Here is a 112,301-nt window from a genome sequence, read left to right on the forward strand (position 1 = left end):
CGATCCGCATCTGGAGAGCGTGCGCGGCGAGGCGGTCAGGAGCCTGCTCTATCTGTTCGAGCGCGATGTCGCGATCAGGCTTTTGCGGGCGGGGTAGGATTGCCCGGCATCAGCTTCTGCGCCGCGACGCCGGGCTGGATCAGCCCCGCCGACATGATCAGCTTGGCGCCGTCCTCGACCGAGATCGACAGGTCCACCACCTCGCGGCGCGGCAGGTAGAAGAAGAACCCTGTCGTCGGGTTTGGTGTGCAGGGCAGGAAGACGCCGATCTGTTCGGAGCCATCGGGCAGCGCGCCCGCAATCTCCGGGGCGGCCTCCTGCGCGATGAAGACGATCGACCACATCCCCGGCTGCGGGAACTGCACCATGCCGACCTTGCGGAAGGAGGTGCCCCCTTGCGAGAAGATCGTCTCGACGACCTGCTTCACACCCTTGTAGAGACCGCGCACCACCGGCATTCGGTTGAGGATCGCCTCGCCGGCATTGATGAGGGAGCGGCCGACGAGATTGGCCGTCATGAAGCCGAGCAGCGTCAGTCCGATCAGGCCGATGATCAGGCCGAAGCCGGGCACCGGATAGGGCAGATAGGCGTCCGGCCAATAGGCTGTCGGAATCAGAGGCTTCACCAGCCCGTCGACGAAGTTGACGAACCACCAGGTCACCGAGGCGGTGATCGCCAGTGGCGCCGCAATCACCAGGCCGGTCAGGAAATAGCGCCTGAGTCTGGCGCCGAAGCTCGGGCTCAGCAGATCGGGCTGGATGACGAGTCGTGGATCAGGCGGGCTCGGCGTCATTCAAGGGGTCCGATATGGCTGGCTGCGAGCAGACGATCTTGACGAGCAGGATGCGACAGACGTGCCAGTCGCTCCGGCGGATTTCAAGGATGACGCGCTGACCGCCAGCTTGCGGGCGTTGGGGACATGGTGCTTTCGTTCACGCAGGCGCGAAAGCCGGGGCGAGTCGGCAGGATAATCGGACCATGATGCGCGGCGTTCGAAAGCTCCGCCGTCCGCTGCTTTTCGCGGCCGGCTGGATCCTGACGGCGCTGGGCGTGGTCGGGCTGATCCTGCCGCTGATGCCGGGCACGATCTTCCTGATCCTGGCGGCGTGGTGCTTCTCGCAATCCTCGCCGCGCTTCGAGGCCTGGCTGATCGGCCATCCCCGCCTTGGCCCGCAGGTGCGGCGCTGGCGCGAGACCGGATCGATCGCCCGCAGGGTCAAATATATAGCCTGCGGGTCGATGCTGCTGAGCTTCGGCATCCTGACCCGGACCGCCGCGCCGCCGATCGCGCTATGGGTCAGCGGCGCCTGTCTTCTGGCTGCCGGGGTCTATGTCGCGAGCCGGCCGGAGCGTTGAGCCGGGCCGACATCGCGCAATGGCCGGCGGATCGCCTCACTCGACCGTGACGGATTTCGCCAGGTTGCGGGGCTGGTCGACGTCCTTGCCCATGAAAACGGCGGTCTGGTAGGCGATCATCTGGATCGGCAACGCATAGGCGATGGCGGCGAAGGTCGGGTCCATGTCCGGCATGATGATCGTCGTTTCCGGGACGATGCCGCATTCGGCGGCGCCCTTCGCGTCGGTGATCAGGATGATGCGGCCGCCGCGCGCCGCGACCTCCTGCATGTTCGAGGCGGTCTTCTCGAACAGCGCGTCATGCGGCGCGACCACGATCACCGGCATCGCCTCGTCGATCAAGGCGATCGGGCCATGCTTGAGTTCGCCCGCCGGATAGCCTTCGGCGTGGATATAGCTGATTTCCTTGAGCTTCAGTGCGCCTTCCAGCGCCAGCGGGAAACTGGTTCCGCGACCGAGATAGAGCACGTCGCGGGCCTTGGAGAGTTCGCGGGCGAGCTTCTCGATCTCGGGCTCGAGTTGAAGCGCCCTGGCGATCAGTCCCGGCAGGGCGATCAGGTTCTGGACATGGCGCGCCTCGTCTTCGGCCGAGAGCGTGCCGCGTCCACGCGCGGCCGCCAGCGCAAGGCAGGCGAGCGCGGTCAACTGGCAGGTGAAGGCCTTGGTCGAGGCGACGCCGATCTCGGGACCGGCGAGCGTCGGGGCAACGGCGTCGCTCTCGCGCGCGATCGTCGAGGTCGGCACGTTGACGACGGAGAGCACCTTCTGCTGCTCCTGCTTGGCATAGCGCAGGCAGGCCAGCGTATCGGCCGTCTCGCCCGATTGCGTGATGAAGAGCGCGAGACCGTTCTCGGGCAGCGGCGCCTCGCGGTAGCGGAATTCCGAAGCCACATCGATCTCGACTGGCAGGCGCGCCAGCTTTTCGAACCAGTACTTCGCGACCAGTCCGGCATAATAGGCCGTGCCGCAGGCCGAAATCGACAGCCGCGACAGCGACTTCCAGTCGATCGCGCCCTTGAAGGGCAGGCGCACGCTGCCGGCGGCCATGTCGAGATATTGCGTCAGCGTGTGACCGACGACCTCGGGCTGCTCGTAGATCTCCTTGGCCATGAAATGGCGGTGATTGCCCTTCTCGACGAGGAAGGCACCGGCTGCGACGCGCTGGGCCCGGCGCTGGACCGGCCGGTTGGCCTTGTCGTAGAAGGTCGCGCCCTTGCGGTGGAGCACGACCCAGTCGCCCTCCTCCAGATAGGCGATGAGATTGGTGAAGGGCGCCAGCGCCAGGGCATCGGAGCCGAGATACATCTCGCCGTCGCCGATGCCGACAGCCAGGGGCGAGCCCTTGCGCGCGCCGATCAGCAGATCCTCCTCGCCCTCGAACAGGAAGGCGAGCGCGAAGGCGCCGCGCAGGCGCGGCAGGCTCGCAGCGACGGCCTCCACAGGCGTCTTGCCGTGGTCGAGTTCGCGGGTGACGAGATGGGCGACGATCTCGGTGTCGGTCTCGGTCTCGAAGACATAGCCGTCAGCCTGCAATTCGGCGCGCAGATCGCGGAAATTCTCGATGATGCCGTTATGCACAACGGCGAGCTTGGCGGTCGCATGCGGATGAGCATTGGTCTCGTTGGGCTTGCCATGCGTCGCCCAGCGGGTGTGGCCGATACCGATCAGTCCTTCGAGCGGCTCGTTCGAGAGGCGGACTTCGAGATTCCGGAGCTTGCCCTCGGCGCGGCGGCGCGTGAGCAGGCCATGTTCCAGCGTCGCGACGCCGGCTGAGTCATAGCCGCGATATTCGAGCCGCCGCAGCGCCTCGACCACCTGCGTCGCGACCGCTTCCTTGCCCAGAATGCCGACGATGCCGCACATGCGAGAACCTCTTGAGACGTTGCCGTTGCCAATCCGCATAGCGGTCCGGCCCAACCAAGCAAAATCACTCTAAATGTCGAACTATGAACGCCGGCTTGCGGCGATCCCGGCGTTTCAGGGCTTTCTGGCCGCGGCCTTGCGCGCCAGCGAGGTCTCGCGAAAGCCCTTCGCCCAGCCCTCCTTGGCGATCTGGCGACCCCGGCCGACCGCCAGTGAATCCGGCGCTACGTCTTCCGTCACCACCGAACCGGAGCCGATGAAGGCGCCGGCGCCGATCGTCAGCGGAGCGACCAGCGAGGAGTTCGAGCCGACGAAGGCGCCGGCGCCGATATTGGTGCGATACTTGAAGAATCCGTCGTAATTGCAGGTGATCGTTCCGGCTCCGATGTTTGCGTCGGCCCCCACCGTCGCGTCGCCGATATAGGTCAGGTGGCTGACCTTCGCGCCGGCGCCGATATCGGCGGCCTTGATCTCCACGAAATTGCCGACCTTGGCCCTGGCGGCGAGTCTGGCGCCCGGTCGCAGGCGGCCATAGGGGCCGACTGTTGCGCCCGGCCCGACCTCGGCGCCCTCGAGATGGGAGAAGGCATGGATGACGGCGCCGTCGGCGACGGTCACGCCGGGGCCGAATACGACATGGGGTTCGATCAGCACATCGCGGCCGATGCGCGTGTCGTGACTGAAGAAGACCGTCTCGGGCGCAGTCAGTGTCGCGCCCTCGGCCATGACCGCAAGGCGCTTGCGGCGCTGGAACTCGGCTTCCGCCGCGGCGAGCTGGATGCGGTCGTTGATGCCCTGGACCTCGCTCTCGGGCGCCTCCAGCGCGCCCGTCGCCAGGCCGAGCGCACGCGCCACCGCGACCGCGTCGGTGAGGTAGAATTCCGACTGGGCATTGGCATTGCCGATGGCCTCGAGCACGGGCAGGGCCTGCCGGCCGTCGAGCGCCATCATGCCGGCGTTGCACAACCTGATCGCGCGCTGCGCCAGTGTCGCGTCCTTGTGCTCGACGATGGCTTCCAGTGCGCCATCGCGGATGACGAGCCGGCCATAGCCGGTCGGGTCGCGGGCCTCGAAGCCGAGCGCGACGACCGCCGCGCCCTCTGCCAGCGCGACGCGCAGCGCACCGAAGGTCTCGGGCCGGAGCAGCGGCGTGTCGGCGAAGGCGACGATGACGTCATCATAGCCGGCGGCCAGCGCGGCGCGCGCCGCCAGCGCGGCATGGGCCGTGCCGCGCCGCTCGGTCTGCACGGCGATCTGCACTGAAGGCAGGAGGGCTTGCGCCTCGCGCGCGACCTCCGGCCGGTCCGGACCGACCACGACGACCACGGTGTCCGCGCCTGCTTCCGCGAGAGCGGCCAGCGCATGGGCGAGCAGCGAACGGCCGCCGACCTCGTGCAGCACCTTCGGCTGCCCCGATTTCATCCGCGTTCCCTCGCCGGCAGCGAGGAGAATCGCCAGGCAGGACCGGCCGGACTGCATTTCGGTCATGATTGTCGTTTCCTTTGCGGCGAAGGGCCGGCCGCGTGGTGCCGATCGCGGAAGCTTGCGGCTGGCCCGGCGCATGGTGGTGTTGCAGGTGCCGTGGATAGCCGATCCGGCCGGCATTTGCCAAAGTCTGCACGGTCGTCCGCTCCGTCCGGTCGCGATCACGACGCAGGGAGATAAACGATCGCCTACAAATTACCGGCACTGCCGCTTTTCAGATCGCGGGGAAATGCTCTAGAAGCGCGAATGGGCGAGGGCGTCGCCCGCGCATGTTGGATATAATGTCGAAACCCTTGAATCGTCGGCAGTTTCTAGAAGGCTCCGGCGGGGCCGCAGCCGCATCACTCCTGGCAGCGGGCGCAGCCCGTTCGCAGACGCCATCGGCCCTCGCAGCCATCAACCAGTCGTTCCTTTTCGAAGGCAAGCAATTCGATCCCTCACTGGTCGTCGAGACCGCGCGCATTCTGGCGCAGCGGCCGGTCGTGCCGCTCGTCGCGACCGATCTTCCCGATGGCTACGCCACCCTGCCCTTCGATCAGTTTTCCGGAATCAGGGCCCAGCCCGCGGGACTGATCTGGGCCGGAGAGAATCGCGGCTTCACGGTCGAGCCGCTGCATCGCGGCTATGTCTTCTCGAACCCGGTCAACCTCTTCACCATCGAGGACGAGACCGTGCGCCGCGTCGGGTTCGACCGCGCCAAGTTCGACTATGGACGGGTGACGCCGCCGCCGCCGAATGTCGACCTGCAGTTCTCCGGCATGCGAATCGCGACGGGGCTGGAGCGGCCCTTCGAGGTCGCGATCTTCCAGGGCGCGACCTTTTTCCGCTCGCTGGCGCGGGGGCAGAATTTCGGTGCCCTCGCCCGTGCCCTGATCCTGCGGCCGGGCGAGACGCGCGGCGAGGAGATTCCGTTCTTCCGCGCCTTCTGGATCGAACGGCCGAGCCCTGCGTCGGGCCTGCTCGTGATCCACGCCCTGCTCGATTCCGAGAGCCTGACGGGTGCCGTGCGGATGACGCTGCGGCCCGGCGACGTCACGCTGATCGATGTCGAGATGACGTTGTTCGCGCGCCAGGCGCTCGACCATGTCGGCTTCGGCTGCACGATGGGCACCTTCCTCTCGGGCCCGCAGAGCCGGCGCACCTTCGACGATGTCCGCCCGGCGGTACACGAGATTTCCGGCGTGCAGATGCGCTCTGGAACCGGCGAATGGATCTACCGCCCGGTCAGCAACCCGGCGACTTTGCAGGTCTCCTCCTTCATGGACAGCAATCCGAAGGGTTTCGGGCTGGTCCAGCGCGAGCGCGACCCGGCCGCCTTCATGGATGACGACCAGCGCTTCGAGCTGCGGCCGAGCGTCTGGATGGAGCCGCTCGGCGAGTGGGGTGCCGGCTCGGTGCAGTTGATCGAGATTCCGAGCGAGTCCGACATCAACGACAACATCATCATGTATTGGCGCCCGCGCCAGCCGCTCGCCGCCGGCAGCGAGACGGTGATCGCCTATCGGCAGGCCTGGAGCTGGCAGCCGCCGGAGCGGCCGGGCCTCGCGCTCGCCACCCGGGTCCGCCAGGGGCGCGGCACGCAGGGGCGCCGGCGGCGCTTCATCGTGGATTTCACCGGAGACAGGCTGGCCGATGCCGGCATGGTGGCCTCGACCCGTGCCAACATCACCACGCAGCCCGGCCAGATTCACAATGTCCGGCTCTGGCCGTTTCCGGAACGCAAGCTGATGCGGGTCGGCTTCGAGGTCGATCCCGGCACGGAGACCCTCTGCGAGCTCCGGCTCGTGCTGCAATCCGGCGGCCAGCCGGTTTCGGAAACCTGGTTGAACCGATGGACGTGGTGACCGCGACCCGCCCCATCGAGGCCGTGGCGCCGAATCTGTCTTATGTGGCGAGCCTGGACCCCGCGACGCCGCCCGAAAGCCGTCTCGTCATGCCGGTCCAGTCCTTCCGGAGCTGGAAGGCGTCCGACCGCCGGCAGCCGGCCGCGCCGCGAGCCTGGACGACACCCTGGCTGAAGCGGCTCTTCGTCTTCGGCGGAGGCCTGATGCTGACCGGCTATGGCGCCTGGGAAATGTACAATGTCGTGTCGGTGAGCCGCACGACATCGCTGCAGTACGTTTTGCTCGTGCTGTTCACGGTCAATTTCTCCTGGATCGCGCTCGCCTTCACCAGCGCGGTGCTCGGTTTCTTCGGGCTCCTGTTCAACAAGAGCCGCTCCGGGCCCGTCGAAACGCTGAAGCACCGCACCGTCGTGGTGATGCCGATCTACAACGAGTCGTCGGCACGCACCTTCGCGGCGCTGGCGGCGATCCGGGAATCGGTCGATGCCACGGGCCTCGGCGCGCATTTCGATTATTTCATCGTCTCCGACACGACGAATCCGGATGTCTGGATCGCCGAGGAGCGGGCCTTCCTGGCGCTGCGCCAGCGGCTCGGCCCGGATGCCCGCGTCTATTACCGGCACCGGCCCAAGAACCACCACCGCAAGGCCGGCAACATCGCCGATTTCGTGACGCGCTGGGGCGGACATTACGAGCACATGGTCGTGCTCGACGCCGACAGCCTGATGACCGGCACCTGCATCGTGCGCCTGGCGGCTGCGATGGAAGAAGACCCCGATGCCGGCATCATCCAGTCGCTGCCGCTGATCATCAACCGCAACACCTTCTTCGCCCGGCTCCAGCAATTCGCGGCCCGCGTCTATGGGCCGGTGATCGCGACGGGGCTCGCGATGTGGTCCGGCCGCGACGGCAATTACTGGGGCCACAACGCGATCATCCGGACCAAGGCCTTCGCCGATCATTGCGGCCTGCCCGATCTCAAGGGCAAGCCACCCTTCGGCGGGCACGTGCTCAGCCATGATTTCGTCGAGGCGGCGCTGATTCGGCGCGCTGGCTGGTCGGTCTACATGCTGCCGGACCTGACGGGGTCCTATGAGGAGAGCCCGCCCTCGCTGATCGACGTCTCGGTGCGCGATCGCCGCTGGTGCCAAGGCAACCTGCAGCATTCGCGCATCTTCGGTGCCAAGGGCTTCGTCCTGCCGACGCGCCAGCATTTCGCCACCGGCATCATGGGCTATCTGGCCTCGCCCTTCTGGCTGATGCAGCTCGTGGTCGGCATCCTGATCGTGCTCCAGGTCAGCTATGCCAGGCCTGAGTACTTCACGCAGGAGTTCACGCTGTTTCCGGTCTGGCCGCGCTTCGACCCCGAGCGCGCCTTGAACCTGTTTGCGCTGACGATGGCGATCCTGCTCGCGCCGAAGCTCTTCGGCCTCTTGCTGACGCTGTTCAACGGCAAGCTGCGCCGGGCCGGCGGTGGTGCGATCCGGCTGGTGATCTCGGCGCTGATCGAGGTTCTGTTCTCGGCCTTCTTCGCGCCGATCATGATGCTGATCCAGTCCGGCTCGGTGTTCCAGATCCTGCTCGGGCGCGATACGGGCTGGAACCCGCAGCGCCGCGACGACGGTTCGATTCCGCTCAAGGACATCGTCCGCCGGCACCGCACGCATACGGTGCTGGGCATCGTCGCCGGCATCTCCGCCTTCATGATCGCGACGTCGCTGTTCGCCTGGATGTCGCCCACCATCGTCGGCCTCGTACTGGCGATCCCGCTCTCCTGGGCGTCGGGTCAGCTCGCGCTCGGGCTCTGGCTAAAGCGGCACAAGCTGCTGGTGACGCCGGAGGAAGGCGATCCGCCGGCGGTGGCGCTGCGCGCCAATGCGCTGCAGGCTGAATTCGACGAGGCCGGTTTCGACGATGCCGATGGGCTTCGGGCGCTTCACGCGGATCCGGCGCTGCGCGAGGCGCATGAGTTGATGCTGCCGGAGAATCCGCCGCGACGTCGCGGCGAGATCGAGCCTGACCGTGCCGTGGCGCAGGCCAAGCTGGTCGATGCCGAGACGATCGACGATGCGGCGATCTGGCTGAAGCCGAAGGAGCGGATGGTCGTGCTGCACGACCGGGCGCTGGTCGCGCTTCTGGCGTCGCTGCCGGCGGCGCGACCTGCCGAGTGAAGGCCGTCCGTGGCGGGTCTCGTCAGAAGCTCATCGCGGCGGCGTTGATGACGCCGGCCGCGAGCGATGCGGCGCCGAGGAAAAGTGCGGCCGCAAGTTCGCCAGCCGCGATGCGTGCCGACAGGTTGGGCAGGACGATCCTGACAAGCAAATAGACGATCAACTGCACGACGATGGCGACGATGCCCCAGACCACCAGATCGGGGATGGTGTTCGAATGCACCACGGCGCTGGAGAGCGGCAGCGCGAAGCCGGTCAGGCTCAAGCCGAGTGACAATGCCGCCGCGATGTTGTTTTGCCGGATCAGGCCGAATTCGTTATGCGACGTCGCCAGCGTGTAAACCAGCAGGTAGATACCGACCAGCCCGAGCGACACCGAGAAGAACAGGGCGAAATCGGGAAGTTTCAACAGCGCCTGCGCGATCATCGTCATCCGAATCCCCTGTGTCGATCGCGCCGATCCTGACCCTCAACTCCGCTCGAAGGCAATGACGCAGCCGAGCGCTGCCTCGGGCGGAACGACGATCCGCTCGTCGCCCTGCGCGAAAGCGATGCCGGCGGCCTCGAGCCGGGCTGCCACCGCCTCGAGCTCGGGCACCGCCACGCAGAAGCCGAGGAAGCGGGCCGGGGTGGTGTCGGGCTCGATATGGTAGATCGCCTGCGCGGCCTCGGGATCGAGCACGTCGATGCGCCCGCGCGGCAGGGTCAAGACGAGATCGGCATTGCCCTCCAGCACCTCGGGGAAGCCGGCGAAGGCGCTCAGGAAGTCGCGATGGGCGGCCGGGTCGTCGGTGATGATGATCGCGGAAGCCAGTCCCGTGGCGCCGTTGGCGTGCTGCTGGAAGGCCGGGTTCCAGAAATTCTGCGGCTCATGCTGCTGGCAGACGAAGAAGCCGCATTCGGGCGCCAATGGGTCGGCTGCGAAGGCGAGCGAGAAGGCGACACGCACCTCGCTGCCATCGGGGCGCCGGGCCTGGCGCTCGAAGAAGAACGGCTCGTAGTCGCCGATGCCCGTCCTTCGGAAGGCGGCGGCATCGGCCTTCGCATCGGTGCTTTCGAGCACCAGCATGGAGAGGCCCTCCCCCTGCTCCAGCGCGTCGCGGACGAAGCTGCCGAAGGAGAACAGGCGCGGCGCGGGCGCGACGAGCGCGCCTTCGTCGCTGATCGTGATCAGTTCGAGGAAGGAGCCGGGAAACTGGACAATCCGGTTCTCGGTGCCCCAGGGATGGCGGTTGCGGGCGCCGACCTTGAAGCCCAGCGTCTCGTAGAAGGCGCCGGCGGCATCGAGATCGCGGACCCCGATGACGAGGTGGTCGAGGCCGCGCGGGGCAGAAGGGAGTGTCGTGTCAGGCATCGGGGTGTCAGGCATGGGCTTGGCTCGCTTGCGGCAGGCTCGGGCCTCCACCTCTAGCAGGTCGCCAGGCCGGGGTCATGCGCTGAGCCGATTGTCCTGGCCCGGACCCGCACCATCACCCCTCAATGTAATGCGGCACGAAGCGCGAGGTGTTCTTGGTGATCGGCGAGGCGTCCTCGCGCACGCAGAGCCCGCAGGCCTGCGAGGCCACGAGCCAGGAACCGAGCACGGCGTAGTTGCCGCCGGTTTCGAACAGGTTCTGCGCGGCATCCTGCAGGATGAAGCCTTCCGCGCCATAGGGGCCGTCGTCGCTGTCGAGCACGGTGCCGCGTTCGGTCAGCGTGACGTTGGCGCCTTCGCGCGAATAGAGCGGCTTGCGCACGCGCCGCGGCGACAGCCCGGCGCAACGGGGATCGGCCTCGAAGAAGGCCGGCAGCAGGTTCGGATGGCCGGCCTCCATCTCCCAGAGGCAGGCGAGCAGGCCCTTGTTCGAGAGGATGGCCTTCCAGGGCGGCTCGATGAACTGGCAGCGCGACGTGGCGAGGTTCCCGGCATAGCGCTCCCGGAACAACCATTCCCAGGGATAGAGCTTGAACAGGGCCTCGATCGGCTGGTTGGCGCCGTCGCAGAAGCGCCCGTCCGAGAGCAGGCCGATCTCCTCGATGAAGGTGAAGCGCGCGTCGAGCCCGGCCTGCACGGCACAATCCATCAGATAATCGACCGTGCCCTTGTCCTCGTTGCTGTTCTGGACGCAGGTCAGGTGCAGGCGGTAGGGCGAAGGCTCGCGCAGATGGGCGAAGGCCTCGATCAGGCGCTCATGCAGCGAATTGAACTGGTCGCATTCCGGTGGCAGCGCGCCGCGTGCCATCGCCTGTTCGAGCCAGTCCCACTGCACGACGCTCGATTCGAACAATCCGGTCGGCGTGTCGGCGTTGTATTCGAGCAGCTTGGCCGGGCCCTTGCCATCATAGGCGAGATCGAGCCGGCCATAGAGGTTGCGGTCGCCGCGCTGCCAGCTTTCGCGGATGAAGTCCCACTGCGCCGAAGGAATCGCGAGCCGGGACAGGATTTCGTCGTCGCCGATCGCCTTCTCGACGAAGGCGAAGCAGAGCTGCTCGATTGCGTCGGTCGGCGCCTCGATGTCGCGCTCGACCTGCTCCAGCGTGAAGGCGTAGGCCGCGCGCTCGTCCCAATAGGTTTCGCCGTCGATGGTGTGGAAGGCGAAGCCGAGGCGTTCGACCTGGTCGCGCCAGTCGGGTCGCGGGGCGAAGGCGATGCGGCGCATGTCAGGAGGACGAAGAGGACGAGTAGGAGTGCGAGGTCGACCCGAAGCCGCCGCGCGAGACGGTGCTCGTGCTGCTGACGCCGCTGACGGCGCCGCTGCGCGCCACCAGCGCCGCGCCGGAGGTTGTCGAATAGGCGCGCGACGAGGAGGACGAACTGCTGCGACTGCCATAGCCGCCGCTGTTGCTCGACGAGGAGCGGGCCTGCTGGCATTCCTGCGCTGCGCTGCCGGGCGGGCAGGCCTGCTGGGTCGGCGGCAGCAGGGGCTGCGCCGCGCCTCCCCCTTGAGAGAAGCTGCGGGCGAGCATGATGCCGGCCAGCGCCGGCACGATGACCTGGGCGCCGTTCCAGACCGCACTCTGGCAGGAGCCCGCGCCGTATTCGGTCTCGCAGGAACTGGTGCTGGTGAATTTCTTCGCGTCGCGCAGATGGTTGGCCGAGGCCTCGTTGAAGCGCTGCTCGCACTGGCTCGACGAGAGCTGCCCTCCGGCCCGGCATTCGGCGAGGTTGTTGTAGACGAGGCTCTCCTCTTCGTCGCTGCCCGAGTTCGCCCATATCGTCGCGACCAGGACGACACCTGCCGCGGCCAAACCGATCTGGGTCGAGCGCTTCATTGCCGCCTCCCCTCTCAGGCCGTCATGCTGGCAGCCGCCAGCGTCCCGGAAATCACGGCGATCACGGCCAGCATCGCCGCGGATGGCAGGCGATCCTCCTCGATCTTGCGCGAGAGATCGGGGATCAGGATGCGCGCCAGCGCATAGGCGCCGAACTGGATGACCATCGCTGCGATGGCCCAGAGCACCAGATCGGGGATGCTGCTGGCCTGCGCGATCGCCTTTTCGAGCGGGATCGAGAAGCCGGTGACGTTGCCGCCGAGCGCCACGGCCGCCGACAGGTTGCCGCCGCGGATCAGGGCGATTTCGTCATGGGCGGTGAGGCGAAGGTAGATGGCGGTGAAACAGGCGATCAGCGCCACGCCGAGGGCAAAGTATAGCAGGAATGCGGGCAGCCCCGCCATCGAGATCGCCATGCCGCCGCGCGCTCCCTGCATCTGAATTGCAGGGTTCACTATACGTCAGTTGCGGCGCAATGCCAGCGCTGCGGCAGCGTCGTCAGACGAGGCGGCTCTGCACCACCGCGGCCTCGACGAAGCTGGCGAAGAGCGGATGGGGCTCGAAGGGCCGCGATTTCAGCTCGGGGTGGTACTGTACGCCGATGAACCAGGGATGGTCCGGATACTCGATCGTCTCCGGGAGGAGCCCGTCGGGCGACAGGCCGCAGAAGCTCATGCCCTGCGCCTCGAGCCGGTCGCGATAGCCCATATTGACCTCGTAGCGGTGGCGATGGCGCTCGGAGATCTCGGTCGTGCCGTAGATCTTCGCGATCTTGGAGCCGGGGGCCAGCGTCGAGGCATAGGCGCCGAGCCGCATCGTGCCGCCGAGATTGCCGTCGGCGGCGCGCTGCTCGAGTTCGTTGCCGCGCATCCATTCGGTCATCAGGCCGACGACGGGCTCGGCCGTCGGGCCGAATTCGGTGGAGTTGGCGTTCGCGATGCCGGCGAGCGAGCGAGCGCCCTCGATCACCGCCATCTGCATGCCGAAGCAGATGCCGAAATACGGCACCTTGCGCTGCCTTGCGAAGGTCGCCGCCTTGATCTTGCCCTCGGCGCCGCGATGGCCGAAGCCGCCGGGCACGAGAATGCCGTGGACATGCTCCAGGAACGGCGCCGGGTCCTCCTTCTCGAAGACCTCCGATTCGATCCAGTCGAGATTGACCTTGACCCGGTTGGCGATGCCGCCATGCATCAGCGCCTCTATGAGGGACTTATAGGCGTCCTTCATGCCGGTGTATTTGCCGACAATGGCGATGGTGACCTCGCCTTCGGGGTTCTTGACGCGCTCCGAGATCCGGCGCCAGCCGGAGATGTCCGGTTCGTGGCTGGAATCCATGCCGAAGGCCGCGAGCACCTCGTTGTCGAGGCCTTCGGCATGATAGGACAGTGGCACGTCATAGATCGAGGCGACGTCGCGGGCCTCGATCACCGCGGTCTCCCGGACATTGCAGAAGAGGGCCAGCTTGCGGCGCTCCTCGCGCGGAATCTCGCGGTCGGTGCGGCAGAGCAAGATGTCGGGCTGGATGCCGATCGAGCGCAGTTCGGCGACCGAATGCTGCGTCGGCTTGGTCTTCAGCTCGCCGGCCGTCGGGATATAGGGCAGCAGCGTCAGGTGGACGAAGATGCACTGGCCGCGCGGCAATTGCTGGTTGGTCTGGCGGATAGCCTCGAGGAAGGGCAGGCTCTCGATGTCGCCGACCGTGCCGCCGATCTCGACCAGCGTGAAATCATAGTCCTCATTGCCGTCGAGGATGAATTCCTTGATGGCGTTGGTGACGTGCGGGACGACCTGGATCGTCGCGCCGAGATAGTCGCCGCGACGCTCCTTGGTCAGGATGTCCATGTAGATGCGGCCGGTCGTGATGTTGTCGCCCTTGTTGCAGGGCCGGCCGGTGAAGCGCTCGTAATGGCCAAGATCGAGATCGGTCTCGGCGCCGTCATCGGTGACGAAGACCTCGCCATGCTGATACGGGCTCATCGTGCCCGGATCGACATTGAGATAGGGGTCGAGCTTGCGCAGGCGGACCGTGTGGCCGCGCGCCTGCAGGAGGGCGGCCAGTGCCGCCGCCGCCAGGCCTTTGCCCAGCGAAGACACCACGCCGCCGGTGATGAAAACATACCGCGTCATGGGGAGCCACCTTTAACGCCAGGGTTTCGATTCGCTAAGCGCATCTGTGCAGGCCGTCCCCGCGCAGCACGCTTGTCCACAACGGAGAGGGGCGCTGCCTCGACAACGACCTGACCTCTCCAAAAGAGAAGGGCCGGTTGCCCGGCCCCTGCCCTCGTTCCTATTGCTGCGGCGCCGGAGGCGCCGGTGTCGGCGGCTGGGGCGCACCGCTCGGCGCCTGCATCTGCCGGAGCTGGTCGAGCACGCCGCCCGCATTGGGGGCGCTCGGTCCGGTCGGCGTGGCGGGTGCGCTCTGAGTCGGCGCGCCATCGATGATCGAGCGCTGAACCCGACCGCGATTGGCCATCACGGCCAGCACGATCGAGGTCAGAAAGAAGGCGCCGGCAAGGATTGCCGTGGTCCGGGTCAGCGCATTGGCCTGGCCGCGGCCGGTCATGAAGCCGCCGGCTCCGCCACCGCCTGAGCCCATCCCGAGCCCGCCGCCCTCGGAGCGCTGCAGCAGGACCACGCCGACGAGCGCGACCACGATAATCAGGTGGATGACGATGATGACGTTCTGCATGTTCTCGACAGACTGAGACTGAGCTCACGAAATGGGTATGGCGCGGGCTGCCGCCAAGGGCCGCCCGCTCCTCATGCCCGCCCTTTGCCGGAAACGGGCGGGCGAACTCGGCGCGGCACATAGCACGCGTTCGCAAGCCGCACCACCCCGGTAACGGCTCCTCGAAGGGCTCCGTGCACCGGCTGCGTCTCGGCTTCAGGCGCAGGCGCGGGCAATCGCCAGGAAATCCTCGGCCTTGAGGCTGGCCCCGCCGACGAGCGCGCCGTCGACATCGGCGACATTCATCAGTTCGGCAGCATTCGACGGCTTGACCGAACCGCCATAGAGCAGCCGGACACCCGCTGCCGCGGTCTTGCCCAGCAACCGGCCCAGTTCGGCGCGGATCGCCGCATGCATCTCGGCGACGTCGGCTGCCGTCGGGGTCAGCCCGGTGCCGATGGCCCAGACAGGCTCATAGGCGACGACGAGCGTCGCGGCGGTCGCGCCGTCCGGTACGGAGCCGCGAAGCTGCTTCTTGACGACGGCCAGGGCCTTGCCGGCCTCGCGCTCGTCCTTCGTCTCGCCGACGCAGACGATCGGCACGAGCAGTGCCTTTTGAGCGGCCAGCGCCTTCTCCTTCACGGTCGCGCTGGTTTCGCCATGCAGGGTGCGGCGCTCGGAATGGCCGACGATGGCGAAGCTCGCCCCGGCATCGGCCAGCATCGCCGCCGAGACCTCGCCGGTGAAGGCACCGCTGGCTTGCGTGCTGCAATCCTGTCCGCCGGTGGCGATGCGCGAACCGACCAGTGCGACGGTCGCGGGATAGAGCAGGCTCGCGGGCGGGCAGATCGCAAGATCGACGGCGGCCTTCAAAGCGGCGTCATAGCCCTTGGCGACCTCGGCCGCGATGGCGAGATCGGCCTTCAGCCCGTTCATCTTCCAGTTGCCTGCCACCAGGGGCCTGATGCTGCGTGTCACGTCGATCCTCCGCAAATTGCTGTCCCGGCTCTAGCAATGCCCGCAGCCCGTCGCAATCGGGCGAAGGGCGATTTGCCCGCGCAGATTTGCTCGCGCGAAAGCGCAACACGAATCTGCGCTGACGATTGCGGCTTGGCGCGCCGGTTCCTATAAGCAGCGCCGAAGAAAACCGGCGACGGCGACGTCATTGCCACGCCAGGCCCAGGGAAAGACACACCACAATGATGATGCAGGGCATCCGCAAGGCGGGCCAGAGCGTGATTGGCAAGCTCATCATCTTCGTCATGTTCGGCTTCCTGATCCTGTCCTTCGCGATCTGGGGCATCGGCGATATCTTCCAGGGCTATGGTCGCAACTCCGTGGCGCGCGTCGGCAAGGTCGAGATCGGGCTGGAGCAGATGCGCACGGCCTTCCAGAACGACGTCCAGGCGCTGACGCGGCAGCAGCGCCGCCAGATCACGCCCGATATGGCCCGCGCGCTCGGGCTCGACCGGCAGGCGCTGTCGCGCCTCGTGACGGAATCGGTGCTCGACCAGACGGCACAGGGCATGCGGCTTGCGGTTTCCGACGAGACGATCCGCAACCTGATCTTCGACGATCCGGTCTTCCGCGATGCCTCGGGCCAGTTCTCGGCAGCGCGCTTCAACGAATTGCTGCGCTCGAACGGCTTTTCCGAGGCTGTCTATGTTCGTGAGCAGCGCGCCACGATCCTGCGCCAGCAGCTCGCCGAGATGGTCGTCGGCGCGGTGCTCGCGCCCGGTGCCCTGCAGGAGCTCGGTCATCGCCTGCGCAACGAGCGTCGCAGCGTGACCTTCGCGCGGCTGGCCCCCGGCGTCGCCGGTGATATTCCCGCTCCGACCGAGGCTCAGCTCAAGACCTTCTTCGACGAGCGCAAGGGCAGCTTCCGCGCGCCCGAGCGGCGCAGCGCCGACATCCTCGCGATCTCGGCCGAGACGCTGGCCGATGCCGCCGCCGTCAGCACTGCGGATGCGATGGCGCGCTACGAGGAGATCAAGGCACAGCGCTTCACCACCGCCGAGACGCGCACGATCCAGCAGATCAGCTTCCCGACGGCCGAAGAGGCCCAGGCCGCCCGGGCCCGCATCGACGCCGGCGAGACCTTCGATGCCATTGCCGCCGCGCGCAGCGTCGCGGCCGCCGACCTGACGCTCGGCACCTTCACACGGACCCAGGTCTTCGATCCGGTGGTGCGCGAGGCCGCTTTCGCGCTGGCCGAGGGCACGGTCAGCGCCCCGGCCACCAGCGCTTTCGGGCCAGTCCTGCTGCGCGTCACGGTGATCCGGCCGGAGGCCGTGCGGGCGTTCGAGGAGGTCGCGGCCGAGGTCCGTGCCGAGGTCGCCACCAGCCGCGCCGCAAGCCGCGTCACCGAAATCCACGACAAGATCGAGGACCAGCGCGCCGCCGCCAAGCCGCTGGCCGACATCGCCAGGGAATTCAACCTGCCCGTGCGCAGCGTCGGACCGATCGACAGCGGCCTGCGCCGCTCCGACGGGACGGTGGAGCAGCCGCTGCCCGGCGGCGATGCGACGGTGCAGGCGATCTTCCGCTCCGATGTCGGCGTCGACAACGAGGCGATCCGCCTGGCCCGCGACAGCGGCTATGTCTGGTACGACGTCAAGAAGATCGATCCCGCCCGCGAGCAGGGCTTCGACGAGGTCAAGGCGCAGGTCGAGACGCAGTGGCGGGCGGACGAGGTCGCGACGCGGCTCTCCGTCAAGGCGCGCGAACTGGTCGAGCGGCTCGACAAGGGCGAGGCCTTCGATGCGGTCGCCGCGTCGGCCGGCCTCACCGTCGAGCAGGCGAGCGAGATCGGCCGCCAGGACCAGCGCCCCGAATTGCCGGCGAACGTGATCAGCCTGATCTTCGGCACGGCCGCCGGCAAGAGCAACTCGGCCTCGCTGGTCGATGGCGGGCGCATCCTGTTCAGGGTCGATGCCGCAACGGTGCCGAGCTATGCCCGCACGACGCAGGAGGCCGAGAACTTCGCCCGGCAGCTCGGCGCGAGCGTCAGCGAGGACATCCTGGCGCAATATGTCGGCCAACGGCAGGCGGAACTCGGCGTCGCGGTCAACGAGACCGCCTTCCGGAACGCCACCGGCGGCGCGCAGAACTGACCATGCAGAATTGACGATGACTTGCACGCAGGATCACGAACGCTTCACGGCGGCCTACGAGGCAGGCACGCCGCAATTGCTGCGGCAGGTGCTGGTCGGCGATTGTGAGACGCCGGTCGCCGCCTTCCTCAAGCTGCGCCACGCCACGACGGGGCCGGCCTTCCTGCTCGAATCGGTCGAAGGCGGCGCCGTGCGTGGGCGGTATTCGATGATCGGGCTCGAGCCGGATCTGATCTGGCGCTGCCATCACGGCGAGGCCTCGGTCTGCCGTCCGGCGCTGGGCGACGGCTTCCTGGCCGATCCGCGCCCGGCCTTCGAGAGCCTGCGCGCCTTGCTCGACGAGAGCGCCATTCCCGAGGGCGAGGCGCTGGTTGGCGGCGACGAACTGCCTCCCATGGCGGCCGGCGTCTTCGGCTATCTCGGCTATGACATGGTCCGGCTGATGGAGCGCCTGCCGGAGCCGAAGGAGACCGGAACCGGCGTGCCGGACGCGATCCTGACCCGGCCGACGCTGATGGTCGTGTTCGATTCGGTGCGCGACGAGATTCATGTGGTGACGCCGGTGCGCCATCAGCCGGGCGTGCCGGCGCGGGCCGCCCATGAGCGGGCGCTGGACAGGCTCGACGCCGTGGTGCGGGCCTTGGAAGGCCCCCTGCCCTCCGAGGCCGCCATCGACATCGCAGCGCTGCCGGAACCGGCGATCGTCTCCAACACGACGGAGGCCGAGTTCCACGCCATGGTCGCGACGGCGCAGGATTACATCCGCGCCGGCGACATCTTCCAGGTCGTGCTGTCGCAGCGTTTCGAGGCACCCTTCCAGCTACCGCCTTTCGCGCTCTACCGGGCTTTGCGGCGCGTCAACCCGGCGCCGTTCCTGTGCTATCTCGACTTCGCCGATTTCCAGATCGTTTGCTCCAGCCCCGAGATTCTGGTCAGGCTGCGCGACGACACCGTCACGATCCGCCCGATCGCCGGAACGCGCCGTCGTGGCGCGACGGCCGCCGAGGACGAGGCGCTGGCGCAGGAGCTGCTGGCCGACCCGAAGGAGCGTGCCGAGCATCTGATGCTGCTGGATCTCGGCCGCAACGATGTCGGCCGCGTCGCGAAAATCGGCTCGGTGAAGGTCACCGATTCCTTCTTCATCGAGCGCTACAGCCAGGTCATGCACATCGTCTCGAATGTCGAGGGCGAGATCGACCCGCGCCATGACGCGCTGGCTGCGCTGGCTGCCGGCTTCCCGGCCGGCACGGTCTCGGGTGCGCCGAAGGTCCGGGCGATGGAGATCATCGACGAGCTGGAGCACGATGCGCGCGGCGCCTATGGCGGCTGCATCGGCTATTTCGGTGCGAGCGGAGAGATGGACACCTGCATCGTGCTGCGCACGGCGGTGGTCAAGGACGGCCGCATGCATGTCCAGGCCGGCGCCGGCATCGTCTACGATTCGAACCCGTCATCCGAGCAGGCGGAATGCGTCAACAAGGCCCGGGCGCTGTTCCGGGCCGCCGAGGAGGCGATCCGCTTCGCGGCGCGCACCGGGCGCGGGCAGTAAGCCCCGCCCGCCGGGCGGGGCTCTGCTGCGGCCGGCCTCAGTGGCCCTTGCCGTTCGGCACCGTCATCTTGTCGACCCAGGCGATGCCGATCGCCGAGATGATGAAGACGACATGGATCGTCGTCTGCAGGATGACGCCCGTCACCGTGTAATCTGTGGTGCGGCCGGCATTGCCGATGTTGCCGGCCTCGATGAAGGTCCGCAGCAGATGGATCGACGAGATGCCGATGATCGCCATGGCGAGCTTGATCTTGAGCACGCTGGCATTGACGTGGCTCAGCCATTCCGGCTGATCGGGGTGGTCCTGCAGCCCGAGCCGCGAGACGAAGGTCTCGTAGCCGCCGACGATGACCATGATCAGCAGGTTCGAGATCATCACCACGTCGATAAGACCGAGCACGACCAGCATGATCTGCTGCTCGCCGAACGAGGCGGCATGGGTGACGAGATGCCAGAGCTCCTTGAGGAAGAGGAAGACGTAGACGCACTGCGCCACGATCAGCCCGAGATAGAGCGGCAACTGCAGCCAGCGCGAGCCGAAGATGATCAGGGGCAGCGGCCGCAGCGCCTTGGCGACCGCGGGCGCGGAAGCTCTCTCGGCATGAGGCGTCTCGCCGGGATGCGACATGGGGCTCTAAGTCCTTCGAACGAATGATGCAGTGCAAAATATGCCGAGGCTAGATGGGACGCCAAGCGCTATCGTGCAACCGTCACCTGGAAAAGTATCCGGCATGGCAGTGGTGAGGCGTTTGACGACGAAATTTTGACGCTATCGTGCGTCAGGCTTTCACCATCGTGGCGTAGAGGCTACGCTCGGAGATCATCAGAGGAACGCGCAAGCTTCCTCTCGCCGGAGAGGAAAGGAATTTCCATGATCAAGACATTTCCCCTGATCAAGACCTTGACCCTTGCCGCGGCTCTCGCCGGCGGTGCGCTGATGGCAGCGCCCGCGGGCGCCGCTCCCATCGGTGCGACCTCGGGGCCTGCGCTTGCGCTCGCGACCGGCAGCAACGACCTCGTCGAGACCGTGCAATATCGCCGCTATGGCTACGGCCCGCGCTACGGCTATCGCGGCGGGTATTATCGTGGCGGTCGCGGCGCAGCCGTCGGTGCCGGCATCGCTGCCGGCGTGCTTGGCGGGGCGCTTGCCGCGGGTGCGCTGGCAGGTCCGCGCTATGTCGAGCCGGCGCCGATCTATGGCGCGCCGGTTCCCGCTTACGGTTATGGCGTCGAGGACGTCGATGCGGTCGCCTATTGCTCGCGCCGCTTCCGCAGCTACGATCCCGAGACGGGCACCTATATCGCCTCGGGCGGCGTGGTGCGTTCCTGCCCCTGACATGCCCTGACCGCAAGGACGGGCAATCCTCCCGGCATCCGTGCCGGGAGGCTTTTTCTTGAGGCGTTTTCTCGGGACGTGAACCCGCCTATCCTCGCGGCGCAATTTCGACTCGGAGCAGGCCTTTGCGTATCGCCACCTGGAACGTCAACTCGGTCCGTCAGCGGCTCGGCCATCTGCTCGATTTCCTGAAGGAAGCGGAGCCCGACGCGCTCTGCCTGCAGGAGATCAAATGCGTCGACGCCGATTTTCCACGGCGCGAGATCGAGGAGGCGGGCTGGCAGGTCGAGACCCATGGCCAGAAAACCTTCAACGGCGTCGCAATCATCACGCGGGCCGGGCTCGAGGATGTCCGGCGCGGCCTGCCCGGAGACGAGAGCGACGAACAGGCACGCTATCTCGAAGGCGTCCTGCCGCTGGGCAGCGGCGTGGTCCGGATCGCGTCGATCTACCTGCCCAATGGCAACCCGCCGAACACCGAAAAATACCCTTACAAGCTCGGCTGGATGAGGCGTCTGACGGCGCATGCGGAGATGCTGCTTGCCCATGAGGAGCCGCTGGTGCTGGCGGGCGACTACAATGTCATCCCCGAACCGCGCGATGCGCGCGATCCCGCCGCCTGGGTCTCGGACGCGCTGTTCCTGCCGCAGACGCGAGCCGCTTTCCGCGGGCTGATCAATCTCGGCCTGACCGAAGCCCTGCGCGCGACCAGCGACGAGGGCGGTCTCTACACCTTCTGGGACTATCAGGCCGGTGCCTGGCAGCGCAACAACGGCATCCGTATCGACCATCTCCTGCTCTCGCCGCAGGCCGCCGACAGGCTGGCGGGCGTGTCGATCGCCAAGCATGTGCGCGGCTGGGAAAAGCCCTCCGACCATGTGCCGGTGATGGTGGAGTTGCGGGCGGCGTAAAACGCCCGGACGTCGTCGCGAGCTTGAGTCGGGTCAGTCTCCGGAGCCGCGCTTCACGCCGCCCTTGATGAAGACGCGGAACGGTGTCGTGCCGGTCGCGCTGCCGTCGGCCGAACGCCATCGGCCGTTGGTGCAGAGAATGCCTCCTCCGGTCTCGACCGCGTCGAAGACGATGCTGTTGCGGTAGGTGGTGCCGTTGGGCTCGACGGCGCGGAAATTGGTGGTGCACCGCCCGTTGGCGACGACCGGGTCGTAGTCGTGGATCATGATGCCGCCGCCGCCCGTGCTCGGGAAGGGATCGGCGAGCACCGGCCAGGCTTCGTAGTTGTCCTGGCCCGTGGCGATGTTCTGCGCGGTCGCCAGGCTTCCCGCGAGAAGCGCCAGCGCGGCACCGACACTGAACGAGATGATCGTGCGCATCGAACGAGGTCCCCGTTGCTCTGCTCCGGTCTACGCCTCGGGCGCGATTTCGGATGCAGCGTGGGGCCGTCAGCGCTGGGTGCGGGCTCCCGCGACCTGCTGGCGCTCGATCATGGCGAGCGCGGCCGTGCGGTCAGAGGCAGAGGCGGAGGCGAAGGCACTGTCGTGCCGTTCGATGATCCAGGTCTCGCGGGCCGGATCGGCGGCCTCGCGGGCGAGCGATAGCCACATCAGGCCGAGCACGGTCTGGCGCGGCACGCCCTCACCGCCGCGCAGCAGCAGGTCGCCAAAGACTGCGCGGGCCGGGGCATAGCCTTTCTCGGCCGCGAGCTTCATCCAGCGTGCCGCCTGCCGCGCGTCGCGGCGGGTGCCCTGTCCGCTCATATAGAGCCGGCCGAGATTGTACTGGCCTTCCGGGTCGCCGAAATAGGAGGCGGCGTAATGGAACATGTCGAAGGCACGGTCGATGTTGGGCTTCACATAGCTGCCCTTGATGCCGTCCATGAAATAGCCGCCGAGTGCGACGAAGGCGCCGCCGACGATGCGGCCATCGGCCGTGCCGGGAATGGCGTCGGCATTCTCGTCCGCGATTTTCGAGAAATACTCGAAAGCCTTGAGATCGTTGGTCGGAACGCCCTCTCCGCCGGCATACATCCGGCCCAGCTTGAACTGCGCCGTCAGATGTCCCTGCGCGGCGGCATATTCGAGCGCGCGTACGGCGCCGGCCTGGTTTCCGGCTGTCGAGTCGCGCATCCAGGCGCGGATGGCGTCGCGGGCGCTGCTGAAGGGAGCCAGCGGCAGCGCGGTGTGGGCGGCGGGGGCGTTGGGGGCAGGAGCAATCGTGGCTGCTCCCGGGTCGATGCCCTGCGGCGCGCTCTCGGGCTCCGGCAAGGCGATGCCCGGAATCGGGCGCGGCGGAATCGGACCCCGGCCGGTCACGGCATCCTGCGCCCAGGCGGCCTGCTGGCCGCCCAGGACGAGGAAGAATGCTGCGATCGTGAGGTCAGATGTCCGCATAACAATGTGTCTCGGCCGCGCCGCCGGGGTGGGTCACGGCCCCACCCTTGGCGGAGCCGACCGTCTGCGCGTATTTCCAGAGCGCGCCCGAGTTGTAGTCGGTCTTGCGCGGCTTCCAGTCCTTACGACGCTCCTCAAGTTCGGCATCAGAAAGGCGGACTGCGAGCTTTCCTGTGATGGCGTCGAGATCGATGATGTCACCGTCGCGGATCAGACCGATCGGCCCGCCCACGGCCGCCTCCGGCCCGACATGGCCAACGCAGAAGCCGCGCGTCGCGCCCGAGAACCGGCCGTCGGTGATCAGCGCGACTTTGTCGCCCATGCCCTGGCCGTAGAGGGCTGCCGTGGTCGAGAGCATCTCGCGCATGCCCGGCCCGCCCTTGGGGCCCTCATAGCGGATGACCAGCACGTCGCCGACCTCGTAGCCGCGCTGGCTGACGCAGGCGAAGGCATCCTCCTCGCAATCGAAGCAGCGCGCCGGGCCGGAGAAGACCAGGCTCTCGGCCGGCATGCCGGCGATCTTCACGATCGCGCCCTCGGGCGCAAGGTTGCCTTCCAGCCCGACGACGCCGCCATTGTCGGAGAGCGGCTTGTTAGCCGGGCGGATGACGTCCTGCTCGTCGTTCCATTTCACCGAGGCGAGGTTCTCGGCGATGGTGCGGCCGGTCACGGTCATGCAGTCGCCATGCAGGAAGCCGTGGTCGAGCAGCGTCTTCATCAGCAGCGGGATGCCGCCAACCTCGAACATGTCCTTGGCGACGTATTTTCCGCCGGGCTTCAAATCGGCGATATAGGGGGTCTTCTTGAAGATCTCGGCGACGGCGAAAAGATCGAAATCGATGCCGCATTCATGCGCGATCGCCGGCAGGTGGAGCGCGCCATTGGTCGAGCCGCCCGAGGCCGCGACGACCATTGCCGCATTCTCGAGCGCCTTGCGGGTGACGATGTCGCGCGGGCGGATATTTCTGGCGATCAGCTCCATCACCATCTCGCCGGCGGTGTAGCAGAAGGTGTCGCGGACATCGTAGGGAGCCGGCGCGCCGCAGCTATAGGGCAGCGCCAGGCCGATCGCCTCGGCGACGGTCGCCATGGTGTTGGCGGTGAACTGCGCGCCGCAGGACCCCGAGGACGGGCAGGCCGCCTCCTCGAGTTCCTTCAGGTCCTCGTCGGACATCGCGCCGACCGAATGCTTGCCGACGGCCTCAAAGACGTCCTGCACGGTCACGGGCTTGCCCTTGAAAGTACCGGGCAGGATCGAGCCGCCATAGATGAAGATCGAGGGCACGTTGAGGCGCACCATCGCCATCATCATGCCGGGCAGCGACTTGTCGCAGCCGGCGAGGCCGACAAGCGCGTCATAGCAATGGCCGCGCATGGTCAATTCGACCGAATCGGCGATGCATTCGCGCGAGGCCAGCGAGGACTTCATACCCTGATGGCCCATGGCGATGCCGTCGGTCACGGTGATCGTGCAGAATTCGCGCGGTGTGCCCTGGGCCGAAGCGACGCCCTTCTTGACCGCCTGAGCCTGGCGCATCAGCGAGATGTTGCAAGGGGCGGCCTCGTTCCAGCAGGAGGCGACACCGACGAAGGGCTGCGAAATCTGGCGGGCGGTCATGCCCATCGCGTAATAATAGGAGCGGTGCGGGGCGCGGGCGGGGCCGACGCTCACATGCCGGCTGGGAAGCCTGGACTTGTCGAAAACACGCGCATCCATCGTTTTTTTCCTCGTTCCACCCTGCGCTTTGACGCGCGCGGCAGATGTGCCACGCAGGTCGAGCCGGGCGCAACGCCACACCCTCCTGCCCCGCCAGCCCGGATCCGGCTCCGCTGCGCGCAAGGCAGACTTTAATTCTTCTATATCTCAGTGACTTATCGCGGTTCCTAGCTGGGCGCGCTTTGTGGCGGCATCGCGGCAATTCCGGCCATGCAGGACGGGCCCGGTGCAATCCGCGAAACTGTTGCGCCGATGTCACAAAGCAGCAGCGGCGCGACTGGCGTCAGGCGCCGTCAGAGCACCATGGGCAGGACGAAGAAACCGCCGACCACCACAACCGCCAGCGCCAGCGCCGTCATCGGCAGATGCTTCTCGATGAAGATGCGGATGTCGTCGCCATAGAAGCGCAGCGCCACCGCGATCATCATGAAGAAGGTCACCCGGGAGACGACCATGCCGATGGTGAACTTCCAGATGTCGAAATGCAGGAAGCCGGACATGATCGTGACGATCTTGAACGGGATCGGCGTCAGGCCCTTGGTGACCAGCACCCAGAACCAGTAGTCCTGCGAGGTGGCGATCAGGCTCGCCGCCTTGTCCTGCAGCCCGTAGAGCGAAATCAGCCAGGAACCGACCGAATCGTAGAGCAGTGCGCCGATGGCGTAGCCGAGATAGCCGCCGAGAACGGCGCCAAGCGAGCAGACGCCGGCATAGAACCAGGCCCGGTCAGGCCTTGCGATGCACATCGGCAGGAGAAGCGGCAACGGCGGCAGCGGGCTGAACGAGCTTTCGACGAAGGTCAGCGCGAAGAGCAGCCACGGGGCGCCCGGGTGGGACGCGTAGGAAACGCACCAATCATAGGCTCGCTTGAGCATAGCGTGGGAACAACCGGTCCTGGGTTATCGGCATCGAGGCGCATGGCGGGCTTGCACCCGACGCGCATCTAAACCGTCTCGACGTGAGAATGCCAGAGTTGTCTTACGCCAACGTCAATTTGAAGACGGAGCCGTGGCGCGAAGCGGGCACGGCCCGGTCGCTCGAGTCCGAAATTCGGGTCATCCCGGGCGCCCAAAGGGCGATCCGGGACGACGCGTGCTGCTGTCCGCTCATGCGGAGAGCGGCGGCCAGAGAGCGGCGGCGACGACTAGGACAGCCGCGCCAGCGCCTCGGCGATCTTGAGCTTGCGGGCCTCGGCCGCAGCCTTGCGGTCGCGATTCTCCTCGACGATCTCGTCGGGCGCGCGGGCCATGAAATCGGGATTGCCGAGCTTCTTGTCGACGACCGTGATGTCCTGATCGAGCTTCGCCATCTCCTTGGTCAGGCGCACCCGTTCTACGTCCAGATCGATGATGCCGGCAAGCGGCAGCGCCGCGACCTCGCCGCGCACGATGATCTGGGCCGATTGTGCCGGCGAGGTTGCCGCGAAGGCGATTTCCGAGATGCGAGCGAGGCGCTCGATCATCGGCGCCCACGCCTCGACCGTCGCGCGCGTCGCAGCGGAAGCGTTGACGAGCACGAGCGGTGCCTGCGTCCCGGCCGGCACATTGACCTCGGAGCGGACGGAGCGGATGTCGGAAATCAGGTCGACGACGAAGCCGATCTCGGCCTCGGCCGCCTCGTCCTTGAGCGCCGAGAGATCGGGCCAGCGCGTCAGGCAGACGAGCGCATCGTCACCCTCTTTCAGCTTGCGGGGAGCGCCCTCGCCTGCCTTCTGCGCCCAGAGCTCCTCGGTGAGGAAGGGCATGAAGGGGTGCAGGAGCTGGCAGATCAGGTCGAGACAAAAGGCGACCGTCGCCTGCGTCTCCGCCTTCCCGGCCGGGTCGACGCCCTCGCCCTGAAGCACCGGCTTGGCGAGTTCGAGATACCAGTCGCAGAACTGGTTCCAGACGAAGCGATAGGCCGATCCAGCCGCCTCATTGAAGCGGAAGGTCGGGATGCCGGCCGCGATGCCTTCGGCTGCGGTCGCGGCCTCGCTCAGGATCCAGCGATTGAGCGGCAGCTTCACGGTCGTCGGATCGAAGCCCTCGGTGCGGGCGCAGCCGTTCAGCTCGGCGAAGCGGGCCGCGTTCCAGATCTTGGTCGCGAAGTTGCGGTAGCCCTCGACGCGCGACGTCGCCAGCTTGATGTCGCGCCCTTGCGCCGCCATCGCCGCCAGCGTGAAGCGCAGCGCGTCGGCGCCGTACTGGTCGACCAGCGTCAGCGGATCGATGACGTTGCCCTTCGACTTCGACATCTTCGCGCCCTTCTCGTCGCGAACGATGGCGTGGATGTAGACCTCCCTGAACGGCACCTCGTCCATGAAGTTGAGGCCCATCATCATCATCCGGGCGACCCAGAAGAAGATGATGTCGAACGCCGTCACCAGCGTCGCGGTCGGGTAGTAGCGCTTGAGCTCGTCCGTCTCGCCCGGCCAGCCCAGCGTCGAGAACGGCCACAGCGCCGAGGAGAACCAGGTGTCGAGTACGTCCTCGTCGCGGGTGAGCTGAACCGCGCCGCCGTAATGGCCGAGCGCGAGCGCCTGGGCGCCGGCTTCCGATTCGGCGACGAAGCACTCGCCATCGGGACCGTACCAGGCCGGGATCTGATGCCCCCACCAGAGCTGGCGCGAGACGCACCAGGGCTCGATGTTCTCCAGCCAATCGTAATAGACCTTGGTCCAGCTTTCGGGCGTGAACTTGGTGCGGCCGTCCTGCACCGCCTTCAGGGCGCGGTTGGCCAGCGGCTTGACGTCGACATACCACTGGTCGGTCAGCCAGGGCTCGATCACCACGTCGGAGCGGTCACCATGGGGGACGGTGTGGCCGTTCGGCTCGACCTTGGCCAGAAGGCCGCGCTCGGCCATCATCGCAACGACGGCCTTGCGAGCAGCGAAGCGATCGAGCCCGTGAAGCGCCAGCGTCGGCGCCTCCGGTGCGCTGCCGACGAGGAAGTCCTCGTTGTCCGCAAGCAGGATCCTGGCCTCGCCGTCGAGGATGTTGATGACGGCGAGCCTGTGGCGCTTACCGACCTCGAAGTCGTTGAAGTCGTGCGCCGGGGTGATCTTGACCGCGCCGGTGCCCTTCTCGGGATCGGCATAGTCGTCGCCGAAGACCGGGATGACACGGCCGACCAGCGGCAGGATCGCGTTCCGGCCGATCAGGTGCCCGAGGGTCTCGTTCTCCGGGTGCACGGCGACGCCGGTGTCGCCCAGCATCGTCTCCGGCCGCGTCGTCGCCACCGTGATGAAGGTCGCGGCATCGTCGGCGTCATAGGTCGCGCCTTCGAGCGGGTAGTTGAAATAGTAGAGATGGCCGTTCGGGTCCTTGTTCAGGACCTTCTCGAGCTTGGCTGAGTTGAATGCCTCCTCGCCGCCGCGCTGCCATTTGAACGAGCCGGTCTTCTCGACCTGCAGGACTTCGAGGTCCGAGATCGCGGTCTGGAACTTCGGGTCCCAGTTCACCAGCCGCTTGGCGCGGTAGATCAGGCCCTGACGATGCAGCCCGACGAAGACCTTGAGCACGGCGGCGCTCAGGCCTTCATCCATGGTGAAGCGCTCGCGCGACCAGTCGCAGGAGGCGCCCAGCCGCTTCAACTGGTTGACGATCGTCCCGCCCGACTCTTCCTTCCATTTCCAGACCTCGGCCAGGAAGGCCTCGCGGCCCATGCTGCGACGGTCGGTCTTGTTCTCGGCGGCAAGCCTGCGCTCGACGACCATCTGAGTCGCGATACCGGCATGGTCGGTACCGGGCTGCCAGAGCACGTCCTTGCCGCGCATGCGCTCGAAGCGGCAGAGCACGTCCTGCAGCGTGTTGTTGAGGGCGTGGCCCATATGCAGCGAGCCCGTCACGTTCGGCGGCGGGATCACGATGCAATAGGGCTCGGCGCCGGGCTGCGCACCGCGACCGGCGGCGAAGGCGTTCGCCTCCTCCCAGGCCTTGCTGATCCGCGCCTCGACGGCGGCCGGCTCGAATGTCTTGTCCATCATCGCTTCGCTCGAACGCAAAACGGCCGGGGTCATGCCCCGGCCGCGAGATTTAAGGCCTGAAAGGTCGGAGGACTTAAGAACCCAAGGACCCCCCTCGCGTCAACCTTGGCCGCCACGCCGGCCGGTTGCGGGCCGGAAGGTGCGCCCGGCGCGCGCCCGTCAGCCGGCGAGGCTCGACTGGAGGAACCAGAGCGCCTTGTCGAGCATCCGGGAATAGCCGGTCAGCAGATCGGCGGTGCCGGCGTCACCGGCCTCGTCGCTGGCGTCGATCGCTTCGCGGACGAGATTGGCGGTGTCGGCATAACGTTCGATCAGCGCATCGAGATGGTCTTTCACCGCGACGATGTCGGTCGGATAGGGCGTAAGGGCCGAGGAGGCCGCGGTCGTCTGCGTCGTGCCGAAGGCGATGCCGCCGAGCTGGGCGATGCGCTCGGCGACGGTATCGACGTGGTCGTCGAGTTCCTTACGGAAACCGTCCAGCATCAGATGGATGCCGATGAAGCCCGGACCCTTCAGGTTCCAATGCGCCTGCTTGGTCAGCAATGCGAGATCGATGCCGTCGGCGAGGCGCGCATTGAGCAGCCCGGCGATCTGGCTCTTGGTATTGGAGGCGAGATCGACCTTGCTGGTCTTGACGATCCTGGAGGTGACAGTCTTGGCGGAGGCCGTCTTGGCGGCGTTCCGGGGCACGGCGGCCGGCTTGCTGCCGGCGGTGCTCGATGCGGGCTTCTTCATGGTGTGATCCTCGAAGGGTTCAGCGGGCCGGGGCAACATAGGCCCCGAGGCCAATACGTGCCAGCGCAGCGCCCGTTCCATTCCGGCCGCCCCGGCCGCATTCCGATGATGAAAGACGGAACCGTCGCGCCATCCACCGGTTGAAGCTGCAGGCAAGTGAGGAGCTTCATCATGACCCATCATTCCGACCGGGACCGCGTCTGGGATCTCATCGACGACATCAAGTTCGCGATGCTGGTCACCCATGACGGCGAAGGCGACGAACTGCGCGCCCGTCCGATGCACGCCCATGGCAAGCGCGAGGAAGACGCGATCTATTTCCTGACCGACCGCCGTCACCACAAGGACGACGAGATCAGCCTGAACGAGAACGTCTGCGTCGCCTTCGCCGACAACAGCGGCATGCGCTATGTCTCCGTGACCGGGACTGCGACCGTGGTCGACGACCGCGCCCGTGTTCACGCGCTCTGGGACCCAAGCAACAACGCCTTCTGGGACAGCAAGGACGATCCCAATATCCGCGTCCTGCGGGTGCGGCCCTCGATGGCCGAATTCTGGGCCAGCCCCGGGAAGATCGTCACCACCGTCAAGATGGCGGCGGCAGCCCTGACCGGGGCCAAGCCCGATCTCGGCATCAACAGGAAGGTGGCGCTCTGATGAATCTGCTCGTTCACGCCGTCGGCGCCTGGATCGCGGCGGAAGCTGCCTCCGGACGCTATCCGCGGCCGGTCGCCGTCGGGCTCTCGATGCTGATCGCACGCCTCGGCGCTCCGACCGCGGCGATGACGATGCTAGCCTTCGCGGTCAAGCGCCTGAACGAGGCGGGCGCCTTCGAGCGGCTGAAGACCGCGCCGTCCCCGCGACGCCGGCCGATCCGGGCGCGCTGACGCGCCATGCCGTCGGTCAACGGTGTGCGCGGCGGCTCAGTTGCGGCCGCCGCGGGCTACTCGTTCGATCTCCGCGCGGACGAGCCGCTCGACCATGGTCGGCAGGTTGTCGTCGAGCCAGGATTTAAGCATCGGCTTCAGCATGTCCTTGACGAGGTCTTCGAGCGTACGGGCATTGTTCGTCAGGACGGTGTGAGCGAGCTGGCCGAAAGCGCTGGTGACGGTCGAACTCGTCTGGTCGGACAGCAACTGCGCCATGTCGAACGAAGGCGGGGCATGCCGCGGCGCTTCGGTCGCGGCGGCGAAGACCGGCGGCTCGACCGGCTCCGGCATGACCATGACCGGCTCGGGTTCCGGGGCGGGCTCGGGCGGAGGGGGATCGAGGAAATCGATGTCGCCGTCGTCCGGTGGCGGCGCGTCCGGCTCGGGAGCAGCTTCCGGTTCGGGAATGAGAGCGGCCTCGGCTCCGAGGTCGAGCACGTCCTCGTCGATATCGACCGGCTCGGGCTCGCTGGCCGGAGCGGCATCGGCCTCCGGCTCGGCGGGCTTGACCTCGTCATCCGCGATGATCCGCCGGATGGAGGCAAGAATCTCCTCCATCGACGGTTCGTTGGGCTTCGGTTGCGCGCTCATCTGGATCCGGACCACTCGACTCCGGGCGCACCGGTAGAATCAACGCCGCCCGATTATCGAGTATTTCACGCGAGCGATCTCAGGCAAGGCGGCATGCCCTTCCGCCCACAGGGAAATCCGGCCTGTTGCGCGAATGTCGATATCGCCCCGCTCCACAGGCCGCGTGCCGGTCGATTCAAAACAAGAAACGCGATGGCGCCGTCCGGGCTCGTGGCCGGGCCGGAGGCCTTACCGTCCGTCTGGTGTCTGCGTTCCCCAGAGGAGTCCCTTGACCTGGTCGTAGTGCCGTCTGGCGTCGTAGACCTCGGCCTTGAGCCTGAGGGTTTCGGCGGAGAGGCGGCCGATGGCGGAGAGCACGGCATAGGAGGCGACGACGCGGTCGCGCTGGGCGGTCACCAGGGTAGAGCGGGCGCTGACCAGCTCCTGCTGGGCGTTGAGCACGTCGAGCGTGGTGCGCTGGCCGACCTTGGCCTCCTCGCGCACGCCGGCGAGGGCGGTCTCCGCCGCCTGGACCTGGGCCTGGGCGGCGACGATCTGGGCCTTGGCGGCCTCGTGCGCGCCCCAGGCCGAGACCACCGCGGCGCGCACCGTGTCGCGCTGGCTGTCGACCTCGATCCGGCGCTGGCCGGCGGTCTCCTTGGCCTGCCGCGTCCGCGAATAGACCTGGCCGCCCTCGTAGATCGGGATCGTCAGCGTGCCGACGACGCTGGCCGAGGTGCGGTTGTCGCCGAAGCTGGTGACGTCGTAGCGCTGCTGCACGAGGCCGCGCACGCCGAGCACCGGATAGAGATCGGCCTCGGTGACCTTGACCTGCAGCTCCGCCGCATCGACGCCATGCAGCGAGGCGATGATGGCGGGGTGGCCGACGAGCGCGCCGTTGAGCGCGGCCGGCAGCGATTTCGGCAAAAGGTTCTCGACCGGGCGGCCGGGCGCGAGCTGCTTCGGCTCGGCGCCGACATTCTGGCGGTAGCGCGCGATCGAGGTCTTGAGGTTCGATTCGGCCAGGATCGCCTGCGACTGCGACTGCGACAGGCGCGCCTCGGCCTGGGCCACGTCGGTGCGCGTCACCTCGCCGACCTGGAAGCGGTCGCGCGTCTGGCGCAGCTGCTCCTCCAGAACCTCGACGTTGTTGCGGTTGAGCGTCAGGATCGCGGTGTCGCGCAAGACGTTCATATAGGAGGTCGCGGCATCGAGCAGGACGTTCTGCTCGGTGTTGCGCAGGGCCGCGCGGGCGCCGAGCACCTGCGATTCGGCCTGGCCGACGGAGCTGCGCGTCTTGCCGCCGTCGAAGATGTTCTGGTCGATCTGCACGCCGGCGCCGCGCGGGCCGAGCCGCGAGGTCGCGCTCCCGAGGCCCGGGAGGTTCGAATCGGTGATGCTGGCGCCAATATCGGCCGAGGCCGTGATCCGCGGCCGATAGCCCGACAGCGCCTGCGGCACGTTCTCGTTGGTGGCGCGAACCGAGGCGCGCTGCGCATTCAGCGTCGGATTGCCCGAATACGCCCGCGACAAAGCCGCATCCATCGTCTGCGACAACGCAGACGTCGAAACGCCCGAAACAAGCGCAAGGCCGAAGGCGGCGGCAAAACCGAGCCCGGCGGTCTTTGTGTGGTTATTCCGTCGTGTCACCGGACGCCTCATGTGCGGACTCAAGTCGCGCCTAGGCATCGCCCCAGCCTCGGCATACTAGTAAAGTGCTACATAACCCGCCCTGCCCCGCCCGCCAACGCGCAGACCGGGCCCGGCGGGCTTTGAGTTTCACAGTGCCGCAAAAATGCGACACTGTGAAACTCAGAAGACAAAGGCCGGTATCCTGAGAAATTCCGCCAGAACGGGCGCCGCCGCATCGAAAACCGGGCGGCCCGAGACGTTCCCACCGGATTCCTGGTAGAGTTTGACCCGCGCCGAGCGTCCCAGCCCCTCGATGGCGATCAACCGCCCGCCCCCGCGCAGCAGCGAGAAAAGTGTTTCCGGAACGGTCTCGCAAGCGCCGCTGACGAGAATCGCATCGAAAGCCCGGTCGGCGGGGCGCCCCTTGGCGATAGCGACATCGGCCGCTGCATGGCTCAGGGCGGCCTCCGCCATCGCGAACGCGGCGACATCCGGCTCCCACAACGTCGCCTGCGTGCCCATGCGGGCCATCAGGGCGGCGCCGTAGCCGGTTCCGCCGCCATATTCGAGAACATCTTCGCCCGGCTGCAGATCGAGGAGCTGGATCATCCTGGCGATCACCATCGGCGTCATCAGCGCGCGGCCGGTTCCGGGCAGCGGCACCGGCTGATCGAGATAAGCCAGATGCGACAGGGATTGCGGCATGAAGGCCTCGCGCGGGACCTCGTCGGCCGCAGCCAGGACGGCGCGATCCGTCACGTCATAGGTCCGCATCTGGCAATCGACCATCATGCGGCGCAGTGCGGCGAAACTCTCCATGTCCCGAAATCTCCGTCCGCGGCAGTCATGGGCCGGTCCCGAAGCCGGCCGGTGGACAGGCGCGCCGTGGCGCCCACCCTGTCCGGCAGCGTCGCTGCCCGTGTGCTTTCTGTTCGAGTGCGCTGCAAAAGGCAAGACGTCGAGACGGGCCGGCGCGAAAGGGCGCTGGCCTGCGCCCGCGGTACAGATGACGCGTGCGACTCGGTCGTGACTCTGATGTCCGGAAATTTTGGAGGCCTCGCCCGGAATCGAACCGGGGTGCAAGGATTTGCAGTCCTCTGCGTAACCACTCCGCCACGAGGCCTTCCGCGGGGCAGCGCCGCAGCGCGTTCCCGAAGGCCGCCTATAACCACATGCGGAGGTTCGCTGCAACCGCCAACCGCACGGGATGATGCCTGCGGACGCAATCCCAGCCTTCGTTCCGAAAAAGGGTTGCGCAGCCCGAGAGGCGTCGCTATACGCGGCCACCGATCCCGGATAGCTCAGCGGTAGAGCAATCGACTGTTAATCGATTGGTCGCAGGTTCGAATCCTGCTCCGGGAGCCAGTTATTTCAAGAGCTTGGGCGGGAAACCGCCTGGGCCCTTTCCCATTGCAGGTACGGGATAGGCGCTGCACTTCGCGATGCCGCTCAGATGCGCGGTTCGGATCCCTTGATCCGCGTTTTTTCACCGCCCTCGCCTGTCCTCGGCTTCGTCCCGCCTGTGCGATCGTTGAGCTGCAGAAATATGCGGTTTACCCGCAAGGGCGTGTTCGTCTTTGCGGGCTATGCAACAATTGGCTCCAGCGTATCGTGGCTGGCTTCGAACAAAGCCGAGACTCTCTGCATGTGACGACCCCGGCGGGACCGTATCCCGTTCAGTTTCGTCAGGCGCCATGATCGCGCCGGCCTCCAGCGCGGAGCGCACCCTCGCCGACTGGGGAACGAGCGCTCGCGAAGGCCGTGCCTTGTGGTCCATCTTGCAAACGGGACCGGATCGCGTTGCTGAGAATTCTGCGTGCGAGCGGATCATAGTACCTGCTCAAAGCAAGCGCCGCGAAGAATATAAGGACCAAAAGAGCAACGCCCGCCCCGGGCGAGAATGCGGCTGGCGAATGGCCGTACATGCGGACGGCCCTGCGGGCCATCTCGAAGATCGGGGCATGGATAGCGTACACAGCGAACGACGCTTCACCGATATACTCGAAAATCGGTTGCGAGATTCGCGTAGGTTCGATCGAAGCAGCCAGCATGACGATTGCAGGAAACAGGAACAGAACGCAAAACAGATCGAAAAAAATCCTCGCAGCTCCATCGATATGCACCGTAAAGAGCGCCGCTATAATGAACAGCGGAGTCCAGCTCAGGATTCGTGGCCCCAGTCTAGGCAATCCAAATCTGTATATAATTACACCCAAGAAAAATGAAAAATACACACGGATCGAACCGCCGATAAAGGTCTGCCAATAGGCGCCTATATCTAGATTTCCAAAATGAAACGCCGATGCGATTAACATCACCGCGGCGATCGAAACGGTCAATATCAGAACCGTATTGGTAAGTTTCTTCCAGAAGGCGACATAAAACACGTTGATAGCGATTTCATAAAACAGCGACCAACCAGGTACGTTGGTGGGATAAAGTACCAATGCGTAGTTGAAATCGGGAGACGGCAGCATAACGAGACCGAGGACGATCGCTCTGACGAGCCCAAACAAATTCAGCTCTCCTGCTCCCATTCGCCAAGCGAGAGCAGCGCTCACTGAGCCAATAATTGCCCCGATTACATATAGTGGATAGAAGCGGATAGCTCTCATCCAGAAAAATTGCGATGTTCTCAGTCCATTTTTGAAGCGCTCCTCATAAGAGTTTGCGATAACGAACCCGCTCATGACAAAGAAAAAATCTACCGCCAGATAGGCACTTTCAGGCGTCCATCGACCAAAGAAACCTTGCCCATGCAGGATCAAAACTGCGATGGCGGCGACGCCTCGCAGACCGTTGAGTGTCGAATACACTCTCTTTGGATGATCCAATTCGCTCAGGCCCCACGAATTGCCCGTTTGAATTGAAATAACGATACGTAAGGCACACGTGTCAACGTGGAGAATTTTTGATAATTAATGCGGCATCAGCCGCGAACGGCAACGCGCCGGCGTTGCGAGTCGTCCTGCTCGTCCAACACAGTTGAAGCGTGCGTCACGCGGCGGAGCCCGCGGCCCTCGGCGGGAATCAGGCCGGCGCCGGGAGCCGACCCTGAGACAGCATCTCGGGCGCGAGTATCCGGGCGCCGATGAAGAAGCCGCGCACGGCATCCGAGACGATCTGGTCCATGTCCTGCGGAGTCGGCGTCCGGTACACATAGCGCCGGATCGCGACGTAGAAGATGCGGCCGTGCAGGCCCCAGAACATTTCGGTCTCGCGCTCGCCGAGCGGTTGGTCCGAAGTGGCGGGGAGCCCGAGTTCCTCACGCAACTCGAGGCAGGACGGCTCGATCACCCTGCGCCTGACGATGTCGAGGTAGCGCCCGGTGATGTCGAAGGCGCGCAGCCCCGAGAAGACGAAGATGCGCACCCAGTCATGGTCGAAGACCTGCTCGACATATTCCCGGTAGAACTGCGTCAGCCGTGCCTCCAGAGGCCGTGACCTGTCGGTGATCAGCGGGGCCCAGGAGGGCCGCCAGCGACTCAGATAGACATGCTCGTAGACGCGCTCGATCAGCGCCTCCTTGCTCGGGAAATGCCGGTAGATTGCGGAATGCGTGATCCCCATCCGCTTGGCGAGCTCACGCGTCTGACCGTCGAAGCCGCGCTCGGCGAAGAAACGGATCGCCTCGTCGAGGATGGCCTGTTCCCGGTCCGGCCCGCGCATGTTGCGGCGGCGCGGGCGAGCGCCTTCACCCGTCTCCTCCTTCGGCATCGGCATGGTCTTCGGCGTCGGCATGTTCGCTATATCTCTCCAGCTATAACGTATTGATGTCGCGATTCAATTTCGTGACCATCCGGTCATTTTAACTTGACGGGTCGCTGCTGTCGTGCGCTTCTTTTGAGACCAGATGGTTACAAATCTGGATCTGGAAGTGAAACGCATCAATGGAGCTTGCCGGCTGTGAAAGCCCGGTCCTTCAGCTATGTCCGCCCCACAACGATCACGGAGGCGATGGCAGCCTTCGCGGCGGCCGGTGGCGAGGCGAGCTACATCGCCGGCGGCCAGAGCCTCGTGCCGGCGCTGGCGCTGCGACTGCAGGCGCCCGACTGCCTGATCGACATCGCCCATATTGCGGAGATGGCCGGCATTGCACGGCAGGGCGAATGGCTGCGGCTCGGCGCCCTCACCCGCCATGTCGATGCTCACGACGACCCGCTGATCGCCGCCTGTGCGCCGCTATTGCGGCTGGCTGCACCGCATGTCGCCCACCCGGCGATCCGCAACCGGGGCACGCTCGGCGGCAGCGTCGCGCTCGCCGATCCGGCTTCCGAATTCCCGGCGATGATGCTCGCCATGGGCGCCGAGATGGAGATCGCCGGGCCGGACGGAAGCCGGCGCGTGCCGGCCGACGCCTTCTTCCAGGATCTGTACCAGACTGCGATCGAGCCCGGCGAATTGCTGGTCGCCTTCCATATCCCGGTCGCGAAGCCGCATCATCGCTGCGCCTTCGACGAGCTTGCACGGCGGCGCGGCGACTATGCCATCGTCGGCTGCGGGATGATGCTCGCCATCCCGGAGGGCGCCGTCACGGAGGCGCGCATCGCCTTCCTCTCCGTCGGCCCGACGCCGCTTCGCGCCCGCACCACTGAGGCCGTCCTGACGGGCTCCCGTCTCGACCAGGCCGTGATCCGGCAGGCGCAGACCGCGCTGGCCGACGACCTCGACCCCGCCGATGACGGGCATGTTCCGGCGGCGATGCGTCTGCATCTGGCGCGCGTGCTGCTCGGCCGTCTGCTCGAACGTCTGGGCGGCTGCGTCGCGGAGGCCGCATGAGCACGACGCTTTCCATCAGCCTCTCGGTGAATGGCGAGGAGATCACCCGCCTCGTCGAGCCGCGCGAGACGCTGGCCGATTTCCTGCGCCGCGACCTGCAACTCACCGGCACCCATACGGGCTGCGAGATGGGCGTCTGCGGCGCCTGCCTCGTGCTGCTCGACGGTCGGCCCGTCCATGCCTGCCTGACCTTCGCCGTGCAGGCCTCGGGCGCTGCAGTCGAGACCGTCGAGGGGCTGACGGAAAGCGCCGCGATCGCCGATCTGCAGCGCGCCTTCCACGAGCGCAACGCGCTGCAATGCGGCTTCTGTACGCCCGGCATGCTGGTCACCGCCCATGGCCTGCTGGCGCGGGAGACGCTGCCGAGCCGCGCGGAGATTCGCGACGCGCTCTCGGGCAACTACTGCCGCTGTACCGGCTATGAGGCGATCGTCGACGCGATCGAGACCGTGGCGCGCCGCCGCGCCGCGGGCGAGGTCTCCGCCGCTTTCCTGGAGGAGCCGGCATGAACGCGCCGCTGGGCTCCCTCGATCGCCCGAATTCCTATATCGGCCGCTCGGTCTCGCGGCCGAACGCCAAGCGCCTGCTCGCCGGGCGGGGCCGCTATGTCACCGATCTCGCACTGCCGCGCATGCTGCACGCCGCCTTCCTGCGCAGCCCCTATGCGCATGCCCGCATCGTCTCGATCGATGCGACCGAGGCGCGTGCGATGCCGGGCGTGCGGCTGGTCGCGACCGGCGTCGATCTCGCCCGTATCTGCACGCCCTGGACCGGCACGCTCGATCATTTCAAGGGTATGAAATCGACCGAGCAGTTGCCCCTGCCGGTCGCGGAGGTGCTGTGGTCCGGGCAGGCGGTCGTCGCCATCGTTGCCGAGACACGGGCCCAGGCCGAGGACGCCGCCGAGGCGATCGTCGTCGAATTCGAGGAGCTGCCGGTCGTCGTCGATGTCGATGCCGCCCGCGAGCCCGGCAGCGACCGCGCCGCCAGCACGATCGCGGATAATCTCTGTTTCCATAGCCGGCTCGATACCGGCGGCATCGACGCGATCTTCGCCGGCGCCGCCCATGTCGTCGAGGAGGAATTCCGCTTCGGCCGGCATACCGCGGTGACGCTCGAGCCACGCGCGATCGTCGCCGATTACGACCGCAGCGAAGGCAAGCTCACGGTCCATCACGCAACGCAGACGCCCTATCAGTTCCAGGATCTCTACGCCCGCCACTATGGCATTCCCGAAGCCGGCGTCCGGGTGATCGCGCCCGATATCGGCGGCTCCTTCGGGATGAAGCTGCATGTCTATCACGAGGACATGGCGGTGGTCGGCCTGAGCATGCTCACCGGCCGCCCGGTCAAATTCGTCGCGGACCGGGTCGAATCCTTCGTCTCCGATATTCATGCGCGCGATCATCGCGTCAGGGCGCGGCTCGCGCTCACCGCCGATGGCACCATCCTCGCCATGGATGTCGACGACGTCACCGCCATCGGCGCGTTCTCGACCTATCCGCGCACCAGCGCGGTCGAGGGCAACCAGGTCGTCCGGCTGATGGGCGCGCCCTACCGCTTCCGCAACTACCGGGCCGAGCTGTCCGTCGTCTTCCAGAACAAGGTCCAGACCAGCCAGTACCGCGCCGTCGGCCATCCGATCGCCTGTGCCGTCACCGAGCGGCTGGTCGACATGGCCGCGGCCAGGGCCGGGCTCGATCCGGTGGAGATGCGGGAGGCCAACCTCATCGCGGACGATGCCTATCCTTGCGACTCGCCGACCGGCTACCGGTTCGAGGCGCTGTCGCATCAGGCGAGCCTGGCCAAGCTCAAGGCGATGATGGACTACGACGCCTTGCGCGCCGAGCAGGCGGCGCTGCGCGAGCGCGGCATCCATCGCGGCATCGGCATCGCCAGCTTCGTCGAGATCTCCAATCCGAGCCCGGCCTTCTACGGCATCGGCGGGGCGCGCATCTCGGCGCAGGATGGTGCGGTCGTCACGGTCACGCCATCAGGCGAGGTGCGCTGCCTGATCTCGGTGACGGAGCAGGGACAGGGCACCGAGACCATCATCGGCCAGATCGTGGCCGACCAGCTCGGCGTCCCGCGCGAGCGGGTCAGGGTCGTGACCGGCGACACCGAGGTCACGCCTCATGGCGGCGCGACCTGGGCCTGTCGCGGCGCCGGCATCGGCGGCGAGACGGCGCTGCAAGCGGCGCGCAAGCTGCGCGACAATGTGCTCTCGCTGGCCGCCACCATCCTGCAGGCGAAGGCTTCCGAACTCGACCTGCGCGACGGCGTCATCGTCGAGGCACTGACGGGGGTCGAGCGCATCACGCTCGGCGATGTCGCGCGCATCGCCTATTTCCGCTCCGACACGCTGCCGCCCGGCGTCAGCGCGCAGCTCTCAGTGGCGCATCACTATGCGCCGCAGGGTTACCCCTTCGCCTTCACCAACGGCATCCAGGGCTGCCATGTCGAGCTGGATGCGCAGACCGGCTTCGTCAGGATCCTGAAGCACTGGGTCGTCGAGGATTGCGGGCGCATCATCAACCCGCTGCTGGTCGACGAGCAGGTGCGCGGCGGCGTGGTGCAGGGGCTGGGCGCCGCCTTCTTCGAGGAATGCCTCTACGACGAGAACGGCCAGCTCACCAACGGCTCGCTCGCCGATTACCTCGTGCCGATGGCCTGCGAGATGCCCGACATCGCGGTTGCCCATATCGAGACGCCGACCGCCGACACCGTGCTCGGCGCGAAGGGCTGCGGCGAGGCCGGAACGGCCGCCGCCTCCGCCGCCGCGCTCAACGCCGTCAACGACGCGATGGCGCCCTTCGGCGCCAGCATCGCGCAGATCCCGATGACCCCCGCCCGCCTGCTGAAAGCGCTCGGGCGCTTCTGACGACAACGACAAGAACCGGAACCCGTGGAGGACGACATGACCAGGACCAGCACAGGCCTTCCGCTCAGCCGCCGCGACGCGCTCGCCGGCCTCGCCTCGGCCTCGGCCGCGCTCGCGATGCCGGGCCTCGCGCGGGCACAGGCCGAGACGATCCGCATCGGCTTCCCGACGCCGCTGACCGGGCCCTTCGCCGCCGAGGCCAAGGACCAGGTCAAGAGCGCCGAGCTGGCGGTGAAGCTGTTCAACGACAAGGGCGGCATCGCCGGCCGCAAGGTCGAGCTCCTGGTGCGCGACGACAAGCTCAACGCCGGCGAGGCCGCCACCCGCACGCTCGAGCTGATCGAAAAGGACAAGGTCCATGCCATCGTCGGCGCGCTGTCGAGCGCGGTGCAGCTCGCGGTCAACGAGGTCACGCGTGCGCGGGGCGTGATCTATGTCTCGATCAGCCAGTCCGACACCATCAACGAGATCAAGGATTTCAGCCGCTTCACCTTCCACGAGGCACTGAACCCGCACATGACGACGGCCGCCGTCGCCAAGCATACCTTCAAGAAGGATGCGAAGATCGCCTATCTCGCCGCCGACTACGCCTATGGCCACGAGATGCTGCGCGGCTTCAAGCGGGCGCAGGCCGCGCTCGGCGCAACCGGTGTCGGCGAGATCCTGCATCCCTTCGGCGCCGCGGACTACTCGACCTTCATGCCGCGCCTGCGCTCGATGCGGCCCGACATCCTGTGCATCTGCAATTTCGGCCGCGACCAGGCCAATTCGATCAAGCAGGCCGTCGATTTCGGCATGAACCGGCAGTCGAAGATCGTCGTGCCGGTGCTGCTGCACAACCAGCGCCTCGCCATCGGTCCCGAGGCCTTCGAGGGTGTGATCGGTGGCGCGAACTACTATTGGGGTCTGGAGGAGACGATCCCCTCGGCCAAGGCCTTCAACGACGCCTTCAAGGCGGCTCATGGCGGCGCCTATCCGACGGATTACGGCGCCTATGGCTTCACCGGCGTCTATTCGCTGCTGCTCGCCATGGAAAAGGCCGGCGGTACCGAGACCGACAAGGTGATCGCGGCGCTGGAGGCGCTGACATACGACATCGCCAAGGGCCCGCAGAGCTACCGCAAATGCGACCACCAGTCGGTTCAGTCGGTGCTCGTGCTGGAGGCGAAGAAAAAAGCCGAGATGAAGAACGAGGCCGATCTCTTCAAAGTGCTGGCGACCGAGCCGGCCTCCGAGACGATTCTGCGGAGCTGCACCGAACTCGGCTTCCCGGCGTGACCCTGCTCTCGAAAGCCAACGCCAGCCCCGCCATGGACGTGCTCTGATGGACGCCGAACTCGTCGCCATGCAGCTCTTCTCGGGCGTCGCGCTGGGCGCGATCCTGATCATGGTCGCCCTCGGCCTGTCGATCATCTTCGGCATGCTCGGCGTGGTGAACTTCGCCCATGGCGCCTTCTTCATGGTGGGCGCCTATGCGGGCCTGTGGGTCGCCTCGCTGACCGGCAGCTTCTGGTGGGGGCTCCTCATCGCCCCCATCGCGATCGGCCTGTTCGGCATGGCGATCGAGCGATTCCTGATCCGGCCTCTCTACAAGCGCTCGGTCGACGACCCGCTGCTGCTCACCTTCGGGCTCGGCTATGTGCTGGTCGAGGCGGTGCGGATCGTCTTCGGCAGCGACGGCATTCCCTTCCAGACGCCTTCGCAGCTCGCCGGCGTGGCCGATCTCGGCATCGGCTTCTTCCCGATCTACCGGCTCTTCGTCGTCGGCGTCGTGGTGGTCGTTCTGCTGCTGCTCTGGCTCGGGCTGGAAAAGACGAAGTTCGGGCTGATCGTGCGGGCGGGCGCACGCGATCCGCAGATCATGCGCGTGCTCGGCATCGACATCGCCAAGGTCTGGCTGCTCGTCTTCGGGCTGGGCATCGGGCTGACCGCGCTGGGCGGCGTGCTCGCCGCGCCAATGCGCAACGTCAATCCCGAGATGGGCTCGCTCGTCCTGGCCGAGGCCTTCGTCGTCACCGTGATCGGCGGCATGGGCTCGCTCGTCGGGGCGGTGGTGGCGGGGCTGCTGGTCGGCGTCGCGATCAGCATGACGGCGCTGTTTGCCCCCGAAATGGCGACGATCGTGATGTTCGCGCTGATGGCGCTCGTGCTGCTGGTGCGCCCGCAAGGGCTCTTCGGCAAGCCTGGCCGCGCCTGAGGAGAACCGCAGATGACCGTTTCTTCCTCCTCGATCGCCTCCATCTCGACGGGCCTCGCCGGCAAGGGGGGCCTGCGAGCCTGGCTGATCGCCTGGCGCGTGCCGCTCTCGATCCTGGCGCTGTGCCTCTTGCCCTGGCTGCTGCCCTCGAAGGCGCTGGCGGTGAATGTGCTGGTCTACGGCCTGCTTGCCGTCGGCTACAACCTGCTCTTCGGCTATACCGGGCTGCTCTCCTTCGGCCATGCGGCATTCTTCGGCGCCGGGGCCTATGTCACCGGCATCGCGATCGGACAGTTCGGCCTGAACTGGTTCGTGGCCCTGCTGCTCGGCGTCGCCGCCGGAGCGGCGCTCGCCTTCGTCATCGGCCTGCTCTCGATCCGGACGCGCGGCATCTATTTCTCGATGGTGACGCTCGCGCTGTCGCAACTGGTCTACTACACGGCGCTGCAGGCCTCCTCCTGGACCGGCGGCGAGAACGGCTTGCGCGGCTTCACCGTCGGCCAGCTCAACATCTTCGGCTGGACGATCGATTTCCTCGATCCGGTAAAGAAATATTACGTGCTGATGGTCTTCGCGGCAGCGGCGCTCTGGCTCGTCTCGCGTGTCCTGAACTCGCCTTTCGGGGCCGTGATCGAGGCCATCCGCGAGAATGAGACCCGGGCGCGGGCCTGCGGCTACGATGTCGAGCGGACCAAGCTGATCGCCTTCACGCTGTCGGGGCTGATCTGCGCGCTCGCCGGCACGCTGTCGGCGCTGCATCTCGCGATCGTGCCGCTCGACAGCCTGCACTACCACACCTCGGGCATGATCGTGATGATGACGCTGCTCGGTGGGGCGGGCAGCTTCTTCGGCCCCTTCATCGGCGCCCTCGCCTTCCTTTTGATGGAAGACGTGATCTCGCTGTGGACCACGCACTGGCAGATCGTCGTCGGCACGGTCTTCATCCTGTTCGTGCTGTTCCTGCCCAAGGGCATCTGGGGCTCCGCTCTCGCCTGGAGGGCGTCACGATGAGCGCGCCCCTGCTCGCGGTCGAGAATATCGGACGGCGTTTCGGCGGCTTCGTCGCGCTGGAAGGCGTCACCGCGGCCTTCGAGCCCAACAAAGTCACCGCGATCATCGGCCCCAACGGCGCCGGCAAGAGCACCTTCTTCAACGTGCTCTCGGGCGTCCTGCCGCCCTCCTCCGGCTCGATCCGCTTCAAGGGCCGGGACCTGACGGGTACGCCGCAGCACCGCTTCGCGCATCTCGGCATCTCGCGCTCCTACCAGATCACCAACATCTTCCCGGAACTGTCCGTCCACGAGAACGTCCGCGTCGCAGCGCAGGCCTTTCGCTCGCGCTACGACATCTGGACGAACCGCGCGGCGCTGACGGGGGTGGCCGAGAAGGCGGATGCCGCGCTCGCCGCCGTCGGCCTGACAGCGCGCCGCGACGAGACGGCGAAGTTCCTCGCCCATGGCCAGCAGCGCGCGCTGGAGATCGCGATCGCGCTCGTCGCCGAGCCGGAATTGCTGCTGCTCGACGAGCCCACAGCCGGCATGGGGCCGGAGGAGACCAAGGAGATGGTTGGCCTCATCGAGAAACTCGCGGCGGACCGCACCATCCTGCTGGTCGAGCACAAGATGAAGATGATCCTCGGCCTCAGCGACCGCATCCTGGTGCTGCATCACGGCAAGCTGATCGCCGATGGCAGCCCGCAGCATATCCAGACGGACCCCGAGGTCCGCCGCGTCTATCTGGGGCAGAACGATGGCTATGCTTGAGATCGATGACCTCAACGCCTGGTACGGCGCGAGCCATGTGCTCCACGGCATCTCGCTTGCGGTCGAGCCGGGTGAGATCGTCGCGCTGGTCGGCCGCAACGGCGCCGGCAAGACCTCGACCATTCGTGCCGCGATGGGGCTGATGCCGAGGACGACCGGCCATGTCCGCTTCGCCGGCAGGGAGCTTCTGCCGTTGCCGGCGCATGCCCGCTTCAAGCTCGGCCTCGCCTATGTGCCCGAGGAGCGGCGCATCGTGCCGGGGCTCACCGTGCGCGAGAACCTGCAGCTCGGCCTGCTTGCGACGGACGGTGCGATTGACGAACGCCGCGCCATCGACGAGATCGCCGAGAGCTTCCCGCGCCTGAAGGAGAGGCTCGACCAGCAGGGCGTCACCATGTCAGGCGGCGAGCAACAGATGCTCGCCATCGCGCGCGCCATGATCGGCAAGCCGAGGATGATCCTGCTCGACGAGCCCTCCGAGGGCATCATGCCGGTGCTGGTCGAGGAGATGGGCGTGCTGTTCCGGCGCCTGCGCGACCAGGGCGTGACGCTGCTGCTGGTCGAGCAGAACGTCGAATGGGCACTCAAGCTCGCCGACCGCGCCGTCATCATCGATCAGGGCGAGGTCGTGCATCGCAGCACGGCGGCCGCCCTCCTCGCCGACAAGGCGATCCAGGAACGCTACTGCGCCGTCTGAGGCGCGCCCCGCAGACAGGCCATGGATATCACCGGCGAACACCGTATCGCGGCTCGGCGCGAGGCCGTCTGGGCCGCGCTATTCGACGTCGAGACGTTGAAGGCCTGCATTCCCGGCTGCAAGGAGCTGGAGCAGACCTCGGCGACGGGCTTTTCCGCCAAGGTCCAGCTCAAGGTCGGCCCCGTCTCGGCGACGTTCGGGGGCACGGTCGAGCTTCAGGACATCGACGCGCCCAATGGTTGCCGCATCGTCGGGCAAGGCAATGGCGGCATCGCCGGCTTCGCCAAGGGAGGCTCGGATGTGCGTCTCGTCGCTGATGGGGACGAGACCGTGCTGAGCTATGATGCCAAGGCCGAGATCGGCGGCAAGCTCGCGGCGCTGGGCAGCCGCCTCGTTCAGGCGACCTCGCGCAAGCTCGCCGACCAGTTCTTCACGGCCTTCAGCGAGCGAATGAAGACCTAGCCGGATCGCCCGGACGAAAGGCTGATGCCGCATCTGGGCCGGCGCCGTTCGTTCTCTGGCTGAATTTTTTACCGTCATGGTTTATCGATCGGTGGATGAGCGACAGAGCCCGTTTCACCGCTGCGATCCTGCTGGCCATGGCCGGGCTCCTCGGCGCCTGTGCATCGCGCCCGACCGGGGACGCAGGCGGCGGCGGTCCGCTGATCCGTCGTGCGAGCGTCGACCCGGCCAGGCTGGAGCTCGCGCCGCTCGACTACACCCGATTCTGCATGAGCCATCGCACGGAATGCGAACTCGGCGTTCCCGATGCCGTCATCGGCATGACGCCCGAGGTCGAGGCCGAGATCCATCGCGTCAACCGGGACGTCAATCAGCGCATCAGGCCGGTCAAACAGACGTTCGACTGGCGGATCGACCCCGAATCGGGAAACTGCAACGACTATGTCGTCAGCAAGCGGCATGCGTTGATGGCGTCGGGGTTGCCGGCCTCGGCGTTGCTGATCGCCGTCGTCACCACGCCGGCGGGCGAAGGGCATCTGGTGCTGATCGCCCGGACCGATCGCGGCGATCTCGTGCTCGACAACCTGACGCCGGAAATCCGGCGCCGCGGCGAGACGGCCTATCTCTGGATCAAACGGCAGTCGCCGAGCCATGCCGTGCTCTGGGAACGCATGTAGTTCGACGCCGGCCCGCCGATCCTCCATCGCGCCGCTGGATGAACGGAAGCGAACTTTTCGCTTCATGCGCCGTTGTCGTGCGACGGCGCAGGTTCAGCGATACCGTCAATCCCAAGGAGTTCGATATGCGCAGACTGATTCTCGCGGCGACACTGGCACTCGGCCTCGGAGCGATTCCGGGCGCCGCTTCGGCAGCGCCGGCCTTTGCCGCCCAGCCGGAGGTCGCAGCGTCCGCCGATGTCCTGGTCCAGGAGGTTCGTAACCACCGCGGCTACTATCATAGCCGGCGCGTCTATTCGCATGGGCCGCGCTATGGTCGGCCCGGCCGCGGCTATGGCCGCTACTATGGCGGCCCGCCGTCGCATGCGCGCGCCTATGGCCGGCGCTATAACGACCGCCAGTGGGATCGCCGCTGGTGATGTGACCGACCGCCGCCGGGCGCCCCGCCCGGCGGCAAGCCATTTTGTTCGCCTCCGCCGAAGAGCGCTGCGCCGATTGCGACCGAACGCGACGGTGCCAAGAGCGTGACTGGCGGAGCAGGCGATGGAGCCTTACCGCTAGCGCATGCCGGCCTCATCTCTTCACTGGTTTCGCGACGATCTTCGCCTCGCCGACAATCCGGCGCTGATGGCCGCCGTCGGCCACGGACCGACGCTCTGCCTCTACATTCTGGACGAGGGCGGCTCGCGCCGTCCCCTCGGCGGGGCCAGCCGCTGGTGGCTGTCGCACTCGCTCGCGGCGCTTGCTGCGGCGATCGGGGCCAGGGGCGGCGAACTCATATTCATGCGCGGCGACCCGGCCGCCATCCTGCCGCGTGTCGTCGAAGCAACCGGGGCCGACCTGATCACCTGGAGCCGCCGCTACGATGGCGAAGCGGTAGCGCTCGACAGCCGGATCAAGGCCGAACTGACCGGCGCCGGCGCGAAGGTTGCGAGCTTCAATGCGGCGCTGCTGAACGAACCCTGGCAGGTCACGACCAAGACCGGCGACCCGATGAAGGTGTTCACACCGTATTGGCGTGCGGCGCGGGCGCGCGGGGAGCCTGCGCCGCCGGTCCCTGCGCCGACCCGGATCGAGCCCCTGAAGTGTCCGGCTGCCGTCGCGGCCATGGCGGTCTCCCATGCCGAACTCGCACTCGAACCCACCCGGCCGGACTGGGCCGGAGGGTTGCGCGAGGCCTGGGCGCCGGGCGAGGAGGCTGCCGCCGAGCGGCTCGGCGAATTCCTGTCCGGGTCGCTCGACGGCTATGGCGAGGGCCGAGACCGGCCCGACAGGGTCTCGACATCGCGGCTGTCGCCGCATCTGCGCTTCGGCGAAATCGGCTCGCGCCAGATCTGGCATGCAACCCGCAGTGCGACCGAGAGTGGCGAGGCCGCGGCTAGCGCCTCCGATTCAGAAAAATTTCTGTCGGAGATCGGCTGGCGCGAGTTCTCCTACCATCTGCTCTTCCACAACCCCGATCTGGCGACGCGGAACTTCAATCCGCGTTTCGACGCCTTTCCCTGGCATCCGGACAAGGCGGCGCTGAAGGCCTGGCAGCGCGGGCTGACGGGCTACCCGATCGTCGATGCCGGCTTGCGCCAGCTTTGGACCACAGGCTGGATGCACAACCGCGTGCGGATGATCGCCGCCTCCTTCCTGATCAAGCATCTGCTGATCGACTGGCGCCAGGGCGAGGACTGGTTCTGGGACACGCTCGTCGATGCCGACCCGGCCAGCAATGCAGCGAGCTGGCAGTGGGTTGCGGGCTCGGGGGCCGACGCCTCGCCTTATTACCGCATCTTCAATCCGGTGACGCAGGGCCTGAAGTTCGATCCGAAAGGCGGCTATGTGCGGCGTTGGGTGCCCGAGATCGCCGGGCTTGACGATGGGCTGATCCACGAGCCGTGGAAGGCGGATGCGGAGGCGCTGCGGCGGGCGGGCATCACGCTCGGCGAGAGCTATCCGCGCCCGCTGGTCGATCTCGATGTCGGCCGCCGGCGCGCGCTCGACGCATTGGCGGCGACGCGTTCCGCCTGAGCCCGCGCTGAGTCAGATGGCTTTCGTGCCGCTCCGGCGTGCCGCCTTGCCGATCAGCCAGAAATAGGCCGGATAGGGCAACAGATTGATCGCCTTCATCAGCCAGGACAGGCGGCGCGGAAAGCTCACCTCGAAGCCAGCCTGCTCGAAACCGTCGGCGATGCGGCGGGCGGCCTCCTGCGGGCTCATGATGAAGGGCATCGGGACGTCCTTGCGGCGCGTCAGCGGCGTGTCGACCCAGCCCGGATTGACGAGCTGCAGCCGGATGCCGCGTCTGTCGCAGTCGAATTTCAACGTCTCGCAGAGATGGATCGCGGCGGCCTTGGAGACGCCGTAGGCCGAGGCCCCGGGCAAGCCGCCATAGCCCGCGATCGAGGCGTTGAGCGCGATATGGCCACGCCTGCGCGGTGCCATGCAGTCCAGCACGGCCGCGAGCCCGCGCGCGGCTCCGACCAGATTGACCGCGATGGTGCGTTCGAAGGCCTCGATATCGAGCAGGCCGTTCGAGTCCGGCGCGATGCCCGCGTTCAGGAAGGCGAGCGCGATCGGCCCATGGACGCTCTCGATCGTCTCGATGACCGCCTTCATCGCGCCGGGATCGGTGACGTCCCCGGCATGGGCGACGATGCGGCCGGGCAGTCCGTCGGCGCGCCTGGCGATCTCCTCGAGCTGGTCGAGGCGGCGGGCGGTGATCGCCACGGTCCAGCCGCGCAGCGCCAGTTCCAGTGCCACGGCCTCGCCGATGCCGGAACTCGCCCCGGTGATCCAGGCGACGCCGTCACCCGGCTGCATGCGCGGCAATGTCATGGAACCTCACGGGCTGGGCCGGATCGCCGGCGGCATATCTAGGGCCTGCTCGCGCCGGACGGAAGGCCCGGCGCCGATGCTGCGCGCAATCAAGACCGGATGAAAGCGTTGTGGCGCGTGCTGGCCGATCCGTGCAATCTCCGCTCCCTTTCCAGGAGACCGGCGCCGCCGCGCCGGACCGAGACAGCGAGCCTGCACACGATGGCGACCGAACTGCTCTTTCGCGATGACGCCTATCTCACCGAGACGCAAGCCACCGTCGAGGCGGTGAACGAGCGTGGCGGCATCGTGCTCGACCGCACCGTGTTCTACGCGACCGGCGGCGGGCAGCCCGGCGATGCCGGCAGCTTGCGGCGCGAGGACGGCAGCACGATCGCGATCGGAACCGCGATCTACGACCCCGAGGACAAGAGCCGCGTGATCCATGTGCCGCTGGAGGGGCAGTCCCTGTCCCGGCCCGGAGAGAGCGTGACCGTCGTGCTCGACTGGGAGCGACGGCTGAAGCGCATGCGGATCCACACCGCCTTGCATCTGCTCAGCGTCGTGCTGTCCTATCCGGTGACGGGCGGGGCGATCGGCGACGGCGACGGCCGGCTCGATTTCGACATTCCCGAAGGCGGGCTCGACAAGGCCGAGATCGCCGACAAGCTCAATGCGCTGGTCGCGCGCAACGCCGATGTCAGCGAAAGCTGGATCACCGATGCCGAGCTCGACGCCAATCCCGGCCTCGTAAAGACCATGTCGGTGAAGCCGCCGCGCGGCTCGGGCCGGGTCCGGCTGGTCGCGATCGGCGATATCGATCTCCAGCCCTGCGGCGGCACTCATGTCCGCAACACAGCCGAGATCGGCCTTGTCGCGGTCACCGATATCGAGAAGAAGGGCAAGCAGAACCGGCGCGTCCGGATCGCGCTGGCCTGAGCCGGAAACCGGCTCGGCACATCCACAAAGAAGCCCACGAGGAACCGTCCGACATGGCAAGCCAGAACCCGGCCCGCGAAGATGTTTTCGTCTCGACCGAGTGGCTCAGCGAGCACCTGAACGCCCCTGACATCGTCGTGGTCGACGGCTCCTGGTACCTGCCTGCCCATGGCCGCGATCCGCATGCGGAGTATGCCGAGCGTCGGATTCCAGGCGCACTGCGCTTCGACATCGACAGCGTGAAGGACACGACCTCCGACCTGCCGCATATGCTGCCGCGACCCGAGGCCTTTGCCGCCAGTGTCGGCGCCATGGGCATCGGCGACGGGATGCGGATCGTCGTCTATGACGGGCTCGGGCTGTTTTCGGCCCCGCGTGTGCGCTGGACCTTCAAGACTTTCGGGGCGAAGGACGTCGTCATTCTCGAAGGCGGCTTCCCGAAATGGCAGGCGGAAAACCGCCCGATCGAGCACGGTCCGCCGTGCAGCCGCGCCGCCCGCAGCTTCACCGTGCGTCTCGACCATTCGGCCGTCGCCGATGCCGATGCGGTTGCAAACGCGCTCACGGGCGATGCCATCCAGGTCGTCGATGCGCGTCCGGCCGATCGCTTCCGTGGTGAGGCACCGGAGCCGCGCGCCGGCGTCCGCTCGGGCCATATGCCGGGCGCGCTCAATGTCCCCGTCCCCGCCATCACGCAGGACGGCAGGCTGAAATCACCGGAGGACATCGCCGCCGCCTTCGCAGAGGCCGGCGTTGATCTCGACAAGCCCGTGATCACGAGCTGCGGCTCAGGCGTGACCGCCGCGATCCTCGCGACCGCGCTGGAAACGATCGGTAAGCCGGTGCGCGCGCTCTATGACGGCTCATGGTCGGAATGGGGCGCGAGCGACCGGCCGCTCGCGACGGGGCCAGCGAAGAAGGGCTGATCGCGCCACGCGGCGAGAAGGCTGCCGGGGCGGCGTTGACCGTAGCGACGCCGCCGATCTATATTAAACTTATGAGTTAAGTATTATGCCGCTGGCCTCACGGAGCCGCCAGCGGTCGCTGCTGTCGGTCCCTGACACGGGAGCGCCCCAGAGCGAGCGTGCCCGCAACGGCACAAGCCAGCCGACGGCCGGCGCGACCCAAACCATGGTTGGAATGATGATGCCTGCCGAAGAGACGCTCAGGGCCACGCGGCGCGAATGGCTCGGCCTCGCCGTGATCGCCCTGCCCTGCCTGCTCTATTCGATGGACCTTACGGTCCTGAACCTCGCGGTGCCGCAGCTCAGCGCCGATCTGAAGCCGAGCGCCGCACAACTGCTCTGGATCGTCGATATCTACGGCTTCATGGTTGCCGGCTCGCTTATCACCATGGGCACGCTCGGCGACAGGATCGGCCGCCGCAAGCTCCTGCTGATCGGTGCGGCCGCCTTCGGCCTCGCCTCGATACTGGCCGCCTTCTCGACCAGCGCCGAGATGCTGATCGCGACGCGGGCCCTGCTCGGCATCGCGGGCGCCACGCTCGCCCCCTCGACGCTCTCGCTGATCCGCAACATGTTCCTCGACCCGCAGGAGCGGACCTTCGCCATCGGCGTCTGGATCTCGAGCTTCTCGGCCGGCGGCGCCATCGGCCCGCTCGTCGGCGGCGTGCTGCTCGAGCATTACTGGTGGGGCTCGGTCTTCCTCGTCGGCGTGCCGGTGATGCTGCTGCTACTCGTGCTGGGCCCCTTGCTCCTGCCGGAGTTCAAGGACCCCGACGCCGGGCGCATCGATCTCGTCAGCGCGGCGCTCTCGCTCACGGCCGTGCTCGCGACGATCTACGGCATCAAGCACATGGCCGAGCATGGCGCGGGCTGGCGCGCAGCCGTCGCGATCCTGGCCGGGATCGGGCTCGGCACGGTGTTCATGCGCCGGCAGCGCCATCTCGCCGACCCGATGCTCGATCTGCGCCTGTTCCGCAACGCCGTGTTCAGCGCCTCGCTTGCGATCAATGTGCTGGGTTTCCTGTTCCTGTTCGGCAGCTTCCTGTTCATCGCGCAGTATCTGCAGCTCGTGCTCGGGCTCTCTCCGCTGCAGGCTGGCATCTGGGGCGTGCCCTCGGCGCTGGCTTTCATCCTGGGGTCGGTCATCGTGCCCGTCGTCGCGCATCGCTTTCCGCCGGCACTGGTGATGGCCGGCGGCCTCGCTTTCGCGGCAGCAGGCTTTGCCGTGCTGACGCGGGTGGAGGTCGGCGGCAGCCTCGCCGTCGTGGTCGCGGCCTCGGTCATCTTTTCGCTCGGCTTCACGCCGGTCGTCGCGCTCACGACGGAACTGATCGTCGGCAGCGCCCCGCCGGAGCGCGCCGGTTCGGCTGCGGCAATCTCCGAGACCAGCATCGAATTCGGCGGGGCGCTCGGCATCGCCATTCTCGGCAGTATCGTCACGGCGGTCTATCGCAGCGAGATGGCGCATGCGGTGCCGGCCGGCACCCCGGTGGAGGCCGCGCGTGTCGCTGCGGCGACGCTGGGCGGCGCGGTCGCGGAAGCCGCGCATCTGCCGACCGAGGTTTCCGGCCCCCTGCTGGCGCTGGCGCGCGACGCTTTCGTGCAGGGCATGCAGCTTTCCGCCCTGGTCGCCATGCTGGGCCTGATCGTGACGGCGCTGGCGGCGCTGATCCTGCTGCGGGGAGCGCCACCGACAGCGTCGGGGGCTACGCCGACGAAGGCAGTTTCGGAGGGTGCCGTCCTGCACTAACCTGTCCGAACAGGAGCACATGATGGCCGACCACAATCACGACCACCCGCACGACCACCCGCACGACCACGCTCATGGCGACGCGCCGCGCTGGAAACATGACGGCGTGCGCGTCATCACTGGCGACAAGCTCGATTCCAACACGGCGCAGACGCCGGGCATGTTCCGGCAGGCCGCGATCAACCATGCCCGCGTCGGCGCGCAGAAGATCTGGGCGGGCACGGTCTCGATCCAGCCCAACGCCAAGACCGGCGTGCACCATCACGGCGAGTTGGAGAGCGTGATCTATGTCGTACGCGGCAAGGCGCGGATGCGCTGGGGCGAGCGGCTCGAATTCGTCGCCGAGGCCGGCCCCGGCGATTTCATCTATGTGCCGCCCTTCGTGCCGCATCAGGAGATCAACGCCGACCCCGACAACCCGCTCGAATGCGTGCTGGTGCGCTCGGACAACGAGGCGGTGGTCGTCAACATCACCGATGTCGACCCGGTCGAGGCGCCGGAATCGGTCTATTGGGTCGACCCGATCCACAAGCAGCCGCCGGGCTGAGCCAGCGCCGGTCGAACGCGCTCACGACAGCGATGAAGGGTGACGCCATGAACATCGGCGAGGCGGCGAAACGCTCCGGTGTCAGTGCCAAGATGATCCGGTACTATGAGAGCATCGGCCTGATCGACGCGGCCCGGCGGACGCAGGCGCAGTACCGCCTTTACGAGGCCGACGACGTCCATACGCTGCGTTTCGTCAGGCGCTCGCGCAATCTCGGCTTTTCGCTGGAGGAGACGCGGGCGCTGCTGGCGCTCTGGCGCGACAAGAGCCGCGCCAGCGCCGATGTGAAGCAGCTCGCCATGACCCATGTCCGCGACCTCGAGGCGAAGGCGGCCGAGCTGCAGGCGATGGCCGATACGCTGCGGCATCTGGCAGAGCACTGCCAGGGCAATGCGCGACCCGATTGCCCGATCCTGGCCGACCTCGCAGCGGCGCCGATTCAGGCCCAGCCCAGCTGCTGAACGTGATGGCAATCGGCGCATGGGAGCGCCTGCACATCGCCCCGGCCATGCGTATGACGGCTGGACGGGAGCGGCCCTCGTTGGTCATATGCCGGCCTGACCAAGGCAGGACCATCATGGACAACCGAAACGATCTCTGGCGCCACGTCGATGCGAACAAGGAGCGGCTGATCGCGCTCAGCGACCGGGTCTGGGGCATGCCCGAGGTCTGCTATACCGAAGCCCGCTCCTGCGCCGAGCACGTCGCCGAGCTGGAGCATCAGGGCTTCCGCATCAGCAAGAATATCGCCGATATCCCGACCGCCGTGATCGGCGAGGCTGGTGAAGGTGGCCCGGTGATCGCGTTCATGGGCGAATACGACGCCCTGCCCGGCCTGTCGCAGGAGGCCGGCGTCGCCAGCCACAAGCCGGTCGAGGATGGCGGTCATGGCCATGGCTGCGGCCACAACCTGCTCGGCTCGGCCGCGCTGCTGGCCGCGGTCGCGATGAAGGACTGGCTCGCGGAGAACAAGCTGCCCGGCCGCGTCCGCTATTATGGCTGCCCGGCCGAGGAAGGCGGCGCGGCGAAGGCCTTCATGGTCCGCGCCGGCGCCTTCGACGATGTCGATGCCGCGATCTCCTGGCATCCGTCGAGCTTCTGGGAGGTGGCCCCGCCGCTGGCCCTCGCCAACACCCGCGCCGATTTCGTCTTCACCGGCCGCACGGCGCATGCCGCGGCCGCGCCGCATCTCGGCCGCAGCGCGCTCGATGCCGTCGAGCTGATGAATGTCGGCGTCAACTACATGCGCGAGCACATGCCCAGCGATGCGCGCGTGCATTACGCAGTGCTCGACACCGGCGGCATCGCGCCGAACGTCGTGCAGGCCCATGCCCGCGTGCGCTACTCGATCCGGGCGCGCGACCTGCGCGGCATGCTCGAGCTCGTCCAGCGCGTGAAGAAGATCGCCGAAGGCGCAGCCTTGATGACTGAAACCAAGATGGAGATGCGCATCGTCAGCGCGGTCTCGGACCTGCTCGGCAACACGCCGCTGGAGCAAGCCATGCACACCGTCATGGAAGAGCTCGGGCCGCCGCATTTCGACGATGCCGACCGCGCCTTTGCGCAGGAGATTCGCAAGACGCTGCAGCCACAGGAGATCGCCTCGATCTGGCGCACGATCGGGATGGAGGACACCGGCGCGCCGCTGGCCGATTTCCTCGTGCCGCTCGATGCCAAGCGCAACCCGGCGATCGGCTCGACCGATATCGGCGATGTGAGCTGGGCCGTCCCGACCGTGCAGGCGCACGCGCCGACGGTCGCCATCGGCACGCCCTTCCACACCTGGCAGGTGGTGTCCCAAGGCAAGCAGCCGGCGGCGCACAAGGCGATGATCCATGTCGCCAAGGCGATGGTGGCGACGGGGGCGGCCGTCCTGCTCGATCCCGCCCTGATGGCGGCGGCCAAGGCCGACCACAAGAAAAAACTCGGCGCGGAGGGCTACACCTCGCCGCTGCCACCCGAGGTCAAGCCGCCGCTGACGATGTCGCTTGGGGGGTGATCCACAGCCCGGGGCTCGTCATGGTCGGGCTTGTCCCGACCATCCACGCCTGCGCTGGTCGAGGTCGGTGTTCAAGTCGTGGATGCTCGCCACAAGGGCGAGCATGACGGTGGAGCCTACCGCAGCCCGTCCTCGCCCTTGATCTGGTCCTTCGTCAGCCCGCCGATGCGCGGCAGGGGGCGGCCTGAATCGGTGACGGCGATCGCGACCAGGATTTCGCCGGCGCGCGGCGCGTCGGTGACCCGGACCTCGACGGCATCGAAATGCGAGCGCACGAAGGCTGCGTCCTTGTGGCCGAGCGGCACGTCGATCGGGGTGCCGAGCCCGCCGCGCTTCTTGGCCGAGGGGATCAGCGCCGGGCCCTTGCCGAGCGCGGCGCGAACCGGCGTCCCCAGCTTCGGGTGCAGGATCGCGGCGGCATGTTCGAGTTCGCCGCCCTCTCCGACGATCGCCGCCTTGCCGAAGCTCTCGGCCTGATGGGGCTCGATGCCGAGCGCCGCTAGGCAGCGCCTGGTCAGGAGGTCGCCGAGTTCGACGCCGATCTCGGTCAGCTCCGACAGGTCTTCCTGATAGCGCCCGGCAAAGGGGTTGGCGATCACGGCCACCGCCACGGCGCGGCGCGTCGGCGGCGCCACCGCCCTGCCGGCCTCGACCAGGGTTTCATCGACTTGCGTCAGGATCTTGCGGATATTCGCGGGCATCGGTCGTCCTCGTTTCGCAGTCTGCAGGCGTATCAGCGCTGGCCGTCCCAGACGCTGATCTGGTCGGCGCGCAGGCCGCCGACGCGCTCATGGATGCGCGCGCCCGTGGTCATCACCAGGATGAGGACCATCTCGTCGGCCTGGGGCGAGCCCGGCACGCCGATCTCGACGGCTCCGAAATGGCTGCGCACATAGCAGGCGTTGATATGGGTGACGGGGATGTCGATGCGGGCGCCGGGGCTCGCCACCTTCTTGGTCGAGGGCACGATCGCCTTGGCGTTGCCGAGGATCTCGCGCATCGCATAGCCGCCCGGCACATGCCAGAGCGCACCATGCTCCAGCTCGCCGGCCGAGCCGATGACAGCGCCCTTGCCATAGCCCTCGACCGTCGCGGGATCGCCGCCCAGTGCGTTCAGGCAGCGCGTCGCCATCTCCAGCCCCGCCGGCTTGAGCGCCTCCATCATCGGCATGATGTCGGGCTCGTAGCGGCCGGCATAGGGGTTGGTCAGCACGGCGCAGACCGATGCGATGCGCTCGGTGCGGCCGGGCAAGGGGCCGAACTCGTGGAAGATTTCCTCCACAGACGTCTGGACGCGGCGGATTTCGATCAGCTCGGTCATGGCTTGCCTCCTGTCACAGCAGAACGGGCGCGGTATGGGACGGCGGCGTCGAGCGCGAGCGCCCCGTCCTGACCAGCCCGTCGATCACGACCATCCCGATGCCAGGGATGTCGCCGAGCGAGACCGCCTCCAGCAGGTCCTTGCCGGAGGAATGCTGCGGCTTGTCGAGAAAGACGAAGTCGGCCGGATAGCCCTCCGCGATCAGGCCGGCATCGAGCGAGCGCCGGCGCGCGACATTGCCGGTGGCGAGGCAGAAGGCCTGCTCGGCCGGCAGGCCGCCGAGGCTTGCCAGCAGCGTGATCATCCGCAGCACGCCATTGGGCTGGACGCCGGAGCCGGCGGGCGCATCGGTGCCGATCACCACGTCAGCGAGGCGGCCCGCCTCCAGCGCAGCCTCCAGCGCCACCAGCGCCGAGCGTTCATTGCCGTTGTGCACGACTTCGAGCGCGCCCTTGGCCTGCTGGCAGAGGATGCGGATATCGGCATGGGCGATCGAGGTCGGTCCGCCGTTGATGTGGCTGACGACGTCGGGCTGGGCTTCCAGCACATCATCCTTGTTGACGAAATGCGAGCCCGCGATCGAGGGACCGCCCGTGTGCATGATCGTCTCCAGGCCGATCTCGCGGCACCAGCCGGTGACGCGCTTCGCATCGGCGCCCTTGGCGACGGTACCGAGCCCGATCTCGCCGATATGGCGGATGCCGAGCGCCTTCAGCTCCTCGAAGACCTCGCGGCCGAAATCAAGTTCGGCCACCGGCGCGCCGGCCAGGACCTTGGCGCCGGCCGGGCGGAAATTCTGGAAGCAGCGCTGCGCCGTCACGGCCAGGGCCTTGACGCCGATCGCGTCCTTGGGCCGGCCCGGCAGATGCACCTCGCCGGCGGAGACCAGCGTGGTGACGCCGCCATTCACGCCCATCTCGATCCAGCCGAGCTGGTTTTGGCGCGGCGTCCAGTCGCCGAAGACCGGGTGGCAATGGGAGTCAATCAGGCCGGGCGACAGGGGCGAGCCCTTTGCGTCGATCGTCGTGTCGGCGCCGGAGAGATCGAGATCGGCGGCCCGGCCGATGGCGGTGATGCGGCCATCGATGGCGACGATCGCATCGGCGTCGAGGATCGGCCTCGCCAGATCGCCCGAGAGCAGCAGCCCGATATTGCGGACCACCAGCTTGCCCTTGGCAGCTCCCACAGCGACGTCGTGAGCCATCTGGTTCTCCGTATCGAAGCAGCTGCCGGTCCCGCGCGATGGGACAAGCGGCGATTGCATGTGTAATAACAATCATGGACAGCGCCGTGGCGGCTGGCAAGAGGCAGAGTCCGGCCTCTGCCCCGTCCTGCGTACCGGTGGCCGAGGAGGCGGTGGCAAGACGATGACGAGCAGCGAGACCAGCTCGACCGACGCCGCGAGCGAGCCGGCGAGCGATGCCGTGCCGCGCCAGCGCAAGGCGGCCCTTGCGCCCGCCGCCGCCGCGCCGGGCTATGTCCTCGACGAGCAGGTCGGCTTCCTGATGCGCCGGGCCCAGCAGCGCCATATCGCCATCTTCCAGCGCATCATGGGCGATGACGGCCCGACCCCGACGCAGTTCGCGGCGATGTCGAAATTGAGCGAAGGCGCAGAAATTTCGCAAAACCAGCTCGGCCGCATGACCGCGATGGACCCGGCCACGATCAAGGGCGTCATCGCCCGGCTGGAGGAGCGCGGGCTGGTCGAGCGCCGGCCCGACCCCGACGACCAGCGCCGCGTGCGCGTCCGCCTGACGCCCCGGGGGCTGGAGGCGATCCCGGGTCTGATCGAGAAGGCGCGCGCGATCACGGCGGCGACCCTCTCGCCCCTGTCGCGGGAAGAGGCGGAGCGGCTGCTCGGCCTGCTCGCGCGTCTGGATTGAGCACGGGCTGCCTGCAAAATCCGCTTGCGCCACCTTGTTTGTATACTAACAATAATCAGCGAGGTTTTCGAGCCGTCACACCGGATGGGAGCTGGCCATGACGCGCTACCTTCGACCCCAGACGCTGGACGAGGCGCTCGCGCTGCGGGCGGGGACGGTCGGCGCCGCGCCGCTGACGATGCTGGCCGGTGGCACCGATCTCTATCCGGTGCGCACGCATCGCACCGCCTGGTTCGAACCTTATAGCCGCGACATTCTCGATCTCAGCGCCATCGCGGAGCTCGGCGGCATCGAGCATGACGCCGGGGGCACGCGCATCGGCGCGACTGCGACGTGGAGCGCCGTCGCCAGCGCCGCATTGCCGCCCGTCTTCGACGTGCTCAAACAGGCAAGCCGGCAGGTCGGCGGCGTCCAGATCCAGAATCGCGGCACGGTCGGTGGCAATCTCTGCAACGCCTCCCCTGCCGCCGACGGTGTGCCGCCCTTGCTGGCGCTCGATGCCGAGGTGGAACTGGCGAGCCTGCGCGGCCGCCGGCGCCTCCCCCTCGCCGCCTTCGTGCTCGGCAATCGCAGCACCGCGCTGGCGGCCGACGAGATCCTGGTCGCGCTGCATCTGCCACCGCAACCGGCGCAGGCGCGCTCAAGCTTCCTCAAGCTCGGCGCGCGCGCCTATCTGGTCATTTCGATCGCGTCGGTCGCGGCCGTAATCGCGACCGACGCGACGGGGCGCATCGCCTCGGCCAGGGTCGTGGTCGGAGCCTGTTCGGCTGCGCCGCAACGTCTTGCCACCCTGGCGGCTCGGCTGATCGGGCAGAACGCCGCGCCGGCTCTGGCGGAGACGGTCGGCGCCGCCGATCTCGCTGCGCTCTCGCCCATCGACGATGTTCGCGCCAGCGCCGCCTATCGCCGCGATGCCGCGCTCGTTCTGGTGCGCCGGACGCTGGCGGGGCTGCTCTCGTCGCCGCTGGAGGTCGCCGCGTGAACGTTCATGACCGCTCCGCCCTGCCCGCCGTCGCGCCGCAAGAGAACGCCGTCGCCTTCCGGCTCAACGGCCGCGAGGTCGTGCTGCAGGAGGCTTCCGATGCCCGGCTGAGCGAGGCGCTACGAACAGGCCTTGGCGCCACCGGAACCAAGGTCGGCTGCGATGCCGGCGATTGCGGCGCCTGCACCGTGCTGATCGATGAGGCGCAGGCCTGCGCCTGCCTCGTGCCGGTCGGGCAGGTCGCGGGTTGTGCGGTGGTGACCGTCGAGGGTTTGGCGGAGAATGCGCTGGGCGCGGCGCTTCAGCGCGCCTTCCATGCCCATGGCGCGGCGCAGTGCGGCATCTGCACGCCGGGCATGCTGATGGCCGGCTACGACCTGTTGAAGCGCAATCCGCGGCCGGACGAAGGCGAGACGCTGGATGCGCTTGGCGGCGTTCTCTGCCGCTGCACCGGCTATCTCAAGATCGTCGAGGCGGTGCGCGACGCGCATCGGTTCGTCGATGGCGAGGCATCGGAGCCACGACACAACCTCTCCCCCATCTCGGGCTCGCCGCCACCGGCGGGAAGGGCATGCGCTTCCATCGGCACCCGCATCGCCCGCCTCGATGGCGAGCCTAAGGTTGCAGGGACCGAGATCTACGGCAGCGATGCCGCTCCCGAGGATGCGCTCTGGCTGCGGGCACTGCGGAGCCCGCATCCGCGCGCGCGCTTCACGCTGGGCGATCTCGATGCCTTCGTCGCGGCCCGGCCGGGGCTGGTCCGCATCTTCACGGCGAAGGACGTGCCTGGCGAAAACTCCTTCGGCATCTACCCGCATCTCAAGGACCAGCCGGTCTTCTCGACCGGAGAGACGCGCTATCGCGGCGAATGCGTGCTCGCCATCGTCGGCGAAAAGGCAGCGGTCGAGGCCGTGCGCATGGACGAGTTCCCGATTTCCTGGGAGCCCCTGCCTCCGATGATCGGCAGCAAGGCGGCGCTGGCCGAGACTGCCTTCACGCTGCACGACTTCGTACCCGACAACGTGCTGACGCGCGGGCGCGTCGAGCGCGGCGATGTCGAGGCGGGCTTCGCCGCAGCGGCGCATGTCGCCAGCGGCGCCTTCGAGACAGGCTTCGTCGAGCATGCCTATATCGAGCCGGAGGCCGGCTATGCGAAGCGCGTGGGCGAGACGATCGAGGTCTTCGCCTGCACGCAGGCGCCCTATATGGACCGCGACGAGGTCGCCCGCGTGATCGGCCTGCCGCTGGAGAGCGTCCGCATCCTGCCTTCCGCTTGCGGCGGCGGGTTCGGCGGCAAGCTCGACGTTTCGCTGCAGCCGATGCTGGCGGTCGCGGCCTGGGTGCTCGACCGGCCGGTGCGCTGCGTCTTCGGGCGGATCGAGTCGATGATCTCCTCGACCAAACGCCACCCCTCCTCGATCGAGGCGAAGGCGGCGTGCGACGCTGCCGGGCGCCTCGTCGCCTATGCGATGGATGGCGATTTCGATACCGGCGCCTATTCTTCCTGGGGGCCGACCGTCGCCGGCCGCGTGCCGGTGCATGCGACCGGGCCCTACAAGGTGCCCCATGTCCGCAACCGCTCGCGCGCGGTCTACACCAACGGCCCGCCCTCGGGCGCCTTCCGCGGCTTTGGCGTGCCGCAGGCCGCGATCGCGCAGGAGACCCTGTTCGACGATCTCGCCGCCGCGGCCGGGATCGATCGCCTGGAGTTCCGCCTGATAAACGCCATCCGTGCCGGCGATACGACGCCCTGCGGGCAGGTTCTCGAAGCCAGCGCCGGGCTCGCCGAATGCCTGGAGGAGCTCAGGCCGCATTGGGAGAGGTTGCTGGCGGATGCCGCTGCCTTCAATGCAAGCGAGGGCCGGACACGGCGCGGCGTCGGTGTCGGCTGCATGTGGTACGGCATCGGCAATACCGGCATGTCCAACCCCTCGACCATGCGGGTGACGCTGTCGCAGGATGGCCGGCTGACGTTCTGGAACGGCGCCGTCGACATCGGCCAGGGTTCGACCACCGTGCTGACCCAGATCGCGGCGGATGCGCTCGGGCTGCCGGTCGAGCGCTTCGATCTGGTCGTCGGCGACACCTTCCGCACGTTTGATGCCGGCAAGACCTCGGCCTCGCGCCAGACCTTCGTCTCCGGCAAGGCCTCGGAGAAGGCGGCGGCTGCGTTGCGCGCCGAGATCCTGCGCCTCACCAATGCCGGACCCGCCGCCCGCCTCTCACTCGACGGCACGACCGTGCGGGTCGAGGAGAATGGCGTCGTCGCGCTGATCGATCTCGCCGCCCTCCCCGCCAAGGCGAACGGGACGGTGCTCGAAGGCATCGGCAGCTTCGACCCGCCGACCGTGCCGCTCGACGAGAACGGCCAGGGCGTGCCCTATGCGACCTACGGCTTCGCGGCGCAGATTGCCTCGCTCGACGTCGATCTCGACCTCGGCACGATCAAGCTCAACCGCATCGTCGCGGCCCATGATGTCGGCCGCGCCATCAATCCGATGCTGGTCGAGGGCCAGATCCATGGCGGTATCGCCCAGGGCATCGGGCTGGCCTTGCTTGAGGAATACCTGCCGGGCCGGACCGAGAATTTGCACGATTACCTGATCCCGACGGCGGGCGACGTGCCGCCGATCGACATCATCCTGGTCGAGGATCCCGAACCGCTGGGCCCCTCCGGCGCCAAGGGTATCGGCGAACCGGCACTGGTGCCGACCGCACCCGCCATCCTCGGCGCGATCCGGCATGCGACCGGGGTCACGCCGCGCCAGGTCCCGGTGCTGCCGCACCGGCTCTGGGAGTTGCTGCGCCAGAAGGAGGGCCGTCCGTGAACGAGCTCAATCCCATCCCGACGCAGGATTCAGTTCTGGCCGAGCGCTCGCGCAAATTCGGCGTGGCCGAGGGCGAGGACGGCATCCTGCGTTGCGACGCCTGCCCGGTGCTCTGCCGGATCAGGCCCGGACGCTCCGGCGCGTGCTCGCGCTATGCCAACGAGAACGGCCTTCTGGTGCGCACCGACCCGGTGGTGCTGCTGGCGGAGGCCGTCGCCGAAGGGCAGCATGTCGTGCCGTTCGCCGAGCCCGCCGAGGACTGGGACGGGTCGATCCTGCCCACGAGCCGCGTCTTCGTCACCGGCATCGGCTCGGGCACGACCTATCCGGACTACAAGCCGGCGCCCTTCATCGTGTCCTCGCAGCATGAGGGCGTCGATACGGTCACCGTCGTGACGGAGGGGATCTTCTCCTATTGCGGCGTCAAGGTGAAGATCGACACCGATCGGCATCTCGGCCCGGAGACTGCGGCCGTGCGGGCGAATGGCGAGCAGGTCGGCCATGTCACCACGGCCGAGTACGGCTCGCAGATGCTTTCCATCGGCGGCGTGCACCATCTCACCGGCGGGTCGAAGAAGGAGGGCAACGCCACCTGCGAGACGATGCTGAAGCTCGGCAATGGCGAGGCGGTGGAACTGACCATCGACGGCGGCCACGGCGTCGTCGTTCAGGCCGGGCAGGCGCCGGTCGTCGATGGCCGGCCCGAGACGCGGATGCGGGTCGGCTGCGGCTCGGCCACGATCGGCATCTTCGCGAAGCAGTGGCAGGGCCATGTCGACGAGGTCATCGTCGTCGACGACCATATCACCGGCGTCCTGACCGAGCATCAGGCCGGTCGGGTGCTCGACATGCGCCCCGCCGGCATCCGGGTGCGCGGCCGTAAATCGACACCCGGGCGCTATTTCCAGGTCGCGGCCCCGGGCCTCGGCTGGGGCGGCACCGACATCACCGAGCCGCTCTCGATCATCCAGAAGATCGATCCGGCCCTGGCCTGGCCGGGCATGCGGCTCCTGATGACATCGACGACCGGCGAGGACTCGCTCTATTGCGTGCTCGACGAGAACCTCGTTCCGGTCGAGGCCGAGATGCCCGCCCCGGTGCGGCAGGTGGTCGAGCGCATCGGCGAGAACTGTGAGCCCTCGCTGTGCAGCGTGATGTTCGTGGCGGGTGCGGGCGGGTCCCTGCGCGCCGGTGTCACCGAGAACCCGATCCTGCTGACGCGCTCGGTGCAATCCGGCTCGACGCGGGTGACGATGGGCGGCGCGCCGGTCTTCGTCTGGCCTGGCGGCGGCATCACGGTGATGGTCGACGTGCTGCGCATGCCGAAGAACGCCTTCGGCTATGTCCCGACGCCGGCGATCGTCGCGCCGATCGAGTTCACCCTGTCGCGCCAGCTCTATCTGGCTTCCGGCGGCCATGCCGAGGAGATCGTACCCGTCGAGGAGATCCTTCGCGCCCATGGCGGACAGGCCCGGATCGAGGGCGGAGCGGCCGAGAACCCCTGGCCTCTGCGGCAGAATGTGGATTAGTGACTGGCTCCGGCCCTCATCCTGAGGAGCCGCAACGCGGCGTCTCGAAGGATGCTTCAGGAGGCTCCGGTATCCGCTGGAGCATCCTTCGAGACGCGTCCGTGGCGCTCCTCAGGATGAGGGCTGTGGGGAGCCAAAACCTGTGAAGTCCCACCGCGTCGCCCGTTTGTCCGGCAACCGCCTGCATCTGCAGGAGGGGCCGAGCGATCTCGTCATCGCGGCGTTCGGCGAGCTTGCGGTCATCGAGCGCGCCTATGCCGCCGCCGAGGACGCTTTCGACGGGCTACTCACCGAACTCGCGGGCGAAATGCGGACACTGCGCCAGCCGCTGACGGCTCAGCCTCCAGCCCTGAAAGGCGCGACGGCGCAGCGCATGGCGCGTGCCTGCTGGGCCTTCCGCACGCAGTACATCACGCCGATGGCGGCCGTCGCGGGGGCTGTCGCAGACACCATCCTGAGCGCGATGACGGCAGCGGCACCGCAGCTCGAGCGCGCCTATGTCAACAATGGCGGGGACATCGCGGTGCTGGTCACGCCGGGGCATCCGCTTGATATCGGCGTTGTCCCGTCGCTTGCGCGGGCGCGGCCGGAGGGCTTCATCAGGCTTCATGCTGCGCAATATGCTGCGCAGCATTTTCGCGGCATCGCGACCAGCGGCTGGCGTGGCCGCTCCTTTTCGCGCGGCGTCGCAGACGCGGTAACGGTGCTGGCGCGCAGTGCGGCCGAGGCCGATGCTGCCGCGACGATTATTGCAAATGCGACTGATGTGCAGGAATCGGCGATCCTTCGCAGGCCGGCGCGCGAACTCGACCCCGACAGCGATCTCGGCGATCTGCCGGTCACGGTGGATGTCGGGCCCCTGCCCCCGGACGCGATCGCCAAAGCGCTGGCCGCCGGGGAGCGAACAGCCGAGGCACTGCTGCGCGAGGGCCTGATCGAGGGAGCGCTGCTGGCTCTCGCGGATGAGTGGCGCAGCGTCGGCGGGGTTTCGTTGGGCTTAAGCCCCCCCACCGCCTCGCCGTCATCCCGGGCAAGCAAAGCGCAGAGCCGGGATCCATCGTAAAGCGCGCTTCCTCCGATGGACCCCGGATCGGCGCCGCAGCGCGGCTTGTCCGGGATGACGGCGAGGGCTAGCCGGGATCGTCTCGTCAAACCGACAGGTACTGCGTCCTGACCGCCTCGTTGGCCTTGAGCTCGTCCATCGTGCCGGTGAAGCGGATGATGCCCTTCTCGATGATCGCCGCGCGATCGGCGACATTGCCGGCAAAATGCAGGTTCTGCTCCGAGATCAACACGGTCAGCCCCTCGCTCTTCAGCGCCAGGATGGTCTTCGCCATCTCCTCGACGATGACCGGCGCCAGCCCCTCCGAAGGCTCGTCGAGCAGCACGAGCTTTGGATTGCCCATCAGCGTGCGCGCGATGGTCAGCATCTGCTGCTCGCCGCCCGACATGGCGCCGCCCGGCCTGTCGCGCATCCGGCCGAGATTGGAAAAGAGTGCAAACAGCCGCTCCGGCGTCCAGTGCGGCGCGTCACTGCGGGCCGGGCGCTGCGCCACCGAGAGGTTCTCCATGACGCTGAGCTCGGAGAAGACGCGCCGGTCCTCGGGCACATAGCCGATGCCCATCCGCGCGATCTCGAAGGGCTCGCGGCCATCGACCCGGCGCCCCTCGAAGCTGACGGAGCCTCCGGCGGGTGGCACGAGGCCCATGACGGCCTTCATCGTCGTCGATTTGCCGGCGCCGTTGCGGCCCATCAGCGCCAGCACCTCGCCGCGATTCATCGCGAAGGTGACGCCCTGCAGGATATGGGCGCGGCCGTAATAAGCGTCGAGCGCGGAAATCTCGAGCATGGTGGTCATGCCGTGTACTCACGGAAGAGCGCGACGCGTCCCCGTCCCCCCGCTTGCGGTGGGGAAGGGTTAGGGATGGGGGGCCGGAAAGCGGGGCGAACGTGCCGGCCGCGGACGTGCCCAGCGGCGCTGCCCCCCACCCTGGCCCTCCCCACCGCAAGCGGGGAGAGGGAAGCGCCTGCGCAAGCCGCGTCGGAGTTCGATATCACGCGCACCTCAATGCCCTCCCGAGGTCGCGCCGGAGCCGAGATAGACGGCGCGGACATTGGGGTCCCGGCGCACCTCCTCGGCCGTGCCATGCGCGATCAGGCGGCCGCGGTCGAGCACGATGACGCTGTCGGAGTGGGTGAAGACGACATCCATGTCATGCTCGGTGAAGAGCACGGCGATGCCTTTCGCGGCGGCGATCCCGGCGGTCAGCGCCATCAGGTCGATGCGCTCGCGCGGGGCCATGCCGGCGGTGGGCTCGTCCATGAGCAGGAGCCGCGGCTGGTTGGCGAGCGCGACCGCAAGTTCGACGCGCTTGAGGTCGCCATAAGCGAGCACGCCGCAGGCGCGCTCGGCCTGCCCGGCCATGCCGACCTGCGCGAGCAGTGCCTCGGCCGCGTCGCGGTGGCGGTCGCGGGCGCGTCCGAAGGGGCTCCAGATTTCGCCGGCATGCGAGATCAGCGCCATCTGGACGTTCTCGCGCACGGTCATCGAGGTGAAAGTCGCAGTGATCTGGAAGGTGCGGCCGACGCCCATGCGCCAGACGACACGCGGCTTCAGGCCGGTGATCGGGCGGCCTGCCAGCAGCACCTGCCCGCCATCGGGGCGGAGCTGGCCGTTGAGCATGTTGAAGCACGTCGTCTTGCCGGCGCCATTGGGCCCGATCAACGCCAACATCGTGCCGGGCAGGACCGAGAAGGACACGCCATCGACGGCGCGCACGCCGCCGAAGGATTTGGCGAGGTCGCGGACGAGGAGGACCGGCTCGACCGCGCTCATCGGCCAGCCTCCGCCAGTGCCAGCGCAGAGGGCGGCGCCTCCTTGCGCCAGCGTTCGCGGAGCGCCAGAACCGCTCCCACCAATCCGCGCGGGAAGAGCACGACGAGGAGCACGATCGAGAGGCCGAGCACGAAGCGCCAGTACATCGTCGCCTTCATCAACTGCTCGGAGAGGCCGGCATAGGCGAAGGCGCCGACGATCGGCCCCGTGACGGTCTGGACGCCGCCGAGCAGCACCATCAGCAGCGCATCGACCGAGCGCGGGATCGCCATGTAGGTCGGAAAGACGGAGCCCTTGAAGAAGGCGAAGAGCCCGCCCGCGATGCCGGCGCAGAAAGCCGCGACAGCGAAGGCGGCCCACTGGATGCGGACGACATCGAGCCCGATCGCCTCTGCCCGCAGCGCATTGTCGCGCGCGGCGCGCAGGCCGTAGCCGAAGGGTGAAAAGATCGTCAGCCGCAGCGCCAGGATCGCGGCCGCGCAGATGACGAGGGTGAGGTAGTAGTAGACCGTCTTGGAGGCCGCCCAGGCCGAGGGCCAGACGCCGAGCATGCCATTGTCGCCGCCGGTCAGGTCGACCGACTGGAAGGCGGTCGCCCAAGCGATCTGCGCGAAGGCCAGCGTCAGCATGGCGAGATAGACGCCCGACAGCCTCACGCAGAACCACCCGAAGACGACGCCGGCGATGCCCGCCAGGAAGGGCGCGAGCAGCAGCGCCGGCTCCATTGGCGCGCCCAGCCATTTCACCGCGAGCGCAGCGCCATAGGCCCCGAGCCCGAAATAGGCGGCGTGGCCGAAGGAGGCCATGCCGCCCGGCCCCATCATGAAATGCAGGGAGGCGGCGAAGAGCGCGAAGATGACGAGCTCGGTCAGGGTCAGCAGGATGTGGTCGGGCGTCACCAGCGGGGCCAGCGCGAGGATCACGAGCGCGATCAGCCCGGCAAGCTTCGTCGGCCCATCGGCGGGCAGCAGCAACGGCTCGGCCGGGCCATGGGCGCGCGCATGGCCGACGGGCGCCTTGCCCATCAGGCCATAGGGCTTGACCACGAGCACCACCGCCATGACCAGGAAGACGAGGACGAGCGTGATCTTGGGAAAAATCAGGATGCCGAAGGCGTGCAGGATTCCGATCAGCACAGCCGCGAGATAGGCGCCCGTGACGCTGCCGAGCCCGCCGACGACCACGACCACGAACGCCTCGGAGATCATGGACAGGTCCATGTGCAGGGTCACGGCCTCGCGCGGTAGTTGCAGCGCGCCACCCAAGCCCGCCAGCATCGAGCCGAAGGCGAAGACGGAGGTGAAGAGCAGGCGCTGGTTGACCCCGAGCGCGCCGACCATTTCGCGATCCTGCGTCGCAGCCCGCACCAGCGTGCCCCAGCGCGTCTTCTGGAAAAGCAGCCAGAGAACCAGCAGGACGAGCGGCCCGACCCCGATCAGGAACAGCTCGTAGGTCGGAAAACGGTTGCCGAAGATGACGACGAAGCTCTTGAAGCCGGGCGCGCGCGGCCCGAGCTTGTCCTCCGCCCCCCAGACACCGAGCGCGACGTCCTGCAGCATCAGCACGACGCCGAAGGTGGCGAGCAACTGAAACAGCTCCGGAGCCTGATAGATCCGGCGCAGGATCAGCACTTCGATGACCACGCCGATGAGCCCGGTCAGGACAGCCGCGAGCAGCACGCCGCCCCAGAAGCCGAGCGCCTCCGCCGGCCCGAAGCGCCCGACCAGCGTCCAGGCCAGATAGGCGCCCAGCATGTAGAGCGAGCCATGCGCGAAGTTCACGATGCGCGTGACGCCGAAGATGATCGACAGCCCCGACGCGACGAGGAACAGCGAGGAGGCCGAGGCCAGGCCGTTCAGCGTCTGGGTGAGGATGAGGTCGATCATGCGGTCATAAGCCTCGTCAGCGTCGGGCGCGCCATCTCGTCATTCCGGGGCGGCCGGCAGGCCGAACCCGGAACCCACGATCAGGCGAAACCGTCTCGAACAACGCTGGGACACTGCCGGAGCGGCAAGTCGTGGGTTCCGGGTTCATCGCTGTGCGCTGCCCCGGAATGACAGCGTCTCACCCCGCCGGGCGGAGCGTCTTCACCTCGGCGTCGCTCGGCAGGTACTTCGCGCCGTCGCGATAGCTCCAGTCGACCATGACGCCCTTGCCGTCCTTGAGCGCGGTCTTGCCGACGAAGGCGCCGAGCGTCGACTGGTGGTCGATTGCGCGATACTCGGCCGTGCCGAAGGCGGAGGGGAACTTCAGGCCCTTCAGTGCATCGACCAGCTTCTCCGTATCGGTCGATCCGGCCTTGGCGAGAGCGGCGGCGATCGAGTTCATCGTATCGTAGCCGACGATCGAGCCGAGGCGGGGATAGTCTCCGAACTTGGCCTTGTAGGCCTCGTAGAACTTGGTGTGCTCGGGGGTCTTCAGGTCGGCATGGGGATAGCCGGTGACGATCCAGCCGACCGGGGCCTCGGCGCCGAGCGGATCGAGATATTCCGGCTCGCCGGTGAGCATCGAGACCACGGTCCTGCCCTCGAAGAGCCCGCGCGTATTGCCCTGCCGGACGAAGTTCGTCAGGTCGCCGCCGAAGGTGACGTTGAAGATGGCGTCGGGCTTCGAGGCTTCCAGCGCCTGCACGGTCGCGCCGGCATCGATGCGGCCGAGCGCAGGGAACTGCTCGGCGACGAATTCGACATCGGGCTTGGCCTTCTTGAGCAGGTCCTTGAACCACTTCACGGCAGACTGGCCGTATTCGTAGTTCGGTGCCACGATCGCCCATTTCTTGGCGGGAAGCTTGGCGGCCTCCTCGACCAGCATCGCGGCCTGCATGTAGGTCGAGGGCCTCAGGCGGAAGGTGTAGCGGTTGCCCTTGGCCCATACGACCGCGTCCGAGAGCGGCTCGGAAGCGACATAGAGCTTCTTGTTCTGGTTGGCGAAGTCGGCGATGGCGAGGCCGACATTGGAGAGGAAGCCGCCCGAGAGCAGGTCGACCTTCTCCGCGTTGATCAGGTCGCCGGCATGACGCACGGCATCCTCGGGCTTGCCGGCATCGTCGCGGAAGATCGTCTCGATCTTGCGGCCGAGCACGCCGCCGCCCGCATTGATCTGTTCCAGCGCCAGTTCCCAGCCCTGGCGATAGGGCTTCAGGAAGGCCGGCTGCGCCGTGTAGCTGTTGATCTCGCCGACCTTGATGGGTCCGGCGCCTTGCGCATGCACCAGGGACGGGGCTGCGAGGATGGTGGCTCCGGCGGAGGCGCCGGCCAGAAAACTCCGACGGTCGATCGTCATCGCTGTTCCCCATGTCTGGCCCGGTGGCGTGATGCCCGGGTTCTTCGACAAATTGGCTCTTAGACAGATGTCGCATGCCGCCAACTTTGCGTCAGCTGGCAAATTCGTTTGTATGCCTATGAATTTGAATAGGCCCAAACTGCCTGTCAACGCCTAAAAAAAAGCAGGAACTGCGTGGGTTGGAGGCACCGGCACGGCCTCAATCCGCGTCTTCGGGCAGCGAGAAGGGCCGTGACGCGACCCAGCGCGGCAGCGTGTCGCGGGCCGTCCGCCGATGCTCAAAAAATAGGACAATGATGCTGCCCTTTTGCGCTTGTGGGCAGGGCCTCCCGCACCTATGTATCACGCACCGCAGCAGCGATGTTGCGTCGCCCTCCTTGGGCGTTTCCTCCCTAGACTTGGGCTGCGCTCACGCGCGGCCCTTTTTTCTTTCTGGGCCGGTTTTCGTCAGGGAGGCGGCGGGAGCGGCGTGGGACGGCACCCGCACGGTGCTCACCAGCGGCGGCCGTAGAACCAGGGCGTGCCGCCGAAGGCGGTGTCCATCCGGAAGCGGCGCTCGGCCGCACGGTCGAGGTCGATCTCGAGCAGGCAACGCGCCAGCGCGTCCGTGGCGGGGCGGAAGCCGTAGGAGCGGCAGCGCGTCTCGTCGGCCGCGCGGCGCTCGGCATCGCTGGTCGAAACGCATCCGCCGCAGATCAGCGCCAGAGCCAGAGTGGCCGGAATTATCCGTGTCATGACCCGCTCTCCCGATCCGGGCATCTTTGCTCAGCATAGCGGCTCGCGACCTGCCGTGACAGCGGCCGCATGCCTCAGCGCGAGATGTCTCAGCGCGAGAACTTGACCGGCACGGCCAGCGCGATGGTGCCGCCCCCCAGCCCTGCCGGCGGCGCCGGAACCGGGCTGGCGCGGCGGACCATGGCGACGGCCTCTTCGTCGAGCGCTGAATCGCCGGAGCCGCTGATAAGGCGGGCCGAGAGCACGCGGCCCGAGCGGTCGATGCTGAAGGAGACCTGCACCGTGCCGGGGTTCGCGCCTCCCGGGAAACGCTTGTAGCGGTTGAGATGGGCGAGCAGCGTGCCACGCCAGCTCGCGGGCGAGACCGACGGAGCCGATGACGCACCCTGGGCCGGGGCGGCGGCGGTCGGTGCGGCCTGTGCCTGGGCGGTCGGCGCGGTCGTCCGCTCGGCCGGCGGCTTGTCCTGATTGATCGGCTTGCGCCGCTCGACGACGCGCGGCTTCGGCGGCGGCTTGCGCTCGACAACCTTGGGGCGCGGCTTGGGCGGAGGCGGTGGCGGAGCCAGCACTGCGGCCGCGTCAGGCAGGGTCGGCAGTTCCGGAATCCTGATCTCCGGCTCCGGCTGCGCGACGGGCTGCGGTTCGACGACCGGCGGCGGCTCGACCGGCGGTGGTTCCACGACGGGCTCCGGCTCGGGCAGCGGCGGCTCGGGCTCCGGCGGCTTCTCGATGATGGGGGCCGGCTGGGGTTCAGGCTGGGCCTCGACCATCTCGGGGCCGGGCGCGATCTCCTGCTGCGGTGCCTCGGGTGCGACGGCCAGCGGCGCGAGTTCGATCATCACCGCGGCCGGAGGCGTGCCCATTGCGGCCTCGGCGCGCTGCCAGGTCACGATCATCCAGCCGGCAGCACCATGTCCGCCCGCGACGACGAGAATCGCCACCGCCCAACGCAAGACCGCTGGCCAGAGCCTGGCGCCGAGGCCATTGGTGCGCCCGGCCGTGTTCGCGAGCGTCCTCATGGCCGGGGCGCTCCGCCTGCGGGGGCAGCCTGCGCGGCGCCCTGCCCCGTATCCTCGAGGCCGACGAGGGCGATCTTGAGATAGCCCGCCTGCCTCAGCAGGTTCATGACCTCCATCAGCTCGCGATAGGCCACGGCACCGTCGGCGCGCAGGAAGACGCGCTGCTCGCGGTCATTGCCGGTCCTGGCGTCGAGAGTGGGCCCGAGCGCCTCGCGGGGGACCGCATCATTGCCGAGCGCCAGCGAGAGATCGCCCTTCACGCTCAGGAAGACCGGCGTGTCCGGGCGCGGCTGAGGTTGCGCGTTCGAGACCGGCAGGTCGACGGCGACGTCGACGGTGGAGAGCGGGGCAGCGACCATGAAAATGATCAGCAGCACCAGGATGACATCGATGAACGGCGTGACATTGATGTCGCTGACCTCGCCGAGGTCGCCGTCCTGCGAATCCTTGAGGGAGACGGCCATGGCTTACTCCGCAGACACGCGCGGCAACGCCGCAGCCGCCTGGAGCGTCGGTTGCACCGCCTGAAGGGTCGAGCGGATCGGTGCGGGCGCGGCGGCCGGATGGCGGCGCTGGCGTTCGAGATCACGCGAGAGATGCTGCAGGATCTCGCCCGAGGCATCGGAGAGCGTCGCCCGGTACCCCGTAATCGCCCGGGCGAAGACATTGTAGATGATGACCGCCGGGATCGCCGCGACGAGGCCTATCGCGGTCGCCAGCAGCGCTTCCGCGATGCCCGGTGCGACGACGGCGAGATTGGTGGTCTTGGCCTGGCTGATACCGATGAACGAGTTCATGATGCCCCAGACCGTGCCGAACAGGCCGACGAAGGGGGCGGTCGAACCGATCGTGGCGAGAAGGCCGGTGCCGCGCGCCATCGAGCGCCCCGCCCTTGCCTCGATACGTGCCAGCGCGATCGAGACGCGCTCCTTGATGCCGTCCTCGCCGAGATCCGAGGAGCGCTTCGTCTCGTCCAGGGCGGCCCCGAGCAGGACGCCGACGTCGCCGCGCAGGCGCCCGCCCTTGCCGGCGATGGCGCCGGAGGCCTCGACCAGATTCGCCGCGGACTGAAGTAGGCGCAGGGCGCGCCCGGCCCGCGCCTTCGCCGCCGCGAGTTCGAGCGCCTTGGCAAGCCAGATCGTCCAGGTCACCACCGACGCGAAGGCCAGGCCGACCATCACCGCCTTCACGACGATGTCGGCCGCCATGAACATGCCCCAGGGCGAGAGGTCGTGCGGCAGCGCCGGCAAGGTGGCAGGCTGCACCGCGACCGGCGGCTGGGCCGGTGCGAGCGCCGGAGCAGCCGCGGGGTGGGCGGCTGTCGGCGGTGCGATGCCGAATTGCGACGGGACAGGCGGTAGCGCGGTGGCCGGGCCGGCTGGCGCCAACCCCGGAGTTGCCGCCGGAGCCGGGCTCGATACCGGGGCCTGGTTCGATGCCGGAGGCTGGATCTGCTGGGCCTGCGCAAGCGCGAGCGATCCGGTGCCGATGGCGAGCAGAGCGACGAGCGCGCAGATGAGCGCGCGTTTGGCCGGGAGGCTCCGCGGAGCGCGCTCCGGCGCGGTCTGCGGGCGCGGCCGGAGCGTGGCTACCGCGACGTGCCGGAGCTTGAGGGCCACCATGGCTTCCTCCTTGGAATCATTACAAAAAACGCCTCGCAGCCGATATGCTGCGCTTGCGTTACGCCTCTTCCAAGCGGTCCTGCATGTCAAGATGCCGGCGCTCCGAAAGACGGGCGCGGTGCGCCCAGGCGACCGGCGGGACGATGCCTCGGACCGCACCGTCGATGGCGTTTTCCCAAGGGATCAGGACCCGGCTGCACCGCGCGCGTTTGTCACGGCCATGTCGGCCATGCATGAGATGCCTGTCGGAACACATATGCAGGGATACCGGAATCATGGATTGCGTCACCGTCCTCGCACCGACCGGCGGGACGCCGTTTCTGGTGAGGTATCGGCGCTGGAAGAACCACCCCGCGCCAGGCGTGGATTTTCCGGACACGTCCCCGTTCGCGACCGATGGACCCACGATGGTGCGCGTCGTCGATGCGCTGGCGCAGGGGCTGCCGGACGAGACCGATGTGATCGGCGGCATCGATATCGGGGGCCTCGGCTTCGCCGGCGCCCTCGCCAGGCGAAACGCCATCGGCATCCTCGATATCCGCAAGGTCGGGTCGATGAGGGTCGAGGTGATCCGCAGCATCATGGCCAACTACGAACTCGGCGACGGCGTCGCCATCTCCAGGGCGAACCGGATTGCCGGGCGTGCCGTCACGATCCTCGACGATTGCCTGATGTCGGGAGGGACCGCGCTGGCGGCAGTCGAACTCGTCCGCCGCCTCGGAGGCCGCTGCAACGCGGCGCTTTTCGTCTTCGAGCTTGAGGGGATGGGCGGCCGCGCCCTGCTGGAAGGTGCGGGCGTTCACGTCCATGCCTTGCGGAGCTTGCCACAGGCGGAGCCGGACGAACCGGCGTAAGGGCGCGCGCCTGGAGGCTTCAGTCGGCCGCGTCGAGAAGGTCTCGTATCCGCACCGCCAGCTCCATCGCGGTATAGGGCTTCTTCAGCCAGTTCGCAGCCGCCGCGAGTTCGCGAACGGCGACGGCCGGCTCGGCGAAGCCGGAGGTGAAGATCACCTTCAGCCCGGGTCGCGTGAGCCTTGCCTCGCGCGCCAGCTCATCGCCGGACATTCCACCCGGCATGACGATGTCGGTGAAGAGGAGAGCGATTTCCGCATGCGTGTCCAGGACCCGGAGGGCCTGCGCGCCCGTCTCCGCCTCCAGCACCCGGTAGCCGGTATCCTCGAGCCTGGCCACGGCAACCCGGCGCACGCGGGCGTCGTCCTCGACGACGAGAATCGTCTCGGACCCGCCGGGCAGGCTGTCCTCAGTGGCGGGCGCAGCCGCAATCGCGTCCGCGGCCTGCGACGGTGCGAGGTTCGCGGCAGGCAGGAACAGGCGCACGCTCGTACCCTGCCCGACCTCGCTGTAGAGCTGAACATGGCCGCCAGACTGCTTGGTGAAGCCATAGACCATGCTGAGGCCGAGGCCGGTACCGGCGCCGACTCCCTTGGTGGTGAAGAAGGGCTCGAAGGCGCGCTGCCGGACTTCGGCGGACATGCCTTCTCCGGTATCGGTCACGGAGATCAGCACATAGCTGCCGGTCCGGACCTCCGGGTACATGCTGGCATAATCGGCATCGAGCTTCGCCGGCGAAATCTCGACCGTCAGCCGGCCGCCGCGGGGCATGGCATCGCGGGCGTTGAGCGCCAGGTTCAGAAGGGCGTTCTGCAACTGCGAGGCATCGACCAGCGCAACCCCGGGCGAGCCAGAGACGATGGTGCGCAACTCGATCGCCTCGCCCAACGCCCGGCGCAGCAGGTCGGAGAAATGGGAGACGAGCTGCCCGACATCGGCGAGCTTGGGGTTCAGCGGCTGGCGCCGGCCGAAGGCGAGCAATTGCCCGGTCAGCTTGGCACCGTCATCGGCCGCGCCCTGGGCCTCGCGGAGCAGCACCTTCAGCTTCGGGTCGCTGAGGCGTCGCTCGATCATCTCGAGATTGCCGCTGACGACAGTCAGGAGATTGTTGAAATCATGCGCGATTCCGCCGGTGAGCTGGCCCACGGCCTCCATCTTGTGAGCCTGCCGCAGCTCTTCCTCGATCTTGTGGCGGCTGGTGAGGTCGCGGATGAAGCCGGTGAAGATGCGATGGCCATCCGCCCGCGCCTCGCCGATCGCCAGCTCCATGGGAAACGGGCTGCCATCCTTCTTCTGGCCGGTGACGACGCGGCCATAGCCGATGATGCGGCGCTCTCCCGTCATCAGATAGCGCGAGATGTAGCCGTCATGGGCGTCGCGATCGGGCTGGGGCATCAGGATGCGGACATTCTGGCCGACCACCTCGGCGGCCCCATAGCCGAAGAGCCGCTCGGCCGCGGCGCTGAACGAGGAGATCGTCCCGACGTCGTCGATCACCACCATCGCTTCAGGCACGGTGTCCAGGATCGAACGCAGATGCGCCTCGCGGGCGACGAGATCGGCCTGTACGGCCCGCAGATCGGTGACGTCGATATTGGTCTCGACGATCACGAAGCCGGAGGCATCCTCCGAGCGCGCGACGACCCAGCGGCTGGCGACGAAGATGGCATGGCCGTCCCGATGCCGGTGAACGATCTGCCCCTTCCAGAGGTCATGCTCGCGCAGATGGGCGGTGATGTCGCGGAGCGGCTGCGGGAAAGCCGGCTCGAGCAGGTCGTGCACGACGCGCCCGACCGCCTCCTCGCGGGTCCAGCCGTAGAGCGCCTCGCAGCCGCTGGTCCAGCGCCTGATGACGCCGTCGAAGCCGTGGACGATGATGTTGGCGCTATCGAGAACCCGGGTGATCTCGTCGAGGCTGAAGTCACTTGTGACGGTCGACCGCATGGCCGGCGCTACCTCGACGTTCACTGTACCGCTCAGTTGGGCCAGACGGCCTGCTGAACCGGCACCATGCCGGTGGGGCGGTTATCGTCGCCATCGGCTTCGCCCGCAAGCATGGCGAGCTTGCCGAGCTTGCGGATGACGATGGCATGGCGGCTGCTCGGTGCGATCACGCCGCAGGTGCTGAGCCTGGTCATGGTCCGCGACACGGTCTCGATGGTCAGGCCGAGATAGTCGGCCATGTCGAGGCGGGTCATCGGAATCTCGATCACGGGCTGCGTCTGTGCTGCGCCAAGCCGGCGCGCGATGACCAGCAGGAAGCTGGCGACGCGCTCCTCGGCGCTCTTGCGGGCGAGCAGGACCATCTGGTCCTGGGCGGCGGCCATCTCGTCGCAGAGGCAGGCGAAAAGCTGAGGCCGCAGTTCCGGCGAGCGGTTGATCTCGTTCTGAAAGCGGCCGTGCTCGTAGCGCCTGAGCTTCGTCCGGGTCACCGCCTCGGCGGTGTAGAGATAATGGTCCTTGAGGGAGACGCCGAGCAGATCGCCCGGATAGATGAAGCCGGTGATGACGCGGCGGCCGTCGCTCATGATCCGGAAGACGCGCAGCACGCCCTCGACGACCTCGAAGACATGGCGCGCATCGTCGCCTTCCCAGAAGACGGCGGTTCCAGTGTCGAAGGTCTCGACCGGCTGACCGCCGAACAGGCTGCGCAGGCTCGGCACCTGGCACGGGGCCGCGGCGAATCGCCTGACAGCTCCGGGCTGCTGTGACATTGTGGCTTGCGAAAGCATCGGCGCGTCTCTCCTGTGTGATCGACGCGCTGAATTGAACCCACTCTGGTAACGCCCGAACGGCGCGACGGTCACAAACCGTGCGAAAATGTGACGTATTGTAACAACGACCGCGACGATGGGGGGCGGCGCATCCGATATGACTGATCTGGCAGCCCGCAATGAGCACATTCTGGTCGTGGACGACGATATCCGCATCCGCCAGATGCTGATTCGCTATTTCGAGGACGAAGGCTACCGCGTGACGGCCGTTGGCGACGGCGGGGCGATGCGCGATTGCCTGCAGAAGACGCCGGTCGACGTGATTCTGCTGGACCTCGTCCTGCCCGGGGGGGAGGACGGCCTCATGCTGGCGCGCGACGTCCGATCGCGCTCGGACGTGCCGATCATCATGCTGACCGGGCGCGACGACGTCGTTGACAGGATCGTCGGGCTCGAGATCGGCGCGGACGACTACATCCCGAAGCCGTTCCATCTGCGCGAGGTGCTGGCGAGGCTCAGGACCATCCTGCGCCGGCGCCAGCCGCCCGTGGCCGCGCCGAGCGCCGAGGCGCAGGACGTCATCCATTTCGACGGCTGGCGCCTCGATCTCGGCCGGCGGCAGCTCGTCACGGCCGATGGCACAGAGATCGTTCTCACCACCGGCGAGTTCGACATGCTGGCCGCGCTGGCCCGGTATCCGGGGCGCGTATTCTCGCGCGATGTGCTGATGGATATCACGCATGGCCGCCGGCTCGAGGCCTTCGACCGGACGATCGACGCGCAGATCGCGCGGCTGCGCAAGAAGGTCGAGCGGGACCCGAAGCAACCGGCCCTGATCAAGTCGGTGCGCGGGATCGGCTATGTCTTCACGGGCAGGTCCGCACCCTGATAGCCGGCCCAGGGCACGTCGAGGGCGTACGCCGCGTTGAGAATCACGGGTATGCGAATCTGGCCATCGGTCAGGGTGTGATCCTCGAGCTGGCGCTGCCAGGGTTCCGCGCCGCCTGTCCGGATGCGGATCGCGGCGCAGTCGAGCCGACCGGCCACCGTGCAGAGGTGCTGCAGCAATGCGGCGGCGACGCCGATCCCGTCGGCGGCGCTGGCGACCGCGAAGATCGGCACATCGAGGATCGTCCCATGGACGACGTGCCGGGCCAGACCATGGATGCAGAGGCCCTGCACATAGCCGAGCGGGTTCACGGCGACCGCGATGTCATGCTGATCGGCGGTTACGCCCTTGCCCGACAACATCTGGCCGCAATAGCTGCGCCAGCGCTCGAGATCGAGCGCCGGGGCGAGCGGGCCGGCCAGCAGATAAGCCGCATCGACCTGTCCGGGGGTGATCCGCGCGATCGTATAGGCAGGATGCATCGTCAGGCCCCTCACCTGCGGGTGTCCGGCGCCGCCCTCACCGGGCGGCCTGGCCCGACGCCAACTCCGGCGCCCGCGCCGAAGCGACGATCGGGAGGGACAGGTCTAGCACGATCCGGCCCTCGACCCCGCCCTGCTTCAGCCGCTCGAAGATCGCGTTGATGTCGCCCAGGGACGCCGTGCCGATCCGGGCGCGGACCTTGCCCTCGGCCGCGAAGGCGATGGCCTCGTCGAGATCCCGGCGCGTGCCGACGATCGAGCCGCGCAGGGTGATGCGCTTCAGCACGACATCGAAGATCGGCGTCGGGAACTCGCCGGGCGGCAGGCCGACAAGCGCGACCATGCCCTTGCGCCGCGCCATGCGCACGGCCTGGGCAAAGGCCGGCGGCGAAACCGCCGTGACGAGCACGCCATGCGCGCCGCCGCCCGTCGCCTTGACGACGTCGTCGATCGCTGTTGGGGAGCGGGCGTCGATGACGACATCCGCGCCCGTCTCGCGGGCCAAAGCGAGCTTGTCGGCGGCAATGTCGACCGCCACGACCTTCAGCCCCATCGCCCTGGCATACTGGATCGCGACCTGGCCGAGGCCGCCGATGCCGGAAACGACGACCCATTGGCCCGGCCGCGCCTCGGTCTCCTTCAGCCCCTTATAGGTGGTGACGCCGGCGCAGAGGATCGGCGCCATCTGGGCGAAATCGACATCGGCAGGCAGCCTTGCGGCGAAGGCGGCTGAGGCGATCGCATATTCGGCGAAGCCGCCATTGCAGCTGTAGCCGGTGTTGTGCTGATGCTCGCAGAGCGTCTCCCAGCCGGTCTCGCAATATTCGCAGCGCAGGCAGGAATCATGCAGCCAGGCCACGCCGACGGCGTCGCCCAGCTTGAAATCGGTGACGCCCGGGCCGAGCGCCGCGACCACACCCGCCACCTCGTGACCCGGAATGAAGGGCGGGGCCGGCTTGACCGGCCAGTCGCCATCGGCTGCGTGGAGATCGGTGTGGCAGACACCGCAGGCCCGCACCTTGACCAGCAATTCGCCCGGCCCCGGAACCGGGATCGGTACATCCTCGATCGTCAGTGGCCCGCCCAGCGTCCGCACGACAGCGGCCTTCATCGTCTTCGCCATGGATCCGTCTCCTCGCCTTGGGGAAGCATGGTAGAGGCCGGGACGAATCCGGCCTTGAGCGAGATCAAGCGGTGGAATCGGACGGCTGACGAAGGGCCAGGGCCTGCCTCGCCAGCCTGCAGACCGTGTCCGGGCCGGCTTCGGTGGCGAGATGCGTCCATGCGACCGCCGCCGGCTGCCGCTGCGCCTGTTCGCGCACGACGTCCGGCGTTGCGTCGGAAGGATCGTCGCGCCTTGCGGCGACACGCTGCATCAACGTCTCGATACCGGCTTCGAGCCAGAGCCCCTGAAAGCGAGCGCCCGCCTGCGCGGCAACATGTTCGATGCGCGCGCGATCCGGTGCGCGGTCGAACACCGCGTCGACAACGACGCCATGGCCGCTGCGCAGGACACCCGCCGCATGGTCGAAAAGCGCCTCATAGACCTGTGCCGAGACCTCGGAGCGATACGCCTCGGCCGGCAGCCGGGTTTCCGCCGCGACGCCGAACCGGCGCTTGCGGATGCGATCGCTGGCGAGGATGCGGGCGCCGGGGACAGGGCCGATCCCCGGTGCGACCGCTGCCGCGACGGTCGATTTGCCCGAGCCGGACAACCCGCCGACCGCGACCAGACGGGGGCGGCAGGGCTTCAGGCAATCACGGGCGAGGCCGAGATAGGACCGGGCCTCGGCCTGCCGGGTCGCCGCATCGGCCCCGGCGCTGTCCACCTGAACCGCGACGACATGGGCCCGAACGGTGGCGCGCACCGCCATGAAAAACGGCAGGAGCGGAAGCCCGGCCTCCTCGCCGGTCTCGTCCAGATAGCGGTTGAACAGCGTGTTCGCGAGGCCCTCCAGGCCCCGGTGCCAGAGGTCCATCAGGACGAAGGCGAGATCGTAGAGGATGTCGGTCGTCGCGAGGGCCTCGTCGAACTCGAGGCAATCGAACAGGGTCGGCACGCCGTCGACGAGGCAGATGTTGCGCAGATGGAGGTCGCCATGGCAGCGGCGAACCTTGCCATCGCGCGCACGGGCATCGAGCAGCGCGGCATGGCGGGCGAGAGCGCCGCGGCAGGCGGCGTTCAGCGCGGCGACATCCTCGCCGGAGAAGACATCGGTGAGCGTGAGGCCGCGCTCGTTGACGTCGAGCACCGCCGCCATCGCCTGCGCTCCGCCGTGCCTGCGATCGACCGCCGCATCGGCATGAAAGGCCGCGATCCGCCGCGCCAGCGACGTCATCAAGGCAGGTGTCAGGGCCCCCGCGAGCGCCATGCGATCGAACAGGCCATCCTCGTCGAAGCGGGCCATCTCGACTACCGCGTCGACGAGCGGGCCAGCGCCGTCCAGGGCGAGCCGGCCATCCGGCTCCCGCGTCACCCGGCGCAGCGCGCGATAGAGGCCGGGCGCCGTTCTGCGGTTGAGCCGCAATTCCTGCTCGCAGGCGGCGAGACGCTTCCCGGCCGTCGAGAAATCGACATAGGGCAGATGCACGCGCCGTTTCAGCTTGAAAGCCCGCGGGCCGATCAGCAGCACGGTCGAGATATGCGTCGTGATCACCTTCGCATCGGCCGCGCCCTTGCCCAGGCCCGGATCCGACATCAGGAAGGCGAGCACGTCGCCCTCGGTTTCGATCGCCATCTCGTGCTCCCTGCGGTTCTCGGTGTTATCATCGGGACCGGCGGCCGCGGCTTCGTTGACCTGAATCAACGCGGGTGCCCGTTCGGTTTTGCGGTCCGATGCGCTATGCCGAAAGCGCGTCCCCGGCGTGAAGAAAGCGGGTGATCGCGGCGGCGACCGCGTCGGGAAACTCCTCATGCAGCGCGAGCCTGCCGCGCGGCAGCAGCAGGGTGTCGATGCCGGGCTGCGCCGCCAGCGCTTCCATCTCGGCGCGGGACTTCCGCGGCGCCTCCTCGCCATAGATCATCAGCTTCGGCACCGCGACGCGGTCCGCCAACGCCAGGAAGGCCGCGCGGCTGCCGACACGGTCGAGCGCGCCGGTGACGAAGCGGACCGAGGCATGGCGGGCGCCCGGCGCCGTCGTCACGGCTTGCTTCGACTGAAACCGCGCCGGCGTCAGCCAGGACGGGTCGCTGTAGACATGCTCGGTCACCATCTTGCGGATGACCGGCCGACTGAGGTTCAGCGCGTAAAGGGCATGACCCAGCACGGGGGCATCGATCGCGGCCCTGACACGGGCGAACCAGGGGCGCTGGCCGCCGCTCATCGTCGGGAACGGGCCGCGCCAGGTCGGTGCGACGAGGACAAGCCTGCCGGTAGCCCCGGGATGCGTGGCAAGATGCTGCATGGCATAGGTCGCTGCATGGCCGGCCGCAACGATGGCTGCAGGGCGGGGCACCACGCTTTCAAGCAGCCAGTCGAGGAAGGCCGACAGCATGTCGGGCGACCAGTCGAGACGCGGCCGCGGCAGATCGCCGAAGCCCGGCCAGTCGACCGTCACCACGTGGTGGCTGCCCGCCAGCCGCTCCATCAGCGGCAACATTTCGCTTCGTGTCGCAATCGAGCTGAGCGCCGGCAGCAGCAGGACCGTCGAGCCCTCGCCGCGCTCATCGAGACCCAGGTGGACCGGCGTGCCCTGCCACGACCATTGCAGCTCGCGCGTGCCCATGCCGTCTCTCCCCACCAGATCGACGCTTCATCATCGCCGCATCGGCCGTCCAGACGAGCGATACGCTCACGAAGGCTTCCGGGCAAGTGATTGCAGGAATTGACGAAATGGAACAATCCGAAACAGCATCGCGCTGATCGCCGCATGGGCGTTCGACGCCATGCGGGCGGACACACCGTGCGGACTAGCTGCCTCTCCGCGCCTCCGGGAAACGGACACCAAAAGCCCCTTCCCGCTCGGGCGGCAGCCGCACCGTCAGGGCCAGCGTGCCATCCTCGGCATCCTCCCGTTCGAGAATCTCGCCATTGGCGTGGAGCCAGGCCAGCGACTTGCCGTCGCCCGGCGCGAGCGACAGGCGATAGACCGGCCGGCTGCGGGCGATGCGGGTCTCGATCGCGTCGGTGAGCCGGCCGAGGCCGTCTCCCGTCAGCGCCGAGACCAGAACCGGCCTCGCGGTCTCGGGCTTCAACCCGGCGAGGCCGAGCTGGCGCTCGCGCTCTTCCGGGGCCAGCAGGTCCGACTTGTTCCAGACCTCGACGACACGCTGCCCGTCATCGGGGTCGATGCCGAGATCGCGCAGGATCGCCTGGACGTCGGCGGCCTGGGCCTGCGTATCCTCATGGGCGACGTCGCGGACATGCAGCAGAACGTCGGCCTCGATCGCATCCTCCAGCGTCGCGCGAAAGGCGGCGACGAGCTGCGTCGGCAGGTCGGAGATGAAGCCGACGGTGTCGGAGAGCATGATCCGGGCGCCATGCGGCAGCTTGAGCGCGCGTGCCGTCGGATCGAGCGTGGCGAACAGCATGTCCTGCGCCAGCACCTCGGCCGAGGTCAGGCGGTTGAATAGCGTCGATTTGCCGGCATTGGTGTAACCGACCAGCGCCACGACCGGATAAGGCACGCGCTTGCGGCTGGCGCGGTGCAGCCCGCGCGTGCGCTTGACGCTCTCCAGATCGCGCTCGATCTTGGTCATGCGCTCCTGGATGATGCGCCGGTCGGCCTCGATCTGGGTTTCGCCGGGGCCGCCGAGGAAGCCGAAGCCGCCGCGCTGCCGTTCCAGATGGGTCCAGGACCGCACCAGCCGGCTCTTCTGATAGTTGAGATGCGCAAGCTCGACCTGCAGCGCGCCCTCGCGGGTGCGCGCCCGGCGGCCGAAGATCTCGAGGATCAGGCCGGTGCGGTCGATGACCTTGCAGCCAAAGGCCTTTTCGAGATTGCGCTGCTGCACCGGCGAAAGCGCGCAGTCCATCACGATGAGGCCGATCTCCTCGAGCTTGATCCGCTCGGCGATCTCCTCGACCTTGCCCTTGCCGAGGTAGGTCGCGGGCCGCAGCGCGGTCAGCAGGACCTGGATCGGCTCGACAACGGTGAGGTCGATCGCAGCCGCGAGCCCGACCGCCTCGTCGAGCCGCGCCGCGAAGGAACGCTGGTTGGCGTCGGCGGCCCCGCGACGCTGGTGATAGGGGCCGATGACGAAGGCGCGGGTGTTGGCTGCGATCTCGCGTTCGATGGCGTCGAGCGGTCTGGTTGCCGCCCGCGCCTCGTCCGCATCGCTGCGGGCGCCCATCGAGGTCAGGCCTTGTCCTGTTCCTCGGGCTCGAACAGCTGCACGGGATGGCCCGGCATGATGGTCGAGATCGCATGCTTGTAGACGAGCTGCGAGTGCCCGTCGCGTCGCAGCAAGACGCAGAAATTGTCGAACCAGGTGACGACGCCTTGCAGCTTGACGCCGTTGACGAGGAAGATCGTCAGCGGAATCTTCTGCTTGCGTACATAGTTGAGGAACGTGTCCTGAAGGTTTTGTGCCCGCTCTGCGGCCATGGGTAGCCCCTGTTGTTGGGATCGCTGATCGGGTTCAAGCCCGCGATCCATTTCGTCCCGTTCGCAGCGCAGGCGAACGCCTGCCGCTTCGGGACACCGACGTCTTATTAGATCGTCGATCCCGGCCACAACGCAAGTGCAACATTGCCCCGCAGGCGAGCGATCTGCCTGCGTCGCGTGCAAGGACGCATGCAGGGCGCGCCTGACATCGCCCGGTCCCGCGCCTCAGCCGACGCCGAGCGACTTCAGCTTGCGGTGCAGCGCCGAGCGCTCCATGCCGATGAACTCCGCCGTGCGCGAGATGTTGCCCGAGAAGCGCGCGATCTGCGCGATCAGGTATTCGCGCTCGAAGATTTCACGCGCGTCGCGCAGCGGCAGGCTCATCAGCCGCTCGCCGCCGGAGCCCGAGGGCGTCGTCGGCACCATGGCACCGACCTCTGCCGGAAGCATGTCGACGGTGATGTCGGCCGTGGGATCGCCCTTGGTCAGGATCATCAGCCGCTCGACATTGTTGCGCAGCTCGCGAACGTTGCCCGGCCATTCATGCGATTGCAGCACTGCCATCGCATCCTGGCCGATGCGGCGCTTGGGCAGGCCGGAGGCCACCGAGATCTGCTCCATGAAGAACTCGATCAGTTCCGGCACGTCCTCGCGGCGTTCCGACAGGGCCGGCACCTTCACCGGCACGACCGAGAGGCGGTGATAGAGGTCCTCGCGGAAGCGGCCATCGGCGATCAGTTGCGCCAGATCCCGGCTGGTCGACGAGACGATGCGGACATCGACATGGACGCGGGTCGCGCCGCCGACGCGCTGGAAGTTCTGGTCGACCAGCACGCGCAGGATGCGGTTCTGGGTCTCGCGCGGCATGTCGCCGATCTCGTCGATGTAGAGCGAGCCGCCATGCGCCTCCTCGAGCGCGCCGACGCGGCGCGACCGACCCTCGCCGGCCTCGACGCCGAAGAGCTCCTCCTCCATCGTCTCGGGCGTGATCGTCGCGGCGTTGATGACGACGAACGGTCCCGAGGACCGGGTCGACGCCTCGTGCAGCGTGCGCGCGGCCAGCTCCTTGCCGCAACCGGGCTCGCCGGTAATCAGCACGCGCGCATTGGTCGGCGCGACGCGATCGATGGTCTGGCGCAGCTGGTTGACCACGGTGGAGCGGCCGACGATGCGGCTGGCCTGGACGGAGCCCTTCTTCAGCTCGCGGACCTCGCGCCGCAGCCGCGAGGCCTCCAGCGCGCGCTCGGCGACGAGCACGAGACGGTCGGCCTTGAACGGCTTCTCGATGAAATCATAGGCCCCGCTCTTGATCGCGGAGACGGCGGTCTCGATGTTGCCGTGACCGGAGATCATCACGACCGCCAGATCGGGATGGCCTTGCTTGATCAGTTCGAGCACCTGCAGGCCGTCGAGGCGGCTGCCCTGAAGCCAGATGTCGAGGAAGACCAGGTTCGGACGCCGCGCCGCGATGGCGGCCAGCGCCTCGTCCGCGGAGCTCGCCTTGCGCGTGCGGTAGCCTTCGTCCTCCAGCAGGCCAGCGACCAGTTCGCGGATGTCTGTCTCGTCGTCCACGACCAGAATGTCAGCGCTCATACGCGTATCCCATCTTGCTTTTCCCGTCCTGCCGCTGCGGCCCTGGCCTGGTCCGATCCCTGGACCGTTCCTTGGTCGCTGCGGCTGCCCTCGGGGTTCTCTTCAGGTGACGGCCCGGTCTCCGGAAACCAGAGCCTGATACGGGCGCCGCGCCGGCCCTCGGCCGCGTCCGGCCGGTCGAGCAATTCGATGCCGCCGCCATGGTCCTCAAGGATCTTGCCGACGATGGCGAGGCCGAGCCCGGTGCCGCCCTCGCGGGTCGTCATATAGGGCTCCAGCAGCTTCTGGCGCTGGTCCGCCGGCAGTCCCTTGCCGTTGTCGATCACCTCGATGACGATCCGGCCGTCCTCGCGCCGCTCGAAGGTGACGTCGATGCAGCCGGGGCCGCGTTCGTCCATCGGCACCGCCTCGATCGCCTCGGTGGCGTTCTTGATGACGTTGGTCAGCGCCTGGGAGAGCAGCCGCCGGTCGAACCGGGCGAGGACGGAGCCCTGCGGCAGGTTCTCCGTGATGGTCAGCTCGGGATTGCCGACCCGCATCAGGAAGACGATCTGGCGCACCGTCTCGGCGATATCGTCCTGCGTCAGCGAGGGCTTCGGCATGCGGGCGAAGGACGAGAACTCGTCGACCATGCGCCTGATATCCTCGACCTGTCGCACGATCGTCGCCGTACACTGGTCGAAGACATCCTTGTCCTCGACGATCACGCGCCCGAACTTGCGCCGGATGCGCTCGGCCGAAAGCTGGATCGGTGTCAGCGGGTTCTTGATCTCATGGGCGATGCGGCGCGCCACATCCGCCCAGGCGGCGGTGCGCTGGGCCGAGACGAGATCGGTGATGTCGTCGAGCGTGATCACGAGCCCGGCGCCGGCGCCCTCGCCTTCCCGCACGGCGCGGACATTGACCATGCGGTCGCGCCCGCCGCGGGTGATCGCGATCTGTCCGGAACTCTGGCGCTGCCGCCCGTGCAAGGCCTCCGTAGCGAAGGCTGCGATCTCCGGCGCGACCAGCGCGATCGATTCGCCGAGCAGGCGCCCGCCGGTGCCAAGCAGGCTCTCGGCCGAGCGGTTGATGATGGTGATGTGACCGTCGCCGTCCAGGCTGAGAACCCCGGACGAGACGCCGGAGAGCACCGTCTCGGTGAAGCGCCGTCGTCGGTCGATCACCTCGCTCGCCGTGACCAGCCCGTCGCGCTGGCGGCGCAGTTCGGCCGTCATCTTGTTGAAGGTCTCGCCGAGATGGGCGAGGTCGCCCTCGGAGCGCCGGATCGGCACCTGGACATAGAAATTGCCGCTCGACACCTGATCGGTGGCATGGATCATCCGCCGGATCGGCGCCACGAGCCGGTTCGCGAAGCTCAGCCCGAGCCAGATCGCCGAGAGCAGCAGGATCACCGCGATCAGGCCGTACATCGAGGCGAAGGCGACCTGAACGCCCTTGCGGCGCGCGTCGATCGAAAGGTACTCGGCCGCTGCCGCCCGCGCCACGGCCGGGAACTCGACCGCCAGCGGATCGACCTCGCGGGCGATGTGCAGGAAGGCGTTGTCATAGGCCGGCAGCTTGACCAGCGCGCCGAAGATGCGGCCGGAGGACGGAACGACACAGATCGGCTCCGGGGCCGATTGCGCATCCTCGAAGGCGGCCTCGTCGGGCTTCGGGGCGCCGCGCAGCACGTCGAGATTGGCTCGCGCCAGCACCTTGTCAGGCGGCTGCATGATCGCCACGACCGGCACGCCGAGCGCCGTCGCGCGCGCCGTCAGGAAGGTCTCGAACCATTTGCGGTCGACGTCATAGGCCGGTTTGGCGCGCGAGAGGTCGTCGGCGAGCACGCGGATTTCGCGGCCGAGCGATTTGCACTGCGCGCCGGCATAGGCATCCGCTACCTCGACCGACCGGAAGATCGCATCGCGCATCCGGTCGGAAAACCACGGCTCGAGGCCGCGCTCGATCGTGACGGTCGCGATCACCGCGACGAGCACGGCCGGCAGCGCCGCGATGATGCTGAACAGGCCGACGATGCGCACATGCAGACCGGCGGCTGCTGCTCCCGCGCGCCGCGCGCGGATCAGCACCGCCGTCTCGAAGGCGACGACGACCAGCAGCAGCAGGATCAGGAGGGCATTGAGGACGAAGACGCCGACGACGACCTCGTGGACCGGGACGACCGGCGTGACGCCGGACAGGACCAGGAAGGTGACCAGCGCCGAGACGAGCGCGAAGACGACGATTGTCGCCCCGAGCCAGCCGGAGACGCGGCGCGGCGTGTCATCGGCGCGCGGCACGATCCTGACGTCACTGGCAGAGGCTGACACGATTTCGAACAACTCCCGTGCGGCCGGAATCCCAATAGACCCGACCCACCGCGCGGTACTGATGCGCCGACGCAACGGTGTTGTCAAAATATGACATATGAAAGGCGGGATCGCCGCCCTCGCCGATCAGCGTGGCGAGCGGACCACCTGCATGTCGAGTTCGCGGATCTTCTTGCGCAAGGTGTTGCGATTTAGTCCCAGTAGTTCGGCGGCGCGAATCTGGTTTCCGCGGGTTGCGGCCAAGGCTGCCGCGATCAGCGGCGGCTCGACCTCGCGCAGGATGCGATGATACAGGCCGGGCGGCGGAATATTGTCGCCAAACCCGCCAAAATACTGGTTGAGATGGCGCTCGACGGAGCCCGACAGGGTTTCGGCGCGCTCCTGCGCCGCGCCGCCGGAAAAGCCCGTGCTTGCGCTGGCAGGCTGCAGTTCCGCCTCGACGATCGGCGCCGTGATGGTTTCCTGCGGATAAAGTGCGGCGAGGCGGCGCACGAGGTTCTCGAGCTCGCGGACATTGCCCGGCCAGCGATAGCGACGCATCACGTCCATCGCCTCGGAGTCGATCTGCTTGCGCGGCAGCCCCTCCTTCTCGACCAGCGAGAAGAAATGGCGCGCCAGATCGGGGATATCCTCGACGCGCTCGCGCAGCGGCGGCAGGCGAATCGGCACTACGTTCAGCCGGAAGAACAGATCCTCGCGGAACAGGCCCTGGGCGATCGAGATGCGCAGGTCCTTGTTGGTCGCGGCGACGATGCGGACATTGGTCTTGATCGGGGTGCGGCCGCCGACGGTGGTGTACTCGCCCTGCTGGAGCACGCGCAGAAGCCGGGTCTGGGCCTCCATCGGCATGTCGCCGATCTCGTCGAGGAAGAGCGTACCGCCCTCGGCCTGCTCGAACCGGCCCGACGAGCGTGTCAGCGCGCCGGTGAAGGCGCCCTTCTCATGGCCGAACAGCTCGGATTCGATCAGGTCCTTCGGAATCGCGGCCATGTTGATCGCAACGAAAGGGCCGTTCTTGCGCTTGCCGTAGTCATGCAGGGCGCGCGCGACCAGTTCCTTGCCGGTGCCGGATTCGCCGTTGATCATGACGGTGAGGTCGATCGGCATCAGCCGGGCGAGCGCGCGATAGACGTCCTGCATCGCTGGCGAACGGCCGATCAGCGGGATGTCGTCGGGTTCGGCGGCATGGGCGCGGCCGCCGTCGCCCCGCGGACGCGACAGGGCGCGGCCGACGATCGCGACGAGTTCCTTCAGGTCGAAGGGCTTCGGCAGGTATTCGTAGGCGCCGCGCTCGGAGGCCTTGATCGCGGTCATGAAGGTGTTCTGCGCGCTCATCACGATGATCGGCAGATCGGGACGCACGCGCTTGATGCGCGGCAGCAGATCGAAGGCGTTGCCGTCAGGCATCACGACGTCCGTGATGATGAGGTCGCCCAAGCCCTGCGCGGCCCAGGTCCAGAGCGTCGCCGCCTGGCCGGTGGTCCGTACCTCATATCCGGCCCTGGCGAGGGCCTGATTGAGAACGGTGCGGATCGCGGCGTCGTCATCCGCGACGAGAATGTTACCGGTCGGCATTCACTGTGGTCCTGTAGGCCTCAAACTGCCTGCCGTGCCCGAAGCTGGTGCAAGGGCAGCAGAATTCTGAACGTCGTGCGGCGGGAGACGGATTCGCATTCGACGATCCCGCCGTGATCGCCGATCACCTTGGCGACAAGTGCAAGTCCAAGGCCACTGCCCTGTGCCTTGGTCGTGACGAAGGGATCGAACAGGTGCGGCAGCAGATCGGAGGGCACGCCCGGCCCGTTGTCGCGGATGCCGATCTCGAGCGGCAGCGCGATCCTGCCGGCCGATCCCGCGAGCTGCATGCGGATGCCCGGCCGGTAGGCGGTGGTCAGGGTGATCTCGCCGTCGATCGCATGGGTGCCGATTGATTCAGCTGCATTCTTGACCAGATTCAGTAGGACCTGGACGAGCTGGTCGCGGTTGCCGGAGACCGGCGGCAGCGAGGGATCGTAGATTTCGTTGAAGCGGATGTGCCGGGCGAAGCCCGACTGCGCCAGGCGTTTCACATGGTCGAGCACGTCATGGACGTTGACCGGATCGCGCTCGGTCGGGCGCTCGTCGCCGAACAGCTCGACCCGCTCGACGAGCTTCACGATCCGGTCGGTCTCGTCGCAGATGAGCTGGGTCAGGATGCGCTCTTCGTCCGGCACGGTCGCTTCGAGTAGCTGGGCAGCGCCGCGAATGCCCGAAAGCGGGTTCTTGATCTCATGGGCAAGCATGGCGCCGAGCGCCGTGATGGACCGGGCTGCCCCTCTATGGGTCAGTTGTCTGTCCATTTTTTCAGCAATTGTCCGTTCTTGCAGCATAAGTACGACGGTATCGCCGTGGCCGGGCAGCGGTGATGCAAAAACATCCACCACCCGATCGGCGCCGAGGCGCGGCGAGCCGAGGTCGAGCCGGTACTCGCTGACGCTGGAGCCGCGGCGTTGAACCTCCTCGACCAAGGCCAGCACGGGTGAGCCGAAGGCGATCAGGTCGTCGATGCGCTGGCGCTTCAGGACGACGGCGCTCGACTGGAAGAAATCCTCCGCGGCGGTATTGGCATAGAGGATGCCGTGGCCCTCGCCGATGACGACGACCGGCATCGGCAGGACGTTGAGGGCCTGCATCTCGATCGGATCGAGCAGGAACTCGTCCCTGCCTTTTCCGCCGCTCTCGGCGAACGCCATCGTCATACGCGTTACCCTTAATTCAGGCCGCAGCGCGGCTGCATTCATGGGAGAAAAGGCGGGTCAGCGCCTCGATCACCTGGCGCGGCTCGTCCGACGTCAGGAGCATGCGGCGCCGTTCCGGGTCGGGGGCGCCACCATTCTCGATCGCCTCGTCGGCATAGGCCGCCAGATGCTTGCGGGCGTGGCGCACGCCATGAGCCTGGCCCATCAGGCTCAGGAGTTCTTCATAGTGCTCCCGCGCAACAGAAAGCTTCTGCGCGAGCGTGAGCTGTGGCGCGGTCCGGCCGGCGAGCTCGGCGCCGACCGCCCCGACGAGCCAGGGCCGCCCGAGCGCAGCCCGGCCGACCATGACGAAATCCGCCCCCGACTGCGACAGGCAGGCGCGGGCGTCCGAGACATCGTGGATGTCGCCATTGGCGACGAGCGGAAAATCACCCGCGGCGCGAACCGCGTGGATTGCGGCCCAATCGGCCACTCCCTTGTAGAACTGCTGGCGGGTGCGGCCGTGCACGGTGATCATCTGCGCACCGGCGGAGACGGCCCGGCGCGCAAGTTCGGGGGCATTGCGCGAGGCATCGTCCCAGCCGAGGCGCATCTTGACCGTAACCGGGATCGTCACGGCGGCGACGGCGGCCTCGACCAGCGAAATCGCATGGTCGAGATCGCGCATCAGGGCGGAGCCAGCCCAGCCGCCCGTCACCTTCTTGGCCGGGCAGCCCATGTTGATGTCGATGATCGCGGCGCCGTTGGCCTCGGCCAGGCGCGCGGCCTCGCCGAGCCAGTGCGGATCGCAGCCGGCGAGCTGGACGACATGCGGCGAGACGCCGGCCCCTTCCGCCCGGATGCGCGCTTCCTCACTGCCGCGAACGAACTCGTCCGAGGCGACCATCTCCGAAACGACGAGACCGGCACCATAACGGGCCGCGATACGGCGCATCACGATATCGGTCACGCCCGACATCGGCGCCAGGAAAGCGGGTGAAAGGAGAGCATGCTGCGCCAGCCCCGCGAGACGCGAAGCACACATGTCAGAGCCTGAATATGAGGCAGCCTGCATTATGCATATTTATTAGACATTGCTGCAGGAGCGCAAGAGCGCTTGCGAAATATTGCACTGCGTCATTGCCGCACCCCTGCCGCACCGATGCCGCCGCGTTCGGGCTTGGCGATCCCATCTCCTGCGACTATCACCGAACCTCACTCAGGACCAATAGCCGTGGCCGCCGAACCAGATGACAGCACCGTGCCCGTCGCCGCGCTCCTGGTCGCCGCCGGCCGGGGCCTGCGCGCCGGAGGGGACGCGCCCAAGCAGTATCGCATGCTCGGAGGGCGACCTGTTCTTGGTCAGGCGCTGGCGCCGTTTTTGGCGCTGCCGGCGATCACGCGCATCAAGGTGGTGATCGGGGCCGGGGATGAGGCACGTTATGCCGACGCGATCGCCAGTATCGCCGACGACAGGCTGGCGCTGCCGACACCGGGCGGCGCGACGCGGCAGGACTCCGTCCGGCTCGGCCTCGAGGCGCTGGCGGAGGCAGGCTTCAACGGCGCCGTGCTGGTCCATGACGCCGCCCGGCCCTTCGTCTCCGCCGCGCTGATCGGCGCGGCGGTCGGGACGATCGGCCGCGACTGCGTCGCGGCGATCCCGGTGCTGCCCGTCACCGACACGATCAAGCGGATCGACGCCAGCGGCTGCATCGCCGAGACGCCGCAGCGCGACCGGCTGGTCAGCGTGCAGACGCCGCAGGCCTTCCGTTTCGACGCGCTGCTGGCGGCGCACCGTGCTGCCTTCGCGGCGGGGCGCGACGGCTTCACCGACGACGCCGCGCTGATGGAATGGGCCGGGCACCCGGTCGCGACCTTTCCGGGGGAGCCGTCCAATTTGAAACTGACCCATCCGGAAGACTTCGCCCGGGCCGGAGCGCCGGCCGGACGCGCACTCGTCGTGCGGGTCGGTACCGGCTACGATGTCCATGCCTTCGCGGACGGCGACCATGTCTGGCTGGGCGGCGTCCGGATCGCGCATGCGCGCGGCGTGCTGGCGCATTCCGACGGCGACGTGGCGCTGCACGCCCTGACCGACGCCCTGCTCGGCGCCCTGGCCGATGGCGACATCGGCACGCATTTCCCGCCGAGCGACCCGCAATGGCAAGGCGCCGCCTCGCACCGCTTCCTGAGTTTTGCCGCCGAGCGCGTCCGGCAGCGCGGCGGGCGCATCGATTTCCTCGACCTCACCATCGTCTGCGAGGCGCCCAAGGTCGGGCCGCATCGCGAGGCGATCCGCGAGACCATCGCTGCGGCGGCCGGACTTCGCATCGACCAGGTCGCGATCAAGGCGACGACATCCGAGCGGATGGGTTTCACAGGTCGGAAGGAGGGACTGGCAGCCCTCGCGACCGCGACGATCCGCCTGCCTGAAATCGATCCGCCTGCCTGAACCGGAGTAGCGCTCATGTTCGATCTGGATATCCGCTCGCTGGCGGCGGAGTTGCTCAACATCAGCCGGGAGCGCGGCATCACGGTCGCCACCGTCGAATCCTGCACGGGCGGCCTCGTCTGCGGCGCGCTGACGGCGATCTCGGGCTCGTCCAGCATGGTTGTCGGCGGGCTCGTCACCTATTCCAATGAGATGAAGACGCTGCTGGCCGGCGTGCCTGCCGCGTTGATCGCGGACCATGGCGCGGTCAGCGAACAGGTCGCGCGCGCCATGGCGGAGGGCGGACGAGACAGGCTTCACGCCAGGCTCGCCGTTTCGGTCACCGGCGTGGCGGGCCCTGACGGTGGCAGCGAGGTGAAGCCGGTCGGACTGGTCCATTTCGCCTGCGCGGCCCCGGGCGTGACCCTGCATCGCGAGAAGCGCTTCAAGGCCGTCGGCCGTGACGAGATTCGTCGGCTCAGCGTGCTCGAAGCGCTCGATCTGCTGCGGGAGGCGGCATTGACCGCCTGAACCCCGCCTCAGCGCGCGAACTTGCGCCAGATCGCCCCCATCACATCGGCATAGTCGTCACGCCAGGCGCGGGCGGTGCCCGGTCCGTCCTGCCGGACCCAGCCCTGATCCGCGGCAAGGGCGACATCCTCGGGCCGCCGCGCGACCAGGGCGACATGGGGCGAGAACTTCATCTGCGCCATCAGCTCGGGGGTCTGGCGCGACGGGCGGATCCATGTCGTCAGCCCCCGTGCGTGAGCGGTCGCGGTCACCACCGGGCCAAGCTCCATGTTGCGGTTGGAGATGTGGAACAGCACCGCCCCGTTCGGCTTCAGCTTGGCGAGATAGAGGCCGATCGCCTCCGTGGTCATCAGATGCGTCGGGATGGCATCCGACGAGAAGGCATCGACCACGATCAGGTCGAGCGAGCCGGCCGCGGCATCGGCGAGCGTCAGCCGGGCATCGCCGAGAACGAAGCGAGCCTCCGGGGCGCAGGCGCTGAAGAACCGGAAGCGCGCCGGGTCGGTCGCGATGCGCACGACCTGGGGATCGATCTCGTAGAAGGTCCAGTCCTCGCCAGGCAGCATCTGGCAGGCGAGCGAGCCCGTCCCGACGCCAATGGCTGCGACCGCTCCCAGCCGGCCGCCACGGGCCTGACGCACCGCGTCGATGCCGTCGGCGATGCCGCCCCCGGTGAAGTAATAGGTCAGCGGCTCAGGCCTGCCGATGACGGCAGAGCCGTCGTCATGGCGCAACCGCTGGGCACCGTGGACGGTGCTGCCATGGACGAGCGTGCGGAAGCGGCCATCCTGGATCTCGCTGATCCGGTTGACGCCGAAGAAGGACCTGACCGTGTCGGTGCGCTGTTGCTCCTTGACGATCAGCGTGGCGGACGCGGCCAACATCAGGCCGGCGAGCCCAACCTGCACGAGGCGCGGCAGCCGGAGCGTCAGGAAGCCCGGGCGGCAGAGCACGCCGGCGACGATCAGCATCGGATATTCGACGACCGAGTTGAAGATGGCCGGTGCGAGCAGGCCGCAGAACAGCCCGCCGAGCACGCCCCCGACCGACATCCAGAGATAGAACTGCGTCAGGTTCGCAGCATCGGGCCGCCGGCGCGCGAGTTCGCCATGCGCGACCATCGCCGTGGTGAAGAACAGGCCAAGATGCAAAGCGAGCTCGGCGCCCCAGCCCAGCTTCGGCTGAAAGAGCGTCCACAGCATGAAGCCCGCGAGGAAGACGAGCTGGGCATGCAGCATCCAGCCATGGCGCAGCAGAGGCTTGCGCTGGAAAACAATGACGAAAGTCAGCAGGAAGAGCGCGAGCGGCACGACCCAGAGCAGCGGCACCGAGGCGACGTCGGTCGAGACATGCGCCGTGACCGCGACGAGCAGCCCCGAGGGCACGAAGGCGAGCGCGACCCAGCCGAGCTTCTGCCGCGCCGGAATCGCCGTCTGGACGAGAGCCGCGTGAGAGCCAGCCAATGCGGAGGGCGAGCGACCGAGCCCGAGCCCGGCGCAGGCGGCGATGCCGGCCAGCAACAGGCCGAAGCCCCAGCTCCACGCAGCGGCCTGGACCGACAAGGTCAGGAAAGGCTCGACCAGGAAGGGATAGGCTATCAGCGCGAGAAAGCTGCCGATATTCGAGGCGGCATAGAGAAAATACGGATCGCCCGCATGGGCGTGGCCGGTGCGCGCGAACCAGGCCTGCAGCAGCGGCCCGTTGGCCGCGACCGCGAAGAACGGCAGGCCGACCGATGCCGCAAACAGCATGACCAGCCAGGGGATTTCGCCCTCCTGCGGCGGTCGCTCGAAGCCTGCGGCGATGCCGATCGGCAGTGCGACGAGCAGGACAAGCGCCATCAGCGTGATGTGGATCAGGGCGGCGCGCCGCACTGTGCAGCGGCTGACCAGCCAATGGGCGTAGCCGTAGCCGGCGAGCAGCACGGCCTGGAAGAAGACCATGGCGACCGACCAGACGCCGGGCGAGCCGCCGAGCCGAGGCAGCACCATCTTGGCGAACATCGGCTGGATGCCAAAGAGCAGGAAGGCGGAGAGGAAGATCGTCCCGGCATAGAGCGGCAGGGTCGTCGCCAGGCGGCGGGATTCCAGCCGGCTTCCGGCGTGTGTCGTCGGCGCGTCCATGCGAAGTCCCCAGGCGGTCGCGGGGACATTCGCAGCAAGAGCTTAAGGGGCAGTGACCGCGGTTCGCGCTGCGTCACCGCCATAGACCAGATCGGCCCGGCGCTCGAAGGCCTCGGCGAATTTGCGGAAGGCCTTGTCGAACATCGCCCCCATCAGCAGCCCGAGCATCCGGCTGGCGAACTCGTAGGAGATGAAGAAGCCGATCTCGCAGCCGGCCGGATGCGGCTTGAAGGTCCAGCGGTTCTCCAGATAGCGGAACGGCCCGTCGACATATTCGACGAGGATCTTGAGATTGTCCGGATCGAGCGTCACGCGGCTGGCGAAGGTCTCGCGGATCGCCTTGTAGCCGACGCTCATATCCGCCAGCAGCACCTCGCCGCCGCCTTCGCGGGGCGTCCTGCGGCGCACCGTCAGCCCCTCGCAGAGCGGCAAGAATTGCGGGTATTTCTCGACATCGGCGACGAGCGCGAACATCTGCTCGGGGCTGTGCTTCACCCGGCGGGTGTTGTTGAACATCGGCATGGCGGGCGCGGTCGCCTCAGCCGTTCTTGGCGGCGCGGGCCGCGCGCAGCCGCGCGAAATCCTCGCCGGCATGATGCGAGGAGCGCGTCAGCGGTGTCGATGACACCATCAGGAAGCCCTTCACATAGGCGATCGCCTCGAAGCCCTTGAACTCCTCGGGGGTGACGAAGCGGATCACCGCATGATGCTTGCGCGAGGGCGCGAGATACTGGCCGATCGTGATGAAATCGACATCGGCCGAGCGCAGATCGTCCATGAGCTGCAGAATCTCGTTCCGCTCCTCGCCGAGGCCGACCATGATACCGGATTTGGTGAAGATGGTCGGGTCGAGTTCCTTGACCCGCTGCAGCAGGCGCAGCGAATGGAAATAGCGCGCGCCGGGGCGAACCTTGAGATACTTGCCCGGCACCGTCTCGAGATTGTGGTTGAAGACGTCGGGCTTCGCGGCGACCACGACCTCGAGCGCGCCGGGCTTGCGCAGGAAATCGGGCGTCAGGATCTCGATAGTCGTGCCGGGCGAGGCCTTGCGGATGGCACGGATGACCTGCGCGAAATGCTCGGCGCCGCCATCCTTGAGGTCATCGCGATCGACCGAGGTGATCACGACATGCTCCAGCCCGAGCTTGGCCACCGCCTGCGCGACCTTCTGGGGCTCCAGTGCGTCGAGGGCTTGCGGCACGCCGGTCTTGACGTTGCAGAAGGCGCAGGCCCGCGTGCAGGTGTCGCCCATGATCATGAAGGTGGCGTGCTTCTTCTCCCAGCACTCGCCGATATTCGGGCAGCCAGCCTCCTCGCAGACCGTGACCAGCTTGTTTTCTTTGACGATCTTCTGGGTCTCGGCCCATTTCGGCGAGCCCGGCGCCTTGACCCTGATCCAGTCCGGCTTGCGCAGGATCGGGTTCTCGGGCCGCTTCTGCTTTTCCGGATGGCGCAGCTCCGCCGGCACGCCGGGGCCTTCCGCCTTCGGGTTGCCGATATTGGGTCGCGGGTCGCGATTGAGCAGGTCGAGGACGAGAGCCATCGGGACATATCCATCGCGGCGGCTCCAGGGCCGCCGCCCGTCCTCTAGCTAATCGTCCCGGCGCTGCAGGGCAACCTCGTGCGGCGATCCCCGATGCCGCGGCTCAGCTTCGTCCGCGACCGGCGTTCCAGATCACGATCACGACGACCGCGCCGGCAATCGCCGCCGCGAGCGTGCGCCAGAAGCCGAAGATCGGAATCTCCATGAGTTCGGCCAGCCGGCTGCCGAGGAAGGAGCCCGCGACACCGACGAGCATGTTGGTGAAAAGGCCGTGATCGGAGGATGTGATGCGTTCGGCGATCCAGCCCGCGAGCATGCCGATCAGGATCGTGGCGAAGAAGCCGTAGCCCGGTTGGGCCATCGTGGCGGCGAAATTTTCCATAAACCTATCCCCCAAAGCCGGGCGCCCCAGCCGAAACCAACGCGATCGCGCGTCCTGATAACGGGGACGATAGCACGCGGTTCCGTGGACTTCGCTGCGATCGGATCGTTGTGCAATCCGTTCGCCGAATCCAGCACTACGCGATGAACCGCGCCAGCAAAACGACGAGGATCGCGCCGATCACCGCCATGGCGGCCTCGTCGACGAAGGCATAGCCGGTGCGCACCTGCCAGCCGGTCAGCCTGACCAGCCCCTGCCCGACCAGCATGCCGAGCACGCCGACGACGGCATGGCGCAAAAGGCCGCCGCCGCCCACGACGAGGCTGGCGGCAAAGCCCGTGAGTGTGCCGAGTGCGACCGTCGGCGCGATCACGCGCCAGTCGAGCACGAGGCCGCGGCCCGGCGGGAGAATCTCGACCTTGTCGTCGGGGACGATGCGGTCGGCGTCGCGGGGTTTGCGGGTGCGTGGCGGCATGGACCGGATATAGGCCAAGCGCTGCGGAATGCTATCCCACGCCACGGGCTGGCAAAACCGCGCCGTCATCCCGGGCGCAGCGAAGCGGAGACCCGGGATCCATTCCGGAACAGTTCAGGAATGGATCCCGGATCGGCGCCGCTTCGCGGCTTGTCCGGGATGACCGGCGTGTTTCAAAGCAGCGCCGAGAGCTGTCTCAGGCGTTCAGCACCTTGCCATAGGCATCGAGCACGCTTTCCTTCATCGTCTCCGACAGAGTTGGATGCGGGAAGATCGTGTGCATCAGCTCTTCCTCGGTGGTCTCGAGGTTCATCGCGACGACGAAGCCCTGGATCAGCTCGGTGACTTCCGCGCCGACCATATGGGCGCCGAGCAGCTTGCCGGTCTTGGCGTCGAAGATCGTCTTGACGAGGCCTGAATCCTCGCCCAGCGCCACGGCCTTGCCATTGGCGACGAAGGGGAAGCGGCCGACCTTCAGCTCATGGCCAGCGGCTTTCGCCTTGGCCTCGGTCAGGCCGACGCTGGCGATCTGCGGGTGGCAATAAGTGCAGCCCGGGATCATCAGCTTGTCCATCTCATGCGGGTGCAAGCCCTTGATCGCCTCGACGCAGATGACGCCCTCATGCTCGGCCTTGTGGGCCAGCATCGGCGGGCCGGCGACGTCGCCGATGGCGTAGATGCCCTTGACGCTGGTGCGGCAGAGCCCGTCGATGGCGATGAAGCCGCGATCGGTCTTCACGCCCACCACCTCCAGGCCAATATTCTCGATATTGGCGACGACGCCGACGGCCGAGATCATCCGGTCGGCAGTAATGGTCTGCTTGCCGCCCTTCTCGTCCTCGATATGGGCGGTGATCGAATCCGCGCCCTTCTCGACCTTGGTGACCTTGGCGCCGGTCAGGATCTTCATGCCCTGCTTCTCGAAGGCCTTTCGCGCGAAGGCGCCGATCTCGGCATCCTCCACGGGAACGACCTGCGACATCACCTCGACGACCGTCACCTCGACGCCCATCGTGCGGTAGAACGAGGCGAACTCGATGCCGATGGCGCCCGAGCCCATGACGAGCAGCGATTTCGGCATTTTTGGGGGCGTCATCGCCTCGAAATAAGTCCAGATCAGCTTGCCGTCCGGCTCCAGCCCCGGCAGCGCGCGGGGCCGGGCGCCGGTCGCGACGATGATGTGATCGGCGGTATAGGTGCCCTCGCCCTTGGCGTTCTTGGGCGGCGGCACCTGCGGCTGCATCGCCGGCTTCTTGGTCGGCGCCACGACGATTGTGCCGGGCTTGGTCAGCTTGGCCTCGCCCCAGATCACGTCGACCTTGTTCTTCTTCATCAGGAACTGGACGCCGTTGTTCATCCGGGCCGCGATGCCGCGCGAGCGCTTCACGATGGCGTCGAGATCCGCCTTGAACGTGCCTTCCAGCACGAGGCCGTAATCCTTGGCGTGCTGGCTGTAGTGCAGGATCTCGGCCGAGCGCAGCAGCGCCTTGGTCGGGATGCAGCCCCAGTTCGAGCAGATGCCGGCGAGATGCTCACGCTCGACGATGGCGGTCCTGAAGCCGAGCTGTGCCGCCCGGATCGCCGCGACATAGCCGCCTGGGCCGGAGCCGATGATGATGATGTCGTAGTCAGCCATGAGTCACCTGAGCTCCTCCCCTCCCCCTTGTGGGGAGGGGCTGGGGGTGGGGGGCGACGGACAGCATTCGAGCTGTCCGGATAAAGCGGCGAAGATCGTGTCGACCACCATCTCCGCCTCGATCATGATCTGCCGGTTGGTGAAGCGCAGGACGTGATAGCCGTTGCGCTCGAGCCAGGCGGTTCGGTCGGCGTCGTAGACGAGCGCCGCGTTGGTTCCGTGTTGATCGCCGTCGACCTCGATAATGAGCTTGGCGGCGAGACAGACGAAATCCGCAACGTAAGGCCCGAGCGCGACCTGCCGGCGGAAGTGACTGTCGTTGTGGGGGAGACGCTTGCGCAGCAGCGTCCAGAGGCGTTCTTCCGGATCGGTCAGGCTATGGCGGAGCTTGGGAGCATTTCGCTGAGCGGCCGGTGTCGCGACCTTTGGGCGATCTCGCAAGAACCGCATCGCACTTCTCTCGATTGTGAAGTCTGGCTTTCCGCCCCCCGCCCTTCCCCTCCCCACGAGGGGGAGGGGTTAGGCCGAGGTATCGCCGCATCATCATGGGCCTTGGCGCTGACTAAACCAGCATCGCCATCGGCTTCTCGATATAGCCCTTGAAGGCCTGCATCAGCTCGGCGCCGAGCGCCCCATCCACGGCGCGGTGATCGGTCGAGAGCGTCACCGACATGATCGTCGCGATCGCCAGCGCACCGTTCTTGACCACGGCGCGCTGCTCGCCGGCGCCGACCGCCAGGATCGTCGCATGCGGCGGGTTCACGATGGCAGCGAAGTCCTTGACGCCGAACATGCCGAGATTCGAGACCGCCGTGGTGCCGCCCTGATACTCCTCGGGCTTGAGCTTGCGGTTCTTGGCGCGGGCCGCCAGGTCCTTCATCTCGTTGGAGATCTGCGAGAGCGTCTTGTGGCAGGCATCGCGGATCACCGGCGTGATCAGGCCGCCGGGGATCGAGACCGCGACGCCGACATCGGCGTGCTTGTGCTTGAGCATGGTGTTCTCGGTCCAGCTCACATTGGCCTCGGGCACCGCACGCAGCGACAGAGCGATCGCCTTGATCACCATGTCGTTGACCGAGAGCTTGTAGGCCGGCTTGCCGTCCTTCTCGGGCGCGGCGGCGTTGAGCTCGGCGCGCAGCTTCAGCAGCGCGTCCAGCTCGCAATCGATCGTCAGGTAGAAATGCGGGATCGTCTGCTTGGATTCGAGCAGGCGGCGCGCGATCGTCTTGCGCATGCCGTCATGCGGCACTTCCTCATAGGAATCGGGCGCGAACAGCTTCTTGATCGTCTCGTCCGACATGCCGGCCGCGAGCGGTGCGGCAGCGGGCTTGGCCGCAGGAGCCGAAGTCGGCGCGGCAGCAGGCGCGGCCCTGGCACCGCCGCCGGCTTTCGCGGCCTCGATGTCCTTCTCGACGATGCGGCCATGCGGGCCCGAGCCCTGCACCTTCGCGAGGTCGAGCCCGGCTTCCCTGGCAAGGCGACGCGCCAGCGGCGAGGCGAAGGAGCGCTCGCCGGAGGCCGAAGCAGGCGCGGACGCGGCGGGAGCAGCGGCAGGCGCAGCCGGAACGGCGGCGGCCGGTGCAGCGGCGGCGGCTGCAGTCTTGGGCGCCTCGGCCTTGGGAGCCTCAGCCTTCGCTGGCGCAGACGCTGCCTTCACATCCTCGCCCTCGGCGGCGATCACGCCGATGATCTCGTTGACCGCGACATCCGCCGTCCCCTCGGCGACGACGATCCTGGCTAGAATGCCCTCGTCGACGGCCTCGACTTCCATCGTCGCCTTGTCGGTCTCGATCTCGGCGATGATGTCGCCCGACTTGATCGAGTCGCCTTCCTTCTTCAGCCACTTGGCGAGATTGCCCTTCTCCATGGTGGGGGAGAGCGCAGGCATCAGGATGTTCACGGGCATGGCTGGAGGCTCGCTTTTTCCAAGGCGATGAGCAGCAGGCGGCGGGCGAGGCCCAAACCGAAGCTGAGAGAAACGAGGACGAAGGCGACGTAGTCGAGATGCTCGAGCGCAGTCCCGGCCAGCGTGGCACCCCTCATCAATTCCGGAGCGAAGGCCTGCATCGTCTCCGGCACCAGCGACAGGGCGCCTCCGCCGGCCAGGATGAAGGCGATGAGATCGATACGGTGCAGCTCGAGGCGGGCGCGGGTCAGATGCGGCGGTGTCAGCGGCCGGGGTGCGAGACTTTCCTTCGGCCGGAAATAGGCAACGGCACCCGACGCACCGGCCGCAGCCAGGCCAACCGAAGCGAACATGGCTCCGATCGTGACCGCGGCCATCGCATCAGGCCCTGTAGCAGACGGCCTTGGCCGCCGCGATGACCTCGCCGACATTCGGTAGCGCCAGCTTTTCGAGGTTGGCGGCATAGGGCATCGGCACGTCCTTGCCGGTGACGCGGGCGACCGGCGCGTCGAGATAGTCGAACGCCGCCTCCATGATCTTCATGCCGATCTCGGCGGTGACGCCGGATTGCGGGAAGCCCTCCTCGACGGCGACGCAGCGATGGGTCTTCTGCACGGAAGCGATGACCGTCTCGATGTCCATCGGGCGGATCGTCCTGAGATCGATGACCTCGGCCTCGATGCCTTCCTTGGCCAGCGCCTCGGCGGCAGCCAGCGCATAGGTCATGCCGATGCTGAAGGAGACGATGGTGACATCGGTGCCCGGCCGCACGACCTTGGCCTTGCCGATCGGGACCAGGACATCATCGCCCTTGGGCACGTCGAAATGGCGGCCGTAGAGGATCTCGTTCTCGAGGAAGATGATCGGGTTGGGATCGCGGATCGCGCTCTTGAGCAGGCCCTTGGCGTCCGAGGCGCTGTAGGGCGCCACGACCTTGAGGCCGGGCACATTGGAGTACCAGGCGGCGTAGTCATGGCTGTGCTGGGCGCCGACGCGGGCGGCCGCGCCGTTGGGGCCGCGGAACACGATGGAAGCGCCCATCTGACCGCCGGACATGTAAAGCGTCTTGGCGGCGGAGTTGATGATCTGGTCGATCGCCTGCATGGCGAAGTTGAAGGTCATGAACTCGACGATCGGCTTCAGGCCCGTGAGGGCTGCGCCAACGCCGATGCCGGCAAAGCCATGCTCGGTGATCGGGGTGTCGATGACACGCTTGGGTCCGAACTCCTGCAGCAACCCCTGCGTGACCTTGTAGGCGCCCTGATATTCGGCAACTTCCTCGCCCATGACGAAGACATCGCCATCGCGGCGCATCTCCTCGGCCATGGCGTCGCGCAGTGCCTCGCGGACGGTCATGCTCACCACCTCGGCACCGGCCGGAAACTCGGACGAGGCGTCGTATGATTTCGCCTGTGCCGGCACGGTCGCAGGTGCGGCGACGGCCGGGGCTTCCGCGACAGGCGCGGGCCTGGCCTCGGGCTCCGCAGCCTTGGCAGCGGCTTTCGGCGCCGAGGCTGTGGAGACATCCTCGCCCTCGGCGGCGATCACGCCGATCGGCGTGTTGACCGCGACGTTCTCGGTGCCATCGGCGATCAGGATCTTCGCCAGGATGCCCTCGTCGACCGCCTCGACCTCCATGGTCGCCTTGTCGGTCTCGATCTCGGCGATGATGTCGCCGGCCTTGACGGTGTCGCCCTCGGCTTTCAGCCATTTGGCGAGCTTGCCCTGCTCCATGGTGGGCGAGAGAGCTGGCATGAGAATATCGATCGGCATGAACGCACCCGGATTTCGGAGAAGACGCGGGACTTGGGGAACGGCCCGGACGGGCCGCAGGCACGGCGGCGGGGCGCTCAGGCCCGCGCCGTCTCCAGCGTGATGTCGGTCCAAAGCTCCGACGGATCGGGCTCGGGATCATGGGTCGCGAACTCGGCCGCGTCGTTGACGATCTCACGGACTTTCGCGTCGATCGCCTTCAGCTCGTCCTCGCCGACCTTGAACTCGCGGGTGAGACGCCCCCTCACCTGCTCGATCGGGTCGTGCTCCTCGCGCATGCGCTGGACCTCGTCCTTGGAGCGGTATTTGGCAGGGTCCGACATCGAATGGCCGCGATAGCGGTAGGTCTGCATCTCGAGGATGTAGGGGCCCTTGCCGCTGCGGGCATGCTCGATGGCGCGGTTGGCGGCGTCGCGCACGGCGCGGACGTCCATGCCGTCGACCTGCTCGCCGGGAATGCCGAAGGAGAGGCCGCGGCGGGAGAAGTCGGTCTGCGCCGAGGCTCGGTTGACCGAGGTGCCCATGGCGTAGCGATTGTTTTCGATCACGAACACGACCGGCAGCTTCCAGAGCTGGGCCATGTTGAAGCTCTCATAGACCTGGCCCTGATTGGCCGCGCCATCGCCGAAATAGGCCATCGAGACCCGGCCGTCGGCGCGATACCAGTTCGCGAAGCCGAGCCCGGTGCCGAGCGAGACCTGCGCGCCGACGATGCCATGGCCGCCATAGAAGTTCTTCTCGCGGGAGAACATGTGCATGGAGCCGCCCTTGCCGCGGGAGTAGCCCCCTTGCCGGCCGGTCAGCTCCGCCATCACGCCGCGCGATTCCATACCGCAGGCCAGCATGTGGCCATGGTCGCGATAGCCGGTGATGACCTGATCGCCGTCCTTGGAGGCCATCTGCATGCCGATGACGACCGCTTCCTGGCCGATATAGAGGTGGCAGAAGCCGCCGATCAGGCCCATGCCATACATCTGGCCGGCCTTCTCCTCGAAGCGGCGGATCAGCAGCATCTCGCGATAGGCGTGCAGTTCCTCGTTCTTGCTGAAGACCGGAACATTGCTGGGCGCGGCGCCTGGCGCTCTCTCGCTTCCTGACTTGGCGCTTCCCGACTTTGCGGAGCGCGTCTTCGCCGGCTTTGCGGCGGCCTTGGCTTGGGCGGGAGCTTTTGTCTTGCGCGCGGCAACGGCCATCGGCGGTCCTCCAGGATCATTCGACCTTGGTTGTAGAGGATCGCAAAACCCTTGGCGAGGAGGCTATCTCGCATTGCAGCATGATCTAAGTTGTTGGTAAAACTTAGATTTAGAAAATTAACTTGATTCCAGTTAATCGATACGATCGGGACTATTTGCCGGCGTCTCCGCCGTCTTTCAGCGCCCCATAAGGATGACGTCGTTGCGATGGACCCGGCCGAGGCTGTCGCGGGCGCGCTCTTCGAGCACGTCGCGATCGACCGCTTCGTCGCGGACGAGCGCGAGGCGTTGCTCCCAGATCTTGCGCTCGGCGGTCAGGCCGGCGAGTTCGGCCTCCATCTCGCGCAGCGAGCCCTGCAGGGTGTCGCGCGCCTCCAGGCCGCGCGCGCCATGCTGGGCGTGGAACATGAAATAGCTCACGGCCGCGCCCGACACGAGGTAGAGCGCGAGTGTGACGAGGACGGATCTGACGCCGCGGCGGATGACCATGCCGAAAGCGTTATGCCGCCTTGGTTGAGGACTGGTTAACGCGCAGGCCTCTTAACGCGCAGGCCTCGTGACCGCGACGGAACCGTCGACCGACGCCGCCACGCCCTGCGCGATCGCGGCCAACTCTGCTTCCATCCGGCGCGCGATCGGGAGCCGGAAATGCACCCGGTCCCAGTAGTTGTCGTCCCGCCGCGTGATCGGCGAGCCGATGGCGTAGTCGACCAGAATCGCGCCGTGCCGCGCGGCCACCGCGGCGAGTTCGCTCTTGCAGGCGGCGTAGCGCTGTCCGTCGGCCGTGCCCTCGCGCGGCATCATCGCGTAATGGGCCGGGGGCAGCACGAGCATCGTCTTGGTTCCTGGCGGGAAACGCGACAGAGCCTGATCGAGCCAGGCCAGCGCCGGATAGCGCCACCCTGCCCGCTCCCCGGCGCCGACCGTCTCGGCCGGCACGAGCGGCGCCGGATCGGGCGCGAGGCCGCCCCGATCCGCATACAGGTGCATACGGGCGCGAGCGACATCGTAGAGCGCCTCCGGCGGCGTGAAGACCTCGTAGCCGTCGCCGCGGATGCGTTCCTTCATGAAGCCAAGGCGATGGGCCAGCAGCCGGGCTGCGATTTCGAGCGTGGTGAGGTTCATCAATTGCGGCCAGTCGCGCCAGCCGATCTCGTCATAGAGCCAGGGCGGGAAGGACCGCGGCGTCAGACGCTTGCCCGGGTCGGTCGCATCCGGCGCACACCACAGGCTGTCGATCCCCCACAGGACGGCTCTGGGCGCCGCGACCTGGCCGGCGAAAAGCTGCGCCATCTGGAGCTGCTCCCAGGGCGTGGCCGCATTCATCGCCAGATTCGCGAAGCCCCCGCCGATCCCGTGTGAGAGTGTGGCCGGATCGAGCAGCCGCATCGTCGAGGTGCCGAAGACGGCAGAATCGAACGCGCCCGAGCGCACGAGCTGCGGATACATGTAGCGCTGGTTGATATCCATGATCGGGCGCGGAGCCTGTCCGTGCCGGACGCGCAGGCCGAACGGGTCGAGCGCCGCCGCAAAGCCCCACAGCACCATCATGACCGCCAGCGCCGCCATCAGGAACCATCCGGTCCAGCGCATCCAGGCGCTCTGCACGCGCGATTCCGCTGCCGCGCTCATGCCGGCACGGCCCTGCCCCGCCGCTTCCAAACCATCATGATCCTGTCCGGAGGATTCCATCGCGGCGCTTCTGACACGGAAGCGATCACCGGAACAATGTTGACCAGCAGCCGGGGCGTCCGTATGTCAGCGCCGGTGAGGGCGGGTAGCTCAGTGGTAGAGCACGTGACTTTTAATCATGTGGTCGAGGGTTCGATCCCCTCCCCGCTCACCAAAAATACTGGAATTGCAATATCTTAGAGACAGGCGGCTGGTGATGGCCTTGTGTTACCCCAAAGGGGTAACACGCTGGCTTGTGAGTCCTCTGCGTGCGAGCATCGCGCCCCGGTCCCGCGTCAATTTGGCTTGAGCAGGCTATGGAAAATGGCTGTCCAGCACGAAACATGACCACTCGGTCGCGGCTAATCGCGCTCGCAGCGCAGAATTGTCTTTGGGAATTCGACGCACGGCCACATGAGCATCATTTGGCGGATCAGGCTCGTGGATTACTCTAATCAAGGCGCCAAAATTTGCGCAGGCTCTTTAATCTTTCCAACCCGGCCTATGACGTAGCCATCATTCTTGTGTGTCTTGAGACATTTTCGGAACATCTCAACAGAAGCCCTTAGACCTCCAGCAGGTTCCATATCGAAAAATTCGGACCACGTTGCCGAGAGGTATTCTTCATTAGGGCGATGAAGGAAAGCGTCTGGATTCACTCCTATTACCGCCATATCTTCATTGCGCCGAAGACTATTCTTTCGAACGTATCGTACCAGCGTCTGGTCGTCTTCCAGCGCTACGTTAAGCATTGGCGAACCAGCGCTGGGCCTCATAAGGTGCGAGTATCTGCGCGAGCCTTTGGACTCGGCACCTGCCGGCAGCGGTTTCGGTGCGCTCCCCTTCCGGAACGGCCACCGACCAAAGCAGCTCATCATCTTCAAGGCACTCAATCGTCAAGTGCCTATTGTCGAAGGTCCATGTCGCCACCAAGTTGCCCGCCGACGTGAGTCCCATACCCGGCCTTTTCGCCGGCTTTAAGTGCGTGGTCATCCGCAAAAAGGTAGTGAATGAGCTAAGCTTCGCCGGTTCATCTTGCTCGTCCCAGTCTTCGGCGTCATGAAGGAAGTCGAGATAGCCGAACAGCCTTTCGCGCCAATCGCCGCTAAGGTGCATCGCAACCTCGGCAGTTTTAATCTTCATTGCAGCCAATGCGTCGAACAGGCGCCGTTCGAGCTGCTCGCCATGGCCCACTGCTCGAATGGTCGGTTCGGGTCCTTTGGGCTGCTGAACGAGTGTGATGCTCGTTCCAGATGGCAGTGTGGGATTGATAAAAACTGCCTTGTTCAAATTGGTCGAAAGTGCTTGGGGCGAAACCACGGTCCCCTTGGCGGCCCAGTCAGGCAACCACGAAGATTTTTGGTCTTGATCTCGAAAAGGGGCTAAGGCGCTCATTATCTGAATAGCTCCCGCGCTTTATCTGTGATGAGCATCTCAAACATCTGATTCTTTGTGTCCCGCATTGTTGAGACAACAGCTCTTAATTCCTCTGCTCGGCCCGGAAGCGCCTCGGTACGTGCAACATCCATGTCCAATTGAAGCCCGCCGTGACCAACAAGCGGCGACGGGACCGTACTGACATTGACTGTAATTTGGCACTTTTGCTCGGGCCACGATGTCACGATATGACCGGCCTGCATCTGCGCTGGCGCAGGGAATCCGTTCGGCGTTTCCGGGAAAAGCCACACATATTCGCTCGGCAGGACAATTTCACCAGGAACGTCGATACGGTTGATGTACCGCACCCCAATTCTCGTCGGCAGCAGCAGTCCGGCAACACGCTTCAGTGCTTCCCAGGCATCGAAAAATTTCGGCTCGAAGACCTGCCAGCCTAGATATGGTGCGCGTCGAGAAACACTGATTTGGTTAGGCCTCAACTGAAGCATATCAGCTTGATCGACGCTGCTGGCCTTGAAGCCGAACGGGGAGACGTTCAGCTTGGCATTCGCGCCGTTGAACTCCACCTGAAAAATATTCTCCTCGTCGCGGAGCGGATAGCTTTCCTCCAGCCGCTTCGCCACCTTCGCGAGCTTATCCTTATCGATCGATTCGCCGAAGCGGATCTCAATGACGGCCTCCGTGATTGGCGGCACTTTATACGGCTGACTCATTCTCTTTGACCGCCTCGCGAAGGCGCCAACTTTACCAGCTCGGTGAGGATATCAAGCATTAAATGGGGAGCGCATCGACCATCCGGTAGGCATTGTCGAAGAATGCGTGTGTGCCCTCCAACCCAGGTCGCACGCAGCTCGATTCTTGCGCCAGCAGCCTTATGCTGACCGACCATCGACGAGCCTGCCGTTCGCGCGCGCCGTCAGCCGAGCCGGCGGACCGGCGGCAGGCCTTTCGTCGGGTGTCCCGGCGCAAGGCGACGATAGGCCCGGGAACCCGCCTCGCCGAGGCCGAGCGCGGGCCAGCCCGGATCAGCATAGGCGCCAAGCTCGTCGCAGCGGTGACGGGCGCGCTCGGCGTCTGATGTCGCATCGGCGCAGTGGGACACCTGGGAGCGCTGCCAGAAGGCCTGCGACGGAGAAGACGCAGCCAGGGCCGCCATCGCGAGCGCCAGCCTCAGCAAGGATTTTGCGACGCGACCAGGCTTCACCGGAAAACCGCCTCCATCCCAACAGGCCATCCCCGAATCGCGCAGCAAAATCTTGAATAAGCCTTAAGTCGAGTCGGCAGTGCCGTGCGGAACCGAATGTCGCGTCAGGGGTAGTCCCGTCATGAGATACGCGCATAATCGGGAGAAGATCGATGCGGACCAGGGTCGAGCACGCAGCACATGCCGGTGAGAACGACCGCGCGCGCTTCAGGATCGAGACGATCGAGGATTACGAACTCGCGACGCAGCGGATCGCCGCTCTCGACAGCGCGCCCCGGGGCGAGGAGGAAGACCGCGAGCGTGATGCCCTGATCGAGGCGGTCAAGCACTGGGACCGCAAGCACGACGACGCGACAGGCTGGAAGGACAGACCGTGAAAGAGCCCATCGTCATTCATACCGAGGAAGACTACGAGCGCGCCCAGCAGCGCGTCGAGGAGTTGAACGCCGCCGGGGAGAGTGGTGACAAGGAGCGCGAGCTGCAGGCGCTGGCCGAGGCGATGCTGGCTTTCGAACTCAGGCGCGACGACGCGCAGGACTGACGGCGCGCAGGCGAGCCGACAGAGAAGATTCCGGCAGAAAGGTCCGCAGCCCGAGCGCGCCTCTCGCCTCACATATCGTTGCTGGCGTTGAGATCTTCCGGTCGCATGCCCTCGTCGACCGGCCGGTGCGCCGAGCCGGGCTGGGCCGCGGCCCAGGCCGTGACGATCTCCGACAGGGCCTGTTCGCGTGTGAGCCCGGGCCGGTCGTCGCGAAGGTGGCGGTCCAGCGCCGCCAGTTCCGTGTCTTCGAGAAAGATCGTCACGGCGGTTGCGGACATCGGCGTGTTCCTTCGGGTCATGCAGTCCATTGCCAAACGAGGCGATCGGCGGCACCGGGCGATCGCCCGCCAAAATATTCATATCGCAAAACGGGCGTCCTGCGAAGGAACGTCGTGGATCATGATGCGTTCCGCACCTCATCGCCGCGCCCGGCAAGAACGAACCGCCGGGGAGGACCCTCGGCATGACGCGGGGGCTGGCGGCGCCATTGCGATTTTACAGCGCCGACCACGGTCAATGCCTCGTAGACCACGTTTCGTCCTCCGTCCGTGAAACAAACCTACGGTTTCTGCGTTTGATGTCCAAGCCGCCGCCATGCGGATACTTAAGGAGGACATCATGTTCAAACGTCATATTGTAGCGACATCGCTTGGGTTCGCGTTGCTGACCGCGACGGCCATCGCGCAGACCAGCGCGCCCTCGCCCAGCGCCCCCGCCGCCACGCCTGCTCCCGCCCCGGCAACGGAAACCGCCAAGGTTCCGCCGAACAATCTCGCGGGCCAGGGCAAGTGGCGCGCGACCAAGCTGATCGGCGTCGACATTTACGGCCCCGACGACAAGAAGGTCGGCGACATCACCGAGGTCCTGTTCGACAAGACCGGCAAGATCGAGATGGTGACGGTCGGCGTCGGTGGCTTCCTCGGCATCGGCTCGAAGGATGTCGCGATTCCGTTCGAGCAGGTGAACTGGAGCGAGCAGCCCATGGCTGTCGCGGCTCCGGCGCCGGCTCCCGCCGGTAGCGGCTCGGCCTCGGGTGGTGGCATGGCCACCTCCCCGGCTGCCTCGGCTCCGAAGGCTCCGATGATGTATCCCGATCACGGGAAGATCACGATGACCAAGGATCAGCTCACCAGCGCGCCCGCCGTGACCTATTCGGGCAGCTAGGCGCCTCCGCCGTTGTGAGTTGAGCTCTGTGTTTTGAGTCTCCGTGTTTTGAGTCTCGGCCCGCCTTCTCCGGAAGGCGGGCCGTTCGTTGTCCGGAGAGCGTCAGCCGCCAGCGACGCTATCGCCCTCAACGAGGCCATCTTCCTCGGCCAGGCCTGCCAGCAGCGGAATGACCGCCTCGGGCAGATCGTCGGCGATCAGCCCTTGACCCGCTCGCTCTCCTGCCCGGCCATGCAGCCACACGGCCGCACAGGCCGCCTCGAAAGCCGGCATGCCCTGGGCCAGAAGTCCTGCGACGAGGCCGCCGAGCACGTCGCCGGAGCCCGCCGTCGCCAGGGCGGCCGAGCCGGTCGTGTTGATCGCGGCGAGACCTTCCGGCGATGCGATCACCGTGTCTGGCCCCTTCAGGACGACGATCGCGCCGCTCGAGCGGGCCGCGCGACGGGCGCGCTCCAGTTTCGACGGCGCATCGGCGATCTCCGGGATGGTTCCGAACAGGCGCGCGAATTCGCCCTCATGCGGGGTCAGCACGCAAGGTGCGCCGCGCCGTCCGACGAGCCGGTTCAGGCCGGCGGCGCGGGCCGCCAGCACGGTCAGCGCATCGGCATCGAATACGGCGGGAACCCCCGCCCGCATGACGGCCATCACCGCCTCGCCGGCCGCTGCATCGAGCCCCAGCGCCGGCCCGATCAGGACCGCCGAAAGCCGCGGCTCGGCCAGCAGGCGGGCAAGCGCGTCCGGATCGGCCAGGGCTCGCTGCATCAGTGCATCGGGGCCGCGCGCGGCATGGGCTGCCAGCGCCTCGGGCTGGCAGGCGATGGTCGCGAGCCCCGCTCCGATCCGCAGCGCGGCGCGGGCGCCGAGCCGTGGCGCGCCAACGCCGGCAAGGCCACCCGCGACGACGAGCACCGCCCCGCGCCGGTATTTGTGGGTTTCCACGTCATGGCGGGGCCAGGCTGCGCGCCAGAGGGCCGGCGCATTGCGGAAGAGGGTCGGGGGCCGCGCCTCGCCGAAGACGAGCTCCGGCGCGATGCCGATATCAGCGCGTGTGACCGTCCCGCAGAGTCTCCGCCCCGGCTGGAGCAGATGGCCCGGCTTCAGCCGGAAGAAGGTGACTGTTTCGGTGGCGTGAACGACCTCGCCTTCGCTGCGCCCGCTGTCGCCGGACAGCCCGCTCGGGACATCGACCGCCACGACCGGCCGGCCCGACCGATTGACAGCGGCCACGAGCGCCGCGACCGCGCCCTCGAGCGGCCGGCTGAGCCCGGCGCCGAACAGCGCGTCGACGACGATATCGAAGGCGCCCGGCTGCAGGCCGGAAAGCGGCTCGACCGGCGCCGTCCAGCGCTGCGCCATCGCGGCCGCGTCGCCGGCGAGCCGGGAGCGTTCGCCCGCCAGGGCCAAAGTGACGCGCAGGCCGCGCTCGGCAAGCAGGCGAGCCGCGACGAAGCCGTCGCCGCCATTGTTGCCCGGCCCACACAGTACGAGGACGCTCGCGCCAGAGGCGACACGCCTGCCGACCGCATCGGCGACCGCGCGGCCGGCCCGCTCCATCAGCATGAGCCCCGGCGTCCCGGCCGCGATCGCGGCCCGGTCCGCCGCGGCCATGCCGGCAACGTCGAGCAAAGCGAGGTCTGTGTTTGCAAGTGCGCTCATCACGGCATCATCGGAGAGCCGTCGCATTGCGGCAAGCCAGAACGCCTCGAAGGCGATTTGCTTAGTTTTTAAGCATTTGATTATTCTATGATCTGTTTTCTGCCCTATCATCAGGCGCTTGGCATCCGCATGCCGCATAGCGGGAGGAATGCGCCGATGCTATGAGCAATCTAAGGATGTTTCGGTGCCGTCCCCGAGAGGCCGGCCCGGCCCTGTCGGGTGTGGGTCGGGCGCGACCGGGCCGGCAGATTTCAGGGGTTCCGGAGCTGTCCGGAATTCGGTTTGGCGCGCAAGGGAGGCCGGTCGGCGCATGAAGAAGATCGAAGCGATCATCAAGCCGTTCAAGCTGGACGAGGTGAAGGAAGCGCTTCAGGAGGTCGGCCTGCAGGGCATCACCGTTCTCGAGGCCAAGGGCTTCGGACGGCAGAAAGGCCACACCGAGCTCTATCGCGGCGCCGAATATGTCGTCGACTTCCTGCCCAAGGTGAAGATCGAGATCGTGCTCGCCGACGAGATGGTCGATGGCGCCATCGAGG

108 protein-coding genes and 3 tRNA genes (2 of these 111 only partly in view) are annotated in these 112,301 nt (G+C 67.2%); 44 read left to right on the plus strand and 67 right to left on the minus strand.

The window, feature by feature from the left end; translation table 11 throughout:
• Window positions 1-97: the end of an ATP-dependent DNA helicase RecG gene (recG, locus tag C8D03_RS22310; RefSeq protein WP_108049799.1), read on the plus strand. The gene continues 2,006 nt to the left of window position 1, outside the view; 97 of the gene's 2,103 nt are visible here — the last part of the coding sequence; its start codon lies off the left edge, out of view; it ends in the stop codon at window positions 95-97.
• Here recG and C8D03_RS22315 read toward each other — a convergent pair.
• A complete protein-coding gene (locus C8D03_RS22315; RefSeq protein WP_108049801.1) occupies window positions 75-794 on the minus strand; it encodes a DUF502 domain-containing protein in 720 nt (239 codons plus the stop codon). The genes recG and C8D03_RS22315 overlap by 23 nt on opposite strands.
• Window positions 795-979: 185 nt before the next feature.
• Between C8D03_RS22315 and C8D03_RS22320 the strand changes: the two genes are divergently transcribed.
• On the plus strand, window positions 980-1,357 hold the full coding sequence (locus tag C8D03_RS22320) for a YbaN family protein (protein WP_181301172.1): 378 nt from the start codon (window positions 980-982) through the stop codon (window positions 1,355-1,357).
• 36 nt (window positions 1,358-1,393) lie between these two features.
• Here C8D03_RS22320 and glmS read toward each other — a convergent pair whose 3' ends face one another.
• The gene (gene glmS, locus C8D03_RS22325) at window positions 1,394-3,220 is read right to left on the minus strand and encodes a glutamine--fructose-6-phosphate transaminase (isomerizing) (protein ID WP_108049803.1); all 1,827 of its coding nucleotides are present in this window, start codon (window positions 3,218-3,220) and stop codon (window positions 1,394-1,396) included.
• Window positions 3,221-3,334: 114 nt separating this feature from the next.
• A complete protein-coding gene (gene glmU, locus C8D03_RS22330) occupies window positions 3,335-4,699 on the minus strand; it encodes a bifunctional UDP-N-acetylglucosamine diphosphorylase/glucosamine-1-phosphate N-acetyltransferase GlmU (protein WP_108051899.1) in 1,365 nt (454 codons plus the stop codon).
• A 7-nt stretch (window positions 4,700-4,706) separates the two neighbouring features.
• Between glmU and C8D03_RS26670 the strand changes: the two genes are divergently transcribed.
• From C8D03_RS26670 to mdoH, 3 genes are read left to right on the plus strand one after another with little or no spacing between them, the layout of a single operon-like run.
• On the plus strand, window positions 4,707-4,943 hold the full coding sequence (locus C8D03_RS26670) for a hypothetical protein (protein WP_146170261.1): 237 nt from the start codon (window positions 4,707-4,709) through the stop codon (window positions 4,941-4,943).
• Window positions 4,944-4,986: 43 nt separating this feature from the next.
• On the plus strand, window positions 4,987-6,549 hold the full coding sequence (locus tag C8D03_RS22335; RefSeq protein ID WP_108049804.1) for an OpgD/OpgG family glucan biosynthesis protein: 1,563 nt from the start codon (window positions 4,987-4,989) through the stop codon (window positions 6,547-6,549).
• Complete coding sequence (gene mdoH / locus C8D03_RS22340; protein ID WP_108049806.1) at window positions 6,537-8,720, plus strand: glucans biosynthesis glucosyltransferase MdoH; 2,184 nt, start codon at window positions 6,537-6,539, stop codon at window positions 8,718-8,720. Before C8D03_RS22335 ends, mdoH begins: the two co-directional genes overlap by 13 nt.
• 22 nt (window positions 8,721-8,742) lie before the next feature.
• Here the strand turns inward: mdoH and C8D03_RS22345 are convergent, their stop codons facing one another.
• The 8 genes from C8D03_RS22345 to tpiA form a co-directional block, all read right to left on the minus strand.
• Window positions 8,743-9,147, minus strand: coding sequence for a DUF350 domain-containing protein (locus C8D03_RS22345; protein WP_108051900.1), 405 nt, complete (start codon window positions 9,145-9,147; stop codon window positions 8,743-8,745).
• A 42-nt stretch (window positions 9,148-9,189) separates the two neighbouring features.
• Window positions 9,190-10,089 (minus strand): VOC family protein, encoded by a 900-nt coding sequence (locus C8D03_RS22350; RefSeq protein WP_248308577.1) that lies wholly within the window; start codon window positions 10,087-10,089, stop codon window positions 9,190-9,192.
• 100 nt (window positions 10,090-10,189) lie between these two features.
• Window positions 10,190-11,359 carry a glutathionylspermidine synthase family protein gene (locus tag C8D03_RS22355; RefSeq protein WP_108049810.1) on the minus strand — a complete coding sequence of 390 codons (1,170 nt, stop codon included), beginning with the start codon at window positions 11,357-11,359 and terminating at the stop codon, window positions 10,190-10,192.
• A 1-nt stretch (window position 11,360) separates the two neighbouring features.
• Window positions 11,361-11,972 carry a DUF1190 domain-containing protein gene (locus C8D03_RS22360; protein WP_108049812.1) on the minus strand — a complete coding sequence of 204 codons (612 nt, stop codon included), beginning with the start codon at window positions 11,970-11,972 and terminating at the stop codon, window positions 11,361-11,363.
• Between the two features lie 14 nt (window positions 11,973-11,986).
• Entirely contained in the window at window positions 11,987-12,388 is a 402-nt protein-coding gene (locus C8D03_RS22365) for a DUF350 domain-containing protein (RefSeq protein WP_210203952.1), read from the minus strand.
• An 82-nt stretch (window positions 12,389-12,470) separates the two neighbouring features.
• On the minus strand, window positions 12,471-14,099 hold the full coding sequence (locus C8D03_RS22370) for a CTP synthase (protein WP_108049816.1): 1,629 nt from the start codon (window positions 14,097-14,099) through the stop codon (window positions 12,471-12,473).
• Between the two features lie 160 nt (window positions 14,100-14,259).
• Entirely contained in the window at window positions 14,260-14,661 is a 402-nt protein-coding gene (gene secG / locus C8D03_RS22375) for a preprotein translocase subunit SecG (protein WP_108049818.1), read from the minus strand.
• Between the two features lie 195 nt (window positions 14,662-14,856).
• Window positions 14,857-15,618: a triose-phosphate isomerase gene (gene tpiA / locus C8D03_RS22380; RefSeq protein ID WP_108051901.1), complete on the minus strand. Its 762-nt coding sequence runs from the start codon at window positions 15,616-15,618 to the stop codon at window positions 14,857-14,859.
• A 221-nt stretch (window positions 15,619-15,839) separates the two neighbouring features.
• Here tpiA and C8D03_RS22385 point away from each other — a divergent pair, with 221 nt between their 5' ends.
• Window positions 15,840-17,753: a peptidylprolyl isomerase gene (locus C8D03_RS22385; RefSeq protein WP_248308578.1), complete on the plus strand. Its 1,914-nt coding sequence runs from the start codon at window positions 15,840-15,842 to the stop codon at window positions 17,751-17,753.
• Between the two features lie 16 nt (window positions 17,754-17,769).
• Window positions 17,770-19,302 carry an anthranilate synthase component I gene (gene trpE / locus C8D03_RS22390; protein WP_108051903.1) on the plus strand — a complete coding sequence of 511 codons (1,533 nt, stop codon included), beginning with the start codon at window positions 17,770-17,772 and terminating at the stop codon, window positions 19,300-19,302.
• Between the two features lie 37 nt (window positions 19,303-19,339).
• On the opposite strand, the gene C8D03_RS22395 is transcribed toward trpE, so the two are convergent.
• The gene (locus C8D03_RS22395; RefSeq protein ID WP_108049820.1) at window positions 19,340-19,930 is read right to left on the minus strand and encodes a TIGR00645 family protein; all 591 of its coding nucleotides are present in this window, start codon (window positions 19,928-19,930) and stop codon (window positions 19,340-19,342) included.
• Between the two features lie 243 nt (window positions 19,931-20,173).
• Here C8D03_RS22395 and C8D03_RS22400 point away from each other — a divergent pair, with 243 nt between their 5' ends.
• Entirely contained in the window at window positions 20,174-20,638 is a 465-nt protein-coding gene (locus C8D03_RS22400) for a BA14K family protein (RefSeq protein ID WP_108049822.1), read from the plus strand.
• A 125-nt stretch (window positions 20,639-20,763) separates the two neighbouring features.
• A complete protein-coding gene (xth, locus tag C8D03_RS22405; RefSeq protein ID WP_108049823.1) occupies window positions 20,764-21,549 on the plus strand; it encodes an exodeoxyribonuclease III in 786 nt (261 codons plus the stop codon).
• Window positions 21,550-21,582: 33 nt separating this feature from the next.
• Here the strand turns inward: xth and C8D03_RS22410 are convergent, their stop codons facing one another.
• The 6 genes from C8D03_RS22410 to dps all read right to left on the minus strand — a co-directional run bounded on the left by C8D03_RS22410 (window position 21,583) and on the right by dps (window position 29,402).
• Window positions 21,583-21,969 (minus strand): hypothetical protein, encoded by a 387-nt coding sequence (locus tag C8D03_RS22410; RefSeq protein ID WP_108049825.1) that lies wholly within the window; start codon window positions 21,967-21,969, stop codon window positions 21,583-21,585.
• Between the two features lie 69 nt (window positions 21,970-22,038).
• Window positions 22,039-22,986: a tetratricopeptide repeat protein gene (locus C8D03_RS22415; protein WP_108049827.1), complete on the minus strand. Its 948-nt coding sequence runs from the start codon at window positions 22,984-22,986 to the stop codon at window positions 22,039-22,041.
• Window positions 22,973-24,703, minus strand: coding sequence for a dihydroxy-acid dehydratase (gene ilvD, locus C8D03_RS22420; protein WP_108049829.1), 1,731 nt, complete (start codon window positions 24,701-24,703; stop codon window positions 22,973-22,975). Before ilvD ends, C8D03_RS22415 begins: the two co-directional genes overlap by 14 nt.
• Window positions 24,704-24,996: 293 nt before the next feature.
• Window positions 24,997-25,578, minus strand: a complete 582-nt coding sequence (locus tag C8D03_RS22425) for a YqaA family protein (RefSeq protein ID WP_108049831.1) — start codon at window positions 25,576-25,578, stop codon at window positions 24,997-24,999.
• A 269-nt stretch (window positions 25,579-25,847) separates the two neighbouring features.
• On the minus strand, window positions 25,848-28,667 hold the full coding sequence (locus tag C8D03_RS22430) for a valine--tRNA ligase (RefSeq protein WP_108051904.1): 2,820 nt from the start codon (window positions 28,665-28,667) through the stop codon (window positions 25,848-25,850).
• A gap of 159 nt (window positions 28,668-28,826) precedes the next feature.
• A complete protein-coding gene (gene dps / locus C8D03_RS22435; protein WP_108049833.1) occupies window positions 28,827-29,402 on the minus strand; it encodes a DNA starvation/stationary phase protection protein Dps in 576 nt (191 codons plus the stop codon).
• Window positions 29,403-29,573: 171 nt separating this feature from the next.
• Here dps and C8D03_RS22440 point away from each other — a divergent pair, with 171 nt between their 5' ends.
• Both C8D03_RS22440 and C8D03_RS22445 read left to right on the plus strand, forming a co-directional pair.
• Window positions 29,574-30,059 (plus strand): pyridoxamine 5'-phosphate oxidase family protein, encoded by a 486-nt coding sequence (locus tag C8D03_RS22440; protein ID WP_108051905.1) that lies wholly within the window; start codon window positions 29,574-29,576, stop codon window positions 30,057-30,059.
• Window positions 30,059-30,289, plus strand: a complete 231-nt coding sequence (locus C8D03_RS22445; RefSeq protein WP_108049835.1) for a hypothetical protein — start codon at window positions 30,059-30,061, stop codon at window positions 30,287-30,289. Before C8D03_RS22440 ends, C8D03_RS22445 begins: the two co-directional genes overlap by 1 nt.
• Window positions 30,290-30,325: 36 nt before the next feature.
• On the opposite strand, the gene C8D03_RS22450 is transcribed toward C8D03_RS22445, so the two are convergent.
• The 4 genes from C8D03_RS22450 to C8D03_RS22465 form a co-directional block, all read right to left on the minus strand.
• Window positions 30,326-30,922 carry a PopZ family protein gene (locus C8D03_RS22450; protein WP_181301174.1) on the minus strand — a complete coding sequence of 199 codons (597 nt, stop codon included), beginning with the start codon at window positions 30,920-30,922 and terminating at the stop codon, window positions 30,326-30,328.
• A gap of 228 nt (window positions 30,923-31,150) precedes the next feature.
• Window positions 31,151-32,551, minus strand: a complete 1,401-nt coding sequence (locus C8D03_RS22455) for a TolC family outer membrane protein (RefSeq protein WP_248308579.1) — start codon at window positions 32,549-32,551, stop codon at window positions 31,151-31,153.
• Between the two features lie 162 nt (window positions 32,552-32,713).
• Window positions 32,714-33,352, minus strand: coding sequence for a protein-L-isoaspartate O-methyltransferase family protein (locus tag C8D03_RS22460; RefSeq protein WP_108049839.1), 639 nt, complete (start codon window positions 33,350-33,352; stop codon window positions 32,714-32,716).
• Window positions 33,353-33,582: 230 nt separating this feature from the next.
• A tRNA-Cys gene (locus C8D03_RS22465) sits at window positions 33,583-33,656 on the minus strand.
• A gap of 167 nt (window positions 33,657-33,823) precedes the next feature.
• On the opposite strand from C8D03_RS22465, the gene C8D03_RS22470 reads away from it, so the two are divergent.
• A tRNA-Asn gene (locus C8D03_RS22470) sits at window positions 33,824-33,898 on the plus strand.
• A gap of 320 nt (window positions 33,899-34,218) precedes the next feature.
• Here C8D03_RS22470 and C8D03_RS22475 read toward each other — a convergent pair.
• Complete coding sequence (locus C8D03_RS22475) at window positions 34,219-35,349, minus strand: acyltransferase family protein (RefSeq protein ID WP_181301177.1); 1,131 nt, start codon at window positions 35,347-35,349, stop codon at window positions 34,219-34,221.
• A gap of 214 nt (window positions 35,350-35,563) precedes the next feature.
• Window positions 35,564-36,202 carry a TetR/AcrR family transcriptional regulator gene (locus C8D03_RS22480; protein WP_108051907.1) on the minus strand — a complete coding sequence of 213 codons (639 nt, stop codon included), beginning with the start codon at window positions 36,200-36,202 and terminating at the stop codon, window positions 35,564-35,566.
• A 237-nt stretch (window positions 36,203-36,439) separates the two neighbouring features.
• On the opposite strand from C8D03_RS22480, the gene C8D03_RS22485 reads away from it, so the two are divergent.
• The 12 genes from C8D03_RS22485 (at window position 36,440) to C8D03_RS22540 (ending at window position 48,008) form a co-directional block, all read left to right on the plus strand.
• Window positions 36,440-37,312: an FAD binding domain-containing protein gene (locus C8D03_RS22485; protein ID WP_108049843.1), complete on the plus strand. Its 873-nt coding sequence runs from the start codon at window positions 36,440-36,442 to the stop codon at window positions 37,310-37,312.
• Window positions 37,309-37,821, plus strand: a complete 513-nt coding sequence (locus tag C8D03_RS22490; protein WP_108049845.1) for a (2Fe-2S)-binding protein — start codon at window positions 37,309-37,311, stop codon at window positions 37,819-37,821. Before C8D03_RS22485 ends, C8D03_RS22490 begins: the two co-directional genes overlap by 4 nt.
• On the plus strand, window positions 37,818-40,193 hold the full coding sequence (locus tag C8D03_RS22495; RefSeq protein ID WP_108049847.1) for a xanthine dehydrogenase family protein molybdopterin-binding subunit: 2,376 nt from the start codon (window positions 37,818-37,820) through the stop codon (window positions 40,191-40,193). Before C8D03_RS22490 ends, C8D03_RS22495 begins: the two co-directional genes overlap by 4 nt.
• 36 nt (window positions 40,194-40,229) lie before the next feature.
• A complete protein-coding gene (locus C8D03_RS22500; RefSeq protein WP_108051908.1) occupies window positions 40,230-41,471 on the plus strand; it encodes an ABC transporter substrate-binding protein in 1,242 nt (413 codons plus the stop codon).
• A 46-nt stretch (window positions 41,472-41,517) separates the two neighbouring features.
• Window positions 41,518-42,390 carry a branched-chain amino acid ABC transporter permease gene (locus tag C8D03_RS22505; protein ID WP_108049849.1) on the plus strand — a complete coding sequence of 291 codons (873 nt, stop codon included), beginning with the start codon at window positions 41,518-41,520 and terminating at the stop codon, window positions 42,388-42,390.
• Between the two features lie 12 nt (window positions 42,391-42,402).
• Window positions 42,403-43,401, plus strand: coding sequence for a branched-chain amino acid ABC transporter permease (locus tag C8D03_RS22510; protein ID WP_108049851.1), 999 nt, complete (start codon window positions 42,403-42,405; stop codon window positions 43,399-43,401).
• Entirely contained in the window at window positions 43,398-44,153 is a 756-nt protein-coding gene (locus tag C8D03_RS22515) for an ABC transporter ATP-binding protein (RefSeq protein WP_108049853.1), read from the plus strand. Before C8D03_RS22510 ends, C8D03_RS22515 begins: the two co-directional genes overlap by 4 nt.
• Window positions 44,146-44,850, plus strand: a complete 705-nt coding sequence (locus C8D03_RS22520; protein ID WP_108049855.1) for an ABC transporter ATP-binding protein — start codon at window positions 44,146-44,148, stop codon at window positions 44,848-44,850. Before C8D03_RS22515 ends, C8D03_RS22520 begins: the two co-directional genes overlap by 8 nt.
• A 21-nt stretch (window positions 44,851-44,871) precedes the next feature.
• Complete coding sequence (locus C8D03_RS22525) at window positions 44,872-45,312, plus strand: CoxG family protein (protein WP_108049857.1); 441 nt, start codon at window positions 44,872-44,874, stop codon at window positions 45,310-45,312.
• A gap of 95 nt (window positions 45,313-45,407) precedes the next feature.
• Window positions 45,408-45,989 carry a transglutaminase-like cysteine peptidase gene (locus C8D03_RS22530; protein ID WP_108049858.1) on the plus strand — a complete coding sequence of 194 codons (582 nt, stop codon included), beginning with the start codon at window positions 45,408-45,410 and terminating at the stop codon, window positions 45,987-45,989.
• A 125-nt stretch (window positions 45,990-46,114) separates the two neighbouring features.
• Window positions 46,115-46,408: a hypothetical protein gene (locus C8D03_RS22535; protein ID WP_146170262.1), complete on the plus strand. Its 294-nt coding sequence runs from the start codon at window positions 46,115-46,117 to the stop codon at window positions 46,406-46,408.
• A gap of 145 nt (window positions 46,409-46,553) precedes the next feature.
• On the plus strand, window positions 46,554-48,008 hold the full coding sequence (locus C8D03_RS22540; protein WP_108049861.1) for a cryptochrome/photolyase family protein: 1,455 nt from the start codon (window positions 46,554-46,556) through the stop codon (window positions 48,006-48,008).
• 12 nt (window positions 48,009-48,020) lie between these two features.
• Here the strand turns inward: C8D03_RS22540 and C8D03_RS22545 are convergent, their stop codons facing one another.
• Entirely contained in the window at window positions 48,021-48,815 is a 795-nt protein-coding gene (locus C8D03_RS22545) for an SDR family NAD(P)-dependent oxidoreductase (protein WP_108049863.1), read from the minus strand.
• 201 nt (window positions 48,816-49,016) lie between these two features.
• Here C8D03_RS22545 and C8D03_RS22550 point away from each other — a divergent pair, with 201 nt between their 5' ends.
• From C8D03_RS22550 to C8D03_RS22575, 6 genes are all read left to right on the plus strand, one after another.
• Window positions 49,017-49,733: an alanyl-tRNA editing protein gene (locus C8D03_RS22550; RefSeq protein WP_108051909.1), complete on the plus strand. Its 717-nt coding sequence runs from the start codon at window positions 49,017-49,019 to the stop codon at window positions 49,731-49,733.
• A gap of 53 nt (window positions 49,734-49,786) precedes the next feature.
• Window positions 49,787-50,659, plus strand: a complete 873-nt coding sequence (gene sseA / locus C8D03_RS22555) for a 3-mercaptopyruvate sulfurtransferase (RefSeq protein ID WP_108049864.1) — start codon at window positions 49,787-49,789, stop codon at window positions 50,657-50,659.
• A 205-nt stretch (window positions 50,660-50,864) separates the two neighbouring features.
• Window positions 50,865-52,448 carry an MFS transporter gene (locus C8D03_RS22560; RefSeq protein WP_465246453.1) on the plus strand — a complete coding sequence of 528 codons (1,584 nt, stop codon included), beginning with the start codon at window positions 50,865-50,867 and terminating at the stop codon, window positions 52,446-52,448.
• Between the two features lie 22 nt (window positions 52,449-52,470).
• Window positions 52,471-52,995, plus strand: a complete 525-nt coding sequence (locus tag C8D03_RS22565) for a cupin domain-containing protein (protein WP_108049866.1) — start codon at window positions 52,471-52,473, stop codon at window positions 52,993-52,995.
• A gap of 47 nt (window positions 52,996-53,042) precedes the next feature.
• Window positions 53,043-53,456: a Cu(I)-responsive transcriptional regulator gene (gene cueR, locus C8D03_RS22570; RefSeq protein WP_108049868.1), complete on the plus strand. Its 414-nt coding sequence runs from the start codon at window positions 53,043-53,045 to the stop codon at window positions 53,454-53,456.
• A gap of 116 nt (window positions 53,457-53,572) precedes the next feature.
• Window positions 53,573-54,994 (plus strand): M20 family metallopeptidase, encoded by a 1,422-nt coding sequence (locus C8D03_RS22575; RefSeq protein WP_108049870.1) that lies wholly within the window; start codon window positions 53,573-53,575, stop codon window positions 54,992-54,994.
• 116 nt (window positions 54,995-55,110) lie between these two features.
• Here the strand turns inward: C8D03_RS22575 and C8D03_RS22580 are convergent, their stop codons facing one another.
• The 3 genes from C8D03_RS22580 to C8D03_RS22590 are packed head-to-tail and all read right to left on the minus strand — an operon-like array spanning window position 55,111 to window position 57,519.
• Window positions 55,111-55,695, minus strand: a complete 585-nt coding sequence (locus C8D03_RS22580; protein ID WP_108049872.1) for an amino acid synthesis family protein — start codon at window positions 55,693-55,695, stop codon at window positions 55,111-55,113.
• A 32-nt stretch (window positions 55,696-55,727) separates the two neighbouring features.
• The gene (locus C8D03_RS22585) at window positions 55,728-56,315 is read right to left on the minus strand and encodes an amino acid synthesis family protein (protein ID WP_181301179.1); all 588 of its coding nucleotides are present in this window, start codon (window positions 56,313-56,315) and stop codon (window positions 55,728-55,730) included.
• 13 nt (window positions 56,316-56,328) lie between these two features.
• Window positions 56,329-57,519: an amidohydrolase family protein gene (locus C8D03_RS22590; protein WP_108051912.1), complete on the minus strand. Its 1,191-nt coding sequence runs from the start codon at window positions 57,517-57,519 to the stop codon at window positions 56,329-56,331.
• A gap of 163 nt (window positions 57,520-57,682) precedes the next feature.
• Here C8D03_RS22590 and C8D03_RS22595 point away from each other — a divergent pair, with 163 nt between their 5' ends.
• The 5 genes from C8D03_RS22595 (at window position 57,683) to C8D03_RS22615 (ending at window position 64,600) form a co-directional block, all read left to right on the plus strand.
• Complete coding sequence (locus C8D03_RS22595) at window positions 57,683-58,198, plus strand: MarR family winged helix-turn-helix transcriptional regulator (protein ID WP_108049874.1); 516 nt, start codon at window positions 57,683-57,685, stop codon at window positions 58,196-58,198.
• Window positions 58,199-58,295: 97 nt separating this feature from the next.
• Entirely contained in the window at window positions 58,296-59,180 is an 885-nt protein-coding gene (locus C8D03_RS22600) for an FAD binding domain-containing protein (protein WP_108049876.1), read from the plus strand.
• Window positions 59,177-62,008: a molybdopterin-dependent oxidoreductase gene (locus tag C8D03_RS22605; protein ID WP_248308580.1), complete on the plus strand. Its 2,832-nt coding sequence runs from the start codon at window positions 59,177-59,179 to the stop codon at window positions 62,006-62,008. The genes C8D03_RS22600 and C8D03_RS22605 overlap by 4 nt, the downstream gene beginning before the upstream one ends.
• A gap of 62 nt (window positions 62,009-62,070) precedes the next feature.
• Window positions 62,071-63,537 carry a 6-hydroxynicotinate reductase gene (locus C8D03_RS22610; RefSeq protein ID WP_248308724.1) on the plus strand — a complete coding sequence of 489 codons (1,467 nt, stop codon included), beginning with the start codon at window positions 62,071-62,073 and terminating at the stop codon, window positions 63,535-63,537.
• A gap of 142 nt (window positions 63,538-63,679) precedes the next feature.
• Window positions 63,680-64,600, plus strand: coding sequence for a UPF0280 family protein (locus C8D03_RS22615; RefSeq protein ID WP_108049878.1), 921 nt, complete (start codon window positions 63,680-63,682; stop codon window positions 64,598-64,600).
• Window positions 64,601-64,685: 85 nt separating this feature from the next.
• Here C8D03_RS22615 and C8D03_RS22620 read toward each other — a convergent pair whose 3' ends face one another.
• The 8 genes from C8D03_RS22620 to exbB form a co-directional block, all read right to left on the minus strand.
• Entirely contained in the window at window positions 64,686-65,396 is a 711-nt protein-coding gene (locus tag C8D03_RS22620) for an ABC transporter ATP-binding protein (protein ID WP_210203954.1), read from the minus strand.
• Window positions 65,397-65,603: 207 nt separating this feature from the next.
• Complete coding sequence (locus C8D03_RS22625) at window positions 65,604-66,374, minus strand: ABC transporter ATP-binding protein (protein ID WP_108049880.1); 771 nt, start codon at window positions 66,372-66,374, stop codon at window positions 65,604-65,606.
• Complete coding sequence (locus C8D03_RS22630) at window positions 66,371-68,257, minus strand: ABC transporter permease (RefSeq protein ID WP_108051916.1); 1,887 nt, start codon at window positions 68,255-68,257, stop codon at window positions 66,371-66,373. The genes C8D03_RS22625 and C8D03_RS22630 overlap by 4 nt, the downstream gene beginning before the upstream one ends.
• Window positions 68,258-68,438: 181 nt before the next feature.
• Window positions 68,439-69,656 carry an ABC transporter substrate-binding protein gene (locus C8D03_RS22635; protein WP_108049882.1) on the minus strand — a complete coding sequence of 406 codons (1,218 nt, stop codon included), beginning with the start codon at window positions 69,654-69,656 and terminating at the stop codon, window positions 68,439-68,441.
• A 492-nt stretch (window positions 69,657-70,148) separates the two neighbouring features.
• Window positions 70,149-70,391 carry a hypothetical protein gene (locus tag C8D03_RS22640; protein ID WP_108049883.1) on the minus strand — a complete coding sequence of 81 codons (243 nt, stop codon included), beginning with the start codon at window positions 70,389-70,391 and terminating at the stop codon, window positions 70,149-70,151.
• Window positions 70,392-70,480: 89 nt separating this feature from the next.
• Window positions 70,481-71,410: an energy transducer TonB family protein gene (locus tag C8D03_RS22645; protein WP_108049885.1), complete on the minus strand. Its 930-nt coding sequence runs from the start codon at window positions 71,408-71,410 to the stop codon at window positions 70,481-70,483.
• Entirely contained in the window at window positions 71,407-71,874 is a 468-nt protein-coding gene (gene exbD / locus C8D03_RS22650; RefSeq protein WP_108049887.1) for a TonB system transport protein ExbD, read from the minus strand. Before exbD ends, C8D03_RS22645 begins: the two co-directional genes overlap by 4 nt.
• Before the next feature lie 3 nt (window positions 71,875-71,877).
• Window positions 71,878-73,032, minus strand: coding sequence for a tonB-system energizer ExbB (gene exbB, locus C8D03_RS22655; RefSeq protein WP_108049889.1), 1,155 nt, complete (start codon window positions 73,030-73,032; stop codon window positions 71,878-71,880).
• Window positions 73,033-73,307: 275 nt separating this feature from the next.
• Here exbB and C8D03_RS22660 point away from each other — a divergent pair, with 275 nt between their 5' ends.
• Complete coding sequence (locus C8D03_RS22660) at window positions 73,308-73,886, plus strand: phosphoribosyltransferase family protein (protein ID WP_181301183.1); 579 nt, start codon at window positions 73,308-73,310, stop codon at window positions 73,884-73,886.
• Window positions 73,887-73,905: 19 nt separating this feature from the next.
• Here C8D03_RS22660 and C8D03_RS22665 read toward each other — a convergent pair whose 3' ends face one another.
• Window positions 73,906-75,828, minus strand: coding sequence for a hybrid sensor histidine kinase/response regulator (locus C8D03_RS22665; protein WP_108051917.1), 1,923 nt, complete (start codon window positions 75,826-75,828; stop codon window positions 73,906-73,908).
• A gap of 32 nt (window positions 75,829-75,860) precedes the next feature.
• Entirely contained in the window at window positions 75,861-76,547 is a 687-nt protein-coding gene (locus tag C8D03_RS22670) for a helix-turn-helix domain-containing protein (protein WP_248308581.1), read from the minus strand.
• A gap of 208 nt (window positions 76,548-76,755) precedes the next feature.
• Here C8D03_RS22670 and C8D03_RS22675 point away from each other — a divergent pair, with 208 nt between their 5' ends.
• Window positions 76,756-77,487, plus strand: a complete 732-nt coding sequence (locus C8D03_RS22675; RefSeq protein WP_108049895.1) for a response regulator — start codon at window positions 76,756-76,758, stop codon at window positions 77,485-77,487.
• On the opposite strand, the gene C8D03_RS22680 is transcribed toward C8D03_RS22675, so the two are convergent.
• From C8D03_RS22680 to dusB, 11 genes are all read right to left on the minus strand, one after another.
• Window positions 77,457-77,984: a hypothetical protein gene (locus C8D03_RS22680; RefSeq protein WP_146170263.1), complete on the minus strand. Its 528-nt coding sequence runs from the start codon at window positions 77,982-77,984 to the stop codon at window positions 77,457-77,459. The two genes, C8D03_RS22675 and C8D03_RS22680, sit on opposite strands and share 31 nt — an antisense overlap.
• Window positions 77,985-78,006: 22 nt before the next feature.
• Complete coding sequence (gene adhP / locus C8D03_RS22685) at window positions 78,007-79,092, minus strand: alcohol dehydrogenase AdhP (RefSeq protein WP_108049899.1); 1,086 nt, start codon at window positions 79,090-79,092, stop codon at window positions 78,007-78,009.
• 64 nt (window positions 79,093-79,156) lie between these two features.
• Window positions 79,157-80,707 (minus strand): bifunctional aminoglycoside phosphotransferase/ATP-binding protein, encoded by a 1,551-nt coding sequence (locus C8D03_RS22690; RefSeq protein WP_108051918.1) that lies wholly within the window; start codon window positions 80,705-80,707, stop codon window positions 79,157-79,159.
• 103 nt (window positions 80,708-80,810) lie between these two features.
• A complete protein-coding gene (locus C8D03_RS22695) occupies window positions 80,811-81,695 on the minus strand; it encodes an alpha/beta fold hydrolase (RefSeq protein ID WP_108049901.1) in 885 nt (294 codons plus the stop codon).
• Window positions 81,696-81,879: 184 nt separating this feature from the next.
• Entirely contained in the window at window positions 81,880-83,262 is a 1,383-nt protein-coding gene (gene hflX, locus C8D03_RS22700) for a GTPase HflX (RefSeq protein ID WP_108049903.1), read from the minus strand.
• 5 nt (window positions 83,263-83,267) lie between these two features.
• Window positions 83,268-83,516 (minus strand): RNA chaperone Hfq, encoded by a 249-nt coding sequence (gene hfq / locus C8D03_RS22705; protein WP_054207979.1) that lies wholly within the window; start codon window positions 83,514-83,516, stop codon window positions 83,268-83,270.
• A gap of 225 nt (window positions 83,517-83,741) precedes the next feature.
• On the minus strand, window positions 83,742-85,109 hold the full coding sequence (ntrX, locus tag C8D03_RS22710) for a nitrogen assimilation response regulator NtrX (protein WP_108049905.1): 1,368 nt from the start codon (window positions 85,107-85,109) through the stop codon (window positions 83,742-83,744).
• Window positions 85,106-87,421: a sensor histidine kinase NtrY-like gene (locus C8D03_RS22715; protein ID WP_248308582.1), complete on the minus strand. Its 2,316-nt coding sequence runs from the start codon at window positions 87,419-87,421 to the stop codon at window positions 85,106-85,108. Before C8D03_RS22715 ends, ntrX begins: the two co-directional genes overlap by 4 nt.
• 126 nt (window positions 87,422-87,547) lie before the next feature.
• Window positions 87,548-88,996 (minus strand): nitrogen regulation protein NR(I), encoded by a 1,449-nt coding sequence (gene ntrC / locus C8D03_RS22720; RefSeq protein WP_108049907.1) that lies wholly within the window; start codon window positions 88,994-88,996, stop codon window positions 87,548-87,550.
• Window positions 88,997-89,016: 20 nt separating this feature from the next.
• Window positions 89,017-90,093, minus strand: a complete 1,077-nt coding sequence (locus C8D03_RS22725) for a two-component system sensor histidine kinase NtrB (protein ID WP_108051920.1) — start codon at window positions 90,091-90,093, stop codon at window positions 89,017-89,019.
• A gap of 82 nt (window positions 90,094-90,175) precedes the next feature.
• The gene (dusB, locus tag C8D03_RS22730; RefSeq protein ID WP_108049909.1) at window positions 90,176-91,183 is read right to left on the minus strand and encodes a tRNA dihydrouridine synthase DusB; all 1,008 of its coding nucleotides are present in this window, start codon (window positions 91,181-91,183) and stop codon (window positions 90,176-90,178) included.
• Between the two features lie 189 nt (window positions 91,184-91,372).
• Here dusB and C8D03_RS22735 point away from each other — a divergent pair, with 189 nt between their 5' ends.
• Window positions 91,373-92,590 carry a bifunctional 2-C-methyl-D-erythritol 4-phosphate cytidylyltransferase/2-C-methyl-D-erythritol 2,4-cyclodiphosphate synthase gene (locus C8D03_RS22735; protein WP_248308583.1) on the plus strand — a complete coding sequence of 406 codons (1,218 nt, stop codon included), beginning with the start codon at window positions 91,373-91,375 and terminating at the stop codon, window positions 92,588-92,590.
• Window positions 92,591-92,605: 15 nt separating this feature from the next.
• Window positions 92,606-93,100: a CinA family protein gene (locus C8D03_RS22740; protein WP_108049913.1), complete on the plus strand. Its 495-nt coding sequence runs from the start codon at window positions 92,606-92,608 to the stop codon at window positions 93,098-93,100.
• 8 nt (window positions 93,101-93,108) lie between these two features.
• Here the strand turns inward: C8D03_RS22740 and C8D03_RS22745 are convergent, their stop codons facing one another.
• The 13 genes from C8D03_RS22745 to C8D03_RS22805 all read right to left on the minus strand — a co-directional run bounded on the left by C8D03_RS22745 (window position 93,109) and on the right by C8D03_RS22805 (window position 105,823).
• The gene (locus C8D03_RS22745) at window positions 93,109-95,223 is read right to left on the minus strand and encodes a fused MFS/spermidine synthase (RefSeq protein WP_108049915.1); all 2,115 of its coding nucleotides are present in this window, start codon (window positions 95,221-95,223) and stop codon (window positions 93,109-93,111) included.
• A gap of 42 nt (window positions 95,224-95,265) precedes the next feature.
• Entirely contained in the window at window positions 95,266-95,745 is a 480-nt protein-coding gene (locus C8D03_RS22750) for a type II toxin-antitoxin system RatA family toxin (protein ID WP_108051921.1), read from the minus strand.
• Between the two features lie 16 nt (window positions 95,746-95,761).
• Complete coding sequence (gene lipA / locus C8D03_RS22755; protein WP_108049917.1) at window positions 95,762-96,766, minus strand: lipoyl synthase; 1,005 nt, start codon at window positions 96,764-96,766, stop codon at window positions 95,762-95,764.
• Between the two features lie 103 nt (window positions 96,767-96,869).
• Window positions 96,870-97,148, minus strand: coding sequence for a GlsB/YeaQ/YmgE family stress response membrane protein (locus C8D03_RS22760; RefSeq protein ID WP_108049919.1), 279 nt, complete (start codon window positions 97,146-97,148; stop codon window positions 96,870-96,872).
• 136 nt (window positions 97,149-97,284) lie between these two features.
• Window positions 97,285-97,623: a GlsB/YeaQ/YmgE family stress response membrane protein gene (locus tag C8D03_RS22765; RefSeq protein ID WP_248308584.1), complete on the minus strand. Its 339-nt coding sequence runs from the start codon at window positions 97,621-97,623 to the stop codon at window positions 97,285-97,287.
• Between the two features lie 196 nt (window positions 97,624-97,819).
• Window positions 97,820-99,259 (minus strand): dihydrolipoyl dehydrogenase, encoded by a 1,440-nt coding sequence (gene lpdA, locus C8D03_RS22770; protein ID WP_108049921.1) that lies wholly within the window; start codon window positions 99,257-99,259, stop codon window positions 97,820-97,822.
• Window positions 99,260-99,262: 3 nt separating this feature from the next.
• Complete coding sequence (locus C8D03_RS22775; RefSeq protein WP_181301185.1) at window positions 99,263-99,700, minus strand: endonuclease domain-containing protein; 438 nt, start codon at window positions 99,698-99,700, stop codon at window positions 99,263-99,265.
• 121 nt (window positions 99,701-99,821) lie between these two features.
• A complete protein-coding gene (locus C8D03_RS22780) occupies window positions 99,822-101,165 on the minus strand; it encodes a pyruvate dehydrogenase complex dihydrolipoamide acetyltransferase (protein WP_108049924.1) in 1,344 nt (447 codons plus the stop codon).
• Window positions 101,156-101,518, minus strand: a complete 363-nt coding sequence (locus C8D03_RS22785) for a hypothetical protein (protein ID WP_146170264.1) — start codon at window positions 101,516-101,518, stop codon at window positions 101,156-101,158. Before C8D03_RS22785 ends, C8D03_RS22780 begins: the two co-directional genes overlap by 10 nt.
• 28 nt (window positions 101,519-101,546) lie before the next feature.
• Window positions 101,547-102,938, minus strand: coding sequence for a pyruvate dehydrogenase complex E1 component subunit beta (locus C8D03_RS22790; protein ID WP_108049927.1), 1,392 nt, complete (start codon window positions 102,936-102,938; stop codon window positions 101,547-101,549).
• Between the two features lie 77 nt (window positions 102,939-103,015).
• Complete coding sequence (gene pdhA / locus C8D03_RS22795; RefSeq protein WP_108049929.1) at window positions 103,016-104,131, minus strand: pyruvate dehydrogenase (acetyl-transferring) E1 component subunit alpha; 1,116 nt, start codon at window positions 104,129-104,131, stop codon at window positions 103,016-103,018.
• 177 nt (window positions 104,132-104,308) lie between these two features.
• The gene (locus C8D03_RS22800; protein WP_108049931.1) at window positions 104,309-104,620 is read right to left on the minus strand and encodes an FtsB family cell division protein; all 312 of its coding nucleotides are present in this window, start codon (window positions 104,618-104,620) and stop codon (window positions 104,309-104,311) included.
• Window positions 104,621-104,671: 51 nt separating this feature from the next.
• The gene (locus C8D03_RS22805; protein WP_108049933.1) at window positions 104,672-105,823 is read right to left on the minus strand and encodes a hypothetical protein; all 1,152 of its coding nucleotides are present in this window, start codon (window positions 105,821-105,823) and stop codon (window positions 104,672-104,674) included.
• 79 nt (window positions 105,824-105,902) lie between these two features.
• Here C8D03_RS22805 and C8D03_RS22810 point away from each other — a divergent pair.
• Window positions 105,903-105,977 (plus strand) — tRNA-Lys (locus tag C8D03_RS22810).
• A gap of 569 nt (window positions 105,978-106,546) precedes the next feature.
• On the opposite strand, the gene C8D03_RS22815 is transcribed toward C8D03_RS22810, so the two are convergent.
• The 3 genes from C8D03_RS22815 to C8D03_RS22825 form a co-directional block, all read right to left on the minus strand.
• Window positions 106,547-107,197 (minus strand): hypothetical protein, encoded by a 651-nt coding sequence (locus C8D03_RS22815; RefSeq protein WP_146170265.1) that lies wholly within the window; start codon window positions 107,195-107,197, stop codon window positions 106,547-106,549.
• Window positions 107,197-107,913, minus strand: a complete 717-nt coding sequence (locus C8D03_RS22820; protein WP_108049937.1) for a TIGR04255 family protein — start codon at window positions 107,911-107,913, stop codon at window positions 107,197-107,199. Before C8D03_RS22820 ends, C8D03_RS22815 begins: the two co-directional genes overlap by 1 nt.
• Window positions 107,914-108,116: 203 nt before the next feature.
• Window positions 108,117-108,404, minus strand: coding sequence for a hypothetical protein (locus tag C8D03_RS22825; protein WP_146170266.1), 288 nt, complete (start codon window positions 108,402-108,404; stop codon window positions 108,117-108,119).
• A gap of 152 nt (window positions 108,405-108,556) precedes the next feature.
• Here C8D03_RS22825 and C8D03_RS22830 point away from each other — a divergent pair, with 152 nt between their 5' ends.
• Together C8D03_RS22830 and C8D03_RS26550 are read left to right on the plus strand one after the other, a co-directional pair.
• The gene (locus C8D03_RS22830; RefSeq protein WP_108049941.1) at window positions 108,557-108,781 is read left to right on the plus strand and encodes a hypothetical protein; all 225 of its coding nucleotides are present in this window, start codon (window positions 108,557-108,559) and stop codon (window positions 108,779-108,781) included.
• A complete protein-coding gene (locus tag C8D03_RS26550; protein ID WP_181301187.1) occupies window positions 108,778-108,945 on the plus strand; it encodes a hypothetical protein in 168 nt (55 codons plus the stop codon). The genes C8D03_RS22830 and C8D03_RS26550 overlap by 4 nt, the downstream gene beginning before the upstream one ends.
• Before the next feature lie 68 nt (window positions 108,946-109,013).
• On the opposite strand, the gene C8D03_RS22835 is transcribed toward C8D03_RS26550, so the two are convergent.
• Window positions 109,014-109,223 carry a hypothetical protein gene (locus tag C8D03_RS22835; protein WP_248308585.1) on the minus strand — a complete coding sequence of 70 codons (210 nt, stop codon included), beginning with the start codon at window positions 109,221-109,223 and terminating at the stop codon, window positions 109,014-109,016.
• A 340-nt stretch (window positions 109,224-109,563) separates the two neighbouring features.
• Between C8D03_RS22835 and C8D03_RS22840 the strand changes: the two genes are divergently transcribed.
• The gene (locus tag C8D03_RS22840; protein ID WP_146170267.1) at window positions 109,564-110,109 is read left to right on the plus strand and encodes a PRC-barrel domain-containing protein; all 546 of its coding nucleotides are present in this window, start codon (window positions 109,564-109,566) and stop codon (window positions 110,107-110,109) included.
• 102 nt (window positions 110,110-110,211) lie between these two features.
• Here the strand turns inward: C8D03_RS22840 and C8D03_RS22845 are convergent, their stop codons facing one another.
• A complete protein-coding gene (locus C8D03_RS22845; RefSeq protein WP_108051924.1) occupies window positions 110,212-111,765 on the minus strand; it encodes an NAD(P)H-hydrate dehydratase in 1,554 nt (517 codons plus the stop codon).
• Between the two features lie 310 nt (window positions 111,766-112,075).
• Here C8D03_RS22845 and C8D03_RS22850 point away from each other — a divergent pair, with 310 nt between their 5' ends.
• A protein-coding gene (locus tag C8D03_RS22850) for a P-II family nitrogen regulator (RefSeq protein WP_066724541.1) crosses the window boundary here: on the plus strand, window positions 112,076-112,301 show its 5' portion. The gene runs 113 nt beyond the window's last position; the window shows 226 of its 339 coding nt (coding positions 1-226); its start codon is at window positions 112,076-112,078; its stop codon lies off the right edge, out of view.

Origin of the sequence: Bosea sp. 124 (genome assembly GCF_003046175.1) — a bacterium.
GTDB lineage: Bacteria > Pseudomonadota > Alphaproteobacteria > Rhizobiales > Beijerinckiaceae > Allobosea.

Bases quoted from the DNA above. Each gene is read 5' to 3' on its own strand.
- C8D03_RS22395 (WP_108049820.1), bottom strand. From the start codon at position 19,930: ATGTCGCATCCCGGCGAGACGCCTCATGCCGAGAGAGCTTCCGCGCCC.
- lipA (WP_108049917.1), bottom strand. From the start codon at position 96,766: ATGGCTCTCGTCCTCGACCTGCTCAATCGCGACCCGCGACCCAATATC.
- C8D03_RS22400 (WP_108049822.1), top strand. From the start codon at position 20,174: ATGATCAAGACATTTCCCCTGATCAAGACCTTGACCCTTGCCGCGGCT.
- C8D03_RS22500 (WP_108051908.1), top strand. From the start codon at position 40,230: ATGACCAGGACCAGCACAGGCCTTCCGCTCAGCCGCCGCGACGCGCTC.
- C8D03_RS22440 (WP_108051905.1), top strand. From the start codon at position 29,574: ATGACCCATCATTCCGACCGGGACCGCGTCTGGGATCTCATCGACGAC.
- C8D03_RS22540 (WP_108049861.1), top strand. From the start codon at position 46,554: ATGCCGGCCTCATCTCTTCACTGGTTTCGCGACGATCTTCGCCTCGCC.
- C8D03_RS22550 (WP_108051909.1), top strand. From the start codon at position 49,017: ATGGCGACCGAACTGCTCTTTCGCGATGACGCCTATCTCACCGAGACG.
- C8D03_RS22585 (WP_181301179.1), bottom strand. From the start codon at position 56,315: ATGACCGAGCTGATCGAAATCCGCCGCGTCCAGACGTCTGTGGAGGAA.
- dps (WP_108049833.1), bottom strand. From the start codon at position 29,402: ATGAAGAAGCCCGCATCGAGCACCGCCGGCAGCAAGCCGGCCGCCGTG.
- C8D03_RS22565 (WP_108049866.1), top strand. From the start codon at position 52,471: ATGGCCGACCACAATCACGACCACCCGCACGACCACCCGCACGACCAC.
- C8D03_RS22660 (WP_181301183.1), top strand. From the start codon at position 73,308: ATGGATTGCGTCACCGTCCTCGCACCGACCGGCGGGACGCCGTTTCTG.
- C8D03_RS26670 (WP_146170261.1), top strand. From the start codon at position 4,707: ATGATTGTCGTTTCCTTTGCGGCGAAGGGCCGGCCGCGTGGTGCCGAT.
- C8D03_RS22445 (WP_108049835.1), top strand. From the start codon at position 30,059: ATGAATCTGCTCGTTCACGCCGTCGGCGCCTGGATCGCGGCGGAAGCT.
- C8D03_RS22820 (WP_108049937.1), bottom strand. From the start codon at position 107,913: ATGAGTCAGCCGTATAAAGTGCCGCCAATCACGGAGGCCGTCATTGAG.
- hfq (WP_054207979.1), bottom strand. From the start codon at position 83,516: ATGGCCGCAGAGCGGGCACAAAACCTTCAGGACACGTTCCTCAACTAT.
- C8D03_RS22725 (WP_108051920.1), bottom strand. From the start codon at position 90,093: ATGCAGGCCCTCAACGTCCTGCCGATGCCGGTCGTCGTCATCGGCGAG.
- C8D03_RS22335 (WP_108049804.1), top strand. From the start codon at position 4,987: ATGTCGAAACCCTTGAATCGTCGGCAGTTTCTAGAAGGCTCCGGCGGG.
- C8D03_RS22355 (WP_108049810.1), bottom strand. From the start codon at position 11,359: ATGCGCCGCATCGCCTTCGCCCCGCGACCCGACTGGCGCGACCAGGTC.
- C8D03_RS22385 (WP_248308578.1), top strand. From the start codon at position 15,840: ATGATGATGCAGGGCATCCGCAAGGCGGGCCAGAGCGTGATTGGCAAG.
- C8D03_RS22560 (WP_465246453.1), top strand. From the start codon at position 50,865: ATGGTTGGAATGATGATGCCTGCCGAAGAGACGCTCAGGGCCACGCGG.
- C8D03_RS22835 (WP_248308585.1), bottom strand. From the start codon at position 109,223: ATGTCCGCAACCGCCGTGACGATCTTTCTCGAAGACACGGAACTGGCG.
- C8D03_RS22845 (WP_108051924.1), bottom strand. From the start codon at position 111,765: ATGAGCGCACTTGCAAACACAGACCTCGCTTTGCTCGACGTTGCCGGC.
- C8D03_RS22320 (WP_181301172.1), top strand. From the start codon at position 980: ATGATGCGCGGCGTTCGAAAGCTCCGCCGTCCGCTGCTTTTCGCGGCC.
- C8D03_RS22600 (WP_108049876.1), top strand. From the start codon at position 58,296: ATGACGCGCTACCTTCGACCCCAGACGCTGGACGAGGCGCTCGCGCTG.
- C8D03_RS22365 (WP_210203952.1), bottom strand. From the start codon at position 12,388: ATGGCGATCTCGATGGCGGGGCTGCCCGCATTCCTGCTATACTTTGCC.
- C8D03_RS22520 (WP_108049855.1), top strand. From the start codon at position 44,146: ATGCTTGAGATCGATGACCTCAACGCCTGGTACGGCGCGAGCCATGTG.
- C8D03_RS22510 (WP_108049851.1), top strand. From the start codon at position 42,403: ATGACCGTTTCTTCCTCCTCGATCGCCTCCATCTCGACGGGCCTCGCC.
- C8D03_RS22505 (WP_108049849.1), top strand. From the start codon at position 41,518: ATGGACGCCGAACTCGTCGCCATGCAGCTCTTCTCGGGCGTCGCGCTG.
- exbD (WP_108049887.1), bottom strand. From the start codon at position 71,874: ATGGCCGTCTCCCTCAAGGATTCGCAGGACGGCGACCTCGGCGAGGTC.
- C8D03_RS22360 (WP_108049812.1), bottom strand. From the start codon at position 11,972: ATGAAGCGCTCGACCCAGATCGGTTTGGCCGCGGCAGGTGTCGTCCTG.
- C8D03_RS22345 (WP_108051900.1), bottom strand. From the start codon at position 9,147: ATGATCGCGCAGGCGCTGTTGAAACTTCCCGATTTCGCCCTGTTCTTC.
- C8D03_RS22525 (WP_108049857.1), top strand. From the start codon at position 44,872: ATGGATATCACCGGCGAACACCGTATCGCGGCTCGGCGCGAGGCCGTC.
- C8D03_RS22760 (WP_108049919.1), bottom strand. From the start codon at position 97,148: ATGGAAAATTTCGCCGCCACGATGGCCCAACCGGGCTACGGCTTCTTC.
- hflX (WP_108049903.1), bottom strand. From the start codon at position 83,262: ATGGGCGCCCGCAGCGATGCGGACGAGGCGCGGGCGGCAACCAGACCG.
- C8D03_RS22665 (WP_108051917.1), bottom strand. From the start codon at position 75,828: ATGCGGTCGACCGTCACAAGTGACTTCAGCCTCGACGAGATCACCCGG.
- C8D03_RS22535 (WP_146170262.1), top strand. From the start codon at position 46,115: ATGCGCAGACTGATTCTCGCGGCGACACTGGCACTCGGCCTCGGAGCG.
- C8D03_RS22425 (WP_108049831.1), bottom strand. From the start codon at position 25,578: ATGCTCAAGCGAGCCTATGATTGGTGCGTTTCCTACGCGTCCCACCCG.
- C8D03_RS22495 (WP_108049847.1), top strand. From the start codon at position 37,818: ATGAACGCGCCGCTGGGCTCCCTCGATCGCCCGAATTCCTATATCGGC.
- C8D03_RS22575 (WP_108049870.1), top strand. From the start codon at position 53,573: ATGGACAACCGAAACGATCTCTGGCGCCACGTCGATGCGAACAAGGAG.
- C8D03_RS22635 (WP_108049882.1), bottom strand. From the start codon at position 69,656: ATGACGATCGACCGTCGGAGTTTTCTGGCCGGCGCCTCCGCCGGAGCC.
- C8D03_RS22695 (WP_108049901.1), bottom strand. From the start codon at position 81,695: ATGGGCACGCGCGAGCTGCAATGGTCGTGGCAGGGCACGCCGGTCCAC.
- C8D03_RS22675 (WP_108049895.1), top strand. From the start codon at position 76,756: ATGACTGATCTGGCAGCCCGCAATGAGCACATTCTGGTCGTGGACGAC.
- lpdA (WP_108049921.1), bottom strand. From the start codon at position 99,259: ATGGCTGACTACGACATCATCATCATCGGCTCCGGCCCAGGCGGCTAT.
- ilvD (WP_108049829.1), bottom strand. From the start codon at position 24,703: ATGGATGCGCGTGTTTTCGACAAGTCCAGGCTTCCCAGCCGGCATGTG.
- C8D03_RS22745 (WP_108049915.1), bottom strand. From the start codon at position 95,223: ATGGACGCGCCGACGACACACGCCGGAAGCCGGCTGGAATCCCGCCGC.
- C8D03_RS22350 (WP_248308577.1), bottom strand. From the start codon at position 10,089: ATGCCTGACACCCCGATGCCTGACACGACACTCCCTTCTGCCCCGCGC.
- mdoH (WP_108049806.1), top strand. From the start codon at position 6,537: ATGGACGTGGTGACCGCGACCCGCCCCATCGAGGCCGTGGCGCCGAAT.
- C8D03_RS22790 (WP_108049927.1), bottom strand. From the start codon at position 102,938: ATGCCGATCGATATTCTCATGCCAGCTCTCTCGCCCACCATGGAGCAG.
- pdhA (WP_108049929.1), bottom strand. From the start codon at position 104,131: ATGGCCGTTGCCGCGCGCAAGACAAAAGCTCCCGCCCAAGCCAAGGCC.
- C8D03_RS22645 (WP_108049885.1), bottom strand. From the start codon at position 71,410: ATGAGGACGCTCGCGAACACGGCCGGGCGCACCAATGGCCTCGGCGCC.
- C8D03_RS22595 (WP_108049874.1), top strand. From the start codon at position 57,683: ATGACGAGCAGCGAGACCAGCTCGACCGACGCCGCGAGCGAGCCGGCG.
- adhP (WP_108049899.1), bottom strand. From the start codon at position 79,092: ATGGCGAAGACGATGAAGGCCGCTGTCGTGCGGACGCTGGGCGGGCCA.
- C8D03_RS22490 (WP_108049845.1), top strand. From the start codon at position 37,309: ATGAGCACGACGCTTTCCATCAGCCTCTCGGTGAATGGCGAGGAGATC.
- C8D03_RS22750 (WP_108051921.1), bottom strand. From the start codon at position 95,745: ATGCCGATGTTCAACAACACCCGCCGGGTGAAGCACAGCCCCGAGCAG.
- C8D03_RS22410 (WP_108049825.1), bottom strand. From the start codon at position 21,969: ATGCGCACGATCATCTCGTTCAGTGTCGGTGCCGCGCTGGCGCTTCTC.
- C8D03_RS22640 (WP_108049883.1), bottom strand. From the start codon at position 70,391: ATGACACGGATAATTCCGGCCACTCTGGCTCTGGCGCTGATCTGCGGC.
- ntrX (WP_108049905.1), bottom strand. From the start codon at position 85,109: ATGAGCGCTGACATTCTGGTCGTGGACGACGAGACAGACATCCGCGAA.
- C8D03_RS22580 (WP_108049872.1), bottom strand. From the start codon at position 55,695: ATGCCCGCGAATATCCGCAAGATCCTGACGCAAGTCGATGAAACCCTG.
- C8D03_RS22415 (WP_108049827.1), bottom strand. From the start codon at position 22,986: ATGCGGACATCTGACCTCACGATCGCAGCATTCTTCCTCGTCCTGGGC.
- glmS (WP_108049803.1), bottom strand. From the start codon at position 3,220: ATGTGCGGCATCGTCGGCATTCTGGGCAAGGAAGCGGTCGCGACGCAG.
- C8D03_RS22830 (WP_108049941.1), top strand. From the start codon at position 108,557: ATGCGGACCAGGGTCGAGCACGCAGCACATGCCGGTGAGAACGACCGC.
- C8D03_RS22620 (WP_210203954.1), bottom strand. From the start codon at position 65,396: ATGACCACCATGCTCGAGATTTCCGCGCTCGACGCTTATTACGGCCGC.
- C8D03_RS22690 (WP_108051918.1), bottom strand. From the start codon at position 80,707: ATGGCGATCGAAACCGAGGGCGACGTGCTCGCCTTCCTGATGTCGGAT.
- ntrC (WP_108049907.1), bottom strand. From the start codon at position 88,996: ATGCCGACCGGTAACATTCTCGTCGCGGATGACGACGCCGCGATCCGC.
- C8D03_RS22625 (WP_108049880.1), bottom strand. From the start codon at position 66,374: ATGAGCGCGGTCGAGCCGGTCCTCCTCGTCCGCGACCTCGCCAAATCC.
- C8D03_RS22480 (WP_108051907.1), bottom strand. From the start codon at position 36,202: ATGCGCGGGCCGGACCGGGAACAGGCCATCCTCGACGAGGCGATCCGT.
- glmU (WP_108051899.1), bottom strand. From the start codon at position 4,699: ATGCAGTCCGGCCGGTCCTGCCTGGCGATTCTCCTCGCTGCCGGCGAG.
- C8D03_RS22805 (WP_108049933.1), bottom strand. From the start codon at position 105,823: ATGGAATCCTCCGGACAGGATCATGATGGTTTGGAAGCGGCGGGGCAG.
- dusB (WP_108049909.1), bottom strand. From the start codon at position 91,183: ATGTGTGCTTCGCGTCTCGCGGGGCTGGCGCAGCATGCTCTCCTTTCA.
- C8D03_RS22840 (WP_146170267.1), top strand. From the start codon at position 109,564: ATGTTCAAACGTCATATTGTAGCGACATCGCTTGGGTTCGCGTTGCTG.
- C8D03_RS22780 (WP_108049924.1), bottom strand. From the start codon at position 101,165: ATGCCCGTGAACATCCTGATGCCTGCGCTCTCCCCCACCATGGAGAAG.
- C8D03_RS22460 (WP_108049839.1), bottom strand. From the start codon at position 33,352: ATGGAGAGTTTCGCCGCACTGCGCCGCATGATGGTCGATTGCCAGATG.
- C8D03_RS22315 (WP_108049801.1), bottom strand. From the start codon at position 794: ATGACGCCGAGCCCGCCTGATCCACGACTCGTCATCCAGCCCGATCTG.
- C8D03_RS22590 (WP_108051912.1), bottom strand. From the start codon at position 57,519: ATGGCTCACGACGTCGCTGTGGGAGCTGCCAAGGGCAAGCTGGTGGTC.
- C8D03_RS22815 (WP_146170265.1), bottom strand. From the start codon at position 107,197: ATGAGCGCCTTAGCCCCTTTTCGAGATCAAGACCAAAAATCTTCGTGG.
- C8D03_RS22740 (WP_108049913.1), top strand. From the start codon at position 92,606: ATGTTCGATCTGGATATCCGCTCGCTGGCGGCGGAGTTGCTCAACATC.
- secG (WP_108049818.1), bottom strand. From the start codon at position 14,661: ATGCAGAACGTCATCATCGTCATCCACCTGATTATCGTGGTCGCGCTC.
- C8D03_RS22785 (WP_146170264.1), bottom strand. From the start codon at position 101,518: ATGTTCGCTTCGGTTGGCCTGGCTGCGGCCGGTGCGTCGGGTGCCGTT.
- cueR (WP_108049868.1), top strand. From the start codon at position 53,043: ATGAACATCGGCGAGGCGGCGAAACGCTCCGGTGTCAGTGCCAAGATG.
- C8D03_RS22530 (WP_108049858.1), top strand. From the start codon at position 45,408: ATGAGCGACAGAGCCCGTTTCACCGCTGCGATCCTGCTGGCCATGGCC.
- C8D03_RS22545 (WP_108049863.1), bottom strand. From the start codon at position 48,815: ATGACATTGCCGCGCATGCAGCCGGGTGACGGCGTCGCCTGGATCACC.
- C8D03_RS22765 (WP_248308584.1), bottom strand. From the start codon at position 97,623: ATGCCGCCACGCACCCGCAAACCCCGCGACGCCGACCGCATCGTCCCC.
- C8D03_RS22450 (WP_181301174.1), bottom strand. From the start codon at position 30,922: ATGAGCGCGCAACCGAAGCCCAACGAACCGTCGATGGAGGAGATTCTT.
- C8D03_RS22370 (WP_108049816.1), bottom strand. From the start codon at position 14,099: ATGACGCGGTATGTTTTCATCACCGGCGGCGTGGTGTCTTCGCTGGGC.
- exbB (WP_108049889.1), bottom strand. From the start codon at position 73,032: ATGGTGGCCCTCAAGCTCCGGCACGTCGCGGTAGCCACGCTCCGGCCG.
- C8D03_RS22430 (WP_108051904.1), bottom strand. From the start codon at position 28,667: ATGATGGACAAGACATTCGAGCCGGCCGCCGTCGAGGCGCGGATCAGC.
- C8D03_RS22800 (WP_108049931.1), bottom strand. From the start codon at position 104,620: ATGGTCATCCGCCGCGGCGTCAGATCCGTCCTCGTCACACTCGCGCTC.
- C8D03_RS22515 (WP_108049853.1), top strand. From the start codon at position 43,398: ATGAGCGCGCCCCTGCTCGCGGTCGAGAATATCGGACGGCGTTTCGGC.
- sseA (WP_108049864.1), top strand. From the start codon at position 49,787: ATGGCAAGCCAGAACCCGGCCCGCGAAGATGTTTTCGTCTCGACCGAG.
- trpE (WP_108051903.1), top strand. From the start codon at position 17,770: ATGACTTGCACGCAGGATCACGAACGCTTCACGGCGGCCTACGAGGCA.